The following is a 115,343-nucleotide window of genomic DNA, read 5'->3' as shown; positions in this document are numbered from 1 at the left end:
AATAGGATGTGAAAAACACTTAATGCTGCGCCGTCCAATCAAGCATCGCATCTAGCACGGGTCTTGCTGTATAAGCGTTATGTGCTTGCTCACTATTGATGAGTCCAACCACGACATAATCCTGTCCTGATAATCCTTTGACATAGCCTGCCATCGAGGTGACGTTGTTTAAGGTACCTGTTTTTATCCACGCCCGACCAATGGCTGCTGATTCTGGTAGGCGTTCACTATGAGCGGTAATGGTGCCACTAACGCCAGCGATACCTAACGAGTTGACGTAAGCGTCAAAACTTGGATGGCTATAAGCATAAGTTAATAGCTCGCTTAGGTTGGCAGCCGTGATGGTGCAGTCGCGGCAGAGTCCTGAACCATTGGTCAAATGGGGCGGTGGTGTGCTTAGATTGGTCTGCCACCATTGATTAATAGTTTGTAATGCGACAGGATAGCTCGTCGAAGTCGGCGTGCCAAATTGATACAAGCTATGTGAACGATTAATAGCTTTATCGAGTGTTTTATTATCAACTTTGTCATAAACACCAATCGATAGCGCCACTTGCTCAGTCATCACATTGTTTGAAAAGTGATTGATATCGTAAATCTGCTGCGTCAAATTCAATGATGGGTAGCTGACAATAGGCAACGGTGATATAGGAAGTGCTGCCAGACCATGCGTTGATTTGGTGCTTTTCATTTTAGTGTAGGGTGCTTCTTGAGTGATGACATGACCACTCAGCGTATTGCCTAGCTCTTGCCATTTTGCGGCAATAACGCGTGCGGCAAAATCTTTGGCATCAGGATAAGCCACATAAAAAGCATGCTCTTGGCAGCTGTTTGGCAACTGAGTATTTAACACCAATTGTTTTTTTTGCCACTCAGGTGCGAGACTATAACGCGCTTGCCCACAGGCCGCCGAACGCGTATTTATGATGCTGGGCAAAGCATAATTTGCTAATTTTGGTGTATAAGTTAGATTTGCTTGGTCATCGTTTAACGGATAGCTTTTGATACCGATGGTACTAAAATTCACCAAAAAACCATCGGGACTGGCGTTATAAGGACGCAGTGGCGAGTTGTCAAAGGCGGCAGGGTCTTTACTAACATTTTTAAAGACGCCGCTGTCAATGATAATATCACCGTCTATATGACGGATACCGGACGACTGGACTTTATAAAGGAGCTGTTTTAAACGCTCGTGGGTCATTTTTGGATCGCCGCTGCCTTGAATAATCAGATCGCCATGCAGACGGTCACCGATGACAAGGCCTGTATGATAGACACGGGTATGCCAGACAAAATCAGCGCCTAGGGTGTCTAAAGCAATAAAGCTGGGAACGAGTTTCATGGTGCTGGCAGGCGTGCGAGCGATATCGGCTTGATGGTTCAGCAACGGCGAAAATGAAATTTTTATGGAGGCGTTATCAGTACTGATGTCATCAGTTTTATTGTTATTAGCATTGTTGTTAATGACAGCTGTTTTTGCCTTATCACCCAATATCGTGGGGATGCTTTCTAAGCTTTGATAAGTGTAAGGGTCATCGGTGTAAGCATGCAGTTTTTTCTCATGCTTTTCAATGGTACGCTGCTCAATAGTAATCAGCGTACTCTGTTGGCGCACATAGTTATTATTGTTTTTGTCATTATTATTTTGCGTGGTTTTTTGAGAATTACTTTTTATATCAGCATTTATATTGGCAGTCGGTTTTGTCTGAAGAGCGGGTTTAGATGAGCGGTATGTGCTGCTGCTATCAATAACCTGAATGGGAGCGGGCAGGTGACTGGCATTTTTATCACCGACTGGTGTGACGATAATACTAATATCAGCTTCCGTTAAATCGGCTCGTGATAATGCTGCTTCGATGGCTTTTGGTAGTGCTGCTTGTGCATGGATTGGCAATATTGTCGCCGTTGCTAATAACGCCATGATAGGTACGTATTTAGCAGGCGGCTTCGACGGTCGCAGATAACGACAGAAAGGAAATAATTTGGCAGTAAAAGCAGAGGAATGACGGAGTTTAGAGGTGGGTCGCATGAGCATCTTTCATCAGGTGGCAAAAACAGCCTATGGTAACATGAGTTGCCGTTTTCGCGTAGATGGCAGGCGTAGATGAAAACTTGTTTTTATCTGAATATTCAAAATGCGAACGCACGTTAGCGCACATGTAAAAATGCCATGGCGGTCATGATGGCATCGTTGTAAGCATCATGAGCGCCTAGATCGGGTATATTATAATGCGCTAAAATATTGGTCAGATGCTGCGCTTGGCTAGATAGCCCTTGGGTTTGACCACTCATGCGCCGACTATATAAATGGCGCAAATCGATGACTTCGTTAGGCAGTGCTGTGCCCATATAGCGTTTGACCAGAGGGTTTAAAAACGCTGTGTCTAAACTCGTACAAAACCCCACAATTGGGCGATTACCTATAAATGGCAACAACAGCGCCAGCATCTCATCGTAGCTCATACCATGCTCAACGTCGGCAGTACGTAGACCGTGAATCACAATGGTGTCACGGTCTGGCATCACAGGTGGTCTGCATACGATATGCATACCATTGCCAGTGTCGATTGTATTGTCATTGATATGAATCGCGGCGACAGACAATAAATGGTGATTTTTTGGATTGAGTCCCGTCATTTCGCAGTCAATCGCTACCCATTGCTTAGCCACAGGTTTGGTAAACATCGATGCCAATTCTGGGCGCTGTAGCTGCGTTTTTTGCCAAGCGCAGGATAACTGTGTTAGCCAACTCATAGTTGTCGCTCATCCATTTATGCGATTGTTTTACTTATGCGAGTTCTAGTTGATAATGCTGACGTAGCTGATTTTTAAAGCTTTTAACAACGGCCAAACACTCTTTTAATAAGTCGCGCTCAAGCGCGGTCAAGGTCATTGGGTTTACTTGCCGCGCATGTTTATCATCGGTTGATAGAGCGACTGATAGGCGCTGTGCCATAAAAAACTCCAAGGCTTCTAGTAAAGTATCTGCGCGCTCTTGGGTCAAGGCGCGCGCTTGTACCAAAGCTTTAAGACGATTTTTACTACTGGGCAGCTCTAAGATATCGTTTTCTAACGCCAAGGTACGAATGCCATGAACCAGTGGAAAAATACCGGCTTTCTTTAGATCAATGTCTTCTGACCCGGATTTACCACCGAGCAAAGGCACGAATTTTTGCCACCACTGATTGACATCACCGAACTGTAGCGCGGCGCGCGCGAACTGGCGTACAAACATAGGGTCTGACTGCCTGTGGGCAACCTTTAAATGTTGACGCACCTGAGTCAATAATGACTCATCTCCGCAGACATATTCGCCATCGAGTATGGCAGACAAATAAATACCATGCATGGGATCCGTATTTCTAAACCATAAACCAATCTGGGCATTAAACTGTTTTAGCGGCTGTCGCCACATAGGGTTGGTCATCATGATATTACCATCGCACAGTGGATAACCGAGGTCTGCTAAATGCTGATTAAAAGTATCCGCAAATTGTGCCAGATCAGGGTGAGTATAGCCGTCACGTAAGATGAGCGCATTGTCTTGGTCAGTACGCATGATTTGCTCACCGCGCCCCTCGGAGCCCATCACGATCAGGCAGGTATTTGTCATGACCTCATCAGGCACGATAAGTTGCCAGAGCTTGGTAAATACCTGTGCATTCAAGGTCTGTACCATGCGGCTGATATTACCGATTTTGACACCGTTTTGATGTTGTGCGCGAATGTAACGACCGATAAGCTCGACGGCAGTATCTAAGCTCGATAAGTCTTTTGCCTGCTCGATTTGGATACTAATGAGCTGTGAATGATGACCAATATGCGCAAGCATATCGCTTTGTCCCAATATACCGACGACATCCCCATTTTGATCCATCACTGGTAGCCGATGGATGCGATAGCGGGTCATGGTCAATAATGCATCGCCAATCTCATCACTGGCTTTGATGGTACGCAGGTTAAAATTAGCATAGCGCTGGCAGGGGGTAGTGGCTGGATCTTGCTGGTCACTTACGGCGCGGCAAATATCGGTATCGGTCAAAATGCCCAATAGATGACCAGTACCATATTGCATCTCTCCCTCGTTTTTTAGGTGGTCTAAGGGTTGCACCAGTACGTGTTTTAGCCCCGCTTTCGTCATGATAGACGCGGCTTCGTACAAGCTGTTACTGGCGTTGACGATATGGACTGGCAACAGATTGACATCAATGACGGGCTGCAACATGATTTGCTGCACTTCTTGTTGGTCATTGTAGCTAGCAGAGACTATGGATTTATTATTGCGGCGCTGCTGTAATGCCTTTAGCCGTTCGGGCAATTTGTCTGATAGCATTTGGCGTACTAGATGATTTTGGGCGCTGATTTTATCGACTGCGCTACCAGCGACTTGGAGCAGCAAGGTATCCTCAGCGGCTCGAAACTGATAGGTCTGCAGGGCTTTAGTATTAAGGCTATTTTCAGTCAATGATTCAGGCAGACGACGGCTGTCGAACCAGTCGTTATTATTGAGATGGTCGGAGTGATTACTACCCAAGTAAGAGGCAACAAACTCACCATCAAGCAATTGCTCAATCTGCCCTTTAATGACCACATACAGATATTGCAACTCTTCGGCAGTTAGATTCTCATTTTTGGCAAGGTAGCGGATTTGGGTATTTTTTCTGATGCTTTGACGTTCAGCCAGACTCAATACGTCAAAGGGCGGCTGGGTAAAATCAAGATGGGGCATGGCATCATCCTTGATGGCATATTGAGTAAAAGATAATTGATGATAAAAGACACTTTACTATAGCATTATTAAAGCAAAAAACCTCTAATAACCACAGTAATATTGTGGTTATTAGAGGTTGCTATTTTTTTTCAAACTTTTGTGTATAAAGCGACTGCTTATGCGCCTAGTAATTTTCTAATACGGTTTATCGCTTCACGGCTTTCATAAACACTCGCAACGAGCGCAATGCGCACATAGCCTTGCCCAGGGTTTTTGCCATCAATATCACGTGACAGATAGCGCCCTGCTAGTGCGTGAATATTGGCCTGCTCGTACAGTGCTTTGACAAACCGCTCATCATCCCCATCGAACGGCTCAGGGACCTTTATCCAAAAGTAAAATCCAGCCTCAGGCATTCGTAACTCTAGTAGTTCACCAAGCTCAGACATCCACAAGGCAAACTTTTCTTGATACAGAGCGCGATTGTGTGCCACATGCTTTTCATCTTGCCAGGCAGCGATCGAGGCGAGCTGATGTGGTATCGGCATCGCACAGCCTTGATAAGTACGATATTGCAGATAGGCTTGCAAAATATTGGCATCACCTGCCACAAACCCTGAGCGCAAACCAGGCAGATTTGAACGCTTAGATAAAGAGTGAAAGACAATACAATTTTTGAAATCATGACGACCGAGGGCAGCGCAGGCTTGCAATAGTCCAATCGGTGCCGTATCAAAATACAGCTCGCTATAGCACTCGTCACTGGCAATAATAAAATCGTACTGATCTGACAGACGAATGAGATACTCCCAATCCTCCATCGTCATGACCGAGCCCGTCGGATTGTTCGGACTACAAACAAACAGCAACTGCGTGCGCGCCCAAACATCTTTTGGTACGGCGCGATAGTTACCTTTAAAGTCATCGTCCAGTGTGCAAGGCACAAAATAAGGCTCGGCTTGCGCCAGTATCGCTGCACCCTCATATATTTGGTAAAAAGGGTTGGGCATGACTATTGTAGGAGCAGTCATAGGAGAAACGGCAGATAACGGGTCAGAGCCAGACAGTGGACTACTCTCTGTATCGCTTACGTTATGATCAACAACTGCTTGTACCAGACTAAAAATAGCCTCGCGTGTGCCCATTACTGGCAATACTTGCGTATTGGCATCGACATGGTTCAAAAAGAAGCGTTTTTCTAGCCAATGCGCGATGGTTTGGCGCAGCTCAAACATGCCATTAGTCGTTGGATAACGACTTATTTTGTCCAAATTTTCACGTAGTACGTCCAGCACGAACGCTGGTGGCTCATGTTTTGGTTCACCAATACCGAGCTTGATTTCACTGTAGTCATGGGCTGGCACACTGTTAGCAAGCAATGTTGCCATCTTTGCAAAAGGGTAAGGATGCAGGTACGTTAAGTTGTGATTCATAAGTAGGGTAACTATAATAGACAATTAATAATAAAGTTATAAAGAAAAATTACATTTAAGCAGTGTAGCACTTCTCTTATTTTTTGTCTTTTACTTCTCTTGCTTAAGCTGCTTAGCTATTTAACCATAAATTATAATAACTAATGAAGCCGTCACAGATTTAAAAATCCTAAAAAAAGCTTATCAATTGATAACTTATAACAATACAAAAAACTGCTGTCAGCCCTAATGATAGATTATGGTGAGGATAATTTGATATGCCTAGTATCTCAAAAACTAATGATCTTAACGCGACAGACATTCAAGATGAAAATTTTGATGATGCGCAACAGCGAGCCAAATTCTACGAGCTATTAAAACAGCGGGAGCAAAGCTGGTGGCAAGCTCGCCAGCAATTAATTAGCCATAAAGAACGAAAAATGTTTTGGTACGGTGAAAACAGCTTGATGATGTGGTTACTGTGGCAACTGGTCAGTTACGTGATCGTTGCGATGGTGCTGATGTTGCTTAGCAATCAGCTCGGTATTTTACTGCCCTTATGGCAATATATAGCCTTATTTATCGTACAGACAGTGATTTTTGTGGCCATGCTCGCTTCCAAAAGTCGAATGGCAGACAGCTTGCAACGTAAAATCGATAAAGATGAGTTGATGCGTGAAGAGGCACTGAATGAGATGATTATCTTAGCAGAGGACAGCCTTTATCCCGATGTGCATGCCAAATCGCCTATTTCTCTAAGACAAATCTATGAGTGTTTTGGCAGAGATTTTCATTTAGCAAGTTTACATTGTTTGCTGCAAAAAGAGGTCAACGCTGGGCGCTTAATACTGACGCAAAAACAGATTGAAGCAGAGATTCTGCCACCAGATCTTGCGGATGATGAGCTCAATGAGCACGCTAGCGAAATGATATATAAAAGCACCTTATAAAAGGTGCTTTTAATATTAACGGGTTAAGAAATACAAAGCATGTCATCAATGAATGGATAATACACACTGAGTATTTATCTTAGACTTATCTTGTAAGCCCATTTGTTCAATCACATTTGCTGTAAGCAGCAGGCTGTTCTCTTTGCATACTGAGACTGGCCATCAAAGCTGATCGTAGTGCGTCAAGTCTAGCAGCAGATAGCGGTTCATCATTTTGATCGCTGATATAAAACATATCTTCTGCACGTTCGCCCAAAGTGGTGATACGCGCCGCATGCACCTCAATTTTCTCCTGCAAAAACACCTGTCCTACTCTTGCCAATAGTCCCGGCTGATCAAGGGTTTCTAAGCTCATAATATGCTGATCAGAAGCCTCGTTAAACTCAAAATTAATCACCGTGGTCACTTCAAAATGTCTAAGCTGACGCGGTATGCGCTTATTGGTAAGTTTCAGTACTGTCGGGTCTTTAAAGGCATTGATTAGGCGCTGTTTGAGCTCTTGTTGACTGTCTTCATCGACCAATAGTGTGCCACTGGGATCGAGCAGTACATAGGAGTCCAAAGCAAAATCGCGGGTAGCAGTAATAATACGGGCGTCTAAAACATCCAAGTTCATTTGATCGAATACAGCCATGGTGACTGCAAACAGGTTCGTCTGATCTTGGGTATAAACAAAGACCTGTACCGCATCAAGGGCCAACTCACGATGCTCACGCAGTACTACCAATGGCGGGCTATCTGCATTAGAAGCAAGACCAATTGGTGGATGGTTCAAAATGGCCTCGGTATGCCATAAGATGTCTTCAGGAATTTCTCTCAAGAAATATTCATCACCCAAATCATCCCATAGCCTCAAGACTTCATCGCGATTCATGTGTTGATTGTTGACGCTATCGAGCATCGCTAAGGCTTGGGTACGTGTGGCACTGATCATATCTTGGCGATTAGTAGGTGCATCGATATCAGCGCGCAAAATGCGCCGAGTTTGTGAGTATAACTGTTTCATTAATGTGGCACGCCAGCTGTTCCATAACTGTGGATTGGTCGCATTCATATCCGCAACAGTGAGCACATATAAATGATTGAGGTGGGTGACATTACCGACTAAATTGGCAAAAATAGTGACCACTTCTGGATCTGAGATGTCTTTTTTCTGAGCAGTCATCGACATCAATAAATGATAGCGAGTGAGCCAACCGACCAAGTTGGCATCTGCCAGACTCATACCATGCGCCAAACAAAATTCAGTCGACTCAGTTTGTCCAAGCTCACTATGGTTGCCACCGCGACCTTTGGCAATATCATGAAACATGGCGGCCAGTACCAAGATTTCCTTGCGCTCGATACGTTGAAAGATAGAGCTAACCAGTGGGAAATCTTCATAAAACCGTGGGTCGGTGAAGCGATGCAAAATCCGAATCAAAAATAAGGTATGCGCATCAACCGTATAACGGTGAAATAAATCATATTGCATCAGACCGGTCACTTGGGCGAACGCAGGAATGTAGCTGCCTAAGACGCCGTAGCGATTCATGGCACGCAGGCGATGAAACAGATAATTCTGCTCTTTTAAATTGGCTAAGAAGAGCGCTTGGTGAGCGGGGTTATCACGGTAGACTTGATCGATGCCACGCGCGGCGATTTTTAGCGCACGCAACGTATGAGTGCGCACGTTTTTGATACCGTACTGACCCATCAGTAAAAACATCTCTAAGATAGAGTCAGGATGCTGAGCAAAAACCCGATGATGCGCCATGGCGATTTGGTCACCAACTTGGTTAAAGCGGGCATTGATTGGCTGTTTTTTTGGACGCTCATCATCAGGCAACTGCGGCTCTATAATCGTCTCGTAATAGTGATTGGTCAGCATCTCAGACAGCGTTGATATCTGCATGGCACAGCGATAATAGTCGCGCATAAAACGCTCGACGGCGGCATTTGGCTGATCGTCTGGCTGCGTCTCATAACCCATCAACTGGGCAATTTCACGCTGATAATCAAACAGCAGCTTGTTTTCGTTGCGACCAGTCAATACATGCAGATAATGACGTATTTGCCATAAATAACCTTCTGCAAAGTTCAGCTCATCGAACTCTTTTTCAGTCAAAAAGTTTTGTTGTACTAAGTCATACAGCTTACCCACTCGAAAATAGCGTTTGGTCACCCAGCCGATGATATGAATGTCGCGTAGACCACCAGGGGCGGTTTTTATATTGGGTTCAAGGTTGTACTCGGTGGCATTGTGCTGTAAGTATCGCGCTTTAGCTTCTGCGATTTTTACTTCAAAAAACTCACGTGGCGACCACTGTTTATTGACAATTTGAACAGGCACATCCTGTAAAGCCTCATTACCAATTAATAGCCGAGCTTCTAGCTGTGCACTGGCAATGGTGTGATCGAGCGACGCCTCTAAAGCGTCATTAACACTACGTACCGAGAGAGCAGGCTCTAATCCTATATCCCACAATAGCGCCACCAACCGATCGATTTTCCCACTGGCATCAGCGCCAATCTCATCAGGGGAGAGCAATAAAATGTCGATGTCTGAATAAAGCGACAGCTCGCCGCGACCATAACCGCCTGTGGCAAATAAAGCCAAATCTGTCTTATCCAGCTCAAACCAGTTGAACAAGGCAATCAGCAATTCGTCAATCGCACCAGAGCGTGCCGCGACCAATTGACGAATATTGACACCGCGTTCAAGTGCACGGTTGATATCCTGATTAATTTGAGTCAACCAGTGAGGAATACCCAGTAGCGACTTTTCAGTGATAGGGGTGTCCGCTAGCAGTGACGCGTTTGTCGCCATATCCTTTGATAATAGAGGTAAAGGTGTCAGATCGATAGAAGCGACATCACAAGTAAACATGAGTGTTATCCCGTTAAGAGTTTAAAAATAAAACGTTTCAGCTGAAAAGCGTAGAATCACCAGTGTGCTGGTAGCTGACAAAAGCCACAAATATAAGTTATTAAGTCATCAGAGTATAAAGATAAAAAGTGGGTGAGCACAATACTCAATATGACCTAATTATTGACCAAAAAAAAGACCGCCTAGGCGATCTTTTTTGATATTACTGGGTCAAAAAACTCAAATCTTCTTCAGGGCGAGTGGTAAACACCTCACAGCCATTATCGGTCACGACCATCGTATGCTCCCACTGTGCTGACAGCTTACGGTCTTTAGTAATCGCCGTCCATTCATCAGGCAAAATCTTGGTTTGCCATGTACCTTGGTTAATCATCGGCTCGATGGTAAAGGTCATGCCTGTTTTTAGCTCAAAGCCTGTGCCTTTTTTGCCATAGTGCATGACTTGTGGCTCATGGTGAAACTCATTACTAATGCCGTGACCACAGAACTCGCGAACGATACTAAAACGCTCAGGCTCGACCACTGCTTGGATAGCCGCACCGACATCACCTAGACGCGCACCGTTTTTGACGACACTCATACCAGCATATAGGGCGTCTTGTGCCACTTTGCAGATACGCTGTGCCATGATAGAGCCGTTACCAACGATCCACATTTTTGAGGTATCGCCATAGTAGCCATCTTTTATCACGGTCACATCGATATTAATGATATCGCCATCTTTGAGTAGCTTGTTTTCGGCTGGAATACCATGACAAACCACATGGTTAATCGAGGTACAAATTGATTTTGGGAAGCCATTATAATTAAGCGGTGCAGGAATAGCCTGTTGCACATTAACGATATAGTCATGGGCGATTTGGTTAAGTGCCTCGGTACTGATGCCAACTCGAACGTGCTCATCGAGCATGACAAGGACATCACTGGCAAGTTTACCGGCCACGCGCATTTTTTCTATGGCTTCTGGGGACTGGATAAGGGATTTTTTAGTCATCATTATATTACTTATAGTTATGGAATTAATGGCTTGAATTATAACATAAATGAAGACGCCGCTGTTTTACGTTAAGTGATAGTGAACCTATCATTAATATTGATAATAATTGCTTTACAGCGAAGTAGGGGCAGTTGTGACCCTCTAGTCACGATAATATATTCATATTTTGACAATTTAGTTGAATGTTACAGAAGATATAAGTAATGTAATTTTGCATGCTAAAGGAATTAGCAGCAATCTTTGCCGATATTATGAGGTAAAGATAATCAAAATTAATGATAACAAGGACGTTATTATGACGCTAAAATCTTCTCTAGCTTCGGCTTTCACGCCCAGCGTATTTCTCCCCTCACTTGGTGTTATCGGTGCCGGTGTACTTTTAATGGCTTTACAAACCACCTCAGCTCAAGCTGCTGGTCAATACTATAATTGTGCCAATTCAACCGGATGTAAGCTGGTCAGCAACAAATACTGGACGTCAAATCATACTGATACAAAATACCCAATTGTTATGGCACATGGTCTTGGCGGCTTTACTAACTTGTTTGGGGTTATCGACTACTTCAATGGCATTCCTCAAGAGTTGATGAAAGGCGGCTCAGAGGTATATACCACCAAAACCTCAGCCGTCAATAACAGTGAGATTCGCGGAGAGCAACTGCTACAACAAGTCAAAACCATCACTGCCATTTCAGGTGAGCCTAAAGTCAATTTATTTGGACACAGTCAAGGCGGTATAGATATTCGCTATGTCGCTGGCGTCGCGCCAAAATATGTCGCATCAGTTACGGCAGTCTCAAGCCCAGAACAAGGGTCAAAAACGGCAGATTTTGTCAAAAACACCCTTGAGCCAAACAACACCACAGGTAATCCATCCAATGTCACAACACAGCTAGTCTCAGGCGTGTTCAATTTGATTGGTGGCTTTACAGACGTTGGCTCAGGTATCAGTTTTAAAGAGATACAAGAGCAAGATGGCTGGCAAGCGCTCGTGGCTCTATCAACCGATGGTGCTGCTAAGTTCAATGCCAAATTTCCTGCGGCAATGCCAAAAAACTATTGTGGTCAGCCGACCAGTACTGCTGTTAATGGCATTAAATATTATTCGTTCAGCGGGGTTGGGCAAATAACAAGCGCACTTGATCCTAGTGATTATTTGTTGGCAGCAACGAGCGTGCCGTTTGCAGGCGAGTCTAATGATGGGTTGGTATCTGCTTGCTCAAGTCGTCTTGGTTATGTGATTCGGGATAATTATAGAATGAATCATTTGGATTCAGCCGATCAAGTATTGGGTCTGACGGCATGGGGCGATTCTGAGCCAAAATCTATCTATCGTACTCAGGTCAATCGTCTCAAAAACGCTAACCTTTAATAATGTAAGCTTTTAATAACATACGCTTTTAAAAACATAAGCTTTTAAAAACATAAGCCTTTAAGCTGACTTATAAAAAGAACCCTCATCTATGTCGAATAATCGCCGCCCAGCCTATCTACCAATAGTTATAATCGCCTTGGTTAGCATAGCCATAACGGCGGCGGTGATTATGTGGTTCAAACCTGATAATACACGTATGGCTACAGCGCAACCAGTATCCAGTGCCCTCACTAATGAGGCTGATGCTACTCTATCAACTGCGCTGGATAATGGCCAAGTAGTGCAAACAACTGCCGCCCAAAACCAGTCTCTATTTGTCACTGGATTGGAGCATTTGCCGCGCTCATTACAAGGCACGCAAATTGACGGCGAAATCATCATTGATGAAAATAAGCAGTTGGTTGTCACTGAAGGTCTACGGCGTTTATTCGATTATTTTTTGTCGGCGCTGGGTGAAGAAGATGAAGCGGTTATTTATGCCCGTGTTGAAAGCTATATTCGTCACCACACGCCAGAGCCAGCCGCTAGTCAAGCGGTCGCTATATTTGACCAATATATTACCTATCTTAAAGCCATTCCTGAAATAGAACAACGTTACGGTAATCTGCAATTACAAGCGGCAAAAAGCGGTGAGCTGGATCTGAATGTCGTCGCGCAGCAAAAGCAAGATGTAGCCAAGTTGCGTCAGCAGTATTTTACTAAAGAAACCATTACCGCCTTCTTTGGTGCAGAAGAGGGGTATGATAATTATAGTATGGAGATGGTCAGAATTAACCAAAACCAGCAGCTAAACGATGTGCAAAAAGAGGCAACGCGGCAGAACTATATAAGCCGTATGCCGGATAATGCGCTCAAAGCCGGTATCACCCAGCAAGCCAATCTGAACGAGCTGATGAATCGCACAAAACAGATGCAAGCAAAAGGGGCAACGGCTCAGGAATTGTATAACATGCGTCGTGATCTGGTAGGTGCTCCAGCCGCCGCACGCCTCGCGCAAGTTGATGCAGAAGATGCTAACTTTGCTCAACGTTTCGACCAATATCAAGCTCAAAAGCAGCGCTTATTGAGCCAAAGTGCAGATAAAACGCAAGCACAAACCCAAATCAATCAAATCGAACAGCAGCTATTTAGTGAGGCTGAACGCAAACGTTTGGTAGGCTATGCTGCTTTGCAACAACAGAACCTCGCCAATCTAGAGTAATGCCTAGCATAAATAAGTAAAACGGTGATTTTAACGAGAAATTATCGTTTTTTAGGGTATATTCAAGAAGTTATAGAAAAAGTGTTAGCAGTTAATGTACCGTCTAACAATAGAGGTTAGCAAAAAGACTATAGAGCGCAACAAATAACAGGGTAATCATACACTCAATCTATAATGACAGTTAAGCTCCAGTTGTGCATAATGACCGCATTGTTGAGAGTAATGAATAAAACAGTAAATTAATCATAATAAAAATGAATGTTTAGGATAAGAGCTATTTTTTATTCTAAAAAAACCACTAGAGGAGTTTATATGAAAAACATGACTAAAATGATGATGGCAGCGACGCTTGCGGTAGGTACATTGGCTGCTGGTTGCCAAACCACCCCTAGCGTAACAGCGCCGGTGACTCAACCAATTACTTCTAATACGCTACAAGCATATGATTGGCAGCTGGTTGACGCAAAACGCAGCAATGGCGATAAAGTTAGCCAATTGTTCTTTGATCCAGCGAAGCCATTGACGCTAAAGTTCTTCAAAGATAGCGGCAGTGACCGTGTGACCTTTATGAACACCTGTAATAACATGGGCGCTGACTACAAGGTTGTGAATGGCAATGTCGTATTAGGCAACGTTTTATCTACTATGATGGCATGCCCTGAGCCACAAGCAAGTTTTGATACGGCGACTTTAGCGACCGTACAAGGTAAATATAGCATCAGTAAAAATGCCAATAACACGCCTATCTTGACCATTACCAATAGCAATCAAGTTGCCCATTTCAAAGCCGTTTCTAAATAATTCAAGCATCAAAGATGGTTTTTAAATAGTATTTGCTAAAAGCAATATTCGGTAAAAGTAATGTTGAATAAAAGCAATGTTCTATAAAAGTCAGATGTAGCTTTAAAAGTACCTCACTATCTAGTGGGGTATTTTTTTGTCCAAAATTTGGCATGGTTTACGCTACACTGTCATTTGCTATTAAGTAAAGTATGTCGGCTAAAATGCCTTAGTGCGCTCAATCTTTTAGCCTTAATTGTTAAGATTCTCAGTACGCAATAATCAACACTTTATTGGACGTTATTTTATGTCAAAAATGCTTGTATCAAAATCATCTGTCAATATAAGAAAGATAAGTAATATCACCGCACTAACGACTTTTATTCTGTTGACGGGTTGTCAGACCTTGCCTAGTACGATGTCTAAAACGATGCAAGCACCTGCTAATAATATGAGTGCGAGCAATCCACTAACGGCGCGAATGTTAGCGATAGATCGGCAAGGGCGCATTGCCTATGTCGAGGAGCAAGGAATCGGAGCTGCAAAGATGTCGACGCTTTATAGCATTCGTCCTGATGGTAGTGATCGTCAGTTAATCGATCAGCTTAATGGTTATATTTATGCGCCAGCGTGGTCAGCTGATGGGCAACTGCTGGCATATAGTAAACAAGCGCCGCGCCAGCATCCTAAGATTTATATCTATGATCGCAAAAGCAACATCCGCAACCTTGCGGTAAATGCTGAAGGCAGCAATATGTCAGCGTCGTTCTCACCTAATGGTCAAAAAATCCTCTATAGCTCGACGGTCGGCGGCAATGCTGATATCTATGAGATGCGTCTGAGCGATGGTAAGACCACACAGCTCACTACGTTACCGAGCACGGAAGTACAGCCAAGCTACGCCAGTGATGGGCAAAGTTTTGTCTATACCAGTGATAAAGTCCGCGCTGGACGCCCACGTATCTATCGCTATAATTTCGAGACTGCTAGTGCCACGCCTGTGCCAACAAGTGGCTATGTCGCCAGTCCGCAACTGAGCTTGGACGGTCAGCGCATGGCCTATCTCAATGGTCGTAAGGCCGCCGTTATGACGCTGGCTACAGGGCAAGTTATCAATCTAGCAGAGACTGGACTTGATGAACCAGCACGTCTGTCACCATCTGCACAGTATGCTGTCTATCCGACAAAGCTTTCACAAGTGGGCGGTCAAAATGGCGGAAGTTTGGTCATTCACTCATTATCTGGTAATACAAGTTATGCCATTGGCAGTAAGGTGGGCGGAGTTGTACGCTCGCCGATATGGGGACGCTAAAGGCAAAACCTATGTATTATGTAATGGAATGTATATATAATCCTTGATAAAGCAACATAAGTTGATTTAAAAAATGTAAACTTGGCAGCATTAATTTGAGTGAGCATCATCCACATAATACCAATTTGCATAACCAAGTCATTGAGCTAATAGATTGGGTGAGCAAAAGGAGAACACGCGCAATGCAAGAAGCTTTTTTAGTCTTTATCACTAAAATCAGTTTATATCCTACGATTATTTTTACAGGGCTTGTGATGTTCGTCACCTTATATTGGGTTGTGTCTTTACTCGGCATGGCAGATATGGATAGCGTAGACCTTGGTGAGTCAGGCGGTGATGCTGATGTCTCTACCTTATCATCGACTGGTTTTTTCACCGGTCTCATGCTCAAATTTGGTCTTTACGGTGTCCCTTTAATCATCATACTAAGCTTAATTAGCTTGATCGGTTGGTTGCTCAGCTATTTATATACCAGCCTTTTACATCAATATTTCGATTCTGGCGTTCTGTATTATTTATTCGGTACAGGGGCGCTCATTTTCGTATTGGTCGTCTCTATGTGGTTGACAGGCATTATTATTTCGCCGATTCGCAAAAATATCGCTAAAATTCCCAAACGTAATTCGTCTAATAATGTGGGTAAGATCGCTGTTGTGCGTACCCTTAGTGTCACAGATAAACATGGCGAAGCAGAGCTAAATGATGGCGGTGCAGGATTGATATTAAAGATTCGTTCAGACACCAATGATGGGTTGTTGAAACAAGGTGATAGAGTGATGTTGATAGAGTATTTAGACGAAGCCAATACCTACCGAGTTGCTGTCGTCGAAGATAAAAAAATATTGTAAAAGTATGAATACAACTAATTGTTTTTAGAAGTAATTGATTGTCAGAAATAGCGAATTTTTAGAAATAGCACAAATCGTTTTAAATTTGGTTATAGTCGGTTCAGTTTAGTTTAGATATCAGAATGGTGCGTGACAGGGCTATTAGGCACACTTGTTATAAAAAGTGCTATAAATCGTAGAGTTAGCAGGCCTGATAGCGTATCTGATTTATATTGAATGGATTATGGAATGTTTTAATTAAAGGAATGGATATGGACACACTCATTATCGTCGGCGTGGTTGTAGTGCTGGCGTTTGTTTTTATGATGGTCGCACTATTGATGCTCAAGGCCTTTTACTTTAAGGTCGAGCAGGGCAAAGCACTCATTATTAACGGTGTGAGTAAAATTGCCGTACGTTTTGATGGTGGTTTTGTTTGGCCAGTCATCAACAAAAAAGAATTGATGCGCATATCACTTATCACGTTAGAAGTGGACAGACGCGGTAAAGAAGGTTTGATTTGCGCAGACAACATGCGTGCTGATATCACCGTGGCATTTTATTTACGCGTCAATGAAACCGAAGAGGATGTGCTAAAAGTCGCCAAATCGGTTGGGGTTGAGCGCGCGTCAGATAAAGTCGCTGTCAACGAGCTGTTTAATGCTAAGTTCTCAGAAGCCTTAAAAACAGTTGGTAAGCAGATTGATTTCGTCAAACTGTTTGAAAACCGCAGCGAGTTTCGTGACAGCATCGTTCAAGAAATCGGTAACGATCTGAATGGCTATGTCTTAGAAGATGTGGCGATTGATTATTTAGAACAAACGCCAAAAGCGTCATTAGATTCAAGCAATATCTTAGATGCTGAAGGTATCAAAAAGATTACTCAATTAACGGCCTTTCAGAACGTCATCACCAACGAGCTTGAGCGTGATGAAGAATTGGCTGTTAAGAAAAAGAATGTCGAAACCAGAGAGGCAATGCTAGAGCTAGAGCGTCAGCAAGCCGATGCCGAAGCCAAGCAGCAACGTGAAATCTCGTCAGTGATTGCACGCGAAACTGCTGAAACTCGCAAGATTGAAGAAGAAGAGCGTAAAAAGTCCGAAACGGCTGTTATCTCAGTTGAGCAGGATTTGGCCATTCAGCGTGAGAATCAGCAACGTGAAATCGAAGTAGCAGGGCAAAATCGTCTGCGTGCGGTCGTCATCGAAGAAGAAAAAGTCACGCGTGCTCGTGATTTAGAAATTGTCTCTCGTGAGCGTGAAGTTGACTTGCAACGTATCGAAGCTGAACGCGCGATTGAGCTTGAGAAAAAAGAAATCGCCAACGTCATTCGTGAACGTATCGCAGTGGACAAAACCGTTGCGCAAGAAGAAGAGCGTATCAAAGAAGTTCGCGAAATTAGCGAGGCTGAGCGTTCTAAGCAGACACGTGTCCTAGCAGCAGAAGCCGATGCGGAAGAAATCAAAGTACGTCAGGTGAAAAAAGCCGAAGCAGAAGAGCTGTCTGCCAAGCATAAAGCCGTCGAAATCACCACGCTTGCCGCTGCGAATCTTGAAGCATCCGCCAAAGATTCAGAAGCCAAAATTAAAATGGCCGAAGGTATCAAGGCAGAAGAGTCAGCACATGGCTTCGCTGAAGCGGCTATCCAAGAAGTCAAAGCGGCTTCTTTGGAAAAAGAAGGCATTGCGAAAGCCAATGTTATCAAAGCAACTGGACAAGCTGAGGCGCAATCAGATCGTGAAAAAGGCATGGCAGATGCTGAGGTTATCGCGGCTCGCGGTGAATCTACTGCCAGAGCTGAGCGTGAAAAAGGCATGGCAGATGCTCAAGTCATCGCGGCTCGCGGTGAGTCAAATGCCAAAGCAGAGCGTGAAGTTGGATTGGCAAAAGCCGAAGTTACTCGTGCACATTTCCAAGCCGAAGCAGATGGTCTGGTCGAGAAATTCAATGCCATGGGTAGCATGAGCAAAGAGGCACGTGAGCACGAAGAGTTCCGCATGAGCCTTGAGACAGCATTGCAAGAAGCGCTTGCCTCGATTGATGCTGGTAAAGAGATTGCGAAAGAAAATGCTGAAGTATTGGCTGTGGCGTTACAGAAAGCCAAAATCGATATTGTTGGCGGTGAAGCGCATTTCTTTGATAACTTTGCCAAGTCACTGTCTATCGGTAAAGCCATTGATGGCCTAGCGGGTAAGTCAGACACTTTGAGCGGTATCATCAATGGTGTGATGGCGAGTCAAGCCATGAAATCAAACCAGAAAAATGATGATAAAACGACTTATTAATAGGGTCTAAATCTCTAGTGTTATTGGGCAAGTATTAGTGGACAAGTTTTTGTCTAACAGTATGAATGAGTAATATTTTCTAAAGTAAAAAATCTGTCGTGTAGGCGGCAGATTTTTTTGCTAACTCAGGGTGATTTAGAACGACGAATCATGATGAGTTGGTTAATCTAAAAAAATAGCAGTGACCACTCGTTTTTTTAGATTAGCCAAGTGCTTCTTTATCAAATGCCTTAATATTTCCTTATTTTCTCTATTGCCCAAAATTCTCTTATTAAGTAAAAACAGAAACGGACGAGTAACGATGGCGGACACGCAAAACTCAACAAATTCAGAAAGCAACGATAACGCTAATCAAGCCAACCAAACCGATCAGGCAGTTGCTTCAGGCAATGCTTATGAGCTCATCAAAAAACGTCTGACGGAACAAGGCGGTCGTTTAGAGACGCAAACGCAGATGCTAAATAATTCGCGTCTCAAAGAGTTTTGCAGCACCCAGATGCAAGTCATCGCCCGTACTCGTATTCGTACTGAGTACAACTGTGTGGCACAAGACATGGTGCAGGTCGGTGATTATTTGCTGTTTGGCTACAACGTTTTTATGGGGCTTAAACGCGCGAGCAATATTAAAGACGTATTGTCGTTATATCGTCTGAACGAGCCAGTTGGTAATGAAGAAGAGTATCAGCTCGAAGAGGTTGACTTAAAAGGGACTTTTTTGGCTCAAGATGCCTTTGTCCAAGACTTTAATGAGCTATATAGATACTACAAGCAAACGCGCCTGATTCAAATAACGGTGAAAGACAGCAAATTGCTGTTGGCATTTCAGATTGGCGAGCGTATCACCGATATTCGAGTGTTTCGCTTTGCGCTAGATTTTAGCCAAGGTACGCCAGAGTCGGCGCAAGTCGCTTATGTGGACAATCGAGGCGAGCGTGACATTGAGCTGCCGCCTGCTTATGATTTTGACTGGATTGAGACCACACGCGATCAAATGGTGAATGGCAAATATCCACATATGAATATCTTAGACACGATATTTGTGGAAACGGTCGGTGGTGATTTGACCATCAAGATTGAGGACAATACGCAATCCGGTCAGGGTATTTATAGTGAACCGGTCAATGACCGTACCCAGTCGCTGACGGATGCTGAGATTGCGTATGCCAAAGTCGGCAGTCTAATACTGCTTAAGATATTGCCTTATCGTGAAGAGGACTACCGTTATTTCGTTTATAACACCTTGACCGAAGCGGTGCTGCGTTTGGATGCGATTGGACAGTCGTGTGTTCAGCTACCAGAAGACCACGGCATCATGTTTCCGGGTGGTTATTATCTACAGACGGGTGAGTATAAGCTGTTCGAGGCCAATAACGTTGGCGCTACTGACTTACGGTTTAAGCGGAAAATTGTATCGCCAAATGGGGAAGATGTTTTATTCTTATTTTACGACAGAGACTTGGGCGTCACGGGGCTGTTCCCTTATAATCTGATTAAAAAGCAATTGGCAAATCCTATTTATTGCAACGGTATGGCTTTGGCTGAGAATGGCCGCTTGGTGCTGTTTAGTGACCAAAGCGAGCCATCTCGTATTCATCCGATGCAGATATGGCACACGCCTTATGCCTCACACGAGTATGTAAGTGAGCTGCCAGAAAGCACGAGTTTTTATGGCAAGATTGGCAATAAAGAATTGGTGCGCGGTATCTCAGATCTTTATAGCGTTACCCGCCTCATTGACAATCAAAGCGTGTCGCAGAAGCTCTATGAAGAGCTTACCAATAATACCAGCCGACTCTTCGACAGCTATTATTGGTTGTCTGAGCCTGAGCTGAGCGAAGTCGCCAGTAGTATTAAAGAAGTGACGGCGACAGCAGAGCTGGTCATTGATGAGTTCGCCAAAGTACAAAGTATCCAAAAGCAAACCCAAACCGCGTTAGCCGATGCCGATACCCAGCAAAGTGAGATTTTGCGGCAGATACGCGTCACTAGCTTTGAGTCTGCCAGTGATTATGTCGATCAGTTGTCAGCGTTAAGACGTCAAAAAGGCCGTTTGGTCAGCTTAGAAGATTTGCGTTATTTAGATGCTGATAAGCTACAAGCATTACAGACGCAGTTAGAAGAAGCAGAGGGCGAGCTGGCTGAAAAAACGGTGCTGTTTTTAAGTGGCGAAGAGGCGCTATCAAGTTACGAAGATATATTGGTCGATGTCAGTGAGCGTTTAAATACGGCTGAAACCAATGCCGAGCTAAAACCCGTACTAGAAAAAATCGATGAGACAGCGCAAGGGTTAGATTTATTAACCGAGTTGCTGGGCACGTTGGATGTGGCTGATGCTACGGTGCGTACGCAAATTATCGATGATATATCGACTATTTATGCGAGCCTAAACCAGAGCAAAGCCAAGCTCAATCATAAACGCAAAAATCTAGGCTCAGCGGAGGCCGTGGCGCAATTTGGCGCGCAGTTTAAGCTGTTTGGTCAATCGATTGCCAATGCGTTATCCATTGCCAATACCCCTGAGAAATCAGATGAGCAAATGGCTAAGCTATTGGTACAGCTAGAAGAGTTGGAGAGCCAGTTCGCTGATTCAGAGACCAACAGCGGCGATCAGTTTTTAGCCGACATCATCATTAAGCGTGAAGAGATTTACGAGACCTTTGAAAATCATAAGCAGCAATTGCTCGATGCTCGTAACCGCAAAGCGCAAAACTTAGGTGATGGCGCGCTACGAATGCTTGAGAGTATTAAAAAACGCACGCAAAGCACAGGTGTCACAGGCTTTACAGAGGAAGAGGCGTTAAATACGTATTTTGCGGCTGATGGTCTGGTGCAAAAAGTCCGTAACATCGCAAAAGAGCTGCAAGTGATGAGGTTTAGCGTAAAAGCCGATGACATCGACGCACGCCTAAAAGCCATTCAAATTGAGAGTTATAAGAGTCTAAAAGATAAATCGGACTTGTTTGAAGATGGTGGTCAAATCATCAAACTGGGCAAACACCGTTTTTCAGTCAATACTCAGCCACTTGATTTGACCTTGTTGAGTCGTCAACAGTCAGATGGTAATCGTGTTTTAAATCTACATCTAACGGGCACAGATTATTATGAAGTGCTTAATAATGCTGAGCTGAACGCCTTGCGCCCGTATTGGGACATGAATATTGCTTCTGAGTCGGATACTGTTTACCGTGCGGAGTACTTAGCATATAGCATTATCGAAAGTGCCAAGAACAGCCAAGAGGGTTTGACGGAAGCGCGTCTATATCAAGCATACGATGCGACGGTCATTACCCTAGATATTAATGGCGATATTGATAATGACAGCCCATTGTCCAAACTGGTCAAAGCTTACGCCACCCCTCGCTATCAGCTCGGCTATGACAAAGGCATTCACGACCATGATGCTACGTTATTACTGATGCAAATATTACCGACTTTGCGCGAGGCAGGGTTGCTGATTTATACCCCGCAAGTACGTGCCTTGGCGCAATTATTCTATTGGCAGCTGAATATCGTACAAGCGCTGGGCTTAGACAGCTTGCGCCAATTTGGCTATAACGCTTGGTTGAATGAGTCCGTGCTGACGCGCGCGAGCAACTGGACGGATAGAGCTGCGACCGCCGAGCAACTGCGCCGTGCCTTGGGCAGTGATACGGCTAAGTCTCTATTGGTCGAGGACATGAGCCAAGTGATGCGTCATTTTGTTATGGCTCATAATGATGACAGTGCTAGCGTTGATAAAGAGGATAGCGTTGATAACGGCGCTAATATCTTCAAACCAAGCTACGTTCAGCTTGCTTGTGAATATTTGGTGAGCGTCATGGGGCAGTCAGCTGAATCGAATGCAGGTGCATATAACACAATAAACTGGCAAACCAGCCAACAAGCGCAGCGGTTGTGCGAGCAGCTAAGCCAAACGCTAAATAGTGCATCAGGTAGCCTGCAAGCGACGGCCAGTTTTGACCAACTACAGTCTTCAATTGGCAAGCTTGGGTTCCAGCCTAAATCAGCTTATGAGCTATTGGCAACATGGTTCCATGCATTACTTGATAAAACCTATGCTAGTACAGCATTGGCTAACGCAGCCGATGATGGCACCAATGAAGACGGCGAACTCAGTGAAGCGCAGCGTGCTGAGATTGAAGAAAAAGACGCGCTACGCAAGCAGCAATTAGAAAGTGGCCGTCATTATGTGCCGGAGGCGATAGCCGTTTTACTCACCCAATTGAACGATGCTCAACGTGAAGCTTTGGTGCAACGATTGATTGATTCAGGTGCTACTTTTAATAAAGGGTCAGGTAATAAAGGGCTAAGTGCTAAAGGATTGAGCAATCAAGGTTTAAACAGTACAGGCACCAGTGCCACGCCATCTGCCTTATCGTTTTCCTCAATTAGCTCATCGCCAGCTTCATCGACGACATCATTGACCAGTATTAATAACCCGCTCAATCAAGTGCAAAGCTTTGAGCGGAGCACGGGTAAGGTATCGCTTGAAATACAAGTTAATAACTTGCTGGGTGAGCATGCGCGTATTCATCAACAGACCTTAACCTTTGCCGTCGATGATTTCTTAAACCGTCTGCATCATCATGACACCCAAGTCATCCCTGCGTATAGACGTTATCTGGCCATGCGCTCAGAGATTTTGCATGACTCAAAAGAGACGTTGCGACTGGACGAGTTTATGCCACGTCCATTGTCTTCATTTGTGCGTAACCGTCTGATTAATGAGAGCTATCTGCCACTTATCGGTGACAATCTTGCCAAACAGATGGGTACGGTCGGTGAAGATAAGCGTACCGATTTGATGGGTATTCTCATGATGATATCGCCACCAGGGTATGGTAAAACCACCTTGATGGAGTACGTGGCAAACCGTCTCGGCCTTATCTTTATGAAGATTAACTGTCCATCACTCGGTCATGATGTGACGTCTTTAGATCCCGAAAAAGCGCCCAATGCCACTGCACGAGAAGAGCTGAATAAAATCAACTTAGCCTTTGAGATGGGCAATAATGTCATGCTCTATCTCGATGATATTCAGCATACGCATGCGGAATTTTTGCAGAAGTTTATCTCATTGGGTGATGGCACACGCCGTATCGATGGCGTCTGGCAAGGTAAGACTAAGACTTATGACATGCGTGGCAAAAAGTTCTGCGTGGTCATGGCAGGTAACCCATACACCGAAAGCGGCGAGGCATTCAAAGTACCAGACATGCTTGCCAACCGTGCCGATATCTACAACTTAGGCGATATCATGAGCGGCATGGAAGAAGTGTTTGCGCTCAGTTATATCGAAAACTCGCTCACTTCTAACACTGTTCTCGCGCCACTGGCCAACCGTGACTTAGCGGACGTTCATCGTCTCATCAAAATGGCAAAAGCGGACAATGCCAACCTTGCCCAAGCCCAAAGCGGTGATTTGACGTATCCGTATAGCACCTCAGAGATTAATGAGATTGTCGCGATTTTGCGTCATATGTTTAGGGTTCAAGAGGTTATTCTAGACGTCAACCAAGCGTATATTGCTTCTGCCTCGCAAGATGACAAGTACCGCGTTGAGCCGATATTTAAGCTGCAAGGTAGTTATCGTAATATGAATAAGATGACCGAAAAACTGTCGGCGGTCATGAATGAAAGCGAGCTAAATCAGCTGATAGATGATCACTATCTGGGCGAGTCACAGCTACTGACTCAAGGTGCGGAGAGCAATCTGCTCAAGCTTGGCGAGATGCGTGGTGTCTTGTCCGAAGCAGAAATGGAGCGTTGGGCGCAAATCAAAGCCGACTTCTTGCGTAACAAAGCCATGGGCGGAGAAGATGGTGATACAGGCGCACGTATCGTCGCTCAGTTGGTCGATTTGGCCAGTGGCTTTAATGCCATTAGTAGCCAGTTTGAGACATACTTAACGAAAAATGATCCTGAACAAATCGCTCGCTTACGAGAGGCAGGACAACAAGCGCAACTCGATGCCCAATTAAACGCTCAGTTAGAAGCACAGAAAATCCTTGCCGATAGCGTGCTCAGTAATGCCAAAGTCGTCAGCGATAGTATCGATAATGGCTTTGAGAAAAGTCTGAATCAGCTGATGCAAATATATAAGCATGATCACAATGCTGAAAAGGCAGAAGGCGAGTATCTTAAGGAAAACCAAGACGTACAAAAAGCACTGATGGTGCAGCTGGTCAATGCCGTTGAAGAGCTAGCACAGAAAATGGCGAATAGCTTGTCTAGTAGTCTGACTGAGAGCCTGATTAAAAATGAAGAGCATCAAACCGTAGATAGCGATGCGCCTGACATCACTCAGCAGACCGCACTTATGGCAAACGCATTAAAAGAGGCGCTTGCACCGCTGACGATGCGGATGGATGAGAAGCTGGCGATTGATACCAGTACCGATCAATCTGGCAAGCTCATCGTTAATAGCCTCAACAGACTTAATAAAATCTTTGATGATTATGATTAATTATTAACGCTTATGAGCAATGCTGATGACTTGCACTTATGAATATCACTATAAATAGGGCTTATGATTAAGAGACAGTGGTAATATAGTCGGCAACAGCTACTTTGGGTACGATGACGGCGAGTAAAGTTGCTACAAACAGTAGGTGAAGCGAGCCTAATACCGTATCCGATGATAGTGAATCGACTATAGATTAAACAAACCAATGAGAGAATTATGGCGCATAAAAAGAAGAACGTCCGCAAAAAACTTTGCCCTGTCTGCGAGCGCGAGTTTAGTTGGACTAAAAAGTTGGATAAAAACTGGGAGAGCATGGTCTATTGCTCAGACCAATGCCGACGGGTGAAAAAGTATGAAGGGCTGGATCATCAAAAAGAAGATAAATAGGCAGTAACAATTAACCATAGATATTAGATATACGGCACAAAGGGGCAGATGATGGCACATAAAAAGGTAAACCTACCGCAAAAAACCTGCCCTGTCTGCCAGCGTCCATTTACGTGGCGTAAAAAGTGGGAAAAGGATTGGGAGCAGGTGATTTATTGTTCTGAGCGGTGTCGGCGGGGGAAAAAGCATGATTGACTTTAGGAAATACTAATCGTAGGACTTAGCTACAAGCTATGATTACTATAAGGTTAGTAGCCTACAAAGATTTACTTACTCAGCCAAAGAAAACAGCCGTCTTAATCTACTTGCTCAAGCCATATATCTGCTGTATTTTTGGCTAAATCACCTATTTGATACAATGGTAATAGGCCACTTAAATGTTAAAGTTCTAGCATAAATTTATTCGAAATAAAGGTCGTAGTTTAGAGTTCAAATATTGATGCAAGTTGAAGGTTTTCAGTTAGTTAAGTATAGGGGTGACTTAAGTCTGTTTAGATTAATCTTATATATATACAACTTAATTCTGATAGAATAACAGAGGCACTCAAGTTATAAGCGAAGCAATTCACTGAAAAGTAAGTTTTTTGAGTAACCTTATTTTGATCTATATCAAACTTACATTCTACTAGCAACATAGCTAGAGAACTTATATTTAGATGGAAAAGTATATGAGTTTCAAGAATCTTAATCTAAGATTGTCTGACTTAGACAGTTGTATAAGCGAATACTGTAAGGAACAAGATATAAGGTATGAATTAAAAAATCAAAGTAGTTCGAAGAAATATTATGAAATCTCGAGATCAGGTCAAGAACCTGCTAGGTTAACAGTTCATCTCAATAATAAAGGCACGACTACACTTCAATATTCTCAGGGTAAAAACCCCGAACTCAGCTTGCAAATTGCTGAACACATACGTAATAAGCTGTGTGAGTTGGAAATATCTAGTTTGAATATAGGCATAGGCGGTATCGCTATAACTCTAATCGTAATTATAAAAGAACGAATAGAAGAAGTTAGAGCATCCAATGATATATCAATTGAAGAGACAGATATCAATGGGGTTATAAGGCTAATTCTCGATTCACAAACTTACAAAGATAAATTAACACTTACTTATCACAAAAAGACTCAGAAACTACAAATTCAGGGAAGACCTCTATCTTGCTATAATGAAGTTGCTTATGCCTTGACTACAGAGCTTGATCCGGAAACTCTAAGTAAAATACTTTACAAAAAAGATGAAGATGACCAAAATATTATCAGACCTGAAATGGCTGAAGAGCTAGTTAAATTGAAGCTACCTAATGCGTTTGATCAATTACCAAAACTTATTCAAGATTTATTGATTTCTAGCAATTGTATTAAGTCTGCTTCTCCAAGATTATCTGAGTATTCATTATTGACATATGCTGAATTAAGGTCTTTAGAAGGTGTAATTAAGAGACATTTTTTAGAAAATGGAATTGTACAACAACCTAGAAATGTAGGTGAAATGTTTGATTTAGATAAGAGTAAAAAAGCGATTGGACTAAGTGAAAGTTACGAAAGCTCATATTCTGGTAATAAGTTGAATGAAGTTTTGAAAGCTTACTCTTATTATTATCAAAGAAGGCACTCACTCTTCCATATTGAACACTTTACAGAAGCAACATCAACTATATCTACACTTGAAGGAGCAATAAATATTTGCAATAAAGTTTATGAACTTATTGAAGATATTTATAGTTAAAATATGTTTAAATTAGCGTTTTACAAAACAAAAGAAAATAGCGACATAGTTATCTGTTCAGGAGATGACTATGTTAATCTTTTTTCGTTGTTAAATGATGTTAAAAAAGAGTGGGACTCTATGTCTAAAGGATCTTCTAAGAGGTTTCTTTTCGACTTATTTTTAACTAATGGTAACGATTTAAATCGTTTTGCATATTTGGATTATGATGGTCAAAACTTCGTACATAGTAGTTACAAAGTTGTGAGCTCTGCAGATTTAGATTCTGATTTATTAGAGATGCAGAATTGTAAATATGCCGATTATGCTTGAGCATTAGATTTCAAAAAAAGACTATTTTAACTTCATAGTCTTTTTTGTTCAGTAACTACAGAATGGATACTATCGATTAGTGGCATTAACTAGATTAAATAATTCCAAAAATTATTTTACCAACCCCGAAATATTTATCATTGAGCTGTATGTAATAAATCTAACGCTTACCTAGCATCTCTTTTAGCAAAAATATTCGCAACCAACGCACCACTGAAGTTATGCCATACACTAAATATTGCACTCGGTAAGGCCGCGACAGGATTGAAATAAGTCGCTGCAAGGGCAGCGCCCAGACCAGAGTTTTGCATACCCACTTCTATCATAATCGCGCGGCGCTGTCGCTCCGTAAAGCCAGACAAACGGGCGATCAAATACCCCAAGGCATAACCTGTCATATTATGTAAGGCAACCACGATAAATACGATAGCACCACTATCTAAAATAGTCGCTTTAGACACGGCAACCACTGCCGCTATGATGATGGAGATACCCAATACCGACACCATCGGCAATACCTCGGTGACGAACTCGATCTTTTTACCCAAAAATTTATGAAAGATAACACCCAGTAATATGGGTAAGATGACGATTTTTGTAATGGTTATCATCATACTGGCCAAATCAATATCAATCAGCTGACCTGCAAAAACACTGAGTAGAATAGGGGTCAGAAAAGGTGCAAGCAGGGTAGAGATAGAGGTTATCGCCACACTCAATGCCACATCACCTTTGGCCAAAAACGTAATCACATTACTAGACGTACCGCCAGGGCAACAGCCAACCAAGATAACACCGACCGCGATTAAAGGATCAAGGTTGAAAATTACCGTTAGTGAGTAAGCGATAAGCGGCATTAGCGTGAACTGTGCTAACAATCCTATCAACACAGGCTTGGGGCGTTTGACAATCTCTAGGAAATCTTCGGTTTTGAGCGTCATGCCCATCCCAAACATGATGATGCCAAGTATAGGAACGATCAAAAAAGCCAACGAGGCAAAGAACTCAGGAAAAACGAAGCCTAACAAAGCACTGACCAATGCCCAGATTGCAAAGGTTTTGCCAATCCAATTAGAAAGTAATGCAATCTGATTCATAGCCTGTCTCACAATAATAGGAGTAATAGAATGTCTAGTAATTTAGCATGGTTATTATTAGCAAATGATAAAAGTATTTTGTTATTAAGCGAGCAATAAGTTTGCTTATTTCATGCAAATGACTACCCCATAAAAAATGGCTTACCCATATCAAATGAGTAAGCCAAAAAATAACTATAAATTGTTTAAGCGTTAACTGCTTTTATGTTCCTACAAATTCGGATTTAACCACTTCTCAGCAGTCTTCATATCCCAGCCTTTACGCTCAGCATAGCTCTCTAGCTGATCACGGCTTATCTTACCGACGTTGAAATACTCACTGTCAGGATGCGAGTAATAGAATCCGCTGACCGATGACGCAGGCCACATCGCATAGCTTTCGGTTAGCGTTGTACCAATCGCATCTACCGTACCCAGCCAATCAAATAATTTGCCTTTTTCCGTATGCTCAGGGCAAGCAGGGTAGCCAGGTGCAGGGCGGATGCCGACGTATTTTTCTTTGATCATCTCATCATTGGTTAGACTCTCATCAGCCTGATAGCCCCAATACTCTTTACGGATGAGTTCATGTAGATGCTCGGCAAACGCTTCAGCTAGGCGGTCAGACAGTGCCTGTACCATAATGGCATTATAGTCATCGCCTGCTTCTTTGTACTTCTCAGCCAGGGCTTCTGTACCCACGATAGAAACGGTAAAGCCGCCCAAATGGTCAGTATGCGTCTCTGATGGCGAGATAAAGTCTGCCAAGCTAAAGTTTGGCTTGCCGCTTGCCTTGTCGCTTTGCTGACGTAAGTGCTCGAATTGATATTCTGCTGCACCACCTTCAGTAGCATGGTCATAGACAGTAACGGTATCGGCACCAGTACGGCGAGCTGGCATGAGTTTAAACACCCCTTTGGCGACGATTAATTTTTCATCAATCATCTTTTGCATCAGCTCATTGGCATTATCGAACAAATCGCGTGCCGCCTCGCCGACCACATCGTCTTGCAATATCTTCGGATACTTACCGACCAGTCCCCAAGAGATAAAGAATGGTGTCCAGTCGATATAAGGCAGCAGATTAGCGATTGGATAGTAGTCAAATATCACTTGCCCCAGCTTATTGGGGACTGGTGGCACATAGTTTTCCCAATCATACTGAAAGCCAATTTTGACCGATTCGGCATACGTAACCTTCGCCGCTTTTGGTTGACGCTTAGCAAGGCGTTCACGTACTTTGACATACTCTTCGCGGGTTTCATCGATAAGCGCTTGACGATGTTCTTTGGAGAGCAGTTTGGTGACTACACCGACTGAGCGTGAGGCATCTGATACATAGATGACGGCATCATTTTGGTATTGTGGCTCGACTTTAACTGCTGTATGCGCTTTGGAGGTCGTTGCACCGCCAATCATCAAGGGTAAGGTCATGCCGCGCTCTTGCATTTGTTTGGCGACATAGACCATCTCATCGAGACTTGGGGTAATCAGACCTGATAAGCCAATGATATCGACTTCTTCTGCGATAGCGGTATCGAGGATTTTTTCACACGGCACCATGACACCCAGATCAACGATATCATAGCCATTACAGCCCAGCACCACGCCGACGATATTTTTACCGATATCATGGACGTCACCTTTGACAGTTGCCATGAGGATTTTGCCTTTCTTTTCACCCTCGACTTTTTCTGCTTCGATATACGGATTTAGCCACGCAACGGATTGCTTCATCACGCGAGCTGATTTGACCACTTGTGGTAAGAACATTTTACCGGCACCAAATAAGTCACCGACGATATTCATCCCGTCCATGAGTGGGCCTTCGATGACTTCTAGCGGCTTGGGGTATTTCTCCCATGCTTCTTTGGTATCAGCTTCGATAAAGGTAGTGATGCCTTTGACCAGTGCATGGGCGATGCGTTCTTCTACCGTGCCTTCGCGCCAGCTCATATCAACGGTGCTGTCTTTTTTCTTACCACCGTTTTGGTAGTTCTCAGCCACAGTCATCAGACGTTCGGTGGCGTCTTGACCGCTCTCACCTTGGTTGCGGTTGAGCATCACATCTTCGATGGCGTCACGAGCTTCCTTTGGAATATCATCATACAGTTCAAGCATGGCAGGATTGACGATACCCATCGTCAGACCGTTTTGAATCGCATGATAGAGGAATACGGAGTTGATGGCTTCACGGATAGGGTTACCACGGAAACTGAACGAGACGTTAGAGACACCACCCGATACCATCGCATTGGGCAAGTTATCGGTAATCCATTTGGTGGCGTTGATAAAGTCCGCACCATAATTATTGTGCTCAGTGATACCAGTGGCAACGGCAAAAATGTTCGGGTCAAAAATAATGTCTTCTGATGGGAAACCAACCTCGTTGACCAACACATCATAGCTGCGTTGACAAATCTGAATCTTACGCTCGTAAGTATCGGCTTGACCGTCTTCATCAAATGCCATGACGATAACGGCGGCACCGTAGCGCATGCAAAGCTTGGCACGCTCAACGAACTCAGCATGACCTTCTTTTAATGAGATAGAGTTGACGACGGACTTGCCTTGGATACGCTTAAGACCTTCTTCGATGATGTCCCATTTAGACGAGTCAATCATCAGCGGTACGCGGCTGATATCAGGCTCACCAGACACGAGGTTAACGAAATGAATCATCGCCTGCTTGGAGTCGAGCATACCCTCATCCATGTTGATATCGACGATTTGCGCGCCGCCTTCTACCTGATCGCGTGCCACATCGAGCGCTTCGGTGTAGGCTTCGGTTTTAATCAAGCGTAAAAACTTTTTAGAGCCAGTAACGTTGGTACGTTCACCGACGTTGACGAACAAGCTATCTGCATTAATGGTAAATGGCTCAAGACCCGATAAACGGCAGGCAGGTGGGATATCTGGAATGACGCGCGGTGGATAATTTGCCACCATTTTAGCGATTTGACGGATATGCTCAGGCGTCGTACCACAACAGCCACCAACGATGTTTAAAATACCCGCTTTGGCAAAGCCTTCGAGTAGGGCAGCGGTTTGTTCGGCTGTTTCATCATATTCACCAAACTCGTTGGGCAGACCTGCGTTCGGATGCGCTGACACATAGGTATTAGCAATGTTCGACAGTGTTTGAATATGCGGACGCAGCGCATCAGCACCAAGCGCACAGTTAAAACCAACCGATAATGGCTTGGCATGGCGAATTGAGTTATAAAAGGCTTCAGCGGTTTGACCTGATAGCGTTCGACCTGAGGCATCGGTAATGGTGCCCGAAATCATAATCGGTAATTCAAAACCAATGTCATCAAACACGCCCGTAATGGCAAAGATTGCAGCTTTGGCATTGAGCGTATCAAATATTGTTTCGATGAGGATGAGATCAACACCACCTTCTATCAGGCATAAAGTCGCTTCACGGTAATTTAGTACCAATTCGTCAAAGGTAATGTTACGAAAAGCTGGGTCATTGACGTCCGGTGATAGCGAGCACGTGCGTGAAGTTGGCCCTACAACACCAGCGACAAAACGCGGTTTCTCAGGCGTTTTTGCCGTAAATTCATCCGCCGCTTGACGGGCAATCTTGGCTGCTGTCTTATTCAGCTCAGGCACTAGATACTGCATATCGTAGTCAGCCATCGACAGACGCGTACCGTTAAAGGTATTGGTCTCGATAATATCTGCACCAGCTAGCAGATGATCGTGATGAATGTCTTTAATCATGTGCGGCTGTGTCAGTACCAATAAATCATTGTTACCGCGTACGTCTTGATTGATATCGGCAAAACGCTCACCACGATAATCCGCTTCTTCTAATTTATAGGTCTGAATCTGTGTACCCATCGCCCCATCTAACATCAAGATGCGTGATGCCATTTGCTCGGTGATACGTGCACGTGCCGTCAGTTGCTGCTCTTTATAAGGAAACACGGCAGGTGGCGTTAAAATAAAGTCATCAGCGGATGATGGACTAGAAGTAGGAGCAGATTGAGAAGTCATCGTTTGAGTCATAGGAGCGCTGCTTATATCGTCAATGTTATAAAAGGGGAAGTAATAAGAATAAGAATAATAAATAGCGTGCAACATTCATAAAAGGCGTGGGCAAATCCGCATTATTCTAGCATGAAAACCATACCTCACGTGGGACAGTACTTATTCCTCTTTGGCAATATGCTAGACAAAAAATCTGCCTGTTGATTGAGTGAGCATGATGTTCAAAGTTTATGCCATTAAGCGATTAGGAACAAATGAATATCATTTCGTTTAAAGATTACATAAAGCTTTGTATCTATAAATGAAAGCACAACGATTGTGCTTAAAAGTCAGACAGAGTTTACACCTGTACTACAAAAAGTTGCGTAAAGAGGAATTGATAAAGCTTGGTTATATGTTAATTTAATTTCAGAAGGATTGATGTTTCATAAGCAATACTTACTAGTAAATGTTAATAGTTGTATTAGTGACATCTAACATTTACCACTATTATTAGCACTAGTATTTGCTATAAGGGAAGACGATCTAATCTGCAAGACAGTTATAGAACAGTCAATAAATACTCAATCATTAAGGATAATGTTATGAAGCTTACTAAAATTGCTACCATCGGTACATTAGCACTCTCAATCGCTGGTTTAAGCGCTTGTAATAATATGATGCCAAGCAAAAGCGCAGCCATGAAAGCGCCTATGCACAGTCAATCTATGGCAAAAATGAACGTGGTACAAGTTGCCCAAAGTAATCCTGACTTCTCGCTACTGGTCGAAGCCGTCGTAGCGGCAGATTTGGCGGGTGCTTTGTCTAACCCGAATGCAAACTATACAATATTTGCGCCGACCAATGCCGCATTTGTACAAGTTCTGCAAGAAACAGGCATGAGCAAAGCACAACTATTTGCCAACAAGCCACTATTGACTAAGATTTTAGGCTATCACGTGATTAACGGTGCTGCGCCAGTATATGCGAAAGACGTTAAACCGGGCAATATTACTATGTTCAGTAAAGATACTCTGATGGTCACCAATCAGGGCAAATTGATGGACGAAAATGGTCGTACTACCAATATCATAAAAACCGATATTGCTGCTAATAATGGCGTAGTACATGTTATTGATAGAGTATTACTGCCCAAATAAGATTGATTTCAAAATTTCAGTTAAAGAATTATATTCCTATTACTTTGTATGATGAAGCTGGTATGAGTACCAGCTACCGTCTGTGATGACATGATTGTTAAATACACGCTATTTTAATTGCCAACTGTCTTAGATGAAGCTCCTTTAGATGACACTGCTGGCCTTTAGAATGTTTGAGATATTTTTAAGCGTGTCATCATTATTGTTTAACACTACGACAATAAACGACAGTCATCTTTGTTTCTTGCTGAAAGCTTTGATCATTTAACAATTTAAATCATTCGACGGATGCTACTGACAAAGTAGATGGTTCATCTGAACTCATACATAAGGATATACTCATGCTAAAAAGAACCCTATTATCTCTGGCGCTTGCCATGACCGTTTTGCCGCTAGCCGCTTGTAATGACGACGACAATGATTTTTCAGTTGTTGTAGAAGCGCCAACACAAAATATTGCAGAAATTGCTGCTGAAAATAAAGATCTAACCATTCTTAACGCTGCGTTAAAGGCATCTGGACTTGATAAAGTTTTGATGTCATCAGAGGACGAATTTACTGTATTTGCACCTACTGATGCTGCATTTGCTGAATTATTGGAAGAGCTTAATGTGACGTCAGAAGAGTTATTGGCTGACAAAGAGCTATTAACCATGGTCTTAACTTATCATGTTATCCCTAATATGACAGTCAAAGCTGCTGACATTCCTTATGGCGACAGTATCGAAACAGTCAATGGTCAAGCGTTCTCTATTAGTGATGCCAATATCATTATGGATGCAAGTGGGGATACCTCTAAAATTATCAAAACAGATGTATTGGCCACTAATGGCGTCATTCACCTCATTGACGACGTATTGCTACCTACTGACAAGTCTATAGTCGATCTAGCCGTTGCCACAGAGGATCTCAGTATCCTCAAAGAAGCGGTGGTAGCAGCAGGATTGGCTGATGCCCTCGCTGATGAAGACGCTGACCTTACCGTCTTTGCACCAAACAATGCCGCTTTTGCTAAATTATTAGCTGAACTTGATATAAGTAAAGAACAGTTATTACAAGATAAGCCGTTGTTGACGAAAGTGCTCACCTATCATGTGATTGAAGACGACCGCGTCTTTGCCTCTGAAATTATGGCAGGCAGTCAAGAGATGCTGGAAGGCAGCAGCATCACATTTGACGCTAAAAAACAAATTACTGATGGGAGAGATCGTACCTCTAATATCGTGACCGCGAATATACAAGCGAACAATGGAGTTGTACACGTGATCGATACAGTGTTGCTACCTAAGTAAGCATTAATCCGAAATTAATCAGTTAAAATTATAGTTATTGGTATAGCAGAGGCGACATTATTACTATTGTTTAGTTGCTATCATTTGCAACAGATAAGTGGTTCGCTGTTATATACATTAACTGGGTTAAGTTATTTGTCAAACAATTCACTTAACAGACCATCCCTTTATAAGGAAATACTTATGTTGAAGAAAAACTTACTTTCTATCGCTGTCGTTACAGCCGCCATGTCATTAGCCGCTTGTAATGATAAAGAAGCAGCTACTGATCCTGTTGAGCCTGAAGTGACTACTGAAGAAGTGGTTGTAGAGCCCGTTGCCGAAGTTGAGCCAATGACTGACGCCGATCCAATGGCCGATACTGCTGCGACGCAAAGCATTGCTGAGATAGCAGCTGGCAACGAAAATCTAACGATTCTAACGGCTGCATTACAAGCTGCTGGCTTAGATACAATGATGATGGATTCTGGGACTTATACGGTATTTGCACCAACTGATGATGCATTTGCTCCTGTTTTAGAGAAGCTAGGCGTTACTAAAGAAGAGCTATTAGCCGATACAGATCTACTGAGAAAAGTACTTCCGTATCACGTAGTGCCTATGGTCGTTATGGCAGCTGACATTCCTTATGGTACTGATGTTGCTACTGTAAACGGGCTACTATCAACATTAGCGATGCTAATGTTATCACTGATGCGACTGGTAACACGGCTAATATTACTGGTACAGATATCATGGCAACGAACGGTGTGGTTCACACTATCGATGCGGTATTGATGCCTGAGTAAGTTGTTTTGATAGTCTCTTTATTTATGATTAATTAATTATTTAAATAATGACGTCGAAGAAGCCTAGCTATTGAGCTGGGCTTTTTTGCGTTTGGGGGATACCTAATGTTTACCATAACATTGATATAAGTCAGTCGCATGAAAACGGTTCAATGTAGTGGAGAGTAAGATAAATAGCTTCTCATTGGTTTAAAGTGATGCAAGTTTAAAGAGTAATGATGAATGATGAATGCAAAGGTTTGAAACAAAAAAGCCCGAAACGATTGTTTCGGGCTTTTGTTTTGGAGGTTTGAATAACAATTATGTTAAAGAATGATAGCTACGTTATAGAATATTACTTATGCTCTTTACGTAGTGGATCCGCTGCCATTCTTTGTTGCTCTTTTAGATGACGCTCTTCCCAATAAGGGGCGTTTTTGATGCCGAATTTTGCAGGATCAAAACTGTAGCGCTCAACACCTGCTTTACGCTGTGCTTCATAGTCTTTCAGCATGGTAAGTGTTGGACGAGCCACAATGAAGATGACCAAAATACCAACGATGTTCAACCAAGCCATAAGCCCAACACCAATATCACCAATAGCCCAAATGTAGCCAGCTGAGTTTAGGCCGCCGTAAGCAACCATCACCATGATTAAGATTTTGACTAAGAATAGACCAGTCTTGTTGGCACTGCGACCGACAAAGCGAGTTAGATAAGCAACGTTCACTTCAGCGATGTAGTAGTAAGCCAAGATAGTGGTAAAGGCAAAGAAGAAGACAGCAATAGCGATAAAGGTGTTACCAAAACCACCATAAACAGATTCCATCGCCATTTGCGTGAATGCAGGGGCGTTGATTTCAGTAGTAGCAGCGACGTTCTGTACGATGAATTGACCGTCTGGTAATGTTCCTTGAATGTTGTAAGTACCCATGGTTAGGATCATGAAGGCAGTAGCAGAACATACTAATAGGGTATCGACATATACTGAGAATGCCTGAACCAAACCCTGCTGTGATGGATGCTCAACTTCAGCAGCAGCAGCAGCATGAGGACCTGTACCTTGACCTGCTTCATTTGAGTAAATACCACGTTTTACGCCCCAACCAATCGCTGCACCAAAACCTGCTTGAGCAGTAAAGGCATCGCTAACGATGAGACCGAATACTTGTGGAATCATATCAAAGTTAGTAAACATGATGATCAGTGCAAGGACGATATAGCCCAATGCCATAAAAGGAACGGCATACTCGGTAAACGTTGCGATACGCTTGATACCACCAAAAATGATAATACCTAATACCACAAGGATAATGGCTAAGGCTACTAGACGCATTGAGCCAACTTCTAAGGCGCCAATGCTCATAACAGACCCTTCGCCCATTACCTGTGCGAAAGCATTGATAACGCCGTTTGCCTGTACACCTGGTAAAAATATACCACAAGCGAGGATAGATGAGATTGCAAAGAGGATGCCATACCATTTTTGGCCAAGTGCGCGCTCAAAATAGTAAGCTGGGCCACCGCGATATTCGCCAGTGATGACGTCTTTTTCTTTATAAATCTGTGCGAGCGTAGACTCAACATAAGCAGTAGATGCGCCTAAGAAGGCCACGACCCACATCCAAAATACGGCACCTGGGCCACCGAAACCGATAGCCGCAGCTACCCCAGCGATGTTACCCATACCCACGCGTCCTGCGAGTGATACGGCAAGTGCCTGAAATGATGAAATACCTTGATCACTAGATTTACCAGTAAAGAGTAATTTGATCATTTCACCGAACAGACGCACTTGTACGAAGCGCGTCATAATGGAATAAAATAGGCCCGCGCCCAAGCACAGATAGATCAGTGCGGGGCTCCAGATAATTCCGTTTACTAAGTTAACTAAACCTTCCATATGTATATTCCTAGTACTGTCTCAAAGTGGCTCTGTATGCTAGGAGTAAGCTAACTGGTTAACTTACTTATTTAAGTTAAGCAGTTAAATTATCTACATTGACTCATGTATATCCGTTAAGTCTCATACGCGCTTAGCCACTAAGAATGGACTGTAGTTGTCTGTCGTTATCCGCTTGGTTTATCAGTAATATTGACAGTTTGCTTAAGCTTATTACCGACGATATGCGTATCAGCATAGTTGCAAGGCGTAAGCTGTCTCAATTACTGCGACATTTATCTTATCACTTAATATCTGAGATGAATGTTCAGTAGACCAGTGGATAAAACAGGCGGTTATAATATTAAATACTTATCATGCCGATAGCATTCAACTTTTTGTGAGCGGTATCGATTGACTACAGGGTCGGTGTGGCTGATTGAAACGATTAAGCAAGTTTCTAATAACTGAGTAATATTTTACATAGAAATCAACAACTCGCTAATACTAATCAAGCCATAAGTCCACTACCAAATGTATTCAAACCGTACGGCTACGTAACTGCAATTTGCCATATTTTTGTAGTAATTACTAGAATTTTCTTTGTACAGAAGCATATATATTCATATTGAGTCAGGTAGATATGACTATAAATAACGATAAAATATCGCATGTTTTGACCGTTGTTAGATATCGAAACAATAGATAAAGCCACATCGACTACGCAAAAACAGAGCGGTCATTCATCGCTTATCTGTCACTCCTCTATACTGGACAAGCTATGCACTAAAGATAATGCCAGTGGTTCGATGATATTTGTGAGGTAGATATTACCAATGATAGGTAATAAAAACGAGCAATAGTCATGGGGTAGCAGTGTGGTTTTGCGGTTGTGTTTTGGTAACGGCTAATTGTAAAAATAATGAGATAGCGCCATCATTGTGTAAGATATCTTATCCTATAGTTTTGTTTCGTTGATAAGAAGAGACTCTAGCAGAGCGGCATACGATTGCTATCGTACTCATTAACTGCTGTTTTTATGTTTAGTGTGGCTTTAATATAAGTGATGTGCCTTTATTATAAAAAATATACGGCTCTAATATAAATAGACATACATTTGCATGACCTCATGTATCAGCTTCAAAATACAAGCTTTAAAAAACTATTAAAAAAGTGTTACTGGCTATTTATTATTTACCATTATTAGGAGAAACAATGATGACGCGTCAATCAATTGTAAAACCCATATTGCTCGCAGCCGTGTTAGCGACGTCTACCGTTGGTCTAAGCGGTTGTGGCTACAACAACCTGCAAGCTCAAGATGAGCAAGTTACCGCGTCGTGGTCAGAAGTGGTGAACCAATATCAACGCCGCGCTGATTTGGTACCAAACTTAGTCAAAGTCGTGCAGCAGTATGCTGAGCAAGAACAAGAAGTGTTTACTCAAGTAGCTGAGGCACGCTCTCGTGCTGGTAGCATTACGGTGACGCCAGAAGTACTGAATGATCCAGAAGCGATGGAGCGTTATGCAGCTGCACAGGAACAGATGACAGGTGCATTATCACGTTTGATGGCTGTCTCTGAACGTTATCCTGAGTTAAAGTCAGATGCTTTGTTCCAAGACTTACAAGCCCAACTCGAAGGCACTGAAAACCGTATTGCCGTCGCTCGTAACCGTTATATTCAAGAAGTGCAAAGCTATAATACGACGGTGCGCCAGTTCCCAACCAACATTACAGCAAAAGTATTTGGTATGAATGCCAAGCCAAACTTTAGCGTGGCGAATGAAGACGCTATTTCAACCGCACCAAGTGTTGACTTCGGTGATGATAAGTCAGCGACAGCTGAGTAGTGGTGATTAAATAGAGATGAAAACAGAGCGGGATTTGCCGCTCTGTTTGTTTACATTTTTATCGTTTAGCTTAGTTAGCCACTAGTTTGCTTAGCCACATTTTTAAAGGTATTGATGGATATGAATGCCTATTAAATGAATATCAAATCCAAAAAGTACGATTAGCTATGTCAAATTTGGTTTTTTTGCTATGCTAATTTTTGTGAATGGTCTCACGTAGATTCACTCAGTACAGATGTCACTTGAGGTGGTATAGATTAGATGAACAATTCAAAAGCAATCCTATCAGTATTACTATTCACACTCAGCATCAGTAGTGCGTCTGTGTTGTATGCTGCGCCTAATGAAGCCATTGATAGTACCTCAGACATGCAAAGTCGTAGTGTTGAGGATTTGGTAGCGATTGCCAAAGCGGGCGAGTCTAATGAAGCGATCAATGACGTTGTATTGGGTAATGATGCAATCAATGATGCCATTTTAGGTAATGAGGCGATCAACCCTAATGCTGCTAATAATGATGCCACAGCTGGGTCAACAGCCGCAAATCCTTCTCCTATACAGTCGAATGCACCCAGTGTCGATGCCGATAAGCTCATATTAAACAATCCTGTGGTTGATCAGGCCAATATTCTAAATCCGCAAGAAAAACAGCGTCTAGAGGTGCAGCTTAGAAATATTTATCAGCAAGGTCTTGCGCAAGCAGCGGTGGTTATCGTTCCTACGACCAATGGTGTTCCTATCTTTGACTATGCTCTACAAGTAGCTGAGAAATGGCAGCTGGGCAATAAAGACATTGATGATGGCTTACTCATGGTAGTCGCCGTCAATGACCGTGATATGTACATTTTGACGGGTTACGGACTAGAGGGTGTTTTACCAGATGCTGCCGTCAATCGTATTATTCGTGAAGATATCACGCCGTTATTTAAGCAAAATAACTATGGTGCTGGGATAATAGCTGGCGTTGACGCACTCAAAACGCGGCTGACTGCTGATCCTGAGGTATTGGCTCGTGCTGATGCGCAAGCAGCCGAGCGTAGTGCACAACAAGGTTCAGACGAGCTACCATCGCCCATATTTTTATTCATCATGGCAATGATATTTGGAAGCTTTATTACCAGTATTTTTGGTCGTGTATTTGGTTCTATTATTACTGCTGGTGGGTTTTTTGCGGGATCGTTAGCCTTAGGCGGTGGTTTTTTTATGACCGTTATCATGGCTATCTTCTTATGGCTATTTTTGATTTCACGTGGCGGCGGTGGTGGTAAAGGTGGGTCTGGCGGCGGTCGTAGAGGCGGCGGTATGATATTCCTACCTGGTATGGGCGGTGGCGGCGGCTCTGGCGGTGGTGGTTTTGGCGGTGGTGGTTTTGGCGGCGGCGGCTTCGGTGGTGGCGGCGGCGGTTTTGGCGGCGGCGGTGCTGGTGGCTCGTGGTAGACGCTTGGTAGATGCTTAAGTAAAAACGGATACTAAACGACCGTCAGCAATGACGTATTTGAGGAAATAGTAAAATGTCAGAAAACAACGCGTCAAACCCCAGTTTTGCCCGCTGGTGGCGTCAAGTCTTATTTATTCCTATATTGCATAGTAAATGGTTAACAGCGGCAGCCAAAGCACGTTTGACAGACGAGGTGACCCGTGCAGAGCGAGGGCATCGCGGCGAGGTATTTTTGATTATAGAAAACCATCTGCCGATTCAAGACGCCTATTATATTGGCTGTCGCGAACGTGCGATTGAGCTGTTTAGTGAGTATCGAGTTTGGGATACTGAAGAGAATACGGGCGTCTTGGTGTATGTCAATATTTGCGAGCATCAGTTAGAGATCGTAGCTGATCGTGGTATCAGTGCTCATGTCAGCCCCACCGTTTGGCGGGCGATGTGTGATAAGGCCGTGTCAGGTATTGCCAATCAAAAAACCGAAGAAAGCTTGGCTGAATTGTTAGATGAAGTTGGGCAAGTGCTGCGTCAGTATTATCATTTGGAGCAGGATCCAGCGGGTAACGAGTTGTCTGATACTGTGGTGTTTTTGAAATAACGTTGATGAGGGAATCTGATGGCTTGTTATTTTGCTAGCATCGTGTTCTTTTATAGGGTTTAGGCATCAATTACAATATAATAGCGCCTCTAGAAATCGAGGGTGACTGATATATTGCTCAAGCGTCTATACAGGCTTTGCATTTATAAAGGCACTTCTCAAAAGCACTTCTCAAAAGTACTCTACTACAAAAAGCCGTCACTGGAATCCTATGATTGATTTAATAAAGAAATTACCAAAAGCTGAGCTGCATTTACATATTGAAGGCTCACTAGAACCTGAGCTGATGTTTAGATTGGCCAAAAAGAACCAGATAGAGATTCCTTATAAAAATATAGAAGATGTGCGCAACGCCTACAACTTCACCAACTTGCAAACCTTTTTAGATATCTACTATGCAGGCGCAAATGTCCTGATCACTAAAGACGATTTTTATGATTTAACGTGGGAATATATACTTAAGTGTGTTGAAGATAACGTCATTCACACAGAGATATTTTTTGACCCGCAGACGCATACTGAACGAGGTATACCTTTTGAAGTGGTGATAACAGGCATCAAAGAAGCGCTTGCAGATGCCAAAGAAAAATATGGTATCACCTCTTGTATTATCATGTGTTTCCTAAGGCATTTATCACAAGAAGAAGCGTTTGAGACCTTAGAGCGAGCACTGGTATTCAAAGATGACATCATCGCTGTCGGTCTTGATTCGTCAGAGCTGGGCAATCCACCATCAAAATTCAAAGATGTCTTCAAAAAAGCTAAAGAAGCAGGTTTTAAGCTGGTCGCCCATGCTGGTGAAGAAGCAGATTTTTCGTACATTTACGAAGCACTGGACTTATTAAATATCAATAGAATTGATCATGGTGTGCAATCGATAAAAAGCCCAGAGTTGATGCAAAGACTTAAAGACGAGCAAATGCCGCTGACCGTTTGCCCGAACTCAAATATTGAGCTGAAAGTCTTTGATCATTACAAAGAACACAATATCAAAGAGCTGCTAGATTATGGTCTAAATATCACCATAAACTCAGACGACCCAGCCTATTTCAAAGGTTACATGAATCAGAACTTTATAAATATATGCGCAAATTTACCGCTGACAGAAGATGATGTTGTTACTTTGGTAAAGAACTCCTTTAATGCCTCATTTATTAGTGATGAATTAAAAGCAGCATATTTGGCGAAAGTTGATCTGGCGCTAAAGTAAATCAACTATGACTAGGTTTTAGATCCGAGGCTTAACGGTTGATATCAATCGTTAAGCCTTTTCTTTTTTATACGGTATGCTTTTTAAGTTCAAGCGACTTAGGTTCAGGCGACTTAGGTTCAAGCGACTTAGGTTCAGGCGACTTAGGTTCAGGCGACTTAGGTTCAGGCGACTTAGGTTCAGGCGACTTAGGTTCAGGCGACTAGAGCGCAGTGATTTTCTGGATTAATAACGGCATAATCACACCAGCTTTTTCTGCTAAGATGATATCCACAATAGTATTCGGCGTTGGATTGGGATTTATCTCAATAATTTTGGCACCATTTTGCTTCGCTAACTGTGCGAGTCCAGCGGCAGGATAGACGAGACTGGAGGTGCCAATACTGATAAATACCTCGCAGTTCGCCGCCGTATCTTCTGCCGTTTGCCATGCTTGTACTGGTAATGCTTCGCCAAACCAAACGATATCTGGTCTGATATAGCCATCGCAATGGCGACAGGTCATCAGTGTGTCATCAAAATTGATTGTATCCTCGCTATGATACGAACCCCTCGATTGACTTTGGTAGACTGTCTCGCATTGACTACAGCGGTTATGCCACAGATTGCCATGCAAATGAGTTACCGTACTGCCAGCTTGCTCATGTAAATCATCAACATTTTGAGTGATAAGCGTTAATGATTGATTGGACGACTGAGTATGGTATTGCCACTGCGCTAAGGCAAAATGTGCAGGATTCGGTTTTTTATCTGCGACCAATTGCCTGCGCCATTGATACCATGACCACACCAGTTTTGGATCACGAGTGAAAGCCTCAGGTGTCGCCAAGTCTTCCACACCATAGTTTTCCCACAAGCCTGTTTGCTTATCTCGAAAAGTTGGAATGCCACTTTCGGCTGAAATCCCTGCACCCGTTAAGATGCAAATATGCTGTTTGGATGTCAATAATTTAGCAGCAAGTTCTACTTCTGCTATTAACGCTGGTGATAATTCTGCTAACATGAGCCAACCCTTGCTAATAATGGATATCTCTTCTAATGATAGATGGAATTTGGTGGCTTGTCATATTGTTTGCCGTTATTGCCGCTTTATGGTTGTTGGCAAAGTCACGCGGCGTAAAAGTGGGTGAGACAATTCATAATAAATCGTCTAAAAGCGTGAAAAAACCTATTAATGACGACCTGCAAAAAACCTCCGTGCTGATCAAACAGTATTTTCCTGATTATCGAGTCACACGCAAGACCAATCACTTATTGCTCAGTAAACAAGATAGGAAAATTGCAATGATTACGATGGATAAGAAAATTGCTTCAGGTCAGCGCCTGTTAGGTAATGTGCCTGTGATTAATTATCATCGTGTGCCTAACCGTGCCCAGCTAGCAGCTAATTTGCAGCAAGCAGAATAGGCGAGTGTTATAGGTGAGAGATTCTGAAATCTATAGGCACAGAAAAGCCGCAAATATTTTGAGCGCGGGGTTGATGTATATTTGAGATTTAGGTTAATACTAAGGAAGGATGAAACAAAGATTATAAATACGTTGATTGGTGCGCTCGGCGGGAGTCAATCACAAAGCTATGAGCCTTTGTTTTCAGTGCTTTAGAGGTTTTTATAAATTAATTTAACAACATATTTAACAACATTTTGCTACTGCTAAGCTAATATTTTGCTGTTTAAGTGAAGAAAATCTGATTACAAAAATTCTGCTCAACATGCCAGCAACTTAGGAATACTTTTTTATACTTGCACTTTGTTTGCATGGGGTTGTTTTGCTAGTGACTGCACATGCTCAATAATGGCGTTTAAATGTGTGCGTTTTTAATGCATTTCTGTGCATCTGCTAGTGTGCGCCATTGGCGGTTATCCCCATTGGCGGTTATCCCCATTGGGGGTTGCTGCTGCCTCATCTATAGATACGCGCTGATTTGCTCATATATCCATTTTTTGGTGCTCGCTTGGTGCGTGCTTGGGTCGCTTTCTCCGCGCTGGAATTATTCCCATAATTGGCGTTATTTTTCTTCCTAATGCTTTTATTACTTCCAGTATTAACACTTAACTTCATTAGCTTGTGGCGGTTTCTTCCATTGGAATAATGGAAGAATTATGGTGAAAATTCTTCCTAATGTTGCTGTTTTCTTGATTCCTATTTTTCGACTGATTCCATCTATTTTTTTTGGTTCCTTGGTGCCTGCTTGGTTCCTCTGTGAGTCAGTACCGATATAGGTTTGCGATTTTAGCACCAAGAGAAAAACGCCTTTTTTGGTGCCTAACTTTTCCTTTTTTCTTCCATATTTCCCTAATTAAGTTTCCTAACGCTTTTATTTTTCCGTCCTCACGCCTTGATGCTTATAGGTATTTCCACTTTATCGGTTTCTAAAACTGACAACAAATTTTTCCTAAATATCGTGAATTTCCTATATTTTTCCTCACCTTTGGTAGTGCCAGTGCTGATGCTAAAATAACTTGCCCTTTGTTTGCATGGGCTAAATGGCTAAACGCACATAGCTCTCGACCGTCTGTACGATGATAGAGCTGACTATTTCCATAAATCTCACATTCAAGCTTGCCGAGTAATATCGAATACCCTTATGATAGGTGTATTTTGTCTAGGATTGGGGTCTCTCCTCATTGCTGACAGACAATCCAAAAATTCTATTCTTGCCCAACAACCAAAAGATACTCCCATGACCAAAAACTTCTCTCAAACTGCCGCTTTTATCTGGTCTGTCGCTGACTTATTGCGCGGCGATTTTAAGCAATCACAATACGGGCGTATTATTCTGCCATTTACGCTATTGCGCCGCCTAGAGTGCGTATTAACAGACACCAAAGCCGCTGTGGTCGCTGAAAGTCAGCGTATCGCTGATATGGGTCTGCCTGAGGAAGCGCAAGAGAAGTTCATCATTCGTGCCAGCAAGCGACCTTTTTACAATATCTCGCCCATGGATTTGAGCAAGATGGGTCAAAGCGATATCAAGGATAACCTCAATACGTACGTGCAATCCTTCTCTAAAGACGCGCGCGAAATATTCGAGCATTTCAAGTTTGAAGAGTTTGTCGGGCAACTGGCGGACGCCAATTTACTGTATAAAGTGGTGCAGAAGTTCGCCAATACCGATCTAAGCCCTGAGGCAATCTCTAACCATGAAATGGGCTTTGTGTTTGAAGAGTTGATTCGCCGCTTTGCTGAAAGCTCAAACGAAACCGCAGGAGAGCATTTTACGCCGCGCGATATCGTACGCCTAACTACCTCATTGGTATTTATGGAAGATGATGATGCACTGACCAAAGACGGCATTATTCGCACCATATATGACCCTACAGCGGGGACGGGCGGTTTCTTATCCTCTGGTATGGAATACGTGCTAGAGCTTAACCCTGAGGCGGTCATGCGTACCTATGGCCAAGAGCTCAACCCTGAGTCTTATGCCATCTGTAAAGCCGACATGCTGATCAAAGGGCAAGAGGTCAATAACATTAAGCTGGGCAATACCTTGTCTAGCGATCAGCTGGTCGCTGAAAAATTCGACTACATGCTATCGAATCCGCCATTTGGGGTAGATTGGAAAAAGATATCAGGTGAGATTAACGATGAGCATACGCAAAAAGGCTTTGACGGTCGTTTTGGGGCGGGCTTGCCGCGTGTGTCCGATGGCTCGCTATTATTCTTGATGCATCTGATTAGCAAGATGCGTCCGATTACTGTTGATGATAAAGCGACAGATAGCAGCAGCACTCAAAACAGCAACCAAGGCAGCCGTATCGGTATCATCTTAAATGGTTCACCGCTATTCACAGGCGGCGCAGGGAGTGGCGAGAGTGAGATCCGCCGTTATATCCTTGAGGCCGACCTACTAGAGGCGATCATCGCCTTGCCAACTGATATGTTCTATAACACGGGTATCGCTACCTATGTCTGGGTACTCAGCAATAAGAAAGCACGCGCGCGTAAAGGTCACGTGCAATTGATTGATGGTAGTAACCTATACGGCAAGATGCGTAAATCATTGGGCTCTAAGCGTAATGAGATGTCTGATGATGACATCAAGACTATTATCCGTAGCTTTGGTGACTTTGAAGTGGTCGATGCGCGTGTGCTAGATAAGCCTGAAGAGGTGAAGTCTAACCGTGGCCGTCAATCTGCCAATCCTAAAGCGGAACCCGCCAAGACCTTTGCCAGTAAAATCTTTAAAACCCATGAGTTTGGCTATCGCCGCATCACCATTGAGCGTCCGCTACGTCTGTCTGCTCAGCTCTCTGACAGCGCCATTGATAGCTTACGCTATGCGCCTAAACCGTTCGATATGGTCATGCCAGCGCTATATGAGGCCTTTGGTAATGACTGGACGACGGCTAGCGACACCGATTCTGATACAAGTAACTATGGCGACTTATCGGCGGTCACGACTGAGGCGCGTGCGATGATCAAGGCTGACTTCTCCGAGCTAAAGGAAACCCAAATCAAAGACGTACTAGCGGCCAAGCTCTGGCAAGATCAGCTTGAGATCATGACGAAAGCCAAAGCGCTACAAGCGGCTATCGGCGCGCGCCAGTTTGATGATTTTAATGAGTTTGATAAAGTGTTTAAACAAGCGTTAAAAGACGCTGATGCCAGTCTTGATATGAGCTTGGACACTAAAGAAAAGAAACAGCTGCTAGATGCGATCACGTGGAAAAATCCTGAAGCAGAACCCGTCATCAAAAAAGTGGTGAAGGTTGCTAACCCGCTCTATGGTGCGTTTAGTTATACCGATCCTGCCAGCAAGACCAAAATTGTAGAGTTCCAAACAGACAGCGATTTACGCGATTATGAAAACGTACCGCTGAATCCTGAAGTGACGACCACTGAGCTGATTGAAAGTTACTTCGCCCGTGAAGTACAGCTGCATGTGCCTGATGCGTGGATCAATAGCGACAAGACAGATGCCATTGATGAAGAGGTCGGCATTGTGGGCTTTGAGATACCGTTTAACCGTCATTTCTATGTGTATGAGCCGCCGCGCGCGCTTGCTGAGATCGATGCAGACTTAGATGCTGTCAGTAGCGAGATTATGCAGTTATTGGGTGAGGTGCATTCATAATGGTACAAGATAAATATAGTGAGTACCTAGATTCTGAATTAATGTGGGTCAGAGAATATCCAGCACACTGGAGTCTTACTAAAGTTAAGTATGAGGCTTATGTAAAAGCTAGAGTTGGTTGGCATGGCCTAAAAACAGATGACTTTACAGATGTGGGGCCTTATCTAGTAACTGGTAGTGATTTTAAAAGCTCTGTAATTTCTTGGAAAGATTGTTATCACTGTGATTTAGCTCGTTATGAGCAAGACCCATACATCCAACTACAAAATGGCGATCTTCTTCTTACTAAGGATGGAACTATTGGCAAAATAGCATTGGTTCAAGGGCTGGGAGTAGATGAAAAAGCCACTCTTAATAGCGGTGTGTTTGTTGTCCGTCCTTTAAGCAATGGTTTTACAACGGAATTTTATTTTTGGTTGTTAGAATCAACTGTTTTTAAAAAGTTTTTCGACTATTTTAAAACTGGCAGTACGATAGTACATTTGTATCAAGATACATTCGTAAATTTTTCTTACGCTTCACCACCGCTAATTGAGCAAACCCAAATCGCCAAATTTCTCGACCATGAAACCGCCCAAATCGATACCCTAATCGAAAAACAGCAAACCCTTATCCAACTGTTAAAAGAAAAGCGCCAAGCCGTCATTAGTCATGCGGTGACTAAAGGCTTAAACCCTGACGCACCGATGAAAGACTCGGGCGTTGAATGGTTGGGGGAAGTGCCTGAGCATTGGGAGGTTAAAAGAATTAAACATTATGGAAAAATTATGGGAGGTTTTGCTTTCAAAAGCGATGATTTTATTGACTCAGGTTATCCTGTTTTAAAAATATCAAATGTGTCACATCTTCAACTGAATTTTGATGATGAGTCTTTTCTGCCGTTATCCTTTGTAGAAAAGCATTTAGAGTATAAAGTTGAAGAGAACGATTTGGTTTTTGCTATGACTCGTCCTATTATTTCAGGAGGCATAAAAGTTGCAAAAATACCGAAGCTAGAAGCTATGCCTTATAGTTAATCAGAGAGTGGGTTTTTTAAAGCTCAAATCAGAGCTGTTAGCCGATTTTATCTTGTATTCTTCATTAAGTAGCAGCTTTAAAGCACAGTTCAAAAATAATATGACTATTACCAATCAGCCTAATATTTCTGGTGAAGGGATTGAGTCAGTGGCATTGCCTATGCCACCTAAAAATGAATTGGTTGAAATAGTTGATTTTCTGAATAATAGTGAAACAGTTTTTCAAAATTTATCCATCAAATCAGAACAGCAAGTCGAGTTGCTTAAAGAACGCCGCACCGCTTTAATATCTGCTGCGGTTACGGGTAAGATTGATGTGAGGGGTTGGAGGGCAGCTGACAATAAAGCTTCGTAATGTACGACTAAAATTACGAGCTATAAGAGTACTTTATTAAAGTTGACTGGCATAGGTATGAAAGTTATGAAAAGATTACTATTGATACTATTAGGAATAGGTACAGCCCAAGCGAGTGGCGCTGTCGAAACTACTTTCCAACAAAATAACACTTTGACCCACACGACTAGCAATGATTCTACGTCTGCAAGTTATGGTTCTAGTCGCAATATATATGCTACCAATAGTGGTGCTACTGTATATAGTAATGATGAGATATCCAAAGCTATTGATAACCTAAGTGCTCATGCCAAGCAAAAAAAATATAAGATAGGCTCGCTAAGTAGCCGTTTATCCTATGAGAATAAATATTCTGACGCTAAGGATAGTTTGGCCGATATGAAAAAATGGGCAAACCAAGGTAATGAAGAGTACCAAGTTAAGGTTGGTATAATATATTACAAAGGTGAAGGTGTTCGTCAAGATCTTGTGCTGGCAAGAAAAATGTTTCAAAAGGCAGCAAAACAAGGAAGCATACAAGGTCAAGGGATGCTTGGATACTTTTATGAAGAAGGTTTTGGTGGTCTTAAGAGAAACCGATCTACAGCAAAGGAATGGTACGGGAAAACGTGTGACAAGGGTCATCAATATGGCTGTGATCAATATAGACGATTAAATGAACGTGGTTATTAATGGACGCCCACACACAATAGCAGAAGTGAATAAAGTGTGGTTGATTAAAGTAAAGCAATGAGACACAACATATTCTATGGTAAGCACATAGCGTTAGATAATCGACCCAAAAGTAGGATGATTTTTTATTCTTAATGTACAATTGTTTTGTTTTTATGCTAGCATCGTCCAGCATGCTTTTATACCAAAGATGCTAGATGATATAGCAACTAACATAGTATTGGTTATTTGAAAAATAGACTGTATAAAAAGGCTAGATGATGTTTTGGTTTTTAAAATCTAAATCTGCCAAAATGGCAGGAAATGTTCAAAAACTTTTTCTTAAAGATAGTTATCATGAGGCTATTGAGCTGGCTGATAACTTATATTGTCAATACATTGATAGCGAATATTCACAAGAGCGCGCCCATGCCAAAGCTGCTTTAACATGGAAAACAACAAGCCTTATTATGCTTGAAGAATATCAAAATGCTATATCAGTTTGTGAAAAAATTATTGATATTTATACTCATGGAAATCTTCCTGAAGATATTCATGATGGCTATAATAAAAAAATTATAAGAGCGGCATATACTGATAAAGCCAGAGCACTATATGGATTGAAAGAATACAATAAATCTTTAAAAATTATAGACTCAGTAGTGGATGAAGGGATTGATTGTACCGATGAATTGACAGAGGTTGCAGTACTTGAAGCATTATTATTAAAGTATGAGATTCTTCAAATGGATCCGAATCTTTCTAATAGATTGATAGTACTAAATAAAATATCTTTTCGTTTTCAGCTGAGTGATAACCCTAAAATTTTGGAGCAAGTTATTCCTGTCGTTAGAGACATGATGCTTATATTTATAACACTTAAGGATATTAAAAACCTACATATTGTCCGTCGTATTCTTGAAAATATTAGTATCAGATCAAAATCTGAAGAGGTTCCAGCTTTTCTATCATACATAGATAAATTTGAAGAATCGTTTAAAGAATAGAAATAGCGGTTATCGGCTATATGTAATATATGGAACATACAAAGGGTTTTGCCAGCGCTAGCTGATATTTTGTCTGCTATATTTATATACCGTTTAACAAAAGTAAAAATAAGAAAATGCCATAAGCCGCGACGTCACCTAAGAATCTGTACTCCAAACTGATGTTGTCACTCAAATACAAGCGCAAGGCTTGCAGTTGGGTCGCACCAGCGGCTATCAGATAGCAGCGTTAGTATTTGGTGTCTATCCATAATTAATTTCAATTGATGTAAGACTCCGCACCGTTTTAATCTCTGCTGCTGTCACTGGTAAGATTGATGTAAGGGGATGGGTTGCGCCCGAAAGCCGTTGAAATAAAAAAATAAAAGGACTTATAGAATGAAAAATTTTACTGTAGCAGCTTTATTAGGCGCAATAGCAGTCACCACTAGCGCCCAAGCGCAGACTTATGAGTGGCGCTCGGAAATGAAGTCTTGTCAATATCAAGGTGATTTTGATAATAATAAATATACTGCCAAACAAATAGAGAATTCTCATTTCGTATTGAACAGTTTGACGAGAGCAAATCTTGAAAGCTTTTCTGAGCCTATGAGTAATCTTTTTTTAGACAATATATCGTCGAAAGACCCAGAGGTACTGACTAAAGAGTATAAGCAAGCTAAAAGTAATATAGAGCAACTTGAGTTAGTTCCCGAAGCACAGAAGTATAAACAACAGCTACTTAAGACTATTGATGGCGAATATAAAACGGCACAATTGGCTATTTTGGCTTATCGCAATCCTAGTAAAGCGCTTAAGCAAAGCCCGCCAATGTGTCAGCATTATGTAGAGGCTTTATTGCAAGATGAAACGGCAGTGCAGAATAAATGGCAGCAAGTGGTTGAAGAAAATATTCAAGATAAAGTACGTACAGGTGATTTGGGTGATGAGTTTTATCGTAAGATTGAGATGAGAGATTATCAAGAACAAAAGTCACTGAGTGATTATTTTTATGCGCGAAACGCTATTGTGTCTTCTGGGTTTTACAACTGTGTTAAGAGTACCGCTTATCGCCCTGAGCTAAAGACAGTGTCTGCTAATTATGCAAAGCTTAATCATAAAGTATTTGACGGTAAATACACAGCGCAATGCGCAATGCACCAAGAGTAGACCTCTTGCAAAAGTAAAAAATAGAGATCATCAAAGGTAGAAAGTATCAGATCGTTGGTATCAATAAAGTATGGTTGATTGTTTAATTCAATTTGACTGGCTTTAAAAAGCATCCTAAAAAGAATAGTGAGTTAAATGTTTGCTCGATTAATAAATATCAAAATAAGCAAGGCGAATGAAAAAAAGGACTCCAATGATGAAAAGGTATTCGTTGATAGCGGTAAGCGTATTACTGACTGTGCCTAGTATTGCAACAGCCGAAGTCTACAAATGGCAAGACGATCTATGCGATATGAAAGGGAGTTTTGATAATAAAAAGTACAGCGCCAAGCAAATCAAAAATTCCCATCTCGTATTGGATCGTTTAACCAGATTAAATCTGGAAAGCTTCTCTTCACCCATGAGTGTTGATGCGCTAGATAAACTATCTATGAAAGACTTAGATGTCTCGACCGAAGAGTATAAGCAAGTAAAGCGTGATACTGAGCGTCTTGATGTTGTACCTGAAGCGAAAGGCTATAAACAAAACTTACTCAAAACGATTGATGCAGAGTATGAAAAAGATCGATTAGTCATTTTAGGCTATCTAAACCCTAGTGAAGCCCTCAAACAAAGCCCTCAGATGTGTAAAAACTATATTGAACCTTTCATGCAGAACGAAGCGGCGGTGCAAAATAGATGGAAACAGTTTGTTGAAGAGCAAATTCTGGAAACAAGCGAGTATGGGGCTGATGAACTAGAACGATATCGTAAAATTGCGACCCAGCGCTATCAGGAAGAAAAGGTAAGTAACTCTGCTAAGTATGCCAGAATAAACTTGATAACTTTTGGCTTTGGTAATTGTGTTAACGATCAGATCTATCATGCTGACTCTGAAAAAGTCTTTAACAACTACAATCAGCTCAATAAAACCATATTTGGTAAGAGCTTGAAGATGGTATGTGAGGAGCCCTAAGGCTTGATTTAAGCGTATCAAAAAATAGAGTGAGCTATGAAAAACAACGTATTAAGATATCGCAAAATAAGAGGCATTAACCGCCGTAAGCGCACTATTGAAAAATGGGGCGAAGCTAATAAAGTTCTTGATGTTGATCTGTTAAATCAAGAAAAGCGAGATTACGTTAAGTTTTTGGTAGCTCCATGGTCACGCTTGTCTTTGATTAATAGTATCTATCCTGAGCCAATTGGCGACTGTGAATATCTATTGATTAAAAATGTGCAAAATATCTATCAGTCATGGAAAGATTCGCTAGAAAAGTTGCAAACCCCGTATTATTTACAAATCTGGCTATTTGAAACGTACATCAGTCGCTCACAAGTAGTTTGTGCGATAGAGGATTACAAAGACTTTTATCAAAATACGTTTGAGCCAATAGATGAGCAGCCCGAAAATGGTATTCAAAGCTCTATTCACTATAATTCAAAAACCGCTGAATACTTAGATCATTTTGAATGGAAACTTTATCGAAGGCTTGACTATTATGATATGGCTGATGAAGAAGATGTAGAGATGTTGCAAGACATTGACCCTATTAGATTTTTAAGAAAAGAAAGCATTAAAGGGCAGGAGCAACAGATCGTTGAAATCGATAAAGTGTGGTTGATCTCATAAGCCCAATTCATAACTTAATAATAAGAATCTCACCATGACTCAGACAAGTACTGCTATTAACGCGCATAACATCACTTACGAATCTGTCTTTCAAGCCGACATCGTCATCCAAATGCAAGCGCACGGCTGGCAAGTGGGTCATGCCAGCGGTTTATGACTATAGTATTAAGCAACGGGAATGCCCTTATACAATAACTTGATATAAATAAAATACCCTATATCCATTCCGCCCTAATATGTAGAGGACAAAATGAAAGTGTCAATCGTACCGCTAAGAATCAGACACAAAGTAATAGCTTTGAGCGCTGCTTTAGCGCTATCGTTATCCGCGCATGCAACCAGTTTTAGCAGTACCAAAGCGCTGGCGGAACAAGGTCATGCCGCCGCTCAATATAGCATGGGCGCGATGTATGAGATGGGCGATGGTGTGCCCCAAGACCCTAACAAAGCGGTGGCATGGTATAAAAAAGCCGCTGATCAGGGCGTAGCGGCAGCGCAATACGATATGGGCGCGATATATATGACAGGCGAGTATGTGCCGCAGGATTATGCTACCAGCGCCGAATGGTTCCAAAAGGCTGCCAATCAAGGCGACAGCATAGCGCAATATAATCTTGGCGCGATGTATCAAGAAGGCTTAGGGGTAGAGCAAGATTATGCCAAGTCGCTCGCATGGTTCGAGAAATCTGCCAATCAAGAGGAGCCATTCGCGCAATATAGCATGGGCGCGGTGTACCAAGAAGGACTGGGCGTGACGCCTGACTATGCCAAAGCGGTCGAGTGGTATCAACGCGCCGCCGCACAAGATAATGTGATGGCGCAGTACAGTTTGGGCTTGTTGTATCAAAGCGGCATTGGGGTCGATCAGGATTTTACCAAAGCCTATGACTGGTATCAAAAAGCCATTGAGCAAGGAGATCTTGACGCTCACAATAACATCGGCGTGATGTATGAAGCAGGCTTAGGCGTGACGCAAGACTATAGCGAAGCAGCCAAATGGTATCAAAAGGCTGCCGATCAAGGACATGCAATTGCCCAAAACAATATTGGACAGTTTTATATAAAAGGCTTAGGTGTGACGCAGGATTATACCAAAGCACTGTATTGGCTACGAAAAGCCGCCGCACAAGGTGAGGATTTGGCACAAAACAATCTAGGCTATATGTATGAGAATGGCAATGGGGTTGCGCGTGATTATGCCGAGGCTTTTAAATGGTATGAAAAGTCTGCCAACCATGGCAATGCATTGGGTATGGGCGGTTTGGGCTGGGCATACTATAGTGGTCAAGGCGTTGAGCAAAACTATGTTAAAGCCTTTGAGTGGTCACAACAATCTGCCAATCAAGGTGAAGCTGCTGGTCTAAACAACCTTGCTGTGATGTACTTAGAGGGCAATGGCGTACCGCAAAATTATGCCCGCGCCATGACGTTATTTAAACAAGCTGCCGCCCAAAATCATCCGTTCGCCCCGCGTAATCTGGGGCTGATGTATATGAAGGCGCAAGGGGTAAAGCAAGACAACGTGCAGGCTAAGGAATGGTTTGATAAAGGCTGTGGCAATGGCGACTTGCAATCATGTCTTGGCTCTAAACTGTTAAATATGCCTTAAAATGACTTCCGCATATTAATAGATATAATTATGAATCATCCCGATCCAATTACTAAGTGCTACAAGCAGCTATTCTGGGCGCTCATTTATAGCCCTATTATTGCTTATCTAATAAATGCTTACTTAACTTACAGCGGGTACAAAAAGCACGACTCGAATTATACTGTTTCTTTAGAGTTTTTTAGTAGTACCGCTAAGTACATGCTGGACGATATTACCATTACTTTAATGTTCCTTTGGATTCCCTATGTTTGGATTGTAATTATTCCTTATCTGTTTATTTTTTATAAGGCACTTACTTCCAAAAGAGCAGTCGCTGAGAAATATAGAACGCTACTATTAACGTTTCTGCTAGTGCTGCTTTTTATATTTGCTAGAGAGTATTCAGACCTTATAGCGCTTTCGACCTAATTATTTTAAGCAAAATAATAATAAAACTAAACGGACTTAACATGACCAACGCCCACGATATCGCTTACGAATCTGTCTTCCAAGCCGATATCATCGACCAGATGCAGGCACATGGCTGGCAATTGGGTCATGCCAGCGGCTATCAGGCAGAGACTGCGCTGTATGAGCAAGACGTGCTCGACTTTGTGCAGAGCACTCAGCCGCAAGAGTGGGAGAAGTTTTGCCGTACTCATCCTATCGATTCTGAGCGTCACTTTATCGCTGCATTGGTTAAGCAGCTGAATAAAGCGGATGAGAATGCAACTGATAAAGCCTCGCGCACCTATGGCACCTTAGGCGTATTGCGTCATGATCTCAAGATCCGTAACGCGCGCTTCTCTTTATGCCAGTTTAAGCCTGAGCATAGCCTCAATCCTGAAATTATGGCACGCTATGAGGCCAATATCTGCCGTGTCGTTCCTGAGGTGGTGTATAGCCCGCATGCTAGTTTAAAAGACAGCACTGACGGCAAGGTCGCTAAGCGTAACCGTATTGACGTGGTTTTATTCGTCAATGGCTTACCCGTGACGACGATGGAGCTAAAGTCTGAGTTTAAGCAATCGGTACAAAACGCTATTAGCCAGTATAAGAAGACACGCCTGCCAAAAGACCCTGATACTAAAAAACCTGAGCCGTTGCTAATGTTTAAGCGTGGCGCATTGGTGCACTTTGCCGTCAGTCAGTATGAAGTCTATATGACAACCAAGCTGGCAGGTAACAGCACCTACTTTTTACCCTTTAATAAAGGCACTAAAGATGGCGGCGCGGGCAATGATACGCCTAGCGATAGCAGCCGTTATGCCACCGATTACCTCTGGAACGAGGTGCTCACGCCAGAGAACTTGCTATCGATCCTTGGGCATTTTATGCACTTGCAGATAGAGGAAGAAGAAGACGCAATTGGTCGCAAGTCTAAAAAGGAAACTATGATGTTTCCGCGCTATCATCAGTGGGATGTGGTGACCAAATTGGTCAATGCGGCCATTACTGAGGGCGCTGGGCAAAGGTATCTGATTCAGCACAGCGCAGGATCAGGCAAGTCCAACTCTATCGCATGGACAGCGCATCAGCTATCCACCTTGTATAACCGTGACGGCGATAAACAGTTTCACTCCGTTATCGTCATCACTGACCGTACCGTACTTGATGACCAACTACAGGACACCATCTACCAGTTTGAACATGCCGATGGCGTGGTCGGTAAGATCAATAGAAACGAAGGCGATGGCTCAAAGTCTGAACAGCTCGCTAGTGCCCTAGTCAACTCACAGCCGATTATCATTGTCACCATTCAGACCTTTCCCTTCGTCCTAAAAGCGATTGAAGACTCAAGTGTGCTCAAGTCGCGCCGCTATGCCATCATCGCCGATGAAGCGCACTCCTCACAGACAGGCACAACCGCGCTTAAGCTCAAAGAAGTGCTAGTATCGGGCGATATAGAAAAGAGCGTCGATAGCGCGTTATCTGGTGAGGATGTCATCAATCAGGCGATGGATGCCACACTTGCCGCCCGCCGTAACAGTCCGAACCTCAGCTATTATGCCTTTACCGCCACACCCAAGCCAAAAACCATCGAGCTATTTGGGCGCTTGCCCAATCCTGACTTGCCCGCCTCTAAAGATAACAAGCCTGAGTCCTATCATGTCTATTCGATGCGCCAAGCCATTGAAGAGGGCTTTATCTTAGATGTGCTCAAAAACTACACCAACTATAAAGTGGTCTATCAGCTTCAGCAAAAGCTTGCCGCTGATAATGAGGTCGATTCGCGCCGCGCTAAGATTAAGCTCAATAACTGGGTGCGTCTCCACGATTATAATATCGCGCAAAAGGTCAGAGTCATCATTGAGCACTTTAATGATAATGTTAAAGGCTTACTAGGCGGGCAAGCCAAAGCGATGGTAGTGACAGGTTCTCGTAAAGAAGCGGTACGCTACAAGCTTGCTTTTGATAACTATATCGCTAATCACGGTTATCGCGGTATCAATGCCATGGTCGCGTTCTCAGGTGAAGTCACCTTTACTGATAATGACCCTGACAGCGGCGCCTTACTTGGCGAGAAGTTCACCGAGCATAATATGAATATCGGGCTAAAAGGCCGTGATCTACCTAAAGCCTTTGACAGCGATGACTATCAAGTGATGCTAGTGGCTAACAAGTTCCAGACAGGCTTTGACCAGCCCAAGCTGTGCGCCATGTACGTGGATAAGAAGCTAGTAGGCGTGGATTGCGTCCAGACCTTATCGCGGCTTAACCGCACCTATAAAGGTAAAGCAGAAAGCGGCACCTTTGTCCTCGACTTCTTTAATGATCCTAACGATATTTTAGCCGCCTTTCAGCCCTACTATGAAACCGCAACTTTAGCGGACGTGTCTGACCCTGATAAGGTTTACGACCTTTTTGAGAAACTACGCGCCAGCGGTATTTTCCTATGGCGTGAAGTGGAACAGCTCGTTGAAGCGTTTTATAGTAAGAATAAATCTAACGCCGCCATTAGCAATATCTGCAAGCCCGCGGTTGAGCGATGGCAAAAGCAATATCTTGAGGCGCGTACAGAAGCAAAACACGCTAAGGCAATGCTTGAACGTACCAAAGGCACTGGTGATGTCGTCCTCATTACGAATGCTGAGAACGACTATAAAGGCTTTAAGATTAAGCAAGACGAGCTTGAGATCTTCAAAAAAGACCTCGGCACCTTTACCCGTCAGTATGAGTTTATGTCGCAAATAGTCGATTATGACAGCAAGGATCTTGAGAAGCTCAGCCTATACGCGCGTAACCTACAGCCGCTACTACGTGAAAGCGCCAGTGATGAGGACGATATCGACTTAAGTAATATCGTGATGAGCCATTACCGTGTCTCAAAGCTCTATCAGCAGGATCTAAAGCTACAAGAGAGTAGCGGCGAGCTTGACGCGGGTGGCGGCGCTGGTACCGCTAAGCCTAAAGATAAAAAAGAAGAGCTATTATCGAAAGTCATCAATCGATTGAATGAGGTATTCGCGGGCGAGGACTTTACCGATAAAGATATGATCAATTTTCAAAACACCATTTGGGATAAAGTCACTGAGAACGAGATCGTGGTCAAACAGTTTAGTAATAATAATACCGACCAGATTATGTTAGGCGGTTATCCTGATGCCGCTATGGACGCACTATTTGAGAGCCAAGAAGCCTATGAGGGCATGACCATGCATCTGCTATCTAATCCCAACCAGTTTAAAAAGTTTATTCGATTGATGCTTGATACGAAGCTGGGCGCTTAAAGGTCTGTTTGTTCAAAGTGTTTGTTTGCAGCAGAGCCAGTTTAGTCTTTTGATTGATGTAATAATTTTAGTAAGGCTCAGATATAGCACTGACAAAACTGACAAAACCTCCTAAATAGCATAAAAAAGGACGTTATTTTTCAATAACGCCCAGATATTGCACTGACAAAACTGACGAAACCTATAAAAGCTCACTCAATCTTGAGTTGATAGAGTAACGCTCTGTCGGTCTGCCCCCTTGTCCTGTACTTGGTATTTCCTGCCAGCTTAACCAGTCATTTTCGACTAATATTTCCAGCGCATTGAGTACGTCATCAGCATCAGTTAAGCCTTTCCAACCTTTGCGGATGAGCTGCCTTGCCGTAAAGCCATGACTGATCCAATCGGTTTTGTCAGTTTTGTCAGTTCCCTTTCTGACCATTTTCATTATTTTATCGGCTAAATAAGACGCTTTGATATTGGCGCTATCGGTCACTGTGCTATAAATTCTCATCATGTGACTCTCTAATACCTCACACCATGCCAGCGCTGCTCTGAGTGCGTTCATGTTGACTGCACCTAAAGACGTGCCATGTTCGATACAATCGACTAGATGAAACACTAGCGCTAATGACGGCACTGTTTTAGCATACTTGATAAGATGTTCAGCTATGACACTATGTTCAGCGTCACCAGCTCTGAGCTTAAGCGCATCATACCAACTCATAAATTCTTGATAAGCCTCATCATTAAAGCGGTAATAGGGGCGCTTGTGGTACTCATCAATGGGGTTTGCACCGTAGCGCATGAAGTCGCCTAGCTGCATACTATCGATGGTTTCAAACAAGTCATAGATAGCATCACGGCTTTGCTTGTCAGGTGGTAAGTCACGCTCTTTGCTATTAGGTAGGGGATCAGGATAAACCATCAACTGAAAGCGTTGAATAAGTCCGTCATTACCTAAGCCCTTCATCGTCTTAGATAAATAATACTCGAGCTTGTCAGGCTGTATGCCACCAATGACCGATAGACAATGAGTGTCGACAAACACTGAGCCGCGACCTATTCTATCCACTTGAAAGCTACCTAAGCCGTTAAAGCCCTCAAGATAGAATGATCGCGCTTGTTGATTGCTCTCACTCTCTAATGACGCAAGCCAACCTGTCAGCTCATCACGCTTCACCAGCATACCGTTTTTGTGTTTGCTCTCAAGCTCTCCGATACTCTCAATCGTACCGTCATCAGTCACATAGCGTTTAATCTCAGGTATCAGCTCATCACTCTGCTTTGCCTCTGCCAACTCTTGTGCTTTGGCTTTGAGATCCTCTTGACTGATTTCAGTATCATCATCAGCTTGGGTCGCGAGCTTTTTAGCAAGGTCACTGAGCTGCTTCTCAGCTGCCTTTGTCATGTGCTTGTTTAGCTCTTTTTGGGTGTTATGCTCAAGCTTGTCCTCATTGTACTTATCTTTAGCGAGCGAGACTAAATGTGATAGTGGCTTTAATCCCTCAGATAATGACGGTGATTTCTTACTCGATGGATTGCCTACGATTGCACCATAGAAGTTTGGCACAACCTCCCAGTTATCGTACATCTTTGGATAGATGCTTAGCTTCGAGCCTATCAAGCTACCTAGCGACACCATCACGGGCATTAGCACATACTCAATCGGTACGCTCAAGCGCTCAGCACAATTTGAGGCATAATCCCATAGCAGTTTGGGCATCATGGCGCTTGTGAGTGTCTTAACTGGTGGCAAGGTTTGACTGATAGGTTTCGGCTTTGGTTTGCCTAGTGCTTGCAAGTCGATAGTGTCCGCATCCGTAAGAAGGTCGCCTATCAAGTCACCTTCATTCAGTCTGCTAATGATGGTATCTATCGTGATATGAGCAATAGCATTCACACCTTCTAAACGGCTGGTTAATGCGTCTTTGTGCTGGGCCGTGTCTATGATATGAATGGTTTTGACCTTGCTAAGATGTTTTAACGTCATATCAAACATATTTTGATTAAGGCATGCAAACACAGTCACCTTACTATCAATCATTGCAAGGGCTGCATATAGCGTGACTTGATCGCTTAAACTGGTCACTAGCCACCAGTCACTATCACGGCTCATTGGCCCAATAGCATACGCGCTAGGCTGTGTGGTGTCCGATATAATAGGCGGCTCGTTATCATTGTTTGGCGTGCGTGCTGCTATGTTGATGGGTTCGGCTTTATTATTGACCATAACAAGGCCATACCTGCCTTTAGTATTAGGTAGTCTATCGCCTTTGCTATTGGCGCCCCTCATGCTAATATCAGCGTGTAGATAACGTGTATTATCTATATGATTGGTTGGTAGGTTTAAATCATCTTGCAAGCTGTCTAACTGGCTGATAGTTGCATCTTGCGCGCGCTGTTCAGGTGTCGCATTTTCAATATCAGCAATATAGCCAATGAAACTGCCCATGTTGTCCGCATGGGTTTTTTCTTGGCTGTCTGTTGGTGTGGTGGTCATTTAGTCCCCCTTGCTTGTGACTGGTTCGGCTTGCGTGTGGCTCTATACTTCTTGTAGTAGCTCTTACGCTTGCCATGCTTTGACTGAGCAAAGGCGACCTGAGCCTCTAAAAAGGTTTTAGGGCTGTCATTATCAATAGACGGGCATAGCACGGCATCACCAGCTTTAAAGGTGGCTGGGGGGCTATTGGTAGGGGTTTGTGTGTTTGAGGTCGTGCGGATTGAATTAGGCATGATAGCCTCCTGAACGTTTAGTGTGTTTGTGGTCGAACATGAAAAAAGGGTAAAACGGGTCATTAACAATCGCGTTCAGACGACGGAACTTATTCCCCAAAAAGGGTATTGTATTAGGTTCACTTAACCCGTCATAACGTACGGCACTGTGTCCAGTGTCATAGGTATAACGATTACTACTTGTCAAACTGTTATTCATGTCCGTGGTAACTTGCTGGGTGTTAATCAGGTCGGTTTTAGACACAAAAATAGCCAAAGATTGAGGACTTGGCTTTGCCCCTGAACGTATTGCTGTGGGGCTATGATAACGGCTGTTACCATCACTTGCAATCTGTTTTGGTTGTACTGGCTGGCAAGCTATCAATGACAGTAGTAAGCCGATAAGCAAGCCAATAGCCGCCACCCATGCCATAAAGATAATAAAGCTCAGTAATAAGCCGCGTTTATCTGTGTGCTTGTCGCTGTGCTGCCCGTGGTGGGGTTTTAGATTGGTTTTGTTATTCTCACTCATGGCTGATCACCTCCTTTTCTACTGCTGATAACATGCCGTCTAGCTGGTCGGCTATGTCCTCAATGGTGGCGTCATGACCTGATAGCGCCATGATGACCGCACTAATTACGCCACCTGATACCGCGCAATCTACTTGTACCGCTTGCAATGCTAACGCTAACTGACTGGTATCAAGAGACAATAAAACCATCTGCTCATTGATATGCTCTAAATGATCGGCTGATACGGCTATTTGATTACTCATTGATTGATACCTCGTCTTGTGTGATTAACTTGCCCATAATATCCGCACTCATTTTGCAAGCGTGTTCGCTATGTGCCAGTAGCGCAGAACGTACCGCCACAATCACGCCCTTGCTGGCTGGATCGGCTGTTTCAATCAGGTTCAAGGCATAGGCTAGATGCTCACAATCATTTGATACGTCCTGAATGTAGTCATCAACATGGCATAGCGTGTAGATGTCCACTGATACCAGTTGTGGCGCTAGAATGTCGTTGGGTTGGCTCATGGCTTACACCTCGCTAGCAGTTGAGGTGTGACTGGCAAGCCAGCTATTGATTTCAGACAAGCGCCACAGACTAGCCCGTCCGATTTTTACGGGGGCTGGGAATTTATCTTGATTGATTAGATGGTAGATGTGTTTGGCGCTAAAGCCAGTGATACCGCGTGTGGCGGCTTTGGCGGTGACGGTGCGCTGCTGACCTGACTTTGTAGTATAGGTCTTAGCGGTTCGCGCTGGCTGGTTGGCAAGGTCTGCCATTCTTAGATGTTTATCTGCTAACTTCATGTTATTTCACCTCATAGCGGTTAAGGGAGTTGCCAGTAATGGCGGGTTGCTATGAGATGAATGTTACGGATGGGGTTAGTAATAGGGAATAGTTATGCGCCGCATACCCTATTTTCCATTATTAGTGAAAACTCCGTTTCTAGCTGCACTTAGATGGTCACGAATGGTTTCAAATCCCATGTTAAAGTCATTATGGTTAAAATAAATAAATTCTGCGGCATCTTTAATATATGTTTTTCTACCTAATTTTTTGGAGTATTGTCTGTCTATTTCTAAATATCTTCTTCTTTGCTTTTCCACAATTCCTTTCCATCCAGTAATACTGTTTGTCTTATTTATATTGGATAACTTCTCTTGATAAGCCTTAATAAAAGCTATATTTTTAAACATCATTTGTGACTGGCATTCATTACAAGACTCACTGAACTGCATTGCTAAGTAATAGCTACCATTTTTATAAGCAAAAATTGCCAGTTCTCTATACGCTATTACTAAAGCTGCCCACCAAATAGGTAAGCCTCTAAAAATACTATCTTTCTGACGAAGTAATAAAGTAAGTTCTTGACACTTAGCTGGTAAAAATATGTCTAATATATTGTTTATACCCTCGTTGGTACTGTGCATGGTTGAAAAATCAACGTTATCAGTATTTTCATCTATACATTGTTTTATATCTTGCTCAATGGTGTTCATTAGTTCTAAATGTGATTCATTAATTAGAGCATTATCTAAAGTTGTATCAGCATAGTTTGAATATAACAGAGCATTTTCATTTACAAATGTATTATCACCAAATATAGCCCACGCTACTATTTCATTTAGTGGAAATTTCAGACTATTAGCCATAGCTAGATATATGTCTTTATTAACATCTTCCATACTAATTTTTTTATTCTTATAGTCCATCATCCGCACCCTCACACCCCTAAAGCAAAATAGGAGCAAGGCGCTGACAGCTAAGGGTGCGGTGGCTGTCGTTCGGGTAATTAGTCCTAGCCTTGCAATCGGTTATGACAGCGACTGACGCTATCATGTTCGGTTTTGTCTGTTATATCGCGCTTACCAATAGGTTTCGTCAGTTTTGTCAGTGCTGTTTTATGGCATATTGATATTTTTATGCGTTTGGGCTGATGCGTCATGTTGTTAAAAGCTGTTGTTAAAGCTGCTCGGCAAGTTTGGCCAGTACCTCAGGTGATACGCCTTGCGCCTGTAAGCTCTTTATCAGTATGTCTTTATCATGCAGCGCTATATCAGTCGCTTGCTCATTGCGGCTATCCATTTCCTTAGCGAGTTCATCAGGAGTCAATAAATCAAAGCTAACCGTCTTGCCAGCGCGTAGGTCATCAAGATAGTTCGCCCAGCGGTGCATCATCATTTGGCGCTCGGCTAAATGCTCTGATAAGTCATAGCGCCTTCTCACGCTCGATTGCTCTAAGTGAGCGAGTTGTATCTCTATCAAACTTTCAGAAAATTGCAGCTCATACAGTCCTGTGCTGGCAAGCTGCCTAAAGCCGTGACCTGTCATCTTGGGGTAGGGGTCACCTGTATAGCCCATACGCTGTAGTGCCTGATTGAACCATGCTTCACTATAGGGCTTGTTTGACTCAAAGTTATAGAACACATAGCCCGTCTGCTCAGTCAGTGGGCGCATACGCTCAATGATCGCCATCGCTTGTGGTGATAGCGGGATAATATGATCTTGGCGCATCTTCATTTTGGCGGCTGGAATACGCCACACGCTTTTATGATAATCAATCTCTGACCACTCAAAGTGCCTTAGCTCTTTAGTACGCACAAAGCACAGCGTCATAAGCTGTAACCCTGCTACGGTCTGCGCGTGTGCGTTTGGGTGATTGCTAATATATTGGTCAATGTTGCGGAGTAGGTCGGGGAATTGGTGCTGCTCTACCGCCTTCATGCGTTCGGCTTTATGCGGTCTGAGTGCTTTATTACGTCCAATGGCAAGGTTAGTAATATCATAGCCCAGCGTATTGATAGCGTACTCAAAGATAGAACTAATCAGCCCCATGCACTTATGCGCGGTTTCTGAGGTGTGTTTGCCTTGCTGCTCAAAGCTCGCTTGAATGGCAAGCCCTGTCTTAATAATATCTTGCGCGGTGATCGCCCCAATAGGGTATGAGCCTAAGTGCTTTAAAATATGATTGTCTAAGAATCCTTGCAGCTTTTGCACATTCTTAGTGGTGGTCTTAGATTTTTCATCGATATAACTTTTGGCAATGGCTTTGAATAAGTCCTTTTGCTCAAAGTTATTTTTCTCAGCACCTTTACGGGCGGTGGGGTCGATACCATCAGCGAGTAGCGCCTTTGCCTTGTCACGCTCGATACGCGCTTGCTTTAGCGACACTTGCGGCTTGAATGAGGCGTCAATGGCTTGCTTTGATGATTTATAGATACCGATTTGATAGGTTTTTTGTTTGGGCTGAATGTCTTTATCCGATTGATAGCGGTATGACATTTGCCAAAATAATGAGCCGTTGGGGTGTTGTATCAGATATAGGCTATTACCATCGCTATGACGGGCGACTTTATCGGGTGCCGACTGCTTAGCGATAGACTTCACGCCATTATCCGTTAATAGGTAGTCTTTTCTCTTATTCATGCCAGCCCCAAAGATGTTAAATAAGTTTTAACAACAGATTTAACAACATTCTATAGGTGCTAATAGGTAATGACAAGTAATAGTTAAAGATATAGAATGATGGTATTAAAGGGCTGTAGAGGTTTGGGGTAATGCTAGGGAATGGCAAAATATGAGGGTTGGTGCGCTCGGCGGGAATCGAACCCACGACCCTCGGCTTCGGAGACCGATACTCTATCCAACTGAGCTACGAGCGCATAATAACAATGGCGTACGGTATTATCAACATCATGCCTAAACGAGCGTTATGAGCAGTAAAGATGTCGAAAAATAAAGACCGCTTAGTCTAACAAATAAAATCCATAAAGCCAATGAATGAAGACAGTGATTGATGTTTTTTAAGAAAAAACAGGATAGTCATTAAACAGGCATGGCAATCTACCTGCCTTTTCCCTTATAATGACAGGGAGAATTCATATTTATAATCACCGATTACAAGTGTGCTAGTACGCGGGATGGCTGTTTGCTATTGATAACTATTTGGTTGTCAAAGGAGGACAAGCAGAATGTCTGAGCCGTATGAGCCTTTGTATATGTAATAAGAGAACGTGACGAATGAGAAAAGTAGTTATGTTATCGGCAGCTGCCATTCTAGGAATCGCTAGTATCGCGGTGAGCCAAGCTGAAAGTGTTGTAGACACTCCTGTAACTGTTTCTGATGTAGCAGCGGCGCAGGAAGTGGTAGCAAATGCGCCTGAGCAGTTGGGTGATGATACCCAAGCTGCTGCAGATACGACTGATGGCGATGCACCTGCCGCAGAAACTGCCGCTGCCGCACCTGCGGTTGATGAAGAGCCTATTCCGCAAGATACGCCGCAAGTGCAAAAGCTGATTGCTTTGTATCCTAACTTAATTGCTCGCATTCAGCCAGTTGCTAAAGTGTGCTTTGAAGACGATGAAGTTTGTGATGTGACGGCACGTGCCGCTGGCCCATCAGCTGGTGATGGTCCTCGTGATGGCAAAGCAGTATACAATGCTGTATGTCAGACTTGTCATGCGGCAGGTCTACTTGGCTCACCAATCTTAGGTGACGCTGGTGCATGGGGACCACGTATCTCCAAAGGTAAAGAAACATTATATACTCATGCTATCAATGGTTTTAACGCCATGCCTGCTAAAGGTGGCGCTGATATCCCTGATGAAGAAGTTCAAAACGCTGTCGATTATATGGTTGGTGAAGCAAGCTAATAGTATTGAATATCTGGCTAAGCCTTTTACCCTATATATCAGTGGAGCGCCTATTTCATTAAATGAGATAGGCGCTTTTTTAATGATGAGTATTATCAATACGGTACTTCTAAGGCATTACAGTTGAAATTTACCAACACTAGCCTCACTTTATGACACTACACAGTCTCTTCTGTCTGTTTATATTCTAAAAACATTTTTACATAAATTTATAACCAATAAAGAGGTTTTCATGTCTGAGGTACCAGCACTTGCTATCCAGAATTTATCCAAAACCTATAGCAATGGGTTTTCGGCACTCAAAGATGTCAGTTTAACCGTCCCGCAAGGAGGTTTTTTTGCGTTGCTGGGGCCAAATGGTGCTGGTAAATCAACCATGATTGGTATTATTAGCTCGCTTTTTAAACCAACCACTGGCAGCGTAAAGATCTTTGGCACCGACTTACTAGAGAATCCGTCTGTCGCTAAACAGTATCTTGGTATCGTCCCACAAGAGTTTAATTTTAATATGTTCGAAAAAGTCGAAGATATTTTGATTACACAGGCCGGTTACTTTGGCATTCCTGCCAAAGAAGCACGCCCACGGGCAAAACGATTATTAATGGCGCTAGGTCTATGGGACAAGCGCAATAGCAAGTCACGTGAGCTATCAGGTGGTATGAAGCGCCGGTTGATGATTGCAAGGGCGCTGATTCATAAGCCAAAATTATTGATTTTGGATGAGCCAACCGCTGGGGTAGATATCGAGTTACGCCGCTCTATGTGGGAGTTTATGCAGCAGATTAATATCGAAGAAAACACCACGATTATTCTGACGACTCATTATCTTGAAGAAGCGGAGCAGCTGTGCAAACGCATTGCGATTTTGGATCATGGTGAGATTCGTATTAATACTGAGATGAAGGACTTGCTAGCGCAGCTATCGGTTGAGACCTTTGTGTTTGATTTGGAGACACCGCTTACACGTCAATTGGTTTTGGCAGGAGTGACAGACACATCGCAGCCTGATGATCAGACGCTTGAAGTCACACTGACTGAAGGCGAATCGTTGAATGGTGTTTTTGACCAGTTATCTGAGCAAGGTATCACGGTAGCCAGTATGCGTAATAAAGCCAATCGACTAGAAGAGCTATTTATGCGCTTAGTAGACAAAAATATCCAAAGTGCAGACAGCATGAAGGAGGCAGGATTGTGAGTCAAGAAATGATAGATCCTAATAAAACCATGTCATGGAATAAAAAGTGGATTGCTTTTCGCACCATTTTGTTAAAGGAGGTTCGCCGAATTCTGCGTATTTGGCCACAGACCTTGCTGCCACCAGTTATTACGATGAGTCTCTATTTTGTCATCTTCGGTAAGATGATTGGATCGCGTGTGGGTGAAATGGGCGGCGTGCCATACATGCAGTTTATCGTGCCTGGTCTCATTATGATGTCGATTATTACCAACAGTTACTCCAATGTGGTTTCGAGCTTCTTTAGTGCCAAATTCACCTCCAGTATCGAGGAGCTGTTGGTCTCTCCTGTATCCAAACATGCGATTTTGATGGGTTATATCAGTGGTGGTATCTTTCGTGGACTGGCCATTGGTATCATCGTCTCAATAGTCGCACTATTCTTTACTGATCTTGGCATTGAGCATTTATTTGTGACGGTATTTACGGTACTGGGTACGTCTATCTTATTTTCACTTGGTGGCTTTATAAACGCCGTGTTTGCTCGCTCATTTGATGATATCTCTATCATTCCAAGTTTTGTGCTTACGCCATTGACCTATCTTGGCGGTGTGTTCTACTCGATGGAAAACTTGTCACCATTTTGGCAAAATATTTCGCTATTGAATCCTATCGTTTATATGGTGAACTCGTTCCGTTACGGTATTCTCGGTTATTCTGATGTGAATGTCTGGTATTCGATGGCTGCTATTTTTGTCTTCTGTGCGGTATTCTATACCATCGCCTATCGTTTACTCAGTAATGGCTCACGTGTGCGCTTGTAGATTAGTTTGTAAAATATAGCTTGTCACCTTATTATAAGAGTCCAACATTGTTGGGCTTTTTTTATGCAAAAAATTTCAATAAGGCATAAGCTTTTGATAATAGCGGTATTAAGTGGCTTTTCCAATGCTGCTATTGCGGCATCGTTTGCTAATATGGATGATTATGTTTGGGAGACTATAGAAGCGCCTATTTATCCTAACTGGGGTAAGGATTGTAATAGTGAGGATGAGCGGATTTATCAAGATTGCTTAGATAAAAGCTTGATGATTTATAATCAAAACCTCATCGAAAAACTACAATTATCAAAATATATTTCTCGTCAGCTAAACCAGACCACTATTACGATACCCAGTCATGAATCTCCTGTCATATTGACCGATAAGTCTGTACAAGACGAAAACGGGGACAGCCTTAGGTATGTTTATCTTATAAATAGCTATGATAAAAATAAAAACTGGCTTTATCTATCTGGACAAGCCTATGAAACTAATAACACAGTATTGGTTGATCTAAACACGGGTGTTATACAAGAGTTTGAAGGATCGCATTTGACATTTTCACCAGACATGACTTATGCAGCCACGGTTAAAGTTGAGTTTCCAGAAGAAGAAGAGGTTATCATTTGGAAAAAGGACAAGTACGGTAGCTATCAGTATGATAAAAACAATATGGATTATGGAAATTTTCGGCAACATTTCAAGTTTTATGACAGTCGGAAGTATAGTCCAATGCCTTATAGTGCAAAGCTTGAATGGGTTACCAATGATAGCTTATTGGTAGATTTTTATTTTAATATGAGTGAGCATGACACTATTACTTATCGAGTACGATTTAATTATGTGAAGACAGAGCCCGCATCAGACTGGCAAATGATTCCCATAAAATAGCCCATTGCTGTAAAATGACTGGTTTTTATTTCATTATATTTAAGCATAAAAGGTAAGTAACTTATGAGTATCCACGGTATTTTAGGTGAGCAAACCACTGACTATCCAACCGAGTATAGTCCAGAGACCTTGTATCCTATCGCTCGCAGTATGGGTCGCGATGTCATTGGCTGGCAAGACGATAAGTTAATGGTTGGCATCGATTGGTGGCAGGCATTTGAGATGTCTTGGTTAAATCAACAGGGTATCTCGCAAGTGGCTATCGCGCGTTTTGGTATTCCGGCCAGCTCGCCATTTATCGTTGAGTCAAAGTCACTTAAGCTCTATCTAAACAGTATCAACTTTACTGAATTCGCTAGTTGGGATGATGTGCAAGCGCTGATTGCTAAAGATTTATCAGCCTGTGTACAAGCAGACGTGCAAGTTGAGTTGTTTGGCTTAAATGACGACCTGCATAATAAGACAACAGGGTTATTGGTGGCTCAACCTGAGGGTGTTTGTATTGATGACGCGCTTGCTAATACTAGCGAAAAAGTCGCATTGTGTGATCATCCTGATGCGTCATTGCTAAGTAGTGATAAAGATTTAAACAGTAGCTCTATTTTAGAGAATACTGGCACTGAGCCTTATACTTTTTATTCTAATTTGCTGCGTAGTAACTGTCCGGTGACCAATCAACCAGATTGGGGGACGTTAGCAGTTTCGATTACCAGTAATAAAACAGTCGATGAGGCTGGAATGCTGCGTTATATCTTAAGTTTTCGTCAGCATAATGGTTTTCATGAGCAATGTGTGGAGCAAATATTTGCTGATTTGAGTCAATACTATGAGCCAAGTGAGCTGATGGTTCGCGCTTGGTATACACGCCGAGGCGGTATCGATATCAACCCTTGTCGCGTCAGTGATATCCGCTTAATGCCACAGCCAAGCCGCTTGATTCGGCAGTAAATAAATATTAATTTTTAGCTTTCATAGATGAGCGTTCTTTCTTATACTCAATAAACCTTATTTTATGAATATTGAGATGCAGTTATGAAGTTAAAAACCGGATTTTTAACCGCTCTAGGGACTGCTACTTTGTCTCTTTCTACCTTGCAGTTAGCACAGGCTGCATTTGTGGAAAATCAATATAACTGTGAAGACGCTTATATGGAAGTGGCTTATGATTGTGGTAATAATGCAATTATAGTCGAAAAAAATCGCCTTAATAAAATCTATATGAGCGTTTATCGTACTTTGAATACGACACAACAACAGCAGTTGGATAAAGAACAGCGTATATGGTTAAAGGATCGTAATGATAAGTGTGACTTTGAATATGACGGTCCAATGAATAATTCTGTGGTATACGCCCAGATTAGCGCTAATGTTTGCACCGCTAATGAGACACAGAAACGCAGTAAGGTCATTGCTAAAAGATATAATATTAAGTAGTTTTTTTTTAGCTATATTACACGCGAAAAAGCGCCTATCTCATTTATGAGACAGGCGCTTTTTATGGTATAAGTTTTATGAATAAAACTATTTGCCGCTTACTTTTGCAATGACTTCTTCACGGCTTAGCATTTGCTTTTCTGTCTCACGGCGATTGACGTATTCGTACTTGCCTTCAGCAAGGTTGCGGTCAGAAACCACGATACGATGTGGAATACCAATCAATTCAAGATCAGCAAACTTAACTCCTGGACGCTCGTTACGATCATCGAGTAGCACATTGATGCCTTGTGCTTTTAACTCTTCATAGAGTGCTGTCGCTGTCTGCATGACGGTCTCTTCTTTTGACTTCATCGGTATGATAGCGACTTCAAAAGGAGCGATTGAATCATTAACCGTTGGCGTTTGCGGCCACATGATACCGTTTTCGTCGTTGTTCTGTTCGATAGCAGCGGCAATGATACGGCTCACACCAATACCGTAGCAACCCATCATTAGGGTCACAGGTTTACCATCTTCACCAGATACGGTAGCATTTAACGCTTGCGAGTACTTGTCACCCAACTGGAAGATATGACCGACCTCGATACCACGTTTGATTTTTAGGCTGCCTTTACCATCAGGAGAAGGGTCGCCTTCCTGCACATTGCGTACATCAACGACACGAGTAATGCTCGCATCACGCGCCCAGTTCATACCAGTGGTGTGTTTGTTGACTTCATTGGCACCGCATACAAAGTCTGACAAAGTTGCTGCCGAACGATCAACGAAGACAGGCATATCCAAATTAACACCAATATAGCCTTTATGCAGACCAGCAGCTTTCAGTTCTTCATCAGAAGCCATTGTCAGCGGCACATTGGCCTCTTCGATTTTCTCGGCTTTGATCGTATTTAGCTGATGATCACCGCGTAATACGATAGCGATAAGCTGTGGCTCATCATTTTCGGTATGACCATGGACGATTAACGTTTTGACCGTCGTTTCTAACGGTAAGCCTAAATGTTCAGCAACCATTTTACAGCTGGTCATATTTTCCGTCAGGACGTCTTCGCGCTCCATCTTCGGTGGCTGGCGCTCAGCGGTGCTCACTGATTCGGCAAGCTCAACGTTGGCCGCATAATCAGAAGAATCAGAGAAGGCGATATCATCTTCGCCGCTGTCTGCCAATACATGAAATTCATGTGAAGCAAAACCACCAATAGAACCAGTATCCGCTTGTACTGCACGGAAATCTAAGCCCAAACGGGTAAAGATACGCGTATAAGCGTCATACATGTCATGGTAAGTTTTTGCCAACGATGCTTGGTCAACGTGGAACGAGTAAGCATCTTTCATGGTAAATTCGCGTGCGCGCATCACACCGAAACGTGGACGAATCTCATCACGGAATTTATTCTGAATTTGGAAAAAGGTGATTGGTAGTTGTTTATAACTACGCAGCTCGCCTTGCGCCAGATTGGTGATGACTTCTTCATGCGTCGGACCAAGCACAAAGTCGCGATCATGACGGTCTTTGAAGCGCAATAGCTCAGGACCGTAATCGTTAAAGCGTCCGGTCGTTTGCCAAAGCTCGGCAGGCTGGGTCATCGGCATGAGCACTTCTTGTGCACCAACTTCTTGCATCTCTTCACGAACAATACGTTCGACTTTTTGCAAGATGCGTAGCCCCATGGGCAACCAAATATATAACCCAGAAGCAATCTTTCGAATAAGACCGGCACGCACCATCAATTGGCTTGAGGCGATATCGGCATCACTTGGGGTTTCTTTTAGAGTGGCAAATAAAAATTGACTGGCTTTCATAAATAAAGCGTAACCTTATCAACGATAAAATAAATAAGAAATAGTAGGATATTGAGCGTGTGCTTTGATGGCCGACGCAAGCTTACCTTTGTATCACTTGGTAATAGTCTAGGACATGCCTAGCTAAAAAGTACTGCGACAAACAGTACATGAATAGAAAGTGCGTTCATAAAACGCCTTACAAAAAGGCTGGAACTGTTCATTTTGTATTAAAACGTTGATGTTGGCAGCGTCATACTTTACGCATAAAGACCAGAAAAATAGATGTACGCCAACATTTTGCTTATACAATCTGACTATGTTAGGTAAAGTTAGCCTAAGACGCAATGACTTTTTGTTTTTTCAGACAGAACGTGACTTAAACGTGACTTAAACGAGCAAATAAGGTCACTACAACTCGATTATTTACCAGCTTTTAGGGTATTTATAGTAAATGGTAGCGCTAGTCATTATGTAGCGTATTGGTAGTTATTACTTGAAGTTGCTGCTCAAAAGTAGCATTTATCATTTAGACAGTTATTTGTTATACGTTTAATAAAAATAAATGATAAAACTCTGAGGGTGTTTATATGAATAATCCTGATAATCGATCTCCTGTTAATAATGATGCGACTAACTCACAAGCGAAAAAATCCATTGCGATGATGTCGTGGATAATATTGCTCATCGGTTTAGCAGCTATCGTCTTTGCTATTTATAGTTTGCAGAATATAACCAAGGAAGAGCCGATAGAAACCATTACTCGTGAAGGCGTGGTCACACAAATCCAAAAGTTAAATCGTTTGGAAACGGTGGCGTTTAGTGTCGATACCGTCATTACCAGTCAACGTCCTGGCAGTTGGATGAAGCTGTGGCAAGACGAGCAAAAGGGTTTGTTTATCGCGCGCGGACGAGTGGAGGCGGGGATTGATTTAAGTGCACTTACCCCCGAGATGGTACAAGTGGTGCAGCCTGAAATTAACGTCGATGAGGTACAAGAAGCGGGTGCCAATACGCCAGTCTCAGTGATGCCGCAAATCAATATTACCATCCCACCATCAGAGATATTTTCGGTTTATCTAGACGATATCGAGATTTATGATTGGCAGACGGGTGCTTTTGGCATGATGCAAGTCGATCCGAAAATCTTGCAACAAGCGCAAAGTATGGCAAAAAAAGAAGTACTCGAACGCGCTTGTCGCGGTGATGTCATGAATATGGCACTAGAAAATGCGCAAACCCAACTGCAACAGCTATTTTCGTTAACTGGTGCAGTAGTGACGGTAACGACTCAAGGTGCAGGCGCGTGCCAGATGCCAGTAAAATAATATATACATAATTTTATTAGAGCCATAGACTAGATAATCATACGTTAGCTTATTAATTGGAAACACTTAAAGTAACGCCATTTATATTGTATAGTAGAGCTTATCTATTATTCATAATGAACTTATGAATTTCGTTGATAATATAACACTACATAAAAAGGTGGCGTATATGACAACTCTTAATAATAAACCGTCTTCTGACTCTGAAGATCAGCTTAATAAGCGCCCTAAAGCGAAAGAATCGCTTTCTTTTGCGACATGGGTGCTGTTAATCATAAGCTTCACTCTATTAGCCTATGCCTTATACATTATCCAAACCCGCATATTATAAGCAGCCAGCTGATACTAGGGCGTGTCCTCAATTCAATCGATTACTTTCTAAATGGGCTAAAAATAGCTAAATTTTGCCAAACATTGTCAAACATTGTCAAATAGCTTCTTAATATCTCGATATTAGGTGCGCTACTTTCCTTGTTTGACGGTAATTTATCTCATTTTTATCACCATTTTTAAAATGAGGACACGCCCTAGGAAGGGTAGATAATGTGATTAAAATACAATAGCTGAAATTCTTAGTAAATTGAGGTTTTAGTGTTGATGTAATGCGTCGCTATTTTTTAAATTCAGCAATCGCTAATTGGCGAGCCGCTTTATGTTCGACCATCGGTAATGGATAATCAATGTCAGCAAATTTACCGCCCTTTGCCAGTGCTTGACGCATTTTATCCTCGCTATGCAAGATGCTGGCAGGAATGGCTTTTAGCTCAGGTAGCCAAGTTTTAATAAATATCCCATCAGGGTCATGGCTTTTGGCTTGGCTAAAAGGGTTCATAATGCGAAAGTAAGGTGCAGAGTCGGTGCCAGTCGACGCACTCCATTGCCAACCCCCATTATTGGACGAAAAGTCACCATCTATCAGCTGCTGCATAAAGTAGCGCTCACCTAAGCGCCAATCAATCAATAAATCCTTGGTCAAAAACATCGCTGTCACCATCCGCAAGCGATTGTGCATAAAGCCCGTCGCATTCAGGCAGCGCATTGCTGCATCGACTAACGGCACGCCAGTTTTACCTACGCACCATGCATTAAATTCCTGCTGATTATATGACCAATTAATCTTGCTATCGGTTTCCTTTTTATACGCTTGATGGCGAATCAGCTTGGGCTTATAGTCTAAAACATGGCGATAGAAATCTCGCCAAGCCAGCTCACTTATCCAGCGGTTAATGTCGTTATTATCAGTATTGTCAAAGCTATCCCCGTTATCTAGGGTGTCTCTGTCATTCCCATGTAATTCTCCCAGTGCTTTGCTTAATTGTAGGGTAGCTTGTAAGTAGCAAAGTCTGGGGCTGATTGCGCCAATAGTCAGGTAGGCAGATAGCTGACTGGTGGCATTTAAACTGGGTACATCGCGACTGATATCGTAGTTATCAATATCCTCAGCGATGAAGTCCTCTAAACGCTGGCACGCCGCCGCTTCGCCAGCAGGGTAGGCTGCCCGAGCGTGCTCAAGCTGTACGTCTATATCCATGGGCTCTAATAAACCAGCATTTTGCAGTGCCTTTTGATAATCTTCGACTACTTCTTTACTTACTCTTTCTATATCTTCGATAGTAGCACTGGCGTTCGAGACTTCTAGTTTGACTTTAGTGTTGCCATTTATGGCGGATGCCTCATGCATTTGTATGGTACTGATATCCAAGGTATGCCGCCATTTTTTATAAAATGGGGTAAATACCTGATACATGCTGTCATCGTTCGTGGTGATGGTTTGTGGTGGCAAGATACATTGATCATGCCAGCGAATAAATTCTATATCGTTGTTTGCAAGCTGTTTGGTTAATTGTTCATCACGCTTAATCTCATTGCCTTCGTACTCGTGATTTGCCATCACAGTGCTGATCTGGTTCGCGCTACAGATATCTAGCATCGCCTCAACACAGTCAGAAAAGCTTGGACAGAGCTGTACTGTTAAGTGGATATTTAATTGTGTTTGCAGAGATTTGGCTAGGATAGGCAAGATGCGTGCGATATGGTCGAGCTGTGTCAGCGACATGTCATGTGCTTGCCATTGTTCAGGCGTCACGAAGTAAATAGCGCTTACTGAGGCGTTATCCGCATTTGCCTGCTCGCAAAGCGCAGCTAGCGCGGTATTATCATGAACTCGCAGGTCACGACGAAACCACATTAAATAATGTGCTGGGTTTACGCTAGTGGCATCGTCGCTATTGTTGAAGTTGCTTGTTTCGGTGCTATCTGTGCTATCGGTGTTATGAGACGTTTCCGCCGCCGTTTTAGACATTCAACTATCCCTCTATTAATCAATCGCAATCATAAACAAAACTGGTAATAAAAGTATGCTAGGATAAGTTTTTGGATGCAATGGATTTACCATTCAATTAACAAATCCTCATATTTACGCTTTAGCGTTGGCAATTGACGTTTACCTTCCGTCAATGTAGCGAAGACAGTCTAATAATGTCGTACTGAGTGTTATATCTAAGGTCACATCATGCACGTTAAGTTTTGCGGATTTACCCAGCCTAATGATATTAAAATTGCTGCCCAGTTGGGTGTTGATGCGGTTGGCTTGGTATTTTATCCGCCCAGTCCACGCGCTGTTACTATCGAGCAGGCGCAATCGTTAAGTGCGTCTTTGCCAGCTTTTATAAGTATAGTGGCTCTAGTGGTGAATATGCCGCGCGCAGAGCTGATAGAATTAGCGAATCAGGTTGCTTTTGATATCATTCAATTCCATGGTGATGAAACACCAGAGCAATGTGCGCAGCTGGCCAGTGCGGTCAATAAACGCTGGATAAAAGCGCTGCGTATCAATGCTGACCAACACACTGCCGCTAGCGTAAGCGCCGAGATTAATGAGTTTGCCGCCGCTGGCGCGAACAGTATCTTATTGGATGCTTACCATCCCCATAAATATGGCGGCACAGGGGCACGTTTTGATTGGGGTCTGCTACCGCAAGACAGCTCGCTACCTATTATTTTAGCGGGCGGACTGGATGCCGATAATGTCGCTGCCACTTTAGATTTGCCTATTTATGCGGTCGATGTCAGCGGTGGGATTGAGTCTGACAAAGGCAAAAAAGACGCTGCCAAAATGCGTGCCTTTATGAAAGCGGTAAAACGCGACCGATGGCAAAATGAGACGCTTGGCGAACCTTCGAATATCAGTAACTAGTTTTTTACCCGTGAATTTTTATCCGTTAAATAGCTAATTACTTGGAAAAATTTCCCCCTTATTTATCTTAAAAAATACCACTTATTATAGTAGGAATTATCATGAGTCATGTCGCAAGCAAAGATGTATCGGCTACTGCTAAAGCTATCAATACCTTCACCAATCCAGAGAACGTGCAAGATTTCAATCAATATCCTGATGCCCGTGGACATTTCGGCGTGCATGGCGGTCGCTTTGTCTCTGAAACCTTGATGGCAGCACTAGAAGAGCTAGAAACGTTATATAACACAGTCAAAAAAGACCCTGTGTTTTGGGAAGAATATCACAATGATTTGGTCAACTATGTCGGCCGCCCAACGCCTTTATATCATGCTAAGCGATTGAGCGATGAGATTGGCGGTGCGCAAATTTATTTCAAACGCGAAGACCTGAATCATACTGGCGCGCATAAAGTGAACAACACCATTGGACAAGCACTACTTGCCAAAATGAGTGGTAAAAAACGCATTATTGCGGAAACTGGAGCAGGTCAGCATGGCGTAGCGACGGCGACAATCGCCGCGCGCTTAGGGCTTGAGTGTATCGTCTATATGGGTGCGGATGATGTCGAGCGCCAAAAGATGAACGTCTATCGTATGCGTTTGCTCGGTGCAACGGTTGTGCCAGTGACTTCTGGTTCACGTACCCTAAAAGATGCCATGAACGAAGCGATGCGAGATTGGGTTACCAATGTGGATAGCACGTATTACATCATTGGCACAGTTGCTGGTCCGCATCCTTATCCTCTCTTAGTACGCGATTTCCAAGCGATTATTGGTAAAGAGGCACGTATCCAGCATTTGCAAATGACGGGTAAATTGCCTGATGCCTTGGTCGCTTGCGTTGGCGGTGGCTCGAACGCCATTGGTCTGTTTTTTGACTTCTTAAATGATACTGACGTTAAAATGTATGGCGTTGAAGCAACGGGTGACGGTATCGAAACGGGTCGTCATTCAGCACCATTGGCTGCTGGTCGTATCGGTGTACTGCATGGCAACCGTACCTATTTGATGGCCGATGATGAAGGTCAAATTCAAGAAACGCATTCTATTTCAGCGGGTCTTGATTATCCTGGCGTTGGTCCTGAGCACAGCTTCTTAAAAGACATGAAGCGTGTTGAATATGTCGGTTGTACCGATAAAGAATCGCTAGAAGGCTTCCATGAAGTGACGCGTAAAGAAGGTATTATCCCTGCGCTCGAATCTGCGCATGCCGTTGCTTATGCATTGAAGCTAGCTAAGACGATGACCCCTGATCAAACCATTATCGTTAATATGTCTGGTCGTGGCGATAAAGACTTGCATTCAGTGATGAAGGCGGAAGGGATTGAGTTGTAGTGGCCTCTATTTTTATAAGCTATTTTACGATTTATCCATTATAAGAAAAATTGCTTAACACCCTTTGTTTAATATTGATTCTTAAATAAAGGGTTAACTAGGCCAGTTTATAATAATCAAGAGAACACTATGACCAGAATTGAAAGCACTTTTGAAACCTTAAAAGCACAAAATAAAAAAGCCCTGATTCCTTACGTGATGGCAGGCGATCCAAACCCAGAGACTACCGTCGGTTTATTGCACGACTTGGTCAAGCATGGCGCAGATATGATCGAAGTCGGCTTGCCGTTCTCTGATCCAATGGCAGATGGTCCTGTGGTTGCATTGGCTGGTGAGCGTGCATTGGCAGCAGGGACGAGCACTCGTGACGCGCTAAAAATGGTGGCAGAGTTTCGTCAGCAAGACACGCAGACCCCCATTATTTTGATGGGTTATCTAAATCCCGTGGAAATCATCGGCTATGACAACTTTGTCGCGCTATGTGAGCAGTCAGGTGTCGATGGTATTTTGATGGTTGATTTGCCGCCAAGCGAGGCAGGCAGTTTTACCCAGCATTTGACTGACCATGCGATGAACGAGATTTTCTTATTGTCACCAACCACTTTACCTGAGCGCCGTGAGCAAGTATTGACTCATTGCGGTGGTTATATTTATTATGTGTCATTAAAAGGCGTGACAGGTTCGGCAACGCTTGATACTGATGATGTTGCGACTCAAGTGCAAGCGATTAAAGCAGCGACTGATTTGCCAGTATGTGTGGGTTTTGGTATTCGTGATGCGGCTTCTGCTAAAGCGATTGGAGCACATGCGGATGGTATTATTGTCGGTAGTGCCTTGGTTCAAAATTTTGCTGATATAGATGCCAATGATAGCACTGCGGTTGCCGCCGCTCAGCAAATAATCATGGCAAAAATGGATGAGCTACGCGGTGCACTTGATAGTTTAAGTGTCTGAGTTAAACAAAGTTAAATTATCGTCACTTAAATCGTCATGGCAATATGAATAACAATGTTTATAAAGACAGGGTTAAATGACTTTGCTAAAGTTAGTTTACGTGTGTAAACTAACATCACATATAAATTGTTACAGTTTCACGTAAGCGTGCCTTATAACTGCGCTTTATAACTGCGAAAGTTATGGGGATATGTGACGATTAAACTGATTCTTATAAATGGATTCTTAGGGACAAGCGAATGAGCCAGCTTGTCGATAAGCCTTTGATAATGGCGAATAATATGACTGATACGATAATAAAACCTGATATGACGACTCTGAACCATACTGAAAAAAGTAACGCTGAGCCAAACGGTAATACTGCTGGGCAATCGTGGTTTAATCGCCCGATACCGGGTATTAAACAGCAACTGACAGCGCCTTTGACAGCAGTAGAGACGGAACCGTCAACCAAGTGCAGTAATTGTCATTCGATGATTACCAATACGGCACTTATTTTTAACTGCTATGTTTGCCCGCATTGTGATCATCATTTACCGATGAGTGCTCGTGAGCGCTTAAACTGGTTGCTCGATCAAGTAGACGGTGAGCTTGGACAACAATTTACTGCCAAAGATCCGCTAAGGTTTGTGGATAGTAAGCCGTATCCGCAGCGTATGATAGAAGCACAAGATAAGACAGGCGAGTCTGAGGCGCTGATTGTACTGTATGGCAAGCTGCGCAATCTTGATGTAGTGACTTGTGCCTTTGACTTCCGCTTTATGGGCGGTTCTATGGGCTCTGTAGTTGGTGACCGTTTCGTAGAGGCGGCTGAGAAAGCCCTTAAAGATAAAGTGCCCTTAGTCTGCTTTGCTGCCTCTGGCGGCGCACGTATGCAAGAAGGTTTACTGTCTTTGATGCAGATGGCTCGTACTGCCGCAGCGATTGAACGTTTGAGAATTGCTGGCGTGCCGTATATCGTGATATTGACCAATCCTGTTTATGGCGGTGTGACTGCGTCGCTCGCTATGTTAGGTGATATTCATTTAGCAGAACCAAAAGCCATGATTGGCTTTGCTGGTAAGCGCGTGATTGAGCAAACGGTTCGTGAGACGCTAGAAGAGCCGTTCCAGCGTGCCGAGTTCTTGTTAGAACATGGTGTGGTCGATGAAGTGGTACATCGTCATCAATTAATTGATACCATTTACCGTCTGCTGGCAAAGTTAAGCCGCATTCCTAATGTTGATGCCTAACTTGCTCATCGGCTTGACTAATGGATAACTGAGTTTAATATTCCACAGGACTTATGCTTAGTAGCATGCTCAATTTTGCTGACTAAGTAAGATCAATCAATAGCATTTATCGTCAACAGCGGTAAATGCTATTTTTGCTTTTTGGACAGGTAGTTATATACTGTCTGTACTTTCTTAATGAATGCTTTCTCATTGACCATTTTTTATTCAAATATTTCAATATAGGCTGTGTCCATGTCCGACTCTCTACTTTTTAACCCTAACACTCCCAACAAGCATTCTAGTTTGACCGAATGGCTCGATTATATGCAGCAGATTCATGTATCGGCAATAGACATGGGGTTGTCGCGAGTTTTGCCAGTTGCCGAGGCGTTAGGCGTGGTACAGTCAGCCAAAGACGATGCTTATGTATTTACGGTGGCGGGCACCAATGGTAAAGGCTCAACGACGGCTGTCATCGCGCAGATGTGCCAAGCAGCAGGCTATAAAACGGCTCTGTATCAATCACCGCATCTAAGTTTATTTAATGAGCGCGTGCGTATCAATGGCGAGATGGTCAGTGACGAGACGTTAATTGAAGCTTTTAGCAAGGTAGAAGCAGCGCGATTAGCGTGTGAGCTGACCTTGTCCTTTTTTGAGATGACCACACTTGCCGCATTATTAATATTTACCGAAGCAGACTGTGATGTCTGGGTGTTGGAAGTCGGGCTGGGTGGGCGCTTAGATGTGGTCAATATCATTGATCCTGATATGGCAGTGATTACCAATATCGCTATCGATCATGTCGATTGGCTGGGTGACAATGTTGAAGCTATTGGCCGTCAGAAAGCAGGTATCTTACGTGATGGTATCAGCGTGGTTTATGGTGCTACTGCAATGCCAGTCAGTGTGCAGCAAGCGATTGATAAGCATCAAGCAACTTGTTATCAAGTTGGGCGAGATTTTGATTATCGTGAAGTGGATGCAAGCGCTTGGCAGTACAGCAATGCCGCCGTTACCATGCAGTTACCACGTCCAGCGCTGTCATTGACCAATACTACTAATGCCTTATCAGCAGTGCTAGCAAGTCCATTAAATGTCGATAGTACTGCTATTGAGCAAGCATTACAAACGGTCAGGCTCGCTGGTCGCTTTGATTATCGTGAGACCCACAATCGCCATTGGCTGTTTGATGTCGCGCATAACGAGCAAGGCGTTGAGTTTTTATTGGCGCAACTATTACCGCTTTGGCAACAGCATTTAGCCAATCAAGACAGCTTTGATGCTCTCAATCAAAGCAGTAATCCAAATAGTAGCCAAAAAAACCAAGCTGAACGCAGACCTGCCAGCATTAAGATGCTGTTTTCTATGTTGGGTGATAAAGATATCAATAAAGTCGTGCAGCATTTGACGATAGCGGGCTTACCGATTAGCGATTGGTATATCGCTGAGATTGATTATCCACGTGCTGCGAGCACCGAGCACCTGCAAGGTATCCTATCGAGCTATGTCGACAATGCTCAAATACACGAATTTAAACGTTTATCAGAAGCGACCGATGCGGTTATCAATGCCAGTCAGCCGCAAGACCTTATCGTGGTATGTGGCTCCTTTCATACGATCGGCGAGGCACTGACAGCACTGGCGGTTGATAATTAACATTAAAATGGTACTTATTTAATGTTAATCTTAGCAGTAGCATGATGGCAGACAGTATGAAAAATATGCTTTATAATCAAAGTGATTTGGCAAGCTGCTCTATAATGGCATTAAACGCTTGGCATAACATTTAAAAACGGATGGACGCAACTGGTGGCAATGACACCTATCAAGGCTATTAAAACTATCTAAACACAGTTTTGAGACGACAGTTGCGCCGCTCAATCAACCTTATTACCAACTAAGAGACGTAAACGGATGAACTTTTCGAGACAAGCCTTATTGGGCATTGGGATGATTATCGGCGGTAGCGTGATGCTATACGCCATGGTGCAACAGATTGGTGATAGTAATGAACCACAACCAGCGTCAGCAATAGTAGATAAGCCAAGCCCTGAGCAAGAGTCTCCTCAGCCGCTGACGACGGATATCGAGACTGAAAAACGTATCTTGGCAGAAAAACAAAAAGAGCGCGCTGCTCGTGTGGCTGAACAAGAAAAACGTGCCCAGCAGTTCTTAACTGAACAAGAAGCCGCTGAGGCGGAAGCATTGGCAAAAGCCCGTGCAGAAAGTCAGCAGTACATGGCCAGTAGTGCGGCAGCTGCTGAAGAGAGTGATAAATCAGACGCGGAAAAAAATGACGCTACAACACCAATAAAAAAGACTAGCGCTGCTGAGTCAGCTGAAAGTGAGACAAACACTGGCGACCAGCAAAAAGCTGCCCAAGCGCAACAAGAAGCTCAAAGGCAAGCGGCGATTAAAGAGCAGGCTGCCGCAAAGAAACTAGCAGACAGTAAAAAAGAAGCGGAAGCAAAAAGACAAGCGGATGTTAAGAAACAAGCGGATGCTGCGGCTGAGAAAAAACAAGCGGCAGCAGAAGCGGCTAAAAATGAGCCGCCAAAATCGCCTTCTGATTATCAAGTCAAAAGAGGAGATGGGCTGATTAAACTGGCGCGGCAGTACAATATGCCAGTAGAGGTATTGGCACAAGCGAATAATCTGTCACCGTCGACATCGCTACAATTGGGTCAAAATATCACCATTCCATCACGTAAGCAGGTCGAGCGATTAGCACGTGAAGCGGCAGCGGCTGAGCAGGTACGTGAAGACAAGCGTCAGAAAGAAGAGGCTTTAGCCAAAAAATCAGCGGATGCTAAGCGTGAAGCACAGCAGAAACTCAGCGAAGCCCGCAAAGAAGTCAAAGAAACCGACGCCAAAGGCAGCTTTGGGGTGCAAGTAGCATTGGCAAACGATCAAGCCAAGGCTGACGAACTAGCAAAGAAATTTAAATCCGCAGGCTACCAAGTTAAGACCAGTCCTACCAGCCGCGGGGTTCGAGTCATCGTCGGTCCTGAGCGCGGTAAAGTGGCAGCGTTAGCGTTAAAAGATAAAATTAATAGCGATCCCAAGGTCAATACGACCAGTGCTTGGGTTTTATACTGGCGCTAAAATAGCATTAAAATCACGATAATCGGATGACTATTATTGCTAAATAAACAGCAGAGTCTTGGTTAGATTTTATTGTTTTATCTGAGTTTTATTCAAACACGACATTTATTGTCGTGTTTTTTGTTTTAGTGTTTGCTGATTGGCGCAAGCTTAGCTACGATGTGCGCCGATTGCCCCTGATTTTTTCTGTATAACGGGTCAGCCTATAAGGGCTGCCCTGTCGCAGTTGAGTATGTATGTCACTTTATGGAAGTCGTCATACATATTTGGCTGCCTTAATCATGTATAAGGTAAAACCATGTCATTTGGTGTTATATTTTTAATATTGGCCGTTGGGTTTTTAGGGCTGATTACCGTACCAAAGCTGTTGAAAAAACCCCCAGTTGTTGAGCCTGATCCAAAGCCAGTACGCGGCGATGAGTTGGCTATTTGGCCGTTTGCGCCGATGCCGATTATGACGGATACGGAAGTCATTTTCTTTAATAAGCTAAAAAGTGCGTTGCCGGAATATCATATTTTCGTTCAAGTTCAACTGTCACGTATTATCGAAGGCAATAGCAGTGAGGCGTCCGAGCGTAGCTTTTGGTTCAATCGTATCTGTCGTCAAAGCGTCGATTATGTGATTGTGGATATTGATGCGCAGACCACGCTGGTTGCTATTGAGCTTGATGATTGGACACACACGAGTAAAGCGCGTCAAAAGGCGGATGACAAAAAAGACAAAGCCCTTGCTAGTGCCGGTATTGCTATTGTGCGCTTTCACGCTGAGCGCATGCCAAGCGCAGATATGCTCAGGTACGAGCTGATGCAAGTGATTGAAAATTATTGATAAAGTGTCCTTGGTAGACAGTCAAGATTAGTCGCAACAACGGCATTTATTTTTTTGTGTAACATTGCTGTTATATCCGTTTACTTTATAGATAAGTTGTTTAAATAAGAGTATTATTATTTTAAAACAAACTTAAGTTTTCTAAATTAAGAAGTGCTTTTGAGAATTAAGGCATTATTTGCTTAATTAGATAAAGATTTTGGTGCTTCTCGTTTTCAAAATTACTCTATAAAGGACTGTGTTATGAAATTTTTTAAATTGAGCGCATTAGCGTTAGCCAGCACGTTAGCGTTAGCAGGCTGTGGTGATGACAATAATAGTAGCTCTTCTGGTAATGGTACTAATACGCCAGATGTGCCAGTTAAGCCGCCTGTCGATAATAGTTTGTCTGAGATCGAGCAAGCGAAAGAGATGATTCGTACCGCCAAGTTATTTGTCAGTGACAATAAAGCGGTTACAGATGCTTACGAAGATGTAAGTGATATCCTTACAGAAAAGCAAGATACGCGTCTGGGTTATACCTTCGATATCCCAAGTGATCTAAAATACTATATGGAAGAGAATGATGTATCACAGCTCACGGCAGCTGATATCTTAGCATTAGCCAATGATGCAAAATTTGAGGTCGCATTAGGCAATATCACTTTAACGCCCGAAAATGGTTTTGTCGCAACGCTAAGTACTGACGGTAAGTTTACCTTGAATGGTACAACCAAAGTAGATGTTGAAGAATACGATTATGTGTATAACCCGCAAACAGGTTTGTATGACCCTGTTATTGATAACAAAGACGTTTTCACCGTAGTGTTTGATGGTTATGAAGATGCGTTAAGCTCAAACACCAGTACAGATAACTTTAACGGCAGCTTGGGTTTCAAGAGTATTAACATTGGCACTGATACCGATACCGTTACCCTCAACTCAAGTACTAAAGGCGCAACAGTCAGTGGTCAATTCAGCGATAAAGTCATGGTCAATGATGAGTTTGATATCAATGACGCAAATAGAGAAGGCATCACGCTAGAAAAGGCGGTCATCAAATTAAGCAGTCTGAAGTTGACGGCTAATGATAGCGTGATTGAAGCAAAAGATTTTGAATTTGCCGCACTGGATGTCAGCAGAAAGCTGGCAGATAACAGTCTGGTGGTTAGAACAATCCCTTATAAGTTTGCTATAACGGGCAAGATGACCAAGCAAAAACCGATGACTGATGTAGAGATTACACTGAATGCGACTGCCAATGACGCTGATATAAAGAAATTTATCATAATCGATGAAGTTGGTGATATCGAAGAGGCCGCCAATAAATACGTAGGTATGGAAATAGTATTGGCGATTAAAGGCAAGGTAACGAAAGAGAGTACAACGACGATTCCACTTGATTTCCAAGCCAATCTTAAGCGCACTGCCCGTAATGTTATTGAGCTACAAGGTTTAACTGCTAGCGTAGAGGGTAAGAAGCTATTTGTAACAGGTAAGTCAAGCTTAGATAATAACTATGATGTGGTTAGCACCCAGTTTACCGTTGAGCAAAATAAAGCGTCGATCAAGTTAAATGTTGATGCCAATGGTGATTTTATCAAAGATAAAATGGGCAAGCTCGGCGATATCATGGTTAACGGTAAAGACTACGGTGATTTAATGGATAATGATGGCAAAGTTACTGCCAAGTTTACTGATAATATTTTAATTATTCTATAATCAAATCATGTGTCACATCGACTCTCAAACGTTGTTAGTAGCGATTGAGGTATAGCAACAAAAAAAAGAGACAGATTCCTGTCTCTTTTTTATGCTCTCTAATAAACGTGAGAAATTTATGCCATATAACGTTTCAAGTCTCTATGATTTTTTACCTAAAAGCTTAGCATCGCATTTATACAGCCGTACCAAGTTAATCACTACGCCAGCGATTGCCGCTATGATGATATCCAGCGCTGCGGTTGCTGATAGTGCAGATATACCAGCTGCTGACACGAATTTTTACTTCTACCCCCAAGCGACAGGGTTGCTAAACAGTCATATTGCTCAGTCAAACGCGCAGATAGAGTGGAGTCTGATGGCAACGGCTCATAGTCCAACACAGCCTATCTCAGCATTTTTAGATGATTGGAATGCTCCTTTAGATTCCGGAGATCATGCTTATGCCCAAGGTCGGACGTCGCTTGAGATTCGTCCTGCGGGCAGTGCGATTAGCTACGGTCTAGGTTGGCGTTATGATTATTTAATGACGTTTAGCAAAGAGACTGCCGAAATTTATTGGCAGTATGAAAATAAACAGCCCTCAAGTACCAGTCAAACTTATCCGTTATTTTTGGAAGCCAAGCACAATGAAAGATTCGGTGCTAATATTGGCCTGACGCAGCAGCTCATGCCTAACTGGCAATTGACGACTCGGGCCAATCTCTGGCAAGGACTGCATGCATTAGAAGGTAAGATAGTTGGCGATTTAAGCACCAGAGTGTTACCAAATAATGAGGTGACAGACATACGAGACAGTTTGGATAAAACCAACGCTTACATCGATTATTACTATGATGAACCAGCCTTAGGGGAAGAAAATTTAGACTGGAACCCCGCGAAACCTTCGGGATATGGTTATTCGCTCGATTTGCAGCTCACAGGTCAGTTGTCTGATAGCACGCAGTTATCTCTGCGCGGCTACGATATCCTTGGATGCATGCATTGGAAAGACATGCCAAGCACTCGTTATGCGTTGGATTATGACGTCAACGGCAGACCTCTCTATACGATTGAAGGGCAGCTTAGCACTGACGATGTCACACAGACATTGCCATGGCGAGTTGAAGGTAGCCTTCAGCATCAGCTAGACAGTCAATGGCAGCTCGGTCTACATGGTCAAGTGAATGACATTCAAGACTTATATCAATTATCCGCAGGCTATCAAACGTCCAATGACGCTTTTCCCATTACGGTGACGGGCTTGATAGAGCCGCAAACGCAAGCATTGGGTCTCGCTGTAGACAGTCGTTATGCTGGCATCAAATTGCTGACTGACAGTTTCGATTCAGAAAAAGCCAAACGCAGTGAGATTAGCTTGTATGGACGCTATGCTTGGTAGCTTGATTCATTGCATTGCATTAATAAAGCAGATGGCTAAAGCGTCGATGTGCATATAATGCGGTGGACGTTACTAAAATTTGTCATACGTTTTGTCGCGCTGTTCAGGATAAATGACGATCGGACTATGACCTTCGAAGTATAGTCCTGTCGTAGGCAGTGCGTCGTTTGACCAAGCTACCTGCGGCTGTCGTCCATCATAACAGTCGCGCCTAGTAAACCATTCGATATAATGGGCGGTTCGTAATGCCCTTATATCAATCTTCGCAAGATTAAGCTTATCATCTTTATCACACCATTCGTGCATCGGAAAGCTTGGTACTAACCAAGATGGATAATTAAAGTTAGTGGTGTTGATTGGCAAAAAGAATCGCCCTTTAATCACGCCATAACGCTTATCGATTTTAACCTGTCCGTGTTTCTCCGTATCCACCCAAACCGTACGAAACTGTTTGGTTTGCATATGGGTCATTTTACGCTGTAGATTGTCCTTGGAATTAATACCAACCCAGTTCTCAGGAGCAAACGGCGCTGATCCCATAAAAAACTTAATCGCCAATTCCCAATGCTCGACCAGATTTTCTCCATGATTATATAAGATTAAATCCAGCTCACCAGTCGTCTGCTTACCGTTATACAACTGGACGTTACTGGCTAGCGTTTCATACGGATGTAGCTTGCGCGCAAAGCCATCTGCTAGCCAAAAGGACAGTAACCCTTCAAAGTGAAAACCCAGTCGATTGGGACTTGGGCGCTTGAGTAAATAGCGAGTCAGCGCCTGATAAGCATTGGTGCTATCTAGCTCTTCTAAACGCTGCTTATATGCTGCAAACTGCGCCTGCCAAAAGCTGGCATTATGCACTGAAATCGCATGTGTATTCTCATGCGGTGCAAAGTCTATCCACTGTGTCAAGACGTTAGGACAAGCCAGCGCATAAGCCAAATCACGCACATAAGGTCGCTGGTATACGTCCCAAGGTGCGTCAACTATAAGGTAATTCGAGAGGGGCTGAGCGATAGGCTCTGACATAGGATAAACCAGTGTAAAGGTGTAGCATTTACCCTAACGGCTCGCTCTATAAAAGTCTATGGTCAATCGTATTATGTTAATGTTGTGACCACTTGTCGGCTAATGCCTGAAAATAACAAGATATTCTATCCATAACTTGTATCAAGCCAAATATTGTTGCTCGATAATGCCTTACTATTAATACTAAGATGATAATCTATGATAAATAAGCATCTGTAAAATATTTCATGCATGATAAGTCCACTGCCTGTGCGTCTATGGGCGCAACTTTGACTATGGCACAGAAACCTACTTTGCCCTAAGAGCATATTTCACAAGATATTCAGTAAGCAATTAATCATGTTATGGTGGTTAATGACAGCTTAAACTATGACAAGGTTCGAAGGTGCACTCTATTTAATAAAAAAGAAACTTCTAATTATGAGAGTAGGGAGTATGTGAGTGAAGACAAATACTGTATTGCTGCTATCAAGTATAAAATTGAGGAAATAAATTGTGAAACTAGGCCATATTGGTAATGAGAGTAATGGAAAATCAAGTTTTGATGAAAAAAGTAATTATATGTATAATAAAATCAAGCAACAGTTTGAATTGTTTGAATAGATAAAGATGATCGTTATGAGAGGTAATATATTATGAAAGCATGGCTAGTTACTGCTGTTCTGATGGGTGTTACATTCGCTACCAATGCCAATGCCAATGCCAGTGCCAGTGCTTTTGATGCTATGGATAAGTATTTTAAAGAGTTTGAGGTCGTAGATGAAAACTACCGTTACGTAGACTTAGAAGCCGCGTCTACTTTTTTTGACTTAATGGATCATATGTTTAATAAAAAGATTAAAAATGAGCAACCTGATTTTAAATTGGGTGGTAAAAATCACTTGATGAGCTGGCATGTCGACCTATACTCAAGCTCACTCGCTTTTAAGAACATGGAGCCTAGTTTCCAAGAGTCGGGTATGACTGAGCTTTGTAATGATTTTTATGGCGCAAAATACCAAGCTGCTAATAATGTTGTGGTTAAGCTATCTAGTTATGACAATCAGGATAATTTGGTAGAAACAGTGGTTTTGAACAAAGATGTCTGTGCAGGGGCTAGTAATCTGTAGATTTGTCATCAAAGTAATTTAAATGTCATACCTACACCTACTAAAAGTAACAACTGTAAGGCATTGCCCAAATTTTAATCAAAAAAAAGCCAACCATTGAAAACAATGATTGGCTTTTTTCTTTACTACTATGTTTGGTCGGAACGGCAGGATTTGAACCTGCGACCACTACACCCCCAGTGTAGTGCGCTACCAGACTGCGCTACGCCCCGAATGACTGACTATTTTACGCAAAATTACGCATATTGCAAGAGCTATTTATTTTGCTCAAGGTCTACTGCGCAACTCCACGTATCGCCATTCACCTTAACCCAAAAGCTCTTTTAAGATTTGGTTCACTTGCTGCGGATTAGCACTACCGCGACTGGCTTTCATGACTTGACCGACCAGACCATTAAAGGCTTTTTCTTTACCGCCGCGATACTCTTCGACCATTGCTTCATTTTTCGCGATGACTTCTTCTACCATGGCCTTGATAGCACCAGTGTCCGTTTCTTGCTTAAGACCTTTGTCTTCGATGATCTTATCTGCTGCATCATCTGTGTCGCCGCCCGCGCGCTCGTATAGAGCACTAAAAACTTTCTTAGCCAATTTACCAGATAGCGTGTCGTCTTTGATACGTTTGAGCATGCCAGCCAATTGCTTGGCGCTGATAGGGGAGTCAGTGATTTCTTTATCGTCTTTATTTAGCGCACCAAGCAAATCACCCATGACCCAGTTGCCAGCCATTTTGGCATCTGCTTGCCCAACTTCTGCGACCACAGCTTCAAAGTAATCAGCAATTTGACGACTGCCAGTCAAGATACGAGCATCGTATTCCGATAGACCAAGCGCTTTTTCAAAACGCGCACGACGAGCAACGGGTAGCTCAGGCATTGCTGCACGAATGCTATCAACCGTATGCTGTTCGATACGCACAGGTAGCAAGTCAGGGTCAGGGAAGTAACGATAATCGTTGGCGTCTTCTTTGGTACGCATTACACGAGTTTCGTCGCGCTCTGGATCATAAAGCATCGTTGCCTGCAGTACTTTGCCACCGTCCTCTAAAATATCAATTTGACGCTCGATTTCACGATTGATGGCGCGCTCTATGAAACGGAACGAGTTGAGGTTTTTGAGCTCAGTACGCGTACCCAATTCTGCACCAGGCTTACGAATAGAGACGTTACAATCACAGCGGAATGAGCCTTCTGCCATCACTGCGTCTGAGATACCAAGCCACGTGACCAGCTGATGAATGGCTTTGATATAGGCAAGTGCTTCATGAGCCGAGCGCATATCAGGCTCAGAGACGATTTCGATTAGCGGCGTACCAGCACGGTTCAAATCCACACCAGTCATACCATCGACGGTGTCGTGTACTGACTTGCCAGCATCTTCTTCTAAATGCGCACGCGTAATACCCATACGTTTGGGATATTCGTTCTTTTCCCCTTCATTGACCACCACGTCGATATAGCCTTCGCCAACGATAGGGTTGGCCATCTGAGTGATTTGATAGCCTTTAGGCAAATCTGGATAGAAGTAGTTTTTACGGTCAAACGTATTAAATAGACCCAACTCAGCGTTGACGCCGATGCCGAATTTTAGGGCACGATCGACCACGCCAGCATTGAGCACTGGCAATACGCCAGGCAGACCTAAGTCTACGATGCTAGCTTGGCTGTTTGGCTCATGACCGAAGTCAGTCGGCGCACTTGAAAATATCTTACTTTCCGTATTTAGCTGGCAGTGAATCTCAATGCCGATGACCACTTCATAACCATCGACGAAAAGCTCTTTACGCACGGCATGCTCGCGCACGGCATTGTTATCAGTAGTAGCTGTACTCATTATACCGTCTCCTTTGCGATGGCAGATTGTTGTAAATGATGGTCGGTATGCTGCTGGAATAAGTGAGCAGTCGTGAGCAATTGGCTCTCTTGCCAATGTTTACCGATTAATTGTAAGCCAACAGGCAAACCTTCTGAGGTTAGACCAACTGGCTGACTGAGTGCAGGTAGACCCGCTAAGTTGACCGCGATAGTATAAACGTCACCCAAGTACATGGTCGCAGGATCAAGGTTGTCAGTAAGCTTGTAAGCAGCGGTTGGTGCTGTTGGGCTAGCAATCACATCACAGCTAGTAAAGGCTTCATCGAAGTCTTTGACGATTAAGCGGCGGATTTTTTGTGCTTTAGTATAGTACGCATCGAAGTAACCTGCCGAAAGTGCATAAGTACCTGTCAAAATACGGCGCTGTACTTCAGGACCAAAGCCTTCAGAGCGTGAGCGCGTGTATAGATCTAGCAGATCGGTTGGATTCTCACAGCGATAGCCAAAACGTACACCATCGAAGCGTGACAGGTTTGATGATGCTTCGGCAGGGGCGAGCATGTAGTAAGTGGCAAGGGTAATCTCAGGGTCAGTGATATTCACCTCCACAATCGTCGCACCTAGCTCTTCATATTTTTTCAGAGCAGCACGTACGGCCGTTTCTACCTCAGCGTCTAATCCAGCACTAAAGTATTCTTTTGCCACACCAATGCGCAAGCCAGAAAATGGCTTATCACCAGCCGCGGCTTCAGCATCATTGATGTCTTGTACGTAGTCAGGCATATCGTATTTGATAGAAGTCGCATCGCGTGGATCGTGACCAATCATTGGCTGTAGCAGATAGGCACAATCTTTAGCGCTGCGTCCCATGCTACCAGCTTGATCCAGACTTGAGGCATAGGCAATCATACCAAAGCGTGATACTCGGCCATAGGTTGGCTTGATACCGGTTAAACCACAAAATGAGGCAGGCTGGCGAATAGAGCCACCAGTGTCACTACCCGTTGCGACTGGGACAAAACCTGCGGCAACGGCGGCAGCACTACCACCTGATGAACCACCGGGGACGCGCTCTAGATTCCAAGGGTTCTGTACCGTGCCGTAGTATGAGCTGCTATTGTCTGAGCCCATCGCAAACTCATCCATATTGAGCTTACCTAAACTAATCATGCCCGCTTTGTCGATGTTAGAAACGATGGTAGCATCATAAGGTGAGATAAAGTTATGCAGCATCTTAGAGCCACAAGTCGTCAGTACACCTTGAGTACAAAAGATGTCTTTGTGAGCCATCGGTACGCCAAGTAATGGACGTTTGTCACCTTGCGCGCGCATCTCGTCAGCTGCCTTTGCTTGCGCGCGTGCTGTCTCAGAAGTATGAGTGATAAAGCTGTTAATCTTATTGTCTAGCGCGTCTATACGTTTGATGTAGTGTTCTGTCAGCTCAAGGCTGCTAAATTGTTTGTCTTGCAAGCCCGTAATAAGCTGCTGGGTACTTAATAAATGAAGTTCTGACATAAGGTGTCGTCCGTCAAAATGTGAATAGCATAAAGTAAAATAGGGTAGCGATTAAAGCAGCGCGCTGCTTATTCAATCACTTGTGGAACTAAATATAAGCCATCTTCAACAGCTGGGGCGACTGACTGATTGCGCGCGCGGTTGATATCGTGTTTGGCCACATCAGCCCGCAATTCTTGGCAAGCTTCATGAATGTTTGCTAAGGGTTTGATGCCTGTGGTATCCACGTTAGATAGCGTATTCATAAGTTTTAATACTTTACTAATATCGTCGGCATAGCTATCGGCTGTGCTTTCATCGACACCCAAACGTGCAAGGTTGGCAACTTCTAGGATTTCTTCACGGCTGACGTTGCTGTCAGACGTTGCTGGTTGCTGTGACATAGTTTCTCCAGTGAAGGACAGTTTCTGTTAGAGTAGAATGCGGCTAAAATAGACAAGCATTAGATATAGATAATTATTAACACAAACTAAAACAAGGGGTTTATCTTAAGATGTATATATAGTGGCTTTATTATAAAGCATCTGGCTTAAGTTTACAGAGCATGACGCTTGATTGATGCACAATATCAACCAAGATGGCGTGATTTGCAAAATTGACCGTATAATTCACGATTGATTCTCAATTGCTTACCCATTACGTTCTGAAATACGTTACAGTATGCACCTGTGCTGCTAAGCAAAATTATCATTTGCCTGTAGAGCCTTGTTAGTTATTGAATTAAATGATGTTTCATTAAGTCGAATGGTGTTTACTGCTATTTTAAACTTTGTAACAACTTTTAGCGTTTAAGACCAAAATCCTGACTTACTGATGCAAATATCTGTGTTTTTTTTGAGCCAAATCGGTATAATTTAGCTCAGTTTTTCCATTGCATCATTATTGCTTAGGTTTACTTGTTGCGAGGTTCAAATTTCGCCATAAGTAATGTCTAACGACGACCTGCTCAACGCTGACGAGTAACGCCTCAGTCAATCTCATTCGCCTCATTCGCCTTATTTGTAATACGCTGGAAATATTAGTCATGAACCTGTTTGGATTTTTATCAAATAATATCGCTATCGACCTCGGTACTGCGAACACTCTCATTTTTATTCCTAATAAAGGCGTCGTGCTTGACGAGCCTACGGTGGTTGCGTTACGAAGTAATCGTACACAAAACCCTACCGTTGCGGCTGTTGGTATTGATGCCAAGCAGATGCTTGGTCGTACACCTGCCAATATTACAGCGATTCGCCCATTAAAAGACGGCGTGATTGCTGACTTTGAAGTGACGCAAAAAATGCTCAAGCATTTCATCATGAAGGTAAAAGCCAAGCGTTTTATGGCGCAGCCTAACGTGGTGGTTTGTGTGCCTTGTAAGTCTACTCTGGTTGAGCGTAAAGCGATTCGTGAAGCGGTATCTTCGGCAGGTGCGAGTAAAGTACTATTGTTAGAAGAACCAATGGCGGCAGCGATTGGCGCAGGCTTGCCAGTTCATGAAGCCAGCGGTTCGATGGTGGTTGATATTGGTGGCGGCACGACGGAGATAGCCGTTATCGCTTTATCTGGTTGCGTTTATGCTGAGTCGATTCGTATCGGTGGCGATATGTTTGATGACGCGATTATCACCCACGTACGCCGTACCCATGGTTGCGTGATTGGTGAGACGACAGCTGAGCGTATCAAGCATGAAGTTGGCTCTGCTTTGAATGAAGACAGTCAGTTAGAAGTCGAAGTTCGCGGTCGTAGCATGGCAGAAGGCGTGCCAAAAACCTTTACTGTCAACTCAGAAGAAGTACAAAAAGCCCTGAGTGATCCGCTGAGCGGTATCGTTAGCGCGGTGAAAGCTGCACTTGAGCAGACGCCACCTGAGCTGTCATCAGACATCGCAGAGCGTGGTATTGTCTTGACGGGCGGCGGTGCGCTGTTACGTGATTTGGACAAATTGATTTCAAGAGAGACAGGTCTACCTGTGACCGTTGCCGAAGATCCGCTGACTTGCGTTAGCCGCGGCGGTGGTATTGCACTTGATTTTATCAATAACAAAAGCTTGAACATGATTTTTGTTTAGATTACTTTAGTTAAGCACTGCGGTATTGATAAATCATCTTCGTCGTGCTTGATGATAGCTTGCGTAAAAATAGTGGGTTAAAACAGTATAAAATTAAAGGTAGCCAGTTGCGCTGCCTTTAATTGCATTAATCAACTAGAACCCAGTACTGGCTACTGCTTATTTTATAACTCCTGAGTTAGACGACTTATGACCCCAAGTATTTTTGCGCGCCAGCCGTTAGCACTTCGTAAGACTGCCATTGTATTAATAGCAGCTCTAATACTGATGTGGTTCGATAGCAAAAATTCAGAATGGTTTAATCCAGTACGTAGTACCAGTCATGCCGCGATGCAGCCTATTTATGAGCTATCACTGTTACCGAGTTATGCCAAGCATTGGGCAGGTGGCAGCTTACAGTCTAAAGAAGCGCTGCGCCGCGAAAACATGCAATTGAAGTCTCAGCTTATCCATGCGCAAGCCAAGTTGCAGCAGCAAGATTATATTTTGGCACAAAATGCGCGCCTGCAAGGTATTTTATCAACGACAAAGCCTGAACAATTTGATCTTAATTTGGCACAGGTAATCGGTACAGACACCAATTTACTCAGACAAATCGTGGTGCTCAATAAAGGCGTTCAAGACGGGGTTCAAGTTGGACAGACAGTGATTGATGAGGACGGTATTTTAGGGCAGATTATTAATGTCTATCCCAATACCAGTCGCCTACTATTGATTACTGATGAGCAGCAATCGGTTGCAGTTACAGTCAAGCGCACAGGTCAACGCGCTATCGTGACAGGGCAAGGGATACCAACCTCATTAAGCCTTGACTATGTATTCAAAACCTCAGACGTGCGTGTGGGTGATGAGCTGGTGTCATCAGGATTGGGTGGGCGTATTCCAGCAGGGTATCGTGTCGGGCGTATAGCCCATGTTAAAGATACTCAAGCCGATAACTTTAGAAGTATAGAAGTGACCCCAGCGGCGAACTTTATCGATAATGCATATGTATTAGTTCTGCAAGATAAGCTGGTGAATAAAAATAATATGACTCTTAATGACCGTTAAGAAGTTAGGCGCTCAATACGTAAGCACCAATCAGATAATGGCTGGCATCTATTTATTAACTGGTCTGTTTGTTGATACATTTTCAGCCATGGTTTTTACCCCATCAATGCCCACTCATGCTTTAACAGCAGCCATCAATACATTCGTTAAGGTAAGTACCCATGTCGTATCCTGATTCTGAGAATGCAACGGTACTACTGATTGCTACCATCATTCTAAGTTTTGTTATTGCGTCATCGCTTAATGTCTATCCGTTAAGTCCTAGTATGGCTACCTTACGCCCTATGGTCATGATCATGGTGCTGATTTTTTGGTTGTTATTTCAGCCACGCTATGTTGGTATTTTTACAGCATTTACCATCGGTCTCATTGCTGACTTACTCATGGATACCCATTTGGGACAGCAAGCCTTTGCCGCCGTGGCAGTCGCCTTCTTCATAAAAATAACCAGTATTTATATTAGGCAACTAAATACCATCAGTGCATGGTTATTAGCGAGCTTAGGATTGGTTGTTTTTCAATTATGTTTATGGATATTGCAGATGTTTATCCAGAATGTCTTTGTCGCACAATCTGCCTTATCACTGTTGATGAGTATCATCAGCTGGCCATTGGTACTACTGGCTTTACGTAAATTTGCGTCATAAGAAAAATTCTGCTGACAACCAATAAGATTGTAGCGCTGGTGTTTATTAATCATGACTACCTAATGTTAATGCACTAACAGGCAGCAGTTTTCGGTAGTAGGTAGATAAATTCAGATATAAAGAGAGTAGCGATGGATATTATTTTAGCTTCTGGTTCGCCGCGCCGTCGTGAGCTGTTAGAAAGGGCACAACTAGAATTTAGCACATTGAGTGTAGATGTCGATGAAACACAGCATGATGAGGAGTCACCCACAGACTATATCGAGCGCATGGTCGCCACTAAAGCTGAGTCTGCCATACAGCAACTAGTATCACGCTTGAAAACGGATAAAAGCTGTTTTTCTGACTCACTTATCATTTTAACGTCTGATACCATCGGTGTGCTGGCAGATGGTCAAACAGTGCTGGTCAAGCCAGTCGATCGTGAGCACGCTTATAGCATGTGGCAACAGATGTCTGATAATGTCCATGAAGTATGGACAGCAGTTCAAGCAACGCATGTATCATTATCTTCTAAAGCGGCTAACAGCTCAACTCATGAGCCAGTATTTCAAGTCATTAATCAGCAACGAATCACTGAGCGTACCGAAGTGACCTTTATAGCGCTCACTGCGGAGATGATGAGTAACTATTGGGAAAGTGGTGAGCCTGCTGATAAAGCGGGTGGTTATGGTATACAAGGTTTGGGTGCTATTTGGGTCAGCCGTATCAATGGTAGCTATACCAATGTCGTGGGTTTACCACTTCCACAAACGCTGGCGTTAATTAAAAATGTCACAGATATTAGTATCAAGTAAAATACGAGACAGAACCTCATAGAGATTATTGGTCTCTCAGAGATTGGTTGTCACTCCAACCTGCTGCACATAATAACACGCGAGAGTAATGGGCGAGAGCCAGCTGCATTTGTTACACTATAAAGATAATAGACGATGAACGTCTAACAAGAAAGCTGAGAGATAAGAGAAAAACATTATGTCCGAAGAGCTGCTGATTAATATTAGTCCAATGGAATCCCGTGTCGCAGTCTTAGACAATGGCATCTTGGGCGAAGTTTATATTGAACGTCATCATAAATTGGGTCTGGTCGGCAATATCTATCTGGGTACAGTCGTACGCGTTTTACCTGGTATGCAGGCAGCATTCGTTGATATCGGGCAGTCGCGGACAGCATTTTTACACGTTAATGATATGCAGCGTGAGCCGCGTCCAGTAGCAGAAAATAAAAGTAAAGCGGCTGACAATAGCGATAAAAAATCGGATAGCAATATAGAAGATGCTGTGGTAGAAAATAGTACTGATAACTTGGCTGTCACGCCACTGGTGATTAGTATACAAAATACCGAAGTCATCCCTGTGTCTAAAACGTTGATTCAACATCGCTTGCATGAAAGCCAACGTATTTTAGTGCAAGTGACCAAAGATCAGTTGGGCAGTAAAGGTGCTCGCTTGACCACCAATATATCCTTGCCATCTCGCTATTTAGTGTATCTGCCCTCAAGCGAACACATTGGTATCTCTCAGCGCATTGATGGCGAAGAAGAACGCACTCGTTTGAAGACTGAGCTTAGTAGCCTGATGCAAACGGTCAATCTAAAAGGCGGTCTCATCGCTCGTACCGCTGCTGAACGTGTCCCTGTCGATAAGCTTGAAGAAGACATTTATTATCTATTGCAGCTGTGGCGTACCATCTGCGCGCGTCGCCAAGAGATGAAACAACATCAAAGTTCTGAGCTTATTTATCAAGAGCTATCATTACCGCTGCGCTCTATCCGTGATTTGGTACACGCGGATACCGAGAAAGTCATCATTGATAATGCACAAATTTATGAACAAGTCAGATCCTTTGCCAAAGAGTTTGTGCCTTTTGTGTATGACCGCATTGTCCATTATACCGCTGAGCCATCTTTGTTTGATGTCCATCGTGTCGAAGATGATTTGCGTGATGCTTTAAAACGCCGCGTAGATTTAAAATCAGGTGGCTATCTCATTATCGACCAAACAGAAGCGATGACCACAATCGATGTCAATACGGGATCATTCGTAGGCGGGCGTTCGTTAGAAGATACGGTTTATAAAACCAATCTTGAGGCAACTCATGCAATCGCTCGTCAGCTGCGTTTGCGTAATCTAGGCGGTATTATCATCCTAGACTTTATTGACATGCTTGAACAGCAGCATAAAGATGATGTGTTAGAGAGCCTGCAATCACAGCTAGTACAAGACTATGCCAAAACTAAGATTACTCAGGTCAGTGAGCTTGGGTTAGTAGAGATGACGCGTAAACGTACGCGTGAGTCGCTCGGACAGCAGCTATGTGAGCCGTGCTCGACCTGTCAAGGACGCGGCTTTGTTAAAACGGCTGAGACAGTGTGCTTTGAGATATTCCGTGAAATCATGCGTTGTGCTCGTACTTATAACTCTCCCAAGAAATTTACGGTCGTTGCCCATGCTGCAGTGATTGATTTATTATTAACTTCAGAGTCAGACACGGTGGCAGATTTAGAGTATTTACTTGGTAGAGTGATTACCTTTGATGTCGAAAATCTCTATACTCAAGAGCAATATGACATTGTTTTGGATTGACAGTTTTAGATAGATTTTTCATAGCTTTAGATTAACAGTGCATAGTTATCGATTCATATAAGCGTGATTATTAAGCACAGATGCTGTTGTTTACATATTACTGTTTATAAAGGGTAATATCATAAGTCGCTACAGATATTACCCTTGCAATGACTGAAATACTATGTATAATATACACCACTGAATTATATATGCGCCGCCAATCAAACAGCGGGCGCTATGACAGCTAGAGCATCGTTTCTAGCACTATTTCATTATGCCTTTGCTGACATCCTATAATGGAAGGGTCGGCGGGGCTTTAAACTATTTTGCTTTTGGCACGCTACAAGTTCGGATAAAGAACTCATTCTGGTTAAGAACAGAAGGCCGCTTTAAGTGAATATTTAACCAAACGGCTTTTGATCATATCTTTGCAAAGCAAAAATGACAAAAGCACATATTAGGAGCTTGCTGGCATGGCTAACCAGAGAATCCGTATCCGTCTTAAGTCTTTTGATCATCGTCTGATTGATCAATCTGCACAAGAGATTGTTGATACTGCAAAGCGCACCGGTGCGCAAGTTTGTGGTCCTGTACCGTTGCCGACTCGCATTGAGCGCTTCAACGTTCTAACTTCACCACACGTAAACAAAGACGCTCGTGATCAGTACGAAATCCGTACTCATAAGCGTATGGTTGACATCGTTCAACCTACCGACAAAACTGTGGATGCGCTAATGAAGCTTGACTTGGCGGCGGGTGTTGACGTTCAAATTGCTTTGGGTTAATGCACATAAACACCCAACCCATTAATATAAGATATAAAGAGGTCTAAAATGGCGATCGGTTTAGTCGGTAAAAAATGCGGCATGACCCGTGTCTTCACTGAAGCAGGCGCATCTATCCCTGTAACAGTGGTTGAGATCAGTGCTAATCGCATTACTCAAGTAAAAAATACTGATGTAGATGGCTATCAAGCCATCCAAGTTACCACAGGTACCCGTCGTGACAGCCGCGTAGCAGCAGCTCAAAAAGGTCACTTCGCTAAAGCTGGCGTTGCCGCTGGTCGTGGTGTTTGGGAATTTCGTGCCAATGATAGCGATCTTGAAGGTCGTGAAATTGGTGGTGAGATCCTAGCTGACTTGTTCGAACAAGGTCAGATGGTTGATGTCACAGGTAACAGTAAAGGTAAAGGCTTTCAAGGCGGCGTGAAGCGTCACAACTTCAGCATGCAAGATGCCACTCATGGTAACTCAGTATCTCACCGTGCCATTGGTTCAACTGGTCAAAACCAGTCACCAGGTAAAGTCTTCAAAGGCAAAAAAATGCCAGGTCAGATGGGTAACAAACGCGTTACCGTTCAGGGCCTAGAAGTGATATCGGTTGATGTTGAAAAAGGGTTACTTGTCATCAAGGGTGCTATCCCAGGTGCCACCGGTGGCGATGTCATCGTACGTCCGTCAGTCAAAGCCTAAGCAAGGGGATTAACGTGGATTTAAAAACAGTTACAGGGGCGGCAGTTGAGCTTTCTGATACGGCTTTCGGTCGTGAATTCAACGAAGCACTAGTGCATCAAGTCGTCACCGCATATCTTGCTGGTGCTCGTCAAGGTACACGCGCTCAAAAAACCCGTGCCGAAGTTTCTGGTGGTGGCATTAAGCCATGGCGCCAAAAAGGTACTGGTCGCGCTCGTGCAGGTTCTATTCGTAGCCCAATCTGGCGTGGGGGCGGTCGTGCATTCGCGGCTAAACCACAAGATTGGTCACAGAAAGTTAACCGTAAAATGTATCGCGGTGCTATGCAGTGTATCTTAGCCGAATTGATTCGCCAAGAGCGTTTGATTTTGGTCGAAGAGCTAAGCGTTTCTGGACCTAAGACTAAAGAGTTGATTGCAAAGTTAGGTGAGTTAAATGCATCACGTGCATTAATCGTCACTAAAGAAGTTGACGAAAACTTATACTTAGCTGCTCGCAACATCCCACATGTCAATGTACTTGATACAAGTGAAGTGGATCCAGTGAGCTTGATCGCTTTTGATAAAGTGATCATGACAGTCGAAGCTGCGAAACAATTTGAGGAAGCACTAGCATGAATAACGCAAGACTTTATCAGATCCTAAGAGGACCTGTATTCTCAGAGAAATCTCAAATGCTTGGCGACTCACTTGGTGTGCAGGTATTTAAAATTGACTCTAACGCTACTAAGCTTGAAGTCAAAAAAGCGGTTGAGATGATGTTTGAAGGTGTTGAAGTTTTAAAAGTAAACACTTTGAATGTTAAAGGTAAGACAAAGCGTTTTGGTAAAAGTATCGGCCGTCGTAATGACTACAAAAAAGCCTACGTTACCTTAAAAGCTGGTCAAGATGTACAAATGGCTGATGCTGGTGAAGAGGTCGCGAATACGACTGCTTCTACTAGTGAAACAGCGAACAACGAATAAGGATTACACTCATGCCTATCGTAAAAGCAAAGCCAACATCACCAGGCCGTCGTTTTGTTGAAAAAGTGGTGCATCCACACCTTTATAAAGGTCGTCCGTTTGCAGCGCTTCTCGAATCAAAAAGTAAAACTGGTGGTCGTAACAATAATGGTCGCATAACGACTCGTCATATTGGCGGTGGTCATAAGCAGCATTATCGTATTATCGATTTCAAACGTACTAAAGACAATATCCCAGCCACGGTAGAGCGTATTGAATACGATCCTAACCGTACTGCGCACATTGCTTTACTTAAGTACGCTGATGGCGAACGTCGCTATATCATTGCTGCTAAAAAACAAGCAGTTGGCGATACAGTAATGTCAGGTGAGCTATCACCAATTCGTCCAGGTAACTGTTTACCGCTGAAAAATATCCCATTGGGTACTGTGATCCATAATATCGAACTTAAAATCGGTAAAGGCGCACAGATGGCTCGTTCTGCGGGTGCTAGCGTTCAGTTGTTAGGTCGTGAAGGTATTTATGCTATTCTACGTATGCGCTCTGGCGAAACACGCCGTGTACACGTGAACTGCCGTGCCGTTATTGGTGAAGTTTCTAACACTGAAAACAACTTGAAATCACTTGGTAAAGCCGGTGCTTCACGTTGGCGTGGTGTTCGTCCTTCTGTTCGTGGTGTTGCTATGAACCCGGTTGATCACCCACATGGTGGTGGTGAAGGTCGTAATAAAGGTCGCCATCCAACCAGCCCTTGGGGTCAGAAGTCTAAAGGACTTAAAACGCGTAGTAATAAGCGTACTGACAATATGATCATCCGCCGTCGCGCCAAGAAGAAATAAAGGAAGAATTTCATGCCTCGTTCATTGAAAAAAGGTCCATTCATAGACGCGCATTTGTTTGCCAAAGTTGAGAATGCATTAGACACCAACTCACGCAAGCCAATTAAGACTTGGTCGCGCCGCTCGATGATCCTACCACAAATGGTTGGCTTAACCTTGTCTGTTCACAATGGCCGTACTCATGTACCGGTTATCGTGAGTGAACAGATGGTTGGTCATAAACTAGGTGAATTTGCCCCGACTCGTACGTATCGTGGTCATGGCATTGACAAAAAAGCTAAGAGATAAGGTGCTTACCATGGAAGTAACTGCAAAATTACGCGGTGCCGCCATATCGGCACAAAAAGTTAGACTCGTTGCCGATGAAGTTCGTGGCAAATCTATCGAGCGTGCTTTGGATATCCTAACGTATAGTAATAAAAAAGGCGCTGTATTTGTTAAGAAATGTCTTAACTCAGCCATCGCCAATGCCGAACATAACAACGGTCTAGATATTGATACCCTAAAAGTATCTACTATCTATGTCGATGAAGGCATTACGCTAAAACGTATCCTACCACGTGCTAAAGGTCGCGCTGATCGTATCAGTAAGCGTACCTGTCACATCACTATAAAGGTAGGAGAATAAGTTATGGGTCAAAAAGTACATCCAATCGGAATTCGTCTTGGTGTTGTAAAGAAGCATAACGCAAACTGGTATGCTAACCCTAAACAATACTCAGAATACCTAATCAACGACATTCAAGTTCGTGAATATCTGCGCAAAAAGCTTGATAGTGCTATGATTAGCAAAATCATGATTGAGCGTCCTACCGGTGCTGCTAAGATTACCATCGCCACTGCGCGTCCTGGTATCGTTATCGGTAAGAAAGGCGAAGACATTGAAAGACTTCAAAAAGAATTGACCAAAATTATGGGCGTACCTGCTCAGGTCAACATTGAAGAAATCACCTCGCCTGATCTTGATGCTCATTTAGTAGCGGAAGGTATCGCAAGTCAGCTTGAGCGTCGTGTTATGTTCCGCCGTGCTATGAAGCGCGCAGTACAGAACAGCATGCGTTCTGGTGCTAAAGGTATTAAAGTTGAGCTGTCTGGCCGTCTTGGCGGTGCTGAGATTGCTCGTACTGAATGGTACCGTGAAGGTCGTGTGCCATTGCATACACTACGCGCTGATATCGACTATTCGTCAGTGCGTGCGGAAACTACTTACGGCACCATCGGTGTAAAAGTTTGGATCTTCCGTGGCGAAATCCTTGACGGTATGAACAGTGTATACAATCCCGTTAAAGAAGAGCAGACTCGTGCGCCAAAACGCCGTGGTCGTGGAAACGGAAACCGTCGAAACACAGACAGAGGTTAAACTATGTTACAGCCAAAACGTACCAAGTTTCGTAAAATGCACAAAGGTCGTAACACTGGGCTAGCTCATCGTGGAAGCACCGTTGCATTCGGACAAATTGGTCTAAAATCGTTGACTCGTGGTCGTATGACTGCCCGTCAAATTGAAGCAGCACGTCGTACCATCACTCGTAAAATTAAGCGTGGTGGTAAGATTTGGATTCGTGTATTCCCAGACAAACCAATTACCAATAAACCACTAGAAGTACGTATGGGTAAAGGTAAAGGTCCTGTAGAATATTGGGTATGCGAAATCAAACCTGGTAAAGTGCTATATGAACTCGAAGGGGTTTCAGAAGAACTTGCTCGCGAAGCGTTCACGCTTGCTGCAGCAAAACTGCCCTTTAAAACTACCATTGTTAAGCGGACGATAATGTAATGAAGATCAGTGAATTACGTGATAAATCATTAGAAGAACTGACTCAGTTACTTGATGAAAAGCAACTTGATGCTTTCCGTATTCGTATGGCTAAAGCAACTGGTCAGTTGGGTAATACCCATGAAGTACGTGTTAATCGTCGTGCGATTGCTCAGCTTCAGACTTTGATTAACGAGAAACAACGAGGCGACTCATGAGCGATAACAATCAAACAGCTAATGCTAGCGTATTGACAGGACGAGTTGTCAGTGACAAGATGGACAAGTCCATCACAGTTTTGATTGAGCGTCTGGTTCGTCATCCTTTGTATGGCAAGCAGCTTCGTCGTTCTACAAAAATCAAAGCCCATGATGAGAATAACGTTTGCCAGCAAGGCGACCTTGTCCGCATCAAAGAAACGCGTCCAATCTCTAAAACCAAGTCTTGGACTTTGGTTGAAGTGGTTGAAAAAGTAGAAAAAATCTAAGTAAATTGCATTAAAAGCCAGAAGCTGTTAAAATAGCCGCCTTTTTAAGGATGCTGATTGCGCCGAGCGTATATCACTCACATTAAGAGTAGCAGCGGTTATTATTATTAAAATGCCGACTACTCATACTGTGCTAGCGGCAGCAACTGGTTTTTATTGCTCATACGTGTGGAGTAACGCTATGATTCAGGTTGAATCGATGCTGGAAGTTGCAGATAATAGCGGTGCAAGACGAGTTCAGTGCATTAAAGTACTGGGTGGCTCTCATCGTCGTTATGCATCAGTTGGCGACATTATTAAAGTAACGGTTAAAGAAGCCATTCCTCGCGGTCGTGTTAAAAAAGGCGACGTGATGAATGCTGTAGTTGTACGTACCAAAAAAGGCGTTCGTCGTCCTGATGGTTCTGTTCTGCGTTTTGACGACAATGCTGCGGTATTGTTGAACCAAAATAAAGCACCGATTGCAACTCGTATTTTTGGACCGGTAACTCGTGAACTACGTGGTGATCAGTTTATGAAAATTGTATCACTAGCACCAGAAGTATTGTGAGGTAATCCATGTCAAAATTACGTAAAGGCGATACAGTTATCGTGATTGCTGGGAAAGACAAAGGCAAGCAAGGTACTGTACAAGCTGTAAAAAATGATCGTATTAAAGTTGAAGGCATTAATATTGTCACTAAACATCAGAAGCCAAATCAGGCAACTGGCGTTGAAGGTGGCATTCTTAAGAAAGAAGCTTTTCTACATATCTCAAATGTCGCAATATTAAATGCGCAAACCCAAAAAGCTGATCGTATTACTTATCAGTTCGGCGAAGACGGCAAGAAACAACGCGTCTATCGTTCGAACGGTGAAGTAGTGGCGACTGCGTAAGACACTAAGGGTGTAATGGTAATGGCAAGATTAAAATCTTTATATAACGAAGAATTAAAGCAGCAAATCAAAGAAGAGCTTGGTTTGGCTAATGTGATGCAAGTGCCTAAAATCACTAAAATCACACTTAACATGGGTGTAGGCGGCGCGTCTCAAGACAAGAAATTGCTTGAAGGTGCAGTAGCTGATATGACTGCTATCGCTGGTCAAAAACCTGTCGTCACCAAAGCGCGTAAATCAGTTGCTGGCTTTAAAATTCGTGAAGAATGGCCAATTGGCTGCAAAGTAACGCTACGCGGTGAGCAAATGTACGAATTTTTAGATCGTCTCATTGCCATTGCAATTCCTCGTATTCGTGATTTCCGCGGTTTTTCACCTAAAGCCTTTGACGGACGTGGTAACTACTCATTGGGTATCAAAGAACAGATCGTATTCCCAGAAGTAGATTTTGACAAGATTGATCGTATCCGCGGTATGGATGTGACAATCACCACGTCAGCTCAATCTGATGAAGAAGGTCGCGCGTTGCTTAAAGCATTCGGCTTCCCATTTAAATAAGGTAAAGACGTTATGGCAAAGAAGAGCATGATTAACCGCGAATTAAAGCGCGAAAAAATGGTTGCTAAGTACGCTGATAAGCGTATCAAGCTAAAAGAAACTATCAGTGATATGACTGCAAGTGACGAAACTCGTATGGAAGCGATGCTAGAGCTACAAGCTCTTCCACGCAATTCATCGCCAGTACGTCTGCGCAATCGTTGTGCTATCACCGGTCGTCCTCACGGTTACTTCCGCAAGTTTGGCTTATCACGCAATATGCTGCGTGAGCGTGTCATGCAAGGCGATGTGCCTGGTGTTCGTAAAGCAAGCTGGTAAGGGGTAACTATATGAGTATGCAAGATACCGTTGGGGATATGCTAACCCGTATTCGTAACGCACAAATGGCTAACAAAGTATCGGTAGCAATGCCGAGCTCTAAATTACGTAAATCAATTGCTGATTTGCTAGTTAGCGAAGGTTATGTGGCGAGCGCTGTTGTTACTGAAGAAGCAAACAATAAAGCAACCCTATCTATCGAATTGAAATACTTCGAAGGCCGCGCTGTCATCGAAACGATTCAACGTTTTAGCCGTCCTGGTTTACGCCAGTTCCGCGGTAAAGACGCTATCCCTACTGTTAAGCAAGGTATGGGTGTTGCTATCGTATCAACTAGCCAAGGCATCATGAGTGATCGTGCTGCACGTGCTGCTGGTATCGGTGGTGAAATCGTCGCATTTGTAGCGTAAGCTACACGACGATAAAGTCTATTTGATGATTGTTAGACTTCTATTGATTGAGTAATAATGAATTATTTCAAATTGATAGGTGTCTAACGCAGTCAACTATGCTAAACTAGCACGCTTTTTAGCCTGTTAGTTTTTTCGCTAATATAAAGAAGTTAATTTTTTAAGGAATATTCCTATGTCTCGTGTGGCTAAAGCCCCAGTGACACTGCCAAACGGCGTAAGTGTTACTTTGAACGATCGGCAGGTCGAAGTGAAAGGCAAGAACGGCATTTTGTCTTTACGCCTGCATGAATTGGTCGAGCTGAAACAGGAAGATGATGCGATCATTTTCTCACCTACAGTCGATTCAAAAGAAGCTATGATGCACACTGGCACCATGCGCGCTCTTGTTAACAACTATGTTAAAGGCGTGAATGAAGGCTTTGAAAAGCGTCTTCAGTTAATTGGTGTTGGTTATCGCGCACAAGTTGCTGGTAACAAGGTAACTTTGAACGTTGGTTACTCTCATCCAGTAGAATATACGTTGCCTGAAGGTGTGTCAGCTGAAACCCCAACGCAAACTGAAATTGTTTTGAAATCAAACAATAAACAGCAGCTTGGTCAAGCAGCGGCTAATATCCGCGGTTTCCGCCCACCTGAGCCTTATAAAGGTAAAGGTATTCGTTATAGTGACGAGCATGTGATTCGCAAAGAAGCCAAGAAAAAATAAGGTGAGTTGAAATGTTTGATAAAAAAGCAGCTCGTCTGCGTCGAGCTAAGAAAACCCGCGCGCATATCCGTTTCTTAGGCGTTCATCGCTTAACGGTTACTCGCACGCCAAAACATATTTATGCCCAGATTATCTCTCCTACCGGTGGTGAAGTGATTGCTCAGGCATCTACCTTAGACGGCAGCTTGCGCTCAGGCGCGACTGGCAATGCTGATGCAGCAACGTCTGTGGGCCAAATGATCGCAGAACGCGCAAAAGCAGCTGGTATCACTAAAGTTGCCTTTGACCGTAGTGGTTTTAAATATCATGGTCGAGTTAAAGCTTTAGCAGAAGCAGCTCGCGAAAACGGATTGGAGTTTTAATCATGGCTAGAAATGATAAAAATGATAAAAATGAACAGACTGACGGTCTAGTAGAACGCTTAGTTACCGTTGATCGCGTTGCAAAAGTTGTTAAAGGTGGTCGTATTTTCTCTTTCACTGCATTGACTGTAGTGGGCGATGGCAATGGTCGTGTTGGTTTTGGTCGCGGTAAAGCACGTGAAGTGCCAGCTGCTATCCAAAAAGCACTAGAAGCTGCCAAACGTAATATGATTACTGTTGAGCTTAATGATGCAACTTTGTATCATCCGATCAAAGCACGTCATGGTGCTAGTAAAGTTTATATGCAGCCTGCATCTGAAGGTACTGGCGTAATCGCTGGTGGCGCAATGCGTGCTGTATTAGAAGTTGCTGGTGTCAAAGATGTTTTGACTAAATGTTATGGTTCTACCAATACTGCTAACGTTGTTCGCGCAACGTTTAACGGTTTACGTGATATGTCAACTCCAGAGAAGATGGCAGCAAAACGTGGTAAATCTGTAGACGAAATCTTGGGTTAACTTAGACTAGGTGAGTTACGATGAAAAAAATGAAAGTCACTCAATTTAAATCGGGTGCCCATCGCCTAAAGAGCCACAAAGCGAGCTTGAAAGGATTGGGTTTACGCCGTATTAATCATACTGTTGAAGTAGAAGATACACCTTCAAACCGTGGTATGGTCAATCGCGTTAACTACATGGTAAAAGTGGAGGAAGCGTAATGGGTCTTAGATTAAATGAATTATCACCAGGTGTTGGCGCAAAGAAAACTGCCCAACGTCGTGGTCGTGGTATCGGTTCAGGTCTTGGTAAGACTGGTGGTCGTGGTGTAAAAGGTCAGAAATCTCGTTCAGGTTCTAGCATACGCTCAGGATTTGAAGGTGGTCAAATGCCTTTATATCGTCGTCTACCGAAATTTGGTTTTACCAGTAAAATGGCAATGAAGACGGCTGAAGTACGTCTTTCTGAACTAAATAAAATTGATGGCGATGTGGTTAGCCTTGAAACACTTAAAGCTGCTAACCTAATCCGTCACGACATGAAGCGTGCCCGTATTATGTTGTCAGGCGAAGTTACTAAGGCTTATACCTTTAAAGGTATCAAAGTGACTAAAGGCGCTAAGCTAGCAATCGAAGCTGCTGGTGGTAGCATCGAGGAGTAGTAACGTGTCAAAACAATCAATGTCATCGACTGGTATACCGCTCAATCCATTTGCATTCATACGCAAGTATGATGAATTATGGACGCGTTTATTATTCTTAATCGGCGCATTGGTTGTTTATCGTTTAGGGTCACATATTCCAGTACCGGGTATCAATCCGGTCAACTTGGCTGATCTGTTTTCGCGCAACGAAAATACCATTTTGAGCATGTTTAATATGTTCTCAGGTGGTGCACTAGAGCGTATGTCCATTATGGCGCTCGGCATTATGCCGTATATTTCAGCATCGATTATTGTACAGATGATGTCTGCAGTACTGCCATCGCTTGAAGCCCTCAAAAAAGAAGGCGAAGCGGGAAGACGTAAGTTGAACAAGTATACCCGTCAAGGGACACTTGCTTTAGCCCTAGTACAGTCATTAGGAATGTGTGCTGGCTTAATCAGTCAAAATCTTACTTTATCTTCTGGTCTGACCTTTTATATTCCAGCGGTTACCTCATTGGTAGCGGGTGCTATGTTCTTGATGTGGCTTGGTGAGCAGATTACAGAGCGCGGCGTAGGTAATGGTATTTCAATGCTCATTTTTGCGAGTATTGTGGCTGGTACGCCAGGTATGATTTCGCAGTCTATTGAACAGGTCAATCAAGGGCAGATGAACTTGATTGTACTGTTTATTTTTGTGCTACTAGGCATCGCGGTTACTGCTGGTATCGTTTATATTGAACGTGCTCAGCGCCGTGTTCCAGTGAACTATGCACAGAAGCAGCAACAAGGTCGCAAAATATATGCTCAGCAGCAGTCACACTTGCCGCTGAAGCTTAATATGGCAGGGGTTATCCCAGCCATTTTTGCCAGCTCGTTGTTGTTGTTTCCAGCAAGTTTAGGGCAGTGGGTCGGTCAATCAACTGATCCTACCCTTACACAAAAGATACTACAGAATATGGCATTGGTGTTGTCTCCAGGACAGCCGCTATATTTGGTTCTGTTTGGCGCGATGATTATTTTCTTCTGTTACTTCTATACGGCATTGGTATTTAGCCCACGTGAAGTAGCTGAAAACCTTAAACGTAGTGGTGCGTATATCCCAGGTATTCGCCCCGGACAACAAACTCAGCGTTACCTAGATCATGTATTAAACCGACTGACCTTTATTGGCGCGATGTATATGACGGTTATTTGTTTAATGCCAATGGTCGTCCAGTCATCGTTTGGTGTGCCGTTTCAACTCGGTGGTACGTCTTTACTGATTATGGTGGTTGTGGTAATGGACTTCATTTCGCAAATCCAAGCGCATTTGATGACCCATCAATATCATGATCAGACGTTAATTCAATCGCCCACTCAACCTTAAATGAGCGGTACGATATCTCAAAGGAGCATGCTATGAAAGTTCAAGCATCAGTTAAAAAGATTTGTGGTAGCTGTAAAGTTGTACGCCGTAAAGGCCGTGTACATATCATCTGTACAGCAGAACCTCGCCACAAGCAACGTCAAGGTTAATATTTAGTATTATAAAGTCTTAGACTTTTGTTACTATTTCAATTAATACTTGAAAAATGACGGCGGATGGGATATCATCCGCCACTTGCCGTAGTTTATGCAAAAACTTTTATAAGATCGTCAATGAATAGGCTTGTAACCAAGTCAAAGCAGCGATAATAATTATAAAAGCTTTAGTATTGACAGCAACAAATCTGAAAAATAAAGCCTTATTGATAAATAACGCTTATTTTTCTTTAATGGAGAGAAATCAATGGCTCGTATTGCCGGCGTAAACATTCCGGATAATAAGCATGCTGTTATTTCACTAACTTACATCTTTGGTGTAGGTCGTACCACTGCTCAGAAAATCTTAGAAGCAGTTGGCATTGCCCCTACTACTAAAGTTAGTCAGTTAGATGATACACAGTTAGATGCTATCCGTGCACAAGTTGCAAATTACATGACTGAAGGTGATCTTCGTCGTGAAGTGTCAATGAATATTAAGCGTTTAGTTGATCTTGGTTGTTACCGTGGCATCCGTCATCGTCGTAACCTACCAGTTAGAGGTCAGAATACTAAGAACAACGCTCGTACTCGTAAGGGTCCGACACGCCCTCTCAAAAGATAATTAACTTAGGAAGCTAAAAGATGGCTAAAGACACTCGTAGTCGCAAGAAAGTGACTCGTCGTTCAGTATCGGAGGGCATTGCCCATATCCATGCGTCTTTTAATAACACCATTGTTACGATTACCGATCGTCAAGGTAATGCACTGGCTTGGGCCACTTCAGGTGGACAAGGCTTCCGTGGTTCACGTAAATCTACACCATTTGCAGCTCAGGTTGCAGCTGAGGTCGCTGGTAAAGCGGCTCAAGAATATGGTGTTAAGAATATCGACGTTTTGGTCAAAGGACCAGGACCGGGTCGTGAGTCTGCGGTAAGAGCACTAGGTGCATTGGGTTATAAAGTTAACAGCATCTCTGATGTAACCCCAATCCCACACAATGGTTGCCGTGCGCCGAAAAAGCGCCGCGTCTAATATTAAAGACGAAGCTTTTTATCCCAAAAGCTTATAGGAGACATAACAATGGCCCGCTATATTGGACCAAAACTCAAATTATCACGTCGTGAAGGCACGGACTTAGGTCTTAAGTCTGGCGTTAAACCATACGACGTAAAAACGAAAAAAGCTGGTCGTCCACCAGGTCAACACGGTGTAAGCCGTAACAAGACCTCAGAATATGCTTTACAGCTGCGTGAAAAGCAGAAAGTTAAGCGTATCTATGGTGTATTAGAGCGTCAGTTTGCTAATTACTATAAAGAAGCTGCTCGTAAGCGCGGTGCTACTGGTGAAAACCTGTTAGCTATGCTTGAGAGCCGTCTAGATAACGTTGTTTATCGCATGGGCTTTGGCTCAACTCGCGCCGAAGCACGTCAGCTAGTCAGTCATCGTACTGTTATGGTAAAAAAAGCTGGCCGTGATGAGTTTGTTCGTGTGAACATTCCATCAATTCAGTTGCAAGATGGTGATGTCATCGCTATCCAAGAGAAGTCTCGCGAGCAATTACGTATTAAAAACGCAATTGAGCTGGCTACCCAACGTGGTATTCCAGAATGGCTAGATGTTGACCACAGCAAATTACAAGGCACGTTCAAACAAGCGCCTGATCGTATTGATCTACCTGCTGAAATCAACGAAAGCTTGATCGTTGAGCTATACTCTAAGTAATGACGTACTGCTCGATGTCGTGAAAACGGCATTGAGCAATCAACGTTAATTAAACCAGTTTAATAAATCGAGGTGACATCATGATGCTAAATGCAACTGAGTTTCTAACGCCGAATGCCATTAATGTGGATACGGTTAATGAAACGATTGCGAAAGTCACGCTCGAACCGTTAGAACGCGGCTTTGGGCATACCCTTGGTAATGCCTTACGTCGCATCTTGTTATCTTCATTACCTGGTGCTGCAGTCATTGAAGCTGAGATTGATGGTGTTGACCATGAATACTCAACGCTTGAAGGGCTACAAGAAGATGTACTTGACTTGCTTTTGAATCTAAAAGGCTTGGCTATTACGCTTCATGACCAAAATGAAGTATTTTTGACCTTGGATAAACAAGGTCCAGGCACTATTACTGCTGCAGACATCGCGTTACCGCATAATGTAGACATCGTCAATCCAGAATTGGTGTTGGGTACATTGAGTGATCGTGGTCATCTTAAGATGCGTTTGCGTGTAGTAATGGGTCGTGGATATGAGCCAGCAAACCAGCGCCGTGAAGATGGTGATACTAAAGCAATCGGACGTTTAAAGCTTGATGCAAGTTTTAGTCCTGTGCTTCGTGTTGCTTATCAGGTTGAGAACGCTCGTGTAGAGCAGCGTACTGATCTTGATCGTCTTATCATTGAGCTTGAAACTAATGGCACTATAGATCCAGAAGAAGCAATTCGTAAAGCAGCCACTATTTTACAACAACAGATTTCTATCTTTGTTGACCTAGAAGCTGAAGAAGCGCCTGAGCCTGTGAAAGAGAAAGAAGAGGTTGATCCGGTGCTATTACGCCCTGTGGACGATCTTGAACTAACGGTTCGCTCAGCCAACTGCTTGAAAGCTGAAAACATTTACTATATCGGTGATTTGGTACAACGTTCAGAGACTGAACTTCTAAAAACCCCAAATCTTGGTAAGAAATCATTAACGGAAATCAAAGACGTACTAGCGTCTAAAGATTTAGAGCTCGGTATGCGCCTAGATAACTGGCCACCAGCTGACCTTCGTGTTGATGATCGCTTTTCTTATCGTAGCCGTTAAACTTTAAGGATTTTTGACTATGCGCCATCGTAAGAGTGGAGTCAAGCTGGGTCGTACCGGCAGTCATCGTAAGGCAATGTTTCAGAACATGACTAACTCATTATTTGAGCATGAACTGATCAAAACAACTTTACCAAAAGCAAAAGAGTTACGTCGCGTTGCCGAGCCATTAATCACTATGGCTAAAGAAGACAGCGTTGCTAACCGTCGTTTGGCATTTAGCCGTATGCGTAGCAAAGCTATGGTAGGTAAACTATTTGGCACGTTAGGTCCTCGTTACCAAACCCGTCCAGGTGGATATTTGCGTATCGTAAAATGCGGTTACCGTGATGGTGACAATGCGCCAATGGCATATGTAGAATTGGTTGATCGCGACTAATTTTACAATAAGCAAAAGATGTATATAAAAAAGCTCCAATTCAATTGGAGCTTTTTTTGTGTCTGATACTTGAGTCTATTACCGTAGTAGTGAATCTACATCCGCGGCACCTTGTCTGATAATTTCAGGCTGGCTACCAGTCATATCAACAATCGTAGTGAGCTTAGTGGTTTTTATACCTGCATTTATCAAACCGTCAATTTGATTGCCTAATAAATCCTCAATCTCAAAGGGATCATCCAGTATGTCATCACGGTTAGGCAGTATTAATGAGCTGGTTAAGATAGGTTCATCCATGGCCTCTAAAAGCGCTTGCGCAATGGGGTTGCTAGGTACTCGAATACCGATGGTTTTTTTCTTCGCATGTGCCAATTTTTTTGGTACGTCTTTTGTGGCATTGAGGATAAAGGTGATGGGCGCAGGAGTAAATGCTTTGAGCTGTTTAAATTGCATATTGTCCACTGCAGCATAGTTGGCGATTTCGCTTAAGTCACGGCAAAGCAAGGTAAACTGGTGTTTATCATCAAGTTCACGAATTTGTTTGAGCTTATCGAGTGCATCCTTTGCCCCTAAGCGACAACCAAAAGCATAGCTGGTATCGGTAGGGTAGATAATGAGCTGGTCTTTACGTAACAGATCCGCCACTTGCTCAATCAGCCGTGGCTGTGGATTTTCTGGATGAATATAAAATACTTGCATAGCAGTTCCTTATTTTATAGTTATAGGTTTTTAGATGTGAAGTTTTTGACTAAGTAGAACATTTGTGGCGCGTATGCTTCTTTCACTAGGGCGTGTCCCTAATTCAGTTTGCAATGAATCATAGTACAAGCTAGATACAGCATAGACTTATAATTACGAGCC

106 protein-coding genes, 2 tRNA genes and 3 pseudogenes are annotated in these 115,343 nt (G+C 43.2%); 84 read left to right on the top strand and 27 right to left on the bottom strand.

The window, feature by feature from the left end; genetic code table 11:
* Positions 1–19: 19 nt before the first annotated feature.
* From dacB to dapC, 4 genes are all read right to left on the bottom strand, one after another.
* Positions 20–2,029 carry a D-alanyl-D-alanine carboxypeptidase/D-alanyl-D-alanine-endopeptidase gene (dacB, locus tag JMX82_RS10055; RefSeq protein ID WP_227676581.1) on the bottom strand — a complete coding sequence of 670 codons (2,010 nt, stop codon included), beginning with the start codon at positions 2,027–2,029 and terminating at the stop codon, positions 20–22.
* Positions 2,030–2,148: 119 nt separating this feature from the next.
* Positions 2,149–2,754: a 3'-5' exonuclease gene (locus tag JMX82_RS10050; RefSeq protein WP_045447696.1), complete on the bottom strand. Its 606-nt coding sequence runs from the start codon at positions 2,752–2,754 to the stop codon at positions 2,149–2,151.
* A 34-nt stretch (positions 2,755–2,788) separates the two neighbouring features.
* Positions 2,789–4,729, bottom strand: coding sequence for a DUF294 nucleotidyltransferase-like domain-containing protein (locus JMX82_RS10045; protein ID WP_201540439.1), 1,941 nt, complete (start codon positions 4,727–4,729; stop codon positions 2,789–2,791).
* Between the two features lie 158 nt (positions 4,730–4,887).
* Complete coding sequence (dapC, locus tag JMX82_RS10040; RefSeq protein ID WP_201540438.1) at positions 4,888–6,144, bottom strand: succinyldiaminopimelate transaminase; 1,257 nt, start codon at positions 6,142–6,144, stop codon at positions 4,888–4,890.
* A 257-nt stretch (positions 6,145–6,401) separates the two neighbouring features.
* Here dapC and JMX82_RS10035 point away from each other — a divergent pair, with 257 nt between their 5' ends.
* Complete coding sequence (locus JMX82_RS10035) at positions 6,402–7,073, top strand: hypothetical protein (protein WP_201540437.1); 672 nt, start codon at positions 6,402–6,404, stop codon at positions 7,071–7,073.
* 106 nt (positions 7,074–7,179) lie between these two features.
* On the opposite strand, the gene glnD is transcribed toward JMX82_RS10035, so the two are convergent.
* Positions 7,180–9,942, bottom strand: coding sequence for a [protein-PII] uridylyltransferase (gene glnD / locus JMX82_RS10030; protein ID WP_201540436.1), 2,763 nt, complete (start codon positions 9,940–9,942; stop codon positions 7,180–7,182).
* A 202-nt stretch (positions 9,943–10,144) separates the two neighbouring features.
* Positions 10,145–10,936, bottom strand: coding sequence for a type I methionyl aminopeptidase (gene map / locus JMX82_RS10025; protein WP_372815769.1), 792 nt, complete (start codon positions 10,934–10,936; stop codon positions 10,145–10,147).
* A 298-nt stretch (positions 10,937–11,234) separates the two neighbouring features.
* Here map and JMX82_RS10020 point away from each other — a divergent pair, with 298 nt between their 5' ends.
* From JMX82_RS10020 to JMX82_RS09970, 11 genes are all read left to right on the top strand, one after another.
* Positions 11,235–12,311, top strand: coding sequence for an esterase/lipase family protein (locus JMX82_RS10020; RefSeq protein ID WP_201540435.1), 1,077 nt, complete (start codon positions 11,235–11,237; stop codon positions 12,309–12,311).
* 91 nt (positions 12,312–12,402) lie between these two features.
* On the top strand, positions 12,403–13,515 hold the full coding sequence (locus JMX82_RS10015; protein ID WP_201540434.1) for a lipase secretion chaperone: 1,113 nt from the start codon (positions 12,403–12,405) through the stop codon (positions 13,513–13,515).
* Between the two features lie 312 nt (positions 13,516–13,827).
* Positions 13,828–14,316, top strand: a complete 489-nt coding sequence (locus JMX82_RS10010) for an META domain-containing protein (protein ID WP_055125201.1) — start codon at positions 13,828–13,830, stop codon at positions 14,314–14,316.
* A gap of 286 nt (positions 14,317–14,602) precedes the next feature.
* Entirely contained in the window at positions 14,603–15,607 is a 1,005-nt protein-coding gene (locus tag JMX82_RS10005) for a PD40 domain-containing protein (protein WP_201540433.1), read from the top strand.
* Positions 15,608–15,789: 182 nt separating this feature from the next.
* Positions 15,790–16,455 carry an OB-fold-containig protein gene (locus JMX82_RS10000; protein WP_201540432.1) on the top strand — a complete coding sequence of 222 codons (666 nt, stop codon included), beginning with the start codon at positions 15,790–15,792 and terminating at the stop codon, positions 16,453–16,455.
* Positions 16,456–16,706: 251 nt separating this feature from the next.
* Positions 16,707–18,719, top strand: a complete 2,013-nt coding sequence (locus JMX82_RS09995; protein ID WP_201540431.1) for a flotillin family protein — start codon at positions 16,707–16,709, stop codon at positions 18,717–18,719.
* 301 nt (positions 18,720–19,020) lie between these two features.
* On the top strand, positions 19,021–25,185 hold the full coding sequence (locus tag JMX82_RS09990; protein ID WP_201540430.1) for a DNA repair ATPase: 6,165 nt from the start codon (positions 19,021–19,023) through the stop codon (positions 25,183–25,185).
* A gap of 216 nt (positions 25,186–25,401) precedes the next feature.
* Positions 25,402–25,572 (top strand): DUF2256 domain-containing protein, encoded by a 171-nt coding sequence (locus JMX82_RS09985; RefSeq protein ID WP_010196547.1) that lies wholly within the window; start codon positions 25,402–25,404, stop codon positions 25,570–25,572.
* Between the two features lie 51 nt (positions 25,573–25,623).
* The gene (locus tag JMX82_RS09980; protein WP_201540429.1) at positions 25,624–25,767 is read left to right on the top strand and encodes a DUF2256 domain-containing protein; all 144 of its coding nucleotides are present in this window, start codon (positions 25,624–25,626) and stop codon (positions 25,765–25,767) included.
* A gap of 473 nt (positions 25,768–26,240) precedes the next feature.
* Positions 26,241–27,302, top strand: coding sequence for a type II toxin-antitoxin system RnlA family toxin (locus JMX82_RS09975; protein WP_201540428.1), 1,062 nt, complete (start codon positions 26,241–26,243; stop codon positions 27,300–27,302).
* Positions 27,303–27,305: 3 nt separating this feature from the next.
* Positions 27,306–27,614: a type II toxin-antitoxin system RnlB family antitoxin gene (locus JMX82_RS09970; RefSeq protein WP_201540427.1), complete on the top strand. Its 309-nt coding sequence runs from the start codon at positions 27,306–27,308 to the stop codon at positions 27,612–27,614.
* Positions 27,615–27,781: 167 nt separating this feature from the next.
* Here the strand turns inward: JMX82_RS09970 and JMX82_RS09965 are convergent, their stop codons facing one another.
* On the bottom strand, positions 27,782–28,711 hold the full coding sequence (locus tag JMX82_RS09965; protein ID WP_201540426.1) for a bile acid:sodium symporter family protein: 930 nt from the start codon (positions 28,709–28,711) through the stop codon (positions 27,782–27,784).
* 210 nt (positions 28,712–28,921) lie between these two features.
* The gene (metH, locus tag JMX82_RS09960) at positions 28,922–32,710 is read right to left on the bottom strand and encodes a methionine synthase (RefSeq protein WP_201540425.1); all 3,789 of its coding nucleotides are present in this window, start codon (positions 32,708–32,710) and stop codon (positions 28,922–28,924) included.
* Between the two features lie 566 nt (positions 32,711–33,276).
* Between metH and JMX82_RS09955 the strand changes: the two genes are divergently transcribed.
* From JMX82_RS09955 to JMX82_RS14420, 4 genes and pseudogenes are all read left to right on the top strand, one after another.
* Positions 33,277–33,831: a fasciclin domain-containing protein gene (locus JMX82_RS09955; RefSeq protein ID WP_045447723.1), complete on the top strand. Its 555-nt coding sequence runs from the start codon at positions 33,277–33,279 to the stop codon at positions 33,829–33,831.
* A gap of 341 nt (positions 33,832–34,172) precedes the next feature.
* Entirely contained in the window at positions 34,173–35,123 is a 951-nt protein-coding gene (locus JMX82_RS09950; protein WP_201540424.1) for a fasciclin domain-containing protein, read from the top strand.
* 183 nt (positions 35,124–35,306) lie between these two features.
* Positions 35,307–35,720: pseudogene (locus tag JMX82_RS14425) on the top strand (fasciclin domain-containing protein); the annotation flags it as partial.
* A gap of 65 nt (positions 35,721–35,785) precedes the next feature.
* On the top strand, positions 35,786–35,911 hold the full coding sequence (locus JMX82_RS14420; protein WP_320158774.1) for a fasciclin domain-containing protein: 126 nt from the start codon (positions 35,786–35,788) through the stop codon (positions 35,909–35,911).
* Positions 35,912–36,245: 334 nt separating this feature from the next.
* On the opposite strand, the gene JMX82_RS09940 is transcribed toward JMX82_RS14420, so the two are convergent.
* Positions 36,246–37,793: an alanine/glycine:cation symporter family protein gene (locus JMX82_RS09940; RefSeq protein ID WP_055125213.1), complete on the bottom strand. Its 1,548-nt coding sequence runs from the start codon at positions 37,791–37,793 to the stop codon at positions 36,246–36,248.
* Positions 37,794–38,990: 1,197 nt separating this feature from the next.
* Between JMX82_RS09940 and JMX82_RS09935 the strand changes: the two genes are divergently transcribed.
* The 5 genes from JMX82_RS09935 (at position 38,991) to JMX82_RS09915 (ending at position 43,075) form a co-directional block, all read left to right on the top strand.
* Positions 38,991–39,623, top strand: a complete 633-nt coding sequence (locus JMX82_RS09935; protein WP_045456163.1) for a LemA family protein — start codon at positions 38,991–38,993, stop codon at positions 39,621–39,623.
* A 261-nt stretch (positions 39,624–39,884) separates the two neighbouring features.
* Positions 39,885–41,060, top strand: a complete 1,176-nt coding sequence (locus JMX82_RS09930) for a TPM domain-containing protein (protein WP_201540423.1) — start codon at positions 39,885–39,887, stop codon at positions 41,058–41,060.
* 74 nt (positions 41,061–41,134) lie between these two features.
* A complete protein-coding gene (locus JMX82_RS09925) occupies positions 41,135–41,659 on the top strand; it encodes a TPM domain-containing protein (RefSeq protein ID WP_201540422.1) in 525 nt (174 codons plus the stop codon).
* Between the two features lie 211 nt (positions 41,660–41,870).
* On the top strand, positions 41,871–42,869 hold the full coding sequence (locus JMX82_RS09920) for an adenosine deaminase (RefSeq protein WP_201540421.1): 999 nt from the start codon (positions 41,871–41,873) through the stop codon (positions 42,867–42,869).
* 38 nt (positions 42,870–42,907) lie between these two features.
* Positions 42,908–43,075: a hypothetical protein gene (locus tag JMX82_RS09915; protein ID WP_201540420.1), complete on the top strand. Its 168-nt coding sequence runs from the start codon at positions 42,908–42,910 to the stop codon at positions 43,073–43,075.
* Here JMX82_RS09915 and JMX82_RS09910 read toward each other — a convergent pair.
* A complete protein-coding gene (locus tag JMX82_RS09910) occupies positions 43,072–43,872 on the bottom strand; it encodes an SIR2 family NAD-dependent protein deacylase (protein ID WP_201540419.1) in 801 nt (266 codons plus the stop codon). The genes JMX82_RS09915 and JMX82_RS09910 overlap by 4 nt on opposite strands.
* A 35-nt stretch (positions 43,873–43,907) precedes the next feature.
* Between JMX82_RS09910 and JMX82_RS09905 the strand changes: the two genes are divergently transcribed.
* The 12 genes and pseudogenes from JMX82_RS09905 to JMX82_RS09855 all read left to right on the top strand — a co-directional run bounded on the left by JMX82_RS09905 (position 43,908) and on the right by JMX82_RS09855 (position 59,061).
* Positions 43,908–44,276 carry a hypothetical protein gene (locus tag JMX82_RS09905; protein ID WP_109591524.1) on the top strand — a complete coding sequence of 123 codons (369 nt, stop codon included), beginning with the start codon at positions 43,908–43,910 and terminating at the stop codon, positions 44,274–44,276.
* Positions 44,277–45,552: 1,276 nt separating this feature from the next.
* Entirely contained in the window at positions 45,553–47,949 is a 2,397-nt protein-coding gene (locus JMX82_RS09900; RefSeq protein ID WP_201540418.1) for a type I restriction-modification system subunit M, read from the top strand.
* Positions 47,949–48,693: pseudogene (locus JMX82_RS09895) on the top strand (restriction endonuclease subunit S); the annotation flags it as partial. The gene JMX82_RS09900 and the pseudogene JMX82_RS09895, both read left to right, overlap by 1 nt.
* Positions 48,694–48,972: 279 nt before the next feature.
* Positions 48,973–49,161 (top strand): annotated as a pseudogene (locus JMX82_RS14460) (hypothetical protein); the annotation flags it as partial.
* Between the two features lie 225 nt (positions 49,162–49,386).
* Positions 49,387–49,992 (top strand): tetratricopeptide repeat protein, encoded by a 606-nt coding sequence (locus tag JMX82_RS09885; RefSeq protein ID WP_201540415.1) that lies wholly within the window; start codon positions 49,387–49,389, stop codon positions 49,990–49,992.
* Positions 49,993–50,252: 260 nt separating this feature from the next.
* Positions 50,253–50,978 carry a hypothetical protein gene (locus JMX82_RS09880; protein WP_201540414.1) on the top strand — a complete coding sequence of 242 codons (726 nt, stop codon included), beginning with the start codon at positions 50,253–50,255 and terminating at the stop codon, positions 50,976–50,978.
* 378 nt (positions 50,979–51,356) lie between these two features.
* On the top strand, positions 51,357–52,127 hold the full coding sequence (locus tag JMX82_RS09875; RefSeq protein WP_201540413.1) for a hypothetical protein: 771 nt from the start codon (positions 51,357–51,359) through the stop codon (positions 52,125–52,127).
* 193 nt (positions 52,128–52,320) lie between these two features.
* A complete protein-coding gene (locus JMX82_RS09870) occupies positions 52,321–53,082 on the top strand; it encodes a hypothetical protein (RefSeq protein WP_201540412.1) in 762 nt (253 codons plus the stop codon).
* Positions 53,083–53,118: 36 nt separating this feature from the next.
* On the top strand, positions 53,119–53,739 hold the full coding sequence (locus JMX82_RS09865) for a hypothetical protein (RefSeq protein WP_201540411.1): 621 nt from the start codon (positions 53,119–53,121) through the stop codon (positions 53,737–53,739).
* Positions 53,740–53,773: 34 nt separating this feature from the next.
* The gene (locus tag JMX82_RS14355; RefSeq protein WP_265089317.1) at positions 53,774–53,896 is read left to right on the top strand and encodes a hypothetical protein; all 123 of its coding nucleotides are present in this window, start codon (positions 53,774–53,776) and stop codon (positions 53,894–53,896) included.
* A gap of 141 nt (positions 53,897–54,037) precedes the next feature.
* A complete protein-coding gene (locus JMX82_RS09860) occupies positions 54,038–55,348 on the top strand; it encodes an SEL1-like repeat protein (RefSeq protein WP_201540410.1) in 1,311 nt (436 codons plus the stop codon).
* 452 nt (positions 55,349–55,800) lie between these two features.
* Complete coding sequence (locus tag JMX82_RS09855) at positions 55,801–59,061, top strand: type I restriction endonuclease subunit R (RefSeq protein WP_201540409.1); 3,261 nt, start codon at positions 55,801–55,803, stop codon at positions 59,059–59,061.
* A gap of 181 nt (positions 59,062–59,242) precedes the next feature.
* Here the strand turns inward: JMX82_RS09855 and JMX82_RS09850 are convergent, their stop codons facing one another.
* From JMX82_RS09850 to JMX82_RS09810, 9 genes are all read right to left on the bottom strand, one after another.
* Positions 59,243–61,543 carry a YfjI family protein gene (locus JMX82_RS09850; protein ID WP_201540408.1) on the bottom strand — a complete coding sequence of 767 codons (2,301 nt, stop codon included), beginning with the start codon at positions 61,541–61,543 and terminating at the stop codon, positions 59,243–59,245.
* The gene (locus JMX82_RS09845; protein ID WP_201540407.1) at positions 61,540–61,776 is read right to left on the bottom strand and encodes a hypothetical protein; all 237 of its coding nucleotides are present in this window, start codon (positions 61,774–61,776) and stop codon (positions 61,540–61,542) included. The genes JMX82_RS09850 and JMX82_RS09845 overlap by 4 nt, the downstream gene beginning before the upstream one ends.
* On the bottom strand, positions 61,769–62,287 hold the full coding sequence (locus tag JMX82_RS09840; RefSeq protein WP_201540406.1) for a hypothetical protein: 519 nt from the start codon (positions 62,285–62,287) through the stop codon (positions 61,769–61,771). The genes JMX82_RS09845 and JMX82_RS09840 overlap by 8 nt, the downstream gene beginning before the upstream one ends.
* Complete coding sequence (locus JMX82_RS09835; protein WP_201540405.1) at positions 62,280–62,531, bottom strand: hypothetical protein; 252 nt, start codon at positions 62,529–62,531, stop codon at positions 62,280–62,282. The genes JMX82_RS09840 and JMX82_RS09835 overlap by 8 nt, the downstream gene beginning before the upstream one ends.
* Positions 62,524–62,796, bottom strand: coding sequence for a hypothetical protein (locus JMX82_RS09830; protein WP_201540404.1), 273 nt, complete (start codon positions 62,794–62,796; stop codon positions 62,524–62,526). Before JMX82_RS09830 ends, JMX82_RS09835 begins: the two co-directional genes overlap by 8 nt.
* A 3-nt stretch (positions 62,797–62,799) precedes the next feature.
* Positions 62,800–63,075: a helix-turn-helix transcriptional regulator gene (locus JMX82_RS09825; RefSeq protein WP_201540403.1), complete on the bottom strand. Its 276-nt coding sequence runs from the start codon at positions 63,073–63,075 to the stop codon at positions 62,800–62,802.
* Between the two features lie 108 nt (positions 63,076–63,183).
* Positions 63,184–63,981, bottom strand: coding sequence for a hypothetical protein (locus JMX82_RS09820; RefSeq protein ID WP_201540402.1), 798 nt, complete (start codon positions 63,979–63,981; stop codon positions 63,184–63,186).
* 250 nt (positions 63,982–64,231) lie between these two features.
* On the bottom strand, positions 64,232–65,695 hold the full coding sequence (locus JMX82_RS09815; protein WP_201540401.1) for a tyrosine-type recombinase/integrase: 1,464 nt from the start codon (positions 65,693–65,695) through the stop codon (positions 64,232–64,234).
* 159 nt (positions 65,696–65,854) lie between these two features.
* Positions 65,855–65,931, bottom strand: a tRNA-Arg gene (locus tag JMX82_RS09810).
* 358 nt (positions 65,932–66,289) lie between these two features.
* On the opposite strand from JMX82_RS09810, the gene JMX82_RS09805 reads away from it, so the two are divergent.
* The 6 genes from JMX82_RS09805 to JMX82_RS09780 all read left to right on the top strand — a co-directional run bounded on the left by JMX82_RS09805 (position 66,290) and on the right by JMX82_RS09780 (position 71,242).
* The gene (locus tag JMX82_RS09805; protein ID WP_201540400.1) at positions 66,290–66,922 is read left to right on the top strand and encodes a c-type cytochrome; all 633 of its coding nucleotides are present in this window, start codon (positions 66,290–66,292) and stop codon (positions 66,920–66,922) included.
* A 232-nt stretch (positions 66,923–67,154) separates the two neighbouring features.
* Positions 67,155–68,117, top strand: a complete 963-nt coding sequence (locus JMX82_RS09800; protein WP_201540399.1) for an ABC transporter ATP-binding protein — start codon at positions 67,155–67,157, stop codon at positions 68,115–68,117.
* A gap of 29 nt (positions 68,118–68,146) precedes the next feature.
* Positions 68,147–68,920 carry an ABC transporter permease gene (locus JMX82_RS09795; RefSeq protein ID WP_045446727.1) on the top strand — a complete coding sequence of 258 codons (774 nt, stop codon included), beginning with the start codon at positions 68,147–68,149 and terminating at the stop codon, positions 68,918–68,920.
* A 63-nt stretch (positions 68,921–68,983) separates the two neighbouring features.
* Entirely contained in the window at positions 68,984–69,808 is an 825-nt protein-coding gene (locus JMX82_RS09790; protein WP_201540398.1) for a hypothetical protein, read from the top strand.
* Between the two features lie 63 nt (positions 69,809–69,871).
* Positions 69,872–70,756 carry an NADPH-dependent 7-cyano-7-deazaguanine reductase QueF gene (queF, locus tag JMX82_RS09785; RefSeq protein WP_201540397.1) on the top strand — a complete coding sequence of 295 codons (885 nt, stop codon included), beginning with the start codon at positions 69,872–69,874 and terminating at the stop codon, positions 70,754–70,756.
* Between the two features lie 84 nt (positions 70,757–70,840).
* Positions 70,841–71,242 carry a lysozyme inhibitor LprI family protein gene (locus JMX82_RS09780; protein WP_201540396.1) on the top strand — a complete coding sequence of 134 codons (402 nt, stop codon included), beginning with the start codon at positions 70,841–70,843 and terminating at the stop codon, positions 71,240–71,242.
* 87 nt (positions 71,243–71,329) lie between these two features.
* On the opposite strand, the gene JMX82_RS09775 is transcribed toward JMX82_RS09780, so the two are convergent.
* A complete protein-coding gene (locus tag JMX82_RS09775) occupies positions 71,330–73,048 on the bottom strand; it encodes a proline--tRNA ligase (RefSeq protein WP_201540395.1) in 1,719 nt (572 codons plus the stop codon).
* A gap of 569 nt (positions 73,049–73,617) precedes the next feature.
* Between JMX82_RS09775 and JMX82_RS09770 the strand changes: the two genes are divergently transcribed.
* The gene (locus tag JMX82_RS09770; protein ID WP_201540394.1) at positions 73,618–74,355 is read left to right on the top strand and encodes a DUF4230 domain-containing protein; all 738 of its coding nucleotides are present in this window, start codon (positions 73,618–73,620) and stop codon (positions 74,353–74,355) included.
* A gap of 169 nt (positions 74,356–74,524) precedes the next feature.
* Entirely contained in the window at positions 74,525–74,686 is a 162-nt protein-coding gene (locus JMX82_RS09765) for a hypothetical protein (protein WP_201540393.1), read from the top strand.
* A gap of 279 nt (positions 74,687–74,965) precedes the next feature.
* On the opposite strand, the gene JMX82_RS09760 is transcribed toward JMX82_RS09765, so the two are convergent.
* Positions 74,966–76,657: a cryptochrome/photolyase family protein gene (locus tag JMX82_RS09760; protein WP_201540392.1), complete on the bottom strand. Its 1,692-nt coding sequence runs from the start codon at positions 76,655–76,657 to the stop codon at positions 74,966–74,968.
* Positions 76,658–76,867: 210 nt separating this feature from the next.
* Between JMX82_RS09760 and JMX82_RS09755 the strand changes: the two genes are divergently transcribed.
* From JMX82_RS09755 to JMX82_RS09715, 9 genes are all read left to right on the top strand, one after another.
* A complete protein-coding gene (locus tag JMX82_RS09755; RefSeq protein WP_176393056.1) occupies positions 76,868–77,551 on the top strand; it encodes a phosphoribosylanthranilate isomerase in 684 nt (227 codons plus the stop codon).
* Between the two features lie 173 nt (positions 77,552–77,724).
* Positions 77,725–78,927, top strand: coding sequence for a tryptophan synthase subunit beta (gene trpB / locus JMX82_RS09750; protein WP_227676588.1), 1,203 nt, complete (start codon positions 77,725–77,727; stop codon positions 78,925–78,927).
* Between the two features lie 129 nt (positions 78,928–79,056).
* Complete coding sequence (gene trpA, locus JMX82_RS09745; protein WP_201540391.1) at positions 79,057–79,881, top strand: tryptophan synthase subunit alpha; 825 nt, start codon at positions 79,057–79,059, stop codon at positions 79,879–79,881.
* A gap of 269 nt (positions 79,882–80,150) precedes the next feature.
* Positions 80,151–81,113 carry an acetyl-CoA carboxylase, carboxyltransferase subunit beta gene (gene accD, locus JMX82_RS09740; protein ID WP_201540450.1) on the top strand — a complete coding sequence of 321 codons (963 nt, stop codon included), beginning with the start codon at positions 80,151–80,153 and terminating at the stop codon, positions 81,111–81,113.
* A gap of 234 nt (positions 81,114–81,347) precedes the next feature.
* Positions 81,348–82,751 (top strand): bifunctional folylpolyglutamate synthase/dihydrofolate synthase, encoded by a 1,404-nt coding sequence (locus tag JMX82_RS09735; protein ID WP_201540390.1) that lies wholly within the window; start codon positions 81,348–81,350, stop codon positions 82,749–82,751.
* A 258-nt stretch (positions 82,752–83,009) separates the two neighbouring features.
* Positions 83,010–84,200 carry an SPOR and LysM peptidoglycan-binding domain-containing protein gene (locus JMX82_RS09730; RefSeq protein ID WP_201540389.1) on the top strand — a complete coding sequence of 397 codons (1,191 nt, stop codon included), beginning with the start codon at positions 83,010–83,012 and terminating at the stop codon, positions 84,198–84,200.
* A gap of 298 nt (positions 84,201–84,498) precedes the next feature.
* Positions 84,499–85,029 (top strand): DUF2726 domain-containing protein, encoded by a 531-nt coding sequence (locus JMX82_RS09725; RefSeq protein ID WP_055125260.1) that lies wholly within the window; start codon positions 84,499–84,501, stop codon positions 85,027–85,029.
* A gap of 243 nt (positions 85,030–85,272) precedes the next feature.
* Complete coding sequence (locus JMX82_RS09720; protein ID WP_201540388.1) at positions 85,273–86,730, top strand: hypothetical protein; 1,458 nt, start codon at positions 85,273–85,275, stop codon at positions 86,728–86,730.
* 118 nt (positions 86,731–86,848) lie between these two features.
* A complete protein-coding gene (locus JMX82_RS09715; RefSeq protein ID WP_201540387.1) occupies positions 86,849–88,111 on the top strand; it encodes a hypothetical protein in 1,263 nt (420 codons plus the stop codon).
* A gap of 72 nt (positions 88,112–88,183) precedes the next feature.
* On the opposite strand, the gene JMX82_RS09710 is transcribed toward JMX82_RS09715, so the two are convergent.
* Positions 88,184–89,140 (bottom strand): DUF1853 family protein, encoded by a 957-nt coding sequence (locus JMX82_RS09710; protein ID WP_201540386.1) that lies wholly within the window; start codon positions 89,138–89,140, stop codon positions 88,184–88,186.
* A gap of 635 nt (positions 89,141–89,775) precedes the next feature.
* Here JMX82_RS09710 and JMX82_RS09705 point away from each other — a divergent pair.
* A complete protein-coding gene (locus JMX82_RS09705) occupies positions 89,776–90,249 on the top strand; it encodes a hypothetical protein (RefSeq protein ID WP_201540385.1) in 474 nt (157 codons plus the stop codon).
* Between the two features lie 135 nt (positions 90,250–90,384).
* Here the strand turns inward: JMX82_RS09705 and JMX82_RS09700 are convergent.
* The 4 genes from JMX82_RS09700 to gatC form a co-directional block, all read right to left on the bottom strand.
* Positions 90,385–90,461, bottom strand: a tRNA-Pro gene (locus JMX82_RS09700).
* 94 nt (positions 90,462–90,555) lie between these two features.
* Positions 90,556–92,082, bottom strand: a complete 1,527-nt coding sequence (gene gatB / locus JMX82_RS09695) for an Asp-tRNA(Asn)/Glu-tRNA(Gln) amidotransferase subunit GatB (protein WP_201540384.1) — start codon at positions 92,080–92,082, stop codon at positions 90,556–90,558.
* On the bottom strand, positions 92,082–93,578 hold the full coding sequence (gene gatA, locus JMX82_RS09690; protein WP_201540383.1) for an Asp-tRNA(Asn)/Glu-tRNA(Gln) amidotransferase subunit GatA: 1,497 nt from the start codon (positions 93,576–93,578) through the stop codon (positions 92,082–92,084). Before gatA ends, gatB begins: the two co-directional genes overlap by 1 nt.
* A gap of 68 nt (positions 93,579–93,646) precedes the next feature.
* Positions 93,647–93,961 (bottom strand): Asp-tRNA(Asn)/Glu-tRNA(Gln) amidotransferase subunit GatC, encoded by a 315-nt coding sequence (gatC, locus tag JMX82_RS09685; RefSeq protein WP_045446594.1) that lies wholly within the window; start codon positions 93,959–93,961, stop codon positions 93,647–93,649.
* A 641-nt stretch (positions 93,962–94,602) separates the two neighbouring features.
* Between gatC and JMX82_RS09680 the strand changes: the two genes are divergently transcribed.
* From JMX82_RS09680 to rplQ, 33 genes are all read left to right on the top strand, one after another.
* Positions 94,603–95,631 (top strand): rod shape-determining protein, encoded by a 1,029-nt coding sequence (locus tag JMX82_RS09680; RefSeq protein ID WP_227676570.1) that lies wholly within the window; start codon positions 94,603–94,605, stop codon positions 95,629–95,631.
* Between the two features lie 189 nt (positions 95,632–95,820).
* On the top strand, positions 95,821–96,681 hold the full coding sequence (gene mreC / locus JMX82_RS09675; RefSeq protein ID WP_201540382.1) for a rod shape-determining protein MreC: 861 nt from the start codon (positions 95,821–95,823) through the stop codon (positions 96,679–96,681).
* 161 nt (positions 96,682–96,842) lie between these two features.
* On the top strand, positions 96,843–97,328 hold the full coding sequence (gene mreD / locus JMX82_RS09670) for a rod shape-determining protein MreD (protein WP_045446600.1): 486 nt from the start codon (positions 96,843–96,845) through the stop codon (positions 97,326–97,328).
* A 131-nt stretch (positions 97,329–97,459) separates the two neighbouring features.
* On the top strand, positions 97,460–98,125 hold the full coding sequence (locus tag JMX82_RS09665) for a Maf family protein (protein WP_201540381.1): 666 nt from the start codon (positions 97,460–97,462) through the stop codon (positions 98,123–98,125).
* Between the two features lie 178 nt (positions 98,126–98,303).
* Positions 98,304–99,914, top strand: coding sequence for an Rne/Rng family ribonuclease (locus tag JMX82_RS09660; protein WP_201540380.1), 1,611 nt, complete (start codon positions 98,304–98,306; stop codon positions 99,912–99,914).
* A 455-nt stretch (positions 99,915–100,369) separates the two neighbouring features.
* Positions 100,370–100,681 (top strand): 30S ribosomal protein S10, encoded by a 312-nt coding sequence (gene rpsJ, locus JMX82_RS09655; protein WP_010196670.1) that lies wholly within the window; start codon positions 100,370–100,372, stop codon positions 100,679–100,681.
* Between the two features lie 48 nt (positions 100,682–100,729).
* Entirely contained in the window at positions 100,730–101,368 is a 639-nt protein-coding gene (rplC, locus tag JMX82_RS09650; RefSeq protein ID WP_055125271.1) for a 50S ribosomal protein L3, read from the top strand.
* A gap of 14 nt (positions 101,369–101,382) precedes the next feature.
* Positions 101,383–101,985, top strand: coding sequence for a 50S ribosomal protein L4 (gene rplD, locus JMX82_RS09645; protein ID WP_045446611.1), 603 nt, complete (start codon positions 101,383–101,385; stop codon positions 101,983–101,985).
* Positions 101,982–102,332: a 50S ribosomal protein L23 gene (rplW, locus tag JMX82_RS09640; protein WP_010196677.1), complete on the top strand. Its 351-nt coding sequence runs from the start codon at positions 101,982–101,984 to the stop codon at positions 102,330–102,332. Before rplD ends, rplW begins: the two co-directional genes overlap by 4 nt.
* Before the next feature lie 11 nt (positions 102,333–102,343).
* Positions 102,344–103,171 carry a 50S ribosomal protein L2 gene (gene rplB / locus JMX82_RS09635; protein WP_055125272.1) on the top strand — a complete coding sequence of 276 codons (828 nt, stop codon included), beginning with the start codon at positions 102,344–102,346 and terminating at the stop codon, positions 103,169–103,171.
* A 12-nt stretch (positions 103,172–103,183) separates the two neighbouring features.
* Complete coding sequence (gene rpsS, locus JMX82_RS09630) at positions 103,184–103,459, top strand: 30S ribosomal protein S19 (protein ID WP_010196682.1); 276 nt, start codon at positions 103,184–103,186, stop codon at positions 103,457–103,459.
* A gap of 10 nt (positions 103,460–103,469) precedes the next feature.
* Positions 103,470–103,799 (top strand): 50S ribosomal protein L22, encoded by a 330-nt coding sequence (gene rplV / locus JMX82_RS09625; RefSeq protein ID WP_045446615.1) that lies wholly within the window; start codon positions 103,470–103,472, stop codon positions 103,797–103,799.
* A 3-nt stretch (positions 103,800–103,802) separates the two neighbouring features.
* Positions 103,803–104,531, top strand: coding sequence for a 30S ribosomal protein S3 (rpsC, locus tag JMX82_RS09620; RefSeq protein ID WP_045446618.1), 729 nt, complete (start codon positions 103,803–103,805; stop codon positions 104,529–104,531).
* Positions 104,532–104,534: 3 nt separating this feature from the next.
* Positions 104,535–104,948: a 50S ribosomal protein L16 gene (gene rplP / locus JMX82_RS09615; protein ID WP_055125273.1), complete on the top strand. Its 414-nt coding sequence runs from the start codon at positions 104,535–104,537 to the stop codon at positions 104,946–104,948.
* Entirely contained in the window at positions 104,948–105,145 is a 198-nt protein-coding gene (gene rpmC, locus JMX82_RS09610; protein ID WP_011279794.1) for a 50S ribosomal protein L29, read from the top strand. Before rplP ends, rpmC begins: the two co-directional genes overlap by 1 nt.
* Complete coding sequence (gene rpsQ / locus JMX82_RS09605) at positions 105,142–105,414, top strand: 30S ribosomal protein S17 (protein WP_045446623.1); 273 nt, start codon at positions 105,142–105,144, stop codon at positions 105,412–105,414. Before rpmC ends, rpsQ begins: the two co-directional genes overlap by 4 nt.
* A 181-nt stretch (positions 105,415–105,595) precedes the next feature.
* The gene (gene rplN, locus JMX82_RS09600) at positions 105,596–105,964 is read left to right on the top strand and encodes a 50S ribosomal protein L14 (RefSeq protein ID WP_010196702.1); all 369 of its coding nucleotides are present in this window, start codon (positions 105,596–105,598) and stop codon (positions 105,962–105,964) included.
* Positions 105,965–105,972: 8 nt separating this feature from the next.
* Positions 105,973–106,290: a 50S ribosomal protein L24 gene (gene rplX, locus JMX82_RS09595; RefSeq protein ID WP_045446626.1), complete on the top strand. Its 318-nt coding sequence runs from the start codon at positions 105,973–105,975 to the stop codon at positions 106,288–106,290.
* 21 nt (positions 106,291–106,311) lie between these two features.
* Positions 106,312–106,848, top strand: coding sequence for a 50S ribosomal protein L5 (gene rplE / locus JMX82_RS09590; RefSeq protein ID WP_011512858.1), 537 nt, complete (start codon positions 106,312–106,314; stop codon positions 106,846–106,848).
* Positions 106,849–106,860: 12 nt separating this feature from the next.
* Positions 106,861–107,166, top strand: coding sequence for a 30S ribosomal protein S14 (gene rpsN, locus JMX82_RS09585; protein ID WP_021813378.1), 306 nt, complete (start codon positions 106,861–106,863; stop codon positions 107,164–107,166).
* Between the two features lie 11 nt (positions 107,167–107,177).
* Positions 107,178–107,576: a 30S ribosomal protein S8 gene (gene rpsH, locus JMX82_RS09580; protein ID WP_045446631.1), complete on the top strand. Its 399-nt coding sequence runs from the start codon at positions 107,178–107,180 to the stop codon at positions 107,574–107,576.
* Between the two features lie 175 nt (positions 107,577–107,751).
* On the top strand, positions 107,752–108,285 hold the full coding sequence (gene rplF / locus JMX82_RS09575; RefSeq protein WP_045446634.1) for a 50S ribosomal protein L6: 534 nt from the start codon (positions 107,752–107,754) through the stop codon (positions 108,283–108,285).
* Positions 108,286–108,296: 11 nt separating this feature from the next.
* Entirely contained in the window at positions 108,297–108,647 is a 351-nt protein-coding gene (gene rplR / locus JMX82_RS09570) for a 50S ribosomal protein L18 (protein WP_021813381.1), read from the top strand.
* 2 nt (positions 108,648–108,649) lie between these two features.
* A complete protein-coding gene (gene rpsE / locus JMX82_RS09565) occupies positions 108,650–109,165 on the top strand; it encodes a 30S ribosomal protein S5 (RefSeq protein ID WP_010196711.1) in 516 nt (171 codons plus the stop codon).
* A gap of 20 nt (positions 109,166–109,185) precedes the next feature.
* Positions 109,186–109,365, top strand: a complete 180-nt coding sequence (gene rpmD / locus JMX82_RS09560; protein ID WP_201540379.1) for a 50S ribosomal protein L30 — start codon at positions 109,186–109,188, stop codon at positions 109,363–109,365.
* A complete protein-coding gene (rplO, locus tag JMX82_RS09555; protein WP_045446637.1) occupies positions 109,365–109,805 on the top strand; it encodes a 50S ribosomal protein L15 in 441 nt (146 codons plus the stop codon). The genes rpmD and rplO overlap by 1 nt, the downstream gene beginning before the upstream one ends.
* A 19-nt stretch (positions 109,806–109,824) precedes the next feature.
* Entirely contained in the window at positions 109,825–111,156 is a 1,332-nt protein-coding gene (gene secY, locus JMX82_RS09550; RefSeq protein ID WP_173936727.1) for a preprotein translocase subunit SecY, read from the top strand.
* A 32-nt stretch (positions 111,157–111,188) separates the two neighbouring features.
* Positions 111,189–111,305 carry a 50S ribosomal protein L36 gene (gene rpmJ, locus JMX82_RS09545; protein WP_010196721.1) on the top strand — a complete coding sequence of 39 codons (117 nt, stop codon included), beginning with the start codon at positions 111,189–111,191 and terminating at the stop codon, positions 111,303–111,305.
* 253 nt (positions 111,306–111,558) lie between these two features.
* Positions 111,559–111,915, top strand: coding sequence for a 30S ribosomal protein S13 (rpsM, locus tag JMX82_RS09540; RefSeq protein WP_021813384.1), 357 nt, complete (start codon positions 111,559–111,561; stop codon positions 111,913–111,915).
* A 20-nt stretch (positions 111,916–111,935) separates the two neighbouring features.
* On the top strand, positions 111,936–112,325 hold the full coding sequence (rpsK, locus tag JMX82_RS09535) for a 30S ribosomal protein S11 (protein WP_045454458.1): 390 nt from the start codon (positions 111,936–111,938) through the stop codon (positions 112,323–112,325).
* A 48-nt stretch (positions 112,326–112,373) separates the two neighbouring features.
* Complete coding sequence (gene rpsD / locus JMX82_RS09530) at positions 112,374–113,015, top strand: 30S ribosomal protein S4 (protein ID WP_010196731.1); 642 nt, start codon at positions 112,374–112,376, stop codon at positions 113,013–113,015.
* 80 nt (positions 113,016–113,095) lie between these two features.
* Positions 113,096–114,103 (top strand): DNA-directed RNA polymerase subunit alpha, encoded by a 1,008-nt coding sequence (locus JMX82_RS09525; RefSeq protein WP_045446643.1) that lies wholly within the window; start codon positions 113,096–113,098, stop codon positions 114,101–114,103.
* A 19-nt stretch (positions 114,104–114,122) separates the two neighbouring features.
* Complete coding sequence (gene rplQ / locus JMX82_RS09520; protein WP_021813387.1) at positions 114,123–114,482, top strand: 50S ribosomal protein L17; 360 nt, start codon at positions 114,123–114,125, stop codon at positions 114,480–114,482.
* Positions 114,483–114,560: 78 nt separating this feature from the next.
* Here the strand turns inward: rplQ and JMX82_RS09515 are convergent, their stop codons facing one another.
* Positions 114,561–115,181, bottom strand: coding sequence for an L-threonylcarbamoyladenylate synthase (locus JMX82_RS09515; protein WP_201540378.1), 621 nt, complete (start codon positions 115,179–115,181; stop codon positions 114,561–114,563).
* Positions 115,182–115,343 lie beyond the last annotated feature (162 nt).

Source organism: Psychrobacter sp. 1044 (assembly GCF_904846525.1).
Classification (GTDB): Bacteria; Pseudomonadota; Gammaproteobacteria; order Pseudomonadales; family Moraxellaceae; genus Psychrobacter.
This window is presented reverse-complemented; position numbering and strand designations above follow the sequence as displayed.

Excerpts from the sequence above, each read along its gene's own strand:
- dacB (WP_227676581.1), bottom strand. The coding sequence starts at position 2,029 with ATGCGACCCACCTCTAAACTCCGTCATTCCTCTGCTTTTACTGCCAAA.
- JMX82_RS10050 (WP_045447696.1), bottom strand. The coding sequence starts at position 2,754 with ATGAGTTGGCTAACACAGTTATCCTGCGCTTGGCAAAAAACGCAGCTA.
- JMX82_RS10045 (WP_201540439.1), bottom strand. The coding sequence starts at position 4,729 with ATGCCCCATCTTGATTTTACCCAGCCGCCCTTTGACGTATTGAGTCTG.
- dapC (WP_201540438.1), bottom strand. The coding sequence starts at position 6,144 with ATGAATCACAACTTAACGTACCTGCATCCTTACCCTTTTGCAAAGATG.
- JMX82_RS10035 (WP_201540437.1), top strand. The coding sequence starts at position 6,402 with ATGCCTAGTATCTCAAAAACTAATGATCTTAACGCGACAGACATTCAA.
- glnD (WP_201540436.1), bottom strand. The coding sequence starts at position 9,942 with ATGTTTACTTGTGATGTCGCTTCTATCGATCTGACACCTTTACCTCTA.
- map (WP_372815769.1), bottom strand. The coding sequence starts at position 10,936 with ATGACTAAAAAATCCCTTATCCAGTCCCCAGAAGCCATAGAAAAAATG.
- JMX82_RS10020 (WP_201540435.1), top strand. The coding sequence starts at position 11,235 with ATGACGCTAAAATCTTCTCTAGCTTCGGCTTTCACGCCCAGCGTATTT.
- JMX82_RS10015 (WP_201540434.1), top strand. The coding sequence starts at position 12,403 with ATGTCGAATAATCGCCGCCCAGCCTATCTACCAATAGTTATAATCGCC.
- JMX82_RS10010 (WP_055125201.1), top strand. The coding sequence starts at position 13,828 with ATGAAAAACATGACTAAAATGATGATGGCAGCGACGCTTGCGGTAGGT.
- JMX82_RS10005 (WP_201540433.1), top strand. The coding sequence starts at position 14,603 with ATGTCAAAAATGCTTGTATCAAAATCATCTGTCAATATAAGAAAGATA.
- JMX82_RS10000 (WP_201540432.1), top strand. The coding sequence starts at position 15,790 with ATGCAAGAAGCTTTTTTAGTCTTTATCACTAAAATCAGTTTATATCCT.
- JMX82_RS09995 (WP_201540431.1), top strand. The coding sequence starts at position 16,707 with ATGGACACACTCATTATCGTCGGCGTGGTTGTAGTGCTGGCGTTTGTT.
- JMX82_RS09990 (WP_201540430.1), top strand. The coding sequence starts at position 19,021 with ATGGCGGACACGCAAAACTCAACAAATTCAGAAAGCAACGATAACGCT.
- JMX82_RS09985 (WP_010196547.1), top strand. The coding sequence starts at position 25,402 with ATGGCGCATAAAAAGAAGAACGTCCGCAAAAAACTTTGCCCTGTCTGC.
- JMX82_RS09980 (WP_201540429.1), top strand. The coding sequence starts at position 25,624 with ATGGCACATAAAAAGGTAAACCTACCGCAAAAAACCTGCCCTGTCTGC.
- JMX82_RS09975 (WP_201540428.1), top strand. The coding sequence starts at position 26,241 with ATGAGTTTCAAGAATCTTAATCTAAGATTGTCTGACTTAGACAGTTGT.
- JMX82_RS09970 (WP_201540427.1), top strand. The coding sequence starts at position 27,306 with ATGTTTAAATTAGCGTTTTACAAAACAAAAGAAAATAGCGACATAGTT.
- JMX82_RS09965 (WP_201540426.1), bottom strand. The coding sequence starts at position 28,711 with ATGAATCAGATTGCATTACTTTCTAATTGGATTGGCAAAACCTTTGCA.
- metH (WP_201540425.1), bottom strand. The coding sequence starts at position 32,710 with ATGACTCAAACGATGACTTCTCAATCTGCTCCTACTTCTAGTCCATCA.
- JMX82_RS09955 (WP_045447723.1), top strand. The coding sequence starts at position 33,277 with ATGAAGCTTACTAAAATTGCTACCATCGGTACATTAGCACTCTCAATC.
- JMX82_RS09950 (WP_201540424.1), top strand. The coding sequence starts at position 34,173 with ATGCTAAAAAGAACCCTATTATCTCTGGCGCTTGCCATGACCGTTTTG.
- JMX82_RS09940 (WP_055125213.1), bottom strand. The coding sequence starts at position 37,793 with ATGGAAGGTTTAGTTAACTTAGTAAACGGAATTATCTGGAGCCCCGCA.
- JMX82_RS09935 (WP_045456163.1), top strand. The coding sequence starts at position 38,991 with ATGACGCGTCAATCAATTGTAAAACCCATATTGCTCGCAGCCGTGTTA.
- JMX82_RS09930 (WP_201540423.1), top strand. The coding sequence starts at position 39,885 with ATGAACAATTCAAAAGCAATCCTATCAGTATTACTATTCACACTCAGC.
- JMX82_RS09925 (WP_201540422.1), top strand. The coding sequence starts at position 41,135 with ATGTCAGAAAACAACGCGTCAAACCCCAGTTTTGCCCGCTGGTGGCGT.
- JMX82_RS09920 (WP_201540421.1), top strand. The coding sequence starts at position 41,871 with ATGATTGATTTAATAAAGAAATTACCAAAAGCTGAGCTGCATTTACAT.
- JMX82_RS09910 (WP_201540419.1), bottom strand. The coding sequence starts at position 43,872 with ATGTTAGCAGAATTATCACCAGCGTTAATAGCAGAAGTAGAACTTGCT.
- JMX82_RS09905 (WP_109591524.1), top strand. The coding sequence starts at position 43,908 with ATGATAGATGGAATTTGGTGGCTTGTCATATTGTTTGCCGTTATTGCC.
- JMX82_RS09900 (WP_201540418.1), top strand. The coding sequence starts at position 45,553 with ATGACCAAAAACTTCTCTCAAACTGCCGCTTTTATCTGGTCTGTCGCT.
- JMX82_RS09885 (WP_201540415.1), top strand. The coding sequence starts at position 49,387 with ATGAAAAGATTACTATTGATACTATTAGGAATAGGTACAGCCCAAGCG.
- JMX82_RS09880 (WP_201540414.1), top strand. The coding sequence starts at position 50,253 with ATGTTTTGGTTTTTAAAATCTAAATCTGCCAAAATGGCAGGAAATGTT.
- JMX82_RS09875 (WP_201540413.1), top strand. The coding sequence starts at position 51,357 with ATGAAAAATTTTACTGTAGCAGCTTTATTAGGCGCAATAGCAGTCACC.
- JMX82_RS09870 (WP_201540412.1), top strand. The coding sequence starts at position 52,321 with ATGATGAAAAGGTATTCGTTGATAGCGGTAAGCGTATTACTGACTGTG.
- JMX82_RS09865 (WP_201540411.1), top strand. The coding sequence starts at position 53,119 with ATGAAAAACAACGTATTAAGATATCGCAAAATAAGAGGCATTAACCGC.
- JMX82_RS14355 (WP_265089317.1), top strand. The coding sequence starts at position 53,774 with ATGACTCAGACAAGTACTGCTATTAACGCGCATAACATCACTTACGAA.
- JMX82_RS09855 (WP_201540409.1), top strand. The coding sequence starts at position 55,801 with ATGACCAACGCCCACGATATCGCTTACGAATCTGTCTTCCAAGCCGAT.
- JMX82_RS09850 (WP_201540408.1), bottom strand. The coding sequence starts at position 61,543 with ATGACCACCACACCAACAGACAGCCAAGAAAAAACCCATGCGGACAAC.
- JMX82_RS09845 (WP_201540407.1), bottom strand. The coding sequence starts at position 61,776 with ATGCCTAATTCAATCCGCACGACCTCAAACACACAAACCCCTACCAAT.
- JMX82_RS09840 (WP_201540406.1), bottom strand. The coding sequence starts at position 62,287 with ATGAGTGAGAATAACAAAACCAATCTAAAACCCCACCACGGGCAGCAC.
- JMX82_RS09835 (WP_201540405.1), bottom strand. The coding sequence starts at position 62,531 with ATGAGTAATCAAATAGCCGTATCAGCCGATCATTTAGAGCATATCAAT.
- JMX82_RS09830 (WP_201540404.1), bottom strand. The coding sequence starts at position 62,796 with ATGAGCCAACCCAACGACATTCTAGCGCCACAACTGGTATCAGTGGAC.
- JMX82_RS09825 (WP_201540403.1), bottom strand. The coding sequence starts at position 63,075 with ATGAAGTTAGCAGATAAACATCTAAGAATGGCAGACCTTGCCAACCAG.
- JMX82_RS09820 (WP_201540402.1), bottom strand. The coding sequence starts at position 63,981 with ATGGACTATAAGAATAAAAAAATTAGTATGGAAGATGTTAATAAAGAC.
- JMX82_RS09815 (WP_201540401.1), bottom strand. The coding sequence starts at position 65,695 with ATGAATAAGAGAAAAGACTACCTATTAACGGATAATGGCGTGAAGTCT.
- JMX82_RS09805 (WP_201540400.1), top strand. The coding sequence starts at position 66,290 with ATGAGAAAAGTAGTTATGTTATCGGCAGCTGCCATTCTAGGAATCGCT.
- JMX82_RS09800 (WP_201540399.1), top strand. The coding sequence starts at position 67,155 with ATGTCTGAGGTACCAGCACTTGCTATCCAGAATTTATCCAAAACCTAT.
- JMX82_RS09795 (WP_045446727.1), top strand. The coding sequence starts at position 68,147 with ATGTCATGGAATAAAAAGTGGATTGCTTTTCGCACCATTTTGTTAAAG.
- JMX82_RS09790 (WP_201540398.1), top strand. The coding sequence starts at position 68,984 with ATGCAAAAAATTTCAATAAGGCATAAGCTTTTGATAATAGCGGTATTA.
- queF (WP_201540397.1), top strand. The coding sequence starts at position 69,872 with ATGAGTATCCACGGTATTTTAGGTGAGCAAACCACTGACTATCCAACC.
- JMX82_RS09780 (WP_201540396.1), top strand. The coding sequence starts at position 70,841 with ATGAAGTTAAAAACCGGATTTTTAACCGCTCTAGGGACTGCTACTTTG.
- JMX82_RS09775 (WP_201540395.1), bottom strand. The coding sequence starts at position 73,048 with ATGAAAGCCAGTCAATTTTTATTTGCCACTCTAAAAGAAACCCCAAGT.
- JMX82_RS09770 (WP_201540394.1), top strand. The coding sequence starts at position 73,618 with ATGAATAATCCTGATAATCGATCTCCTGTTAATAATGATGCGACTAAC.
- JMX82_RS09765 (WP_201540393.1), top strand. The coding sequence starts at position 74,525 with ATGACAACTCTTAATAATAAACCGTCTTCTGACTCTGAAGATCAGCTT.
- JMX82_RS09760 (WP_201540392.1), bottom strand. The coding sequence starts at position 76,657 with ATGTCTAAAACGGCGGCGGAAACGTCTCATAACACCGATAGCACAGAT.
- JMX82_RS09755 (WP_176393056.1), top strand. The coding sequence starts at position 76,868 with ATGCACGTTAAGTTTTGCGGATTTACCCAGCCTAATGATATTAAAATT.
- trpA (WP_201540391.1), top strand. The coding sequence starts at position 79,057 with ATGACCAGAATTGAAAGCACTTTTGAAACCTTAAAAGCACAAAATAAA.
- accD (WP_201540450.1), top strand. The coding sequence starts at position 80,151 with ATGGCGAATAATATGACTGATACGATAATAAAACCTGATATGACGACT.
- JMX82_RS09735 (WP_201540390.1), top strand. The coding sequence starts at position 81,348 with ATGTCCGACTCTCTACTTTTTAACCCTAACACTCCCAACAAGCATTCT.
- JMX82_RS09730 (WP_201540389.1), top strand. The coding sequence starts at position 83,010 with ATGAACTTTTCGAGACAAGCCTTATTGGGCATTGGGATGATTATCGGC.
- JMX82_RS09725 (WP_055125260.1), top strand. The coding sequence starts at position 84,499 with ATGTCATTTGGTGTTATATTTTTAATATTGGCCGTTGGGTTTTTAGGG.
- JMX82_RS09720 (WP_201540388.1), top strand. The coding sequence starts at position 85,273 with ATGAAATTTTTTAAATTGAGCGCATTAGCGTTAGCCAGCACGTTAGCG.
- JMX82_RS09715 (WP_201540387.1), top strand. The coding sequence starts at position 86,849 with ATGCCATATAACGTTTCAAGTCTCTATGATTTTTTACCTAAAAGCTTA.
- JMX82_RS09710 (WP_201540386.1), bottom strand. The coding sequence starts at position 89,140 with ATGTCAGAGCCTATCGCTCAGCCCCTCTCGAATTACCTTATAGTTGAC.
- JMX82_RS09705 (WP_201540385.1), top strand. The coding sequence starts at position 89,776 with ATGAAAGCATGGCTAGTTACTGCTGTTCTGATGGGTGTTACATTCGCT.
- gatB (WP_201540384.1), bottom strand. The coding sequence starts at position 92,082 with ATGAGTACAGCTACTACTGATAACAATGCCGTGCGCGAGCATGCCGTG.
- gatA (WP_201540383.1), bottom strand. The coding sequence starts at position 93,578 with ATGTCAGAACTTCATTTATTAAGTACCCAGCAGCTTATTACGGGCTTG.
- gatC (WP_045446594.1), bottom strand. The coding sequence starts at position 93,961 with ATGTCACAGCAACCAGCAACGTCTGACAGCAACGTCAGCCGTGAAGAA.
- JMX82_RS09680 (WP_227676570.1), top strand. The coding sequence starts at position 94,603 with ATGAACCTGTTTGGATTTTTATCAAATAATATCGCTATCGACCTCGGT.
- mreC (WP_201540382.1), top strand. The coding sequence starts at position 95,821 with ATGACCCCAAGTATTTTTGCGCGCCAGCCGTTAGCACTTCGTAAGACT.
- mreD (WP_045446600.1), top strand. The coding sequence starts at position 96,843 with ATGTCGTATCCTGATTCTGAGAATGCAACGGTACTACTGATTGCTACC.
- JMX82_RS09665 (WP_201540381.1), top strand. The coding sequence starts at position 97,460 with ATGGATATTATTTTAGCTTCTGGTTCGCCGCGCCGTCGTGAGCTGTTA.
- JMX82_RS09660 (WP_201540380.1), top strand. The coding sequence starts at position 98,304 with ATGTCCGAAGAGCTGCTGATTAATATTAGTCCAATGGAATCCCGTGTC.
- rpsJ (WP_010196670.1), top strand. The coding sequence starts at position 100,370 with ATGGCTAACCAGAGAATCCGTATCCGTCTTAAGTCTTTTGATCATCGT.
- rplC (WP_055125271.1), top strand. The coding sequence starts at position 100,730 with ATGGCGATCGGTTTAGTCGGTAAAAAATGCGGCATGACCCGTGTCTTC.
- rplW (WP_010196677.1), top strand. The coding sequence starts at position 101,982 with ATGAATAACGCAAGACTTTATCAGATCCTAAGAGGACCTGTATTCTCA.
- rplB (WP_055125272.1), top strand. The coding sequence starts at position 102,344 with ATGCCTATCGTAAAAGCAAAGCCAACATCACCAGGCCGTCGTTTTGTT.
- rpsS (WP_010196682.1), top strand. The coding sequence starts at position 103,184 with ATGCCTCGTTCATTGAAAAAAGGTCCATTCATAGACGCGCATTTGTTT.
- rplV (WP_045446615.1), top strand. The coding sequence starts at position 103,470 with ATGGAAGTAACTGCAAAATTACGCGGTGCCGCCATATCGGCACAAAAA.
- rpsC (WP_045446618.1), top strand. The coding sequence starts at position 103,803 with ATGGGTCAAAAAGTACATCCAATCGGAATTCGTCTTGGTGTTGTAAAG.
- rplP (WP_055125273.1), top strand. The coding sequence starts at position 104,535 with ATGTTACAGCCAAAACGTACCAAGTTTCGTAAAATGCACAAAGGTCGT.
- rpmC (WP_011279794.1), top strand. The coding sequence starts at position 104,948 with ATGAAGATCAGTGAATTACGTGATAAATCATTAGAAGAACTGACTCAG.
- rpsQ (WP_045446623.1), top strand. The coding sequence starts at position 105,142 with ATGAGCGATAACAATCAAACAGCTAATGCTAGCGTATTGACAGGACGA.
- rplN (WP_010196702.1), top strand. The coding sequence starts at position 105,596 with ATGATTCAGGTTGAATCGATGCTGGAAGTTGCAGATAATAGCGGTGCA.
- rplX (WP_045446626.1), top strand. The coding sequence starts at position 105,973 with ATGTCAAAATTACGTAAAGGCGATACAGTTATCGTGATTGCTGGGAAA.
- rplE (WP_011512858.1), top strand. The coding sequence starts at position 106,312 with ATGGCAAGATTAAAATCTTTATATAACGAAGAATTAAAGCAGCAAATC.
- rpsN (WP_021813378.1), top strand. The coding sequence starts at position 106,861 with ATGGCAAAGAAGAGCATGATTAACCGCGAATTAAAGCGCGAAAAAATG.
- rpsH (WP_045446631.1), top strand. The coding sequence starts at position 107,178 with ATGAGTATGCAAGATACCGTTGGGGATATGCTAACCCGTATTCGTAAC.
- rplF (WP_045446634.1), top strand. The coding sequence starts at position 107,752 with ATGTCTCGTGTGGCTAAAGCCCCAGTGACACTGCCAAACGGCGTAAGT.
- rplR (WP_021813381.1), top strand. The coding sequence starts at position 108,297 with ATGTTTGATAAAAAAGCAGCTCGTCTGCGTCGAGCTAAGAAAACCCGC.
- rpsE (WP_010196711.1), top strand. The coding sequence starts at position 108,650 with ATGGCTAGAAATGATAAAAATGATAAAAATGAACAGACTGACGGTCTA.
- rpmD (WP_201540379.1), top strand. The coding sequence starts at position 109,186 with ATGAAAAAAATGAAAGTCACTCAATTTAAATCGGGTGCCCATCGCCTA.
- rplO (WP_045446637.1), top strand. The coding sequence starts at position 109,365 with ATGGGTCTTAGATTAAATGAATTATCACCAGGTGTTGGCGCAAAGAAA.
- secY (WP_173936727.1), top strand. The coding sequence starts at position 109,825 with ATGTCATCGACTGGTATACCGCTCAATCCATTTGCATTCATACGCAAG.
- rpmJ (WP_010196721.1), top strand. The coding sequence starts at position 111,189 with ATGAAAGTTCAAGCATCAGTTAAAAAGATTTGTGGTAGCTGTAAAGTT.
- rpsM (WP_021813384.1), top strand. The coding sequence starts at position 111,559 with ATGGCTCGTATTGCCGGCGTAAACATTCCGGATAATAAGCATGCTGTT.
- rpsK (WP_045454458.1), top strand. The coding sequence starts at position 111,936 with ATGGCTAAAGACACTCGTAGTCGCAAGAAAGTGACTCGTCGTTCAGTA.
- rpsD (WP_010196731.1), top strand. The coding sequence starts at position 112,374 with ATGGCCCGCTATATTGGACCAAAACTCAAATTATCACGTCGTGAAGGC.
- JMX82_RS09525 (WP_045446643.1), top strand. The coding sequence starts at position 113,096 with ATGATGCTAAATGCAACTGAGTTTCTAACGCCGAATGCCATTAATGTG.
- rplQ (WP_021813387.1), top strand. The coding sequence starts at position 114,123 with ATGCGCCATCGTAAGAGTGGAGTCAAGCTGGGTCGTACCGGCAGTCAT.
- JMX82_RS09515 (WP_201540378.1), bottom strand. The coding sequence starts at position 115,181 with ATGCAAGTATTTTATATTCATCCAGAAAATCCACAGCCACGGCTGATT.